Source organism: Streptomyces sp. NPDC007205 (assembly GCF_040634095.1).
GTDB lineage: Bacteria > Actinomycetota > Actinomycetes > Streptomycetales > Streptomycetaceae > Streptomyces.
This window is the reverse complement of record NZ_JBEYEW010000027.1, coordinates 1-105,084: the sequence shown is the minus strand read 5'-3', so window position 1 is coordinate 105,084 and position 105,084 is coordinate 1. Positions and strand designations below refer to the sequence as shown.

General features: G+C 69.7%; 88 protein-coding genes and 14 pseudogenes. 66 read left to right on the top strand and 36 right to left on the bottom strand.

The annotated features are described in order from the left end of the window. Nucleotides 1–152 precede the first annotated feature (152 nt). Nucleotides 153–716 (bottom strand): annotated as a pseudogene (locus ABZ624_RS32155) (FAD-dependent monooxygenase); the annotation flags it as partial. Between the two features lie 260 nt (nt 717–976). Between ABZ624_RS32155 and ABZ624_RS32150 the strand changes: the two are divergent. Beyond that, a complete protein-coding gene (locus ABZ624_RS32150) occupies nt 977–1,570 on the top strand; it encodes a TetR/AcrR family transcriptional regulator (RefSeq protein WP_360096854.1) in 594 nt (197 codons plus the stop codon). A 246-nt stretch (nt 1,571–1,816) separates the two neighbouring features. Here the strand turns inward: ABZ624_RS32150 and ABZ624_RS32145 are convergent. Next, a pseudogene (locus ABZ624_RS32145) lies at nt 1,817–2,173 on the bottom strand (non-reducing end alpha-L-arabinofuranosidase family hydrolase); the annotation flags it as partial. A gap of 877 nt (nt 2,174–3,050) precedes the next feature. Here ABZ624_RS32145 and ABZ624_RS32140 point away from each other — a divergent pair. The 8 genes from ABZ624_RS32140 (at nt 3,051) to ABZ624_RS32105 (ending at nt 21,267) form a co-directional block, all read left to right on the top strand. Beyond that, the gene (locus tag ABZ624_RS32140; RefSeq protein ID WP_360096851.1) at nt 3,051–4,253 is read left to right on the top strand and encodes a hypothetical protein; all 1,203 of its coding nucleotides are present in this window, start codon (nt 3,051–3,053) and stop codon (nt 4,251–4,253) included. A 37-nt stretch (nt 4,254–4,290) separates the two neighbouring features. After that, the gene (locus ABZ624_RS32135) at nt 4,291–9,768 is read left to right on the top strand and encodes a YncE family protein (protein WP_360096848.1); all 5,478 of its coding nucleotides are present in this window, start codon (nt 4,291–4,293) and stop codon (nt 9,766–9,768) included. After that, the gene (locus ABZ624_RS32130; RefSeq protein ID WP_360096845.1) at nt 9,765–12,311 is read left to right on the top strand and encodes a hypothetical protein; all 2,547 of its coding nucleotides are present in this window, start codon (nt 9,765–9,767) and stop codon (nt 12,309–12,311) included. The genes ABZ624_RS32135 and ABZ624_RS32130 overlap by 4 nt, the downstream gene beginning before the upstream one ends. Beyond that, a complete protein-coding gene (locus ABZ624_RS32125) occupies nt 12,304–16,026 on the top strand; it encodes a hypothetical protein (RefSeq protein ID WP_360096842.1) in 3,723 nt (1,240 codons plus the stop codon). The genes ABZ624_RS32130 and ABZ624_RS32125 overlap by 8 nt, the downstream gene beginning before the upstream one ends. Nucleotides 16,027–16,048: 22 nt before the next feature. Further along, a complete protein-coding gene (locus ABZ624_RS32120; RefSeq protein WP_360096839.1) occupies nt 16,049–17,407 on the top strand; it encodes a hypothetical protein in 1,359 nt (452 codons plus the stop codon). A 255-nt stretch (nt 17,408–17,662) separates the two neighbouring features. Then, nucleotides 17,663–18,205 (top strand): helix-turn-helix domain-containing protein, encoded by a 543-nt coding sequence (locus tag ABZ624_RS32115; RefSeq protein ID WP_360096836.1) that lies wholly within the window; start codon nt 17,663–17,665, stop codon nt 18,203–18,205. 160 nt (nt 18,206–18,365) lie between these two features. After that, the gene (locus ABZ624_RS32110) at nt 18,366–19,805 is read left to right on the top strand and encodes a DHA2 family efflux MFS transporter permease subunit (protein WP_360096881.1); all 1,440 of its coding nucleotides are present in this window, start codon (nt 18,366–18,368) and stop codon (nt 19,803–19,805) included. An 814-nt stretch (nt 19,806–20,619) separates the two neighbouring features. Next, the gene (locus ABZ624_RS32105; protein WP_360096878.1) at nt 20,620–21,267 is read left to right on the top strand and encodes a hypothetical protein; all 648 of its coding nucleotides are present in this window, start codon (nt 20,620–20,622) and stop codon (nt 21,265–21,267) included. A gap of 216 nt (nt 21,268–21,483) precedes the next feature. Here the strand turns inward: ABZ624_RS32105 and ABZ624_RS32100 are convergent, their stop codons facing one another. The 4 genes from ABZ624_RS32100 to ABZ624_RS32085 all read right to left on the bottom strand — a co-directional run bounded on the left by ABZ624_RS32100 (nt 21,484) and on the right by ABZ624_RS32085 (nt 25,069). Beyond that, complete coding sequence (locus ABZ624_RS32100) at nt 21,484–22,230, bottom strand: sulfite exporter TauE/SafE family protein (protein WP_360096833.1); 747 nt, start codon at nt 22,228–22,230, stop codon at nt 21,484–21,486. Further along, on the bottom strand, nt 22,227–22,613 hold the full coding sequence (locus tag ABZ624_RS32095; RefSeq protein ID WP_360096830.1) for a rhodanese-like domain-containing protein: 387 nt from the start codon (nt 22,611–22,613) through the stop codon (nt 22,227–22,229). The genes ABZ624_RS32100 and ABZ624_RS32095 overlap by 4 nt, the downstream gene beginning before the upstream one ends. Nucleotides 22,614–22,771: 158 nt before the next feature. Then, nucleotides 22,772–24,133 (bottom strand): MBL fold metallo-hydrolase, encoded by a 1,362-nt coding sequence (locus tag ABZ624_RS32090; protein ID WP_360096827.1) that lies wholly within the window; start codon nt 24,131–24,133, stop codon nt 22,772–22,774. Nucleotides 24,134–24,229: 96 nt separating this feature from the next. Continuing rightward, complete coding sequence (locus tag ABZ624_RS32085; RefSeq protein ID WP_360096824.1) at nt 24,230–25,069, bottom strand: GntR family transcriptional regulator; 840 nt, start codon at nt 25,067–25,069, stop codon at nt 24,230–24,232. A gap of 181 nt (nt 25,070–25,250) precedes the next feature. Between ABZ624_RS32085 and ABZ624_RS32080 the strand changes: the two genes are divergently transcribed. From ABZ624_RS32080 to ABZ624_RS32050, 7 genes are all read left to right on the top strand, one after another. Beyond that, complete coding sequence (locus ABZ624_RS32080; RefSeq protein ID WP_360096821.1) at nt 25,251–26,456, top strand: FAD/NAD(P)-binding oxidoreductase; 1,206 nt, start codon at nt 25,251–25,253, stop codon at nt 26,454–26,456. A gap of 495 nt (nt 26,457–26,951) precedes the next feature. Then, complete coding sequence (locus tag ABZ624_RS32075; protein ID WP_360096818.1) at nt 26,952–28,625, top strand: alkaline phosphatase family protein; 1,674 nt, start codon at nt 26,952–26,954, stop codon at nt 28,623–28,625. Between the two features lie 716 nt (nt 28,626–29,341). Further along, nucleotides 29,342–30,280: an ATP-binding cassette domain-containing protein gene (locus ABZ624_RS32070; protein WP_360096815.1), complete on the top strand. Its 939-nt coding sequence runs from the start codon at nt 29,342–29,344 to the stop codon at nt 30,278–30,280. Continuing rightward, entirely contained in the window at nt 30,277–31,137 is an 861-nt protein-coding gene (locus ABZ624_RS32065) for an ABC transporter permease (RefSeq protein WP_360096812.1), read from the top strand. Before ABZ624_RS32070 ends, ABZ624_RS32065 begins: the two co-directional genes overlap by 4 nt. A gap of 35 nt (nt 31,138–31,172) precedes the next feature. Continuing rightward, a complete protein-coding gene (locus ABZ624_RS32060; RefSeq protein WP_360096875.1) occupies nt 31,173–32,471 on the top strand; it encodes a histidine kinase in 1,299 nt (432 codons plus the stop codon). Beyond that, on the top strand, nt 32,468–33,136 hold the full coding sequence (locus ABZ624_RS32055; RefSeq protein WP_360096809.1) for a response regulator transcription factor: 669 nt from the start codon (nt 32,468–32,470) through the stop codon (nt 33,134–33,136). Before ABZ624_RS32060 ends, ABZ624_RS32055 begins: the two co-directional genes overlap by 4 nt. A 303-nt stretch (nt 33,137–33,439) precedes the next feature. Beyond that, the gene (locus ABZ624_RS32050; protein ID WP_360096806.1) at nt 33,440–33,826 is read left to right on the top strand and encodes a DUF4440 domain-containing protein; all 387 of its coding nucleotides are present in this window, start codon (nt 33,440–33,442) and stop codon (nt 33,824–33,826) included. A gap of 207 nt (nt 33,827–34,033) precedes the next feature. On the opposite strand, the gene ABZ624_RS32045 is transcribed toward ABZ624_RS32050, so the two are convergent. The 6 genes and pseudogenes from ABZ624_RS32045 to ABZ624_RS32020 all read right to left on the bottom strand — a co-directional run bounded on the left by ABZ624_RS32045 (nt 34,034) and on the right by ABZ624_RS32020 (nt 37,344). Beyond that, on the bottom strand, nt 34,034–34,279 hold the full coding sequence (locus ABZ624_RS32045; protein WP_360096804.1) for an ATP-binding protein: 246 nt from the start codon (nt 34,277–34,279) through the stop codon (nt 34,034–34,036). Further along, nucleotides 34,213–34,431, bottom strand: coding sequence for a hypothetical protein (locus tag ABZ624_RS32040; protein ID WP_360096801.1), 219 nt, complete (start codon nt 34,429–34,431; stop codon nt 34,213–34,215). Before ABZ624_RS32040 ends, ABZ624_RS32045 begins: the two co-directional genes overlap by 67 nt. Before the next feature lie 98 nt (nt 34,432–34,529). Continuing rightward, nucleotides 34,530–34,679 (bottom strand): hypothetical protein, encoded by a 150-nt coding sequence (locus ABZ624_RS32035; protein WP_360096798.1) that lies wholly within the window; start codon nt 34,677–34,679, stop codon nt 34,530–34,532. Between the two features lie 545 nt (nt 34,680–35,224). Next, a pseudogene (locus tag ABZ624_RS32030) lies at nt 35,225–35,737 on the bottom strand (leucine zipper domain-containing protein); the annotation flags it as partial. Next, nucleotides 35,734–36,912 carry a Cmx/CmrA family chloramphenicol efflux MFS transporter gene (locus tag ABZ624_RS32025; RefSeq protein ID WP_360096795.1) on the bottom strand — a complete coding sequence of 393 codons (1,179 nt, stop codon included), beginning with the start codon at nt 36,910–36,912 and terminating at the stop codon, nt 35,734–35,736. The gene ABZ624_RS32025 and the pseudogene ABZ624_RS32030, both read right to left, overlap by 4 nt. A gap of 264 nt (nt 36,913–37,176) precedes the next feature. After that, on the bottom strand, nt 37,177–37,344 hold the full coding sequence (locus ABZ624_RS32020; protein ID WP_360096792.1) for a hypothetical protein: 168 nt from the start codon (nt 37,342–37,344) through the stop codon (nt 37,177–37,179). Nucleotides 37,345–37,693: 349 nt separating this feature from the next. On the opposite strand from ABZ624_RS32020, the pseudogene ABZ624_RS32015 reads away from it, so the two are divergent. Beyond that, a pseudogene (locus tag ABZ624_RS32015) lies at nt 37,694–38,110 on the top strand (transposase); the annotation flags it as partial. Between the two features lie 531 nt (nt 38,111–38,641). On the opposite strand, the pseudogene ABZ624_RS32010 reads toward ABZ624_RS32015, so the two are convergent. After that, nucleotides 38,642–38,965, bottom strand: a pseudogene (locus ABZ624_RS32010) (transposase family protein); the annotation flags it as partial. Nucleotides 38,966–39,521: 556 nt separating this feature from the next. Here ABZ624_RS32010 and ABZ624_RS32005 point away from each other — a divergent pair. The 16 genes and pseudogenes from ABZ624_RS32005 to ABZ624_RS31930 all read left to right on the top strand — a co-directional run bounded on the left by ABZ624_RS32005 (nt 39,522) and on the right by ABZ624_RS31930 (nt 58,294). Continuing rightward, a complete protein-coding gene (locus ABZ624_RS32005) occupies nt 39,522–42,104 on the top strand; it encodes a glycosyl hydrolase (RefSeq protein ID WP_360096789.1) in 2,583 nt (860 codons plus the stop codon). A gap of 184 nt (nt 42,105–42,288) precedes the next feature. Beyond that, nucleotides 42,289–42,537, top strand: a pseudogene (locus ABZ624_RS32000) (dihydrofolate reductase); the annotation flags it as partial. Between the two features lie 271 nt (nt 42,538–42,808). Next, nucleotides 42,809–43,951, top strand: a complete 1,143-nt coding sequence (locus tag ABZ624_RS31995; RefSeq protein ID WP_360096786.1) for a branched-chain amino acid ABC transporter substrate-binding protein — start codon at nt 42,809–42,811, stop codon at nt 43,949–43,951. Nucleotides 43,952–43,961: 10 nt separating this feature from the next. Then, on the top strand, nt 43,962–44,855 hold the full coding sequence (locus tag ABZ624_RS31990; RefSeq protein WP_360096783.1) for a branched-chain amino acid ABC transporter permease: 894 nt from the start codon (nt 43,962–43,964) through the stop codon (nt 44,853–44,855). Next, a complete protein-coding gene (locus ABZ624_RS31985; RefSeq protein WP_360096780.1) occupies nt 44,855–45,892 on the top strand; it encodes a branched-chain amino acid ABC transporter permease in 1,038 nt (345 codons plus the stop codon). Before ABZ624_RS31990 ends, ABZ624_RS31985 begins: the two co-directional genes overlap by 1 nt. Further along, nucleotides 45,889–46,704 (top strand): ABC transporter ATP-binding protein, encoded by an 816-nt coding sequence (locus tag ABZ624_RS31980; RefSeq protein ID WP_360096777.1) that lies wholly within the window; start codon nt 45,889–45,891, stop codon nt 46,702–46,704. Before ABZ624_RS31985 ends, ABZ624_RS31980 begins: the two co-directional genes overlap by 4 nt. Continuing rightward, nucleotides 46,697–47,404, top strand: coding sequence for an ABC transporter ATP-binding protein (locus ABZ624_RS31975; RefSeq protein ID WP_360096774.1), 708 nt, complete (start codon nt 46,697–46,699; stop codon nt 47,402–47,404). The genes ABZ624_RS31980 and ABZ624_RS31975 overlap by 8 nt, the downstream gene beginning before the upstream one ends. Nucleotides 47,405–47,819: 415 nt before the next feature. Beyond that, nucleotides 47,820–49,079, top strand: coding sequence for a M6 family metalloprotease domain-containing protein (locus tag ABZ624_RS31970; RefSeq protein WP_360096771.1), 1,260 nt, complete (start codon nt 47,820–47,822; stop codon nt 49,077–49,079). A 29-nt stretch (nt 49,080–49,108) separates the two neighbouring features. Next, nucleotides 49,109–49,813: an NAD-binding protein gene (locus ABZ624_RS31965; RefSeq protein WP_360096768.1), complete on the top strand. Its 705-nt coding sequence runs from the start codon at nt 49,109–49,111 to the stop codon at nt 49,811–49,813. Between the two features lie 502 nt (nt 49,814–50,315). Next, on the top strand, nt 50,316–52,004 hold the full coding sequence (locus ABZ624_RS31960; RefSeq protein ID WP_360096765.1) for an ABC transporter substrate-binding protein: 1,689 nt from the start codon (nt 50,316–50,318) through the stop codon (nt 52,002–52,004). Between the two features lie 68 nt (nt 52,005–52,072). Continuing rightward, nucleotides 52,073–52,945 carry an ABC transporter permease gene (locus ABZ624_RS31955; protein ID WP_360096762.1) on the top strand — a complete coding sequence of 291 codons (873 nt, stop codon included), beginning with the start codon at nt 52,073–52,075 and terminating at the stop codon, nt 52,943–52,945. Continuing rightward, nucleotides 52,942–53,934, top strand: coding sequence for an ABC transporter permease (locus tag ABZ624_RS31950; protein WP_360096759.1), 993 nt, complete (start codon nt 52,942–52,944; stop codon nt 53,932–53,934). The genes ABZ624_RS31955 and ABZ624_RS31950 overlap by 4 nt, the downstream gene beginning before the upstream one ends. Continuing rightward, nucleotides 53,931–54,782 carry an ABC transporter ATP-binding protein gene (locus tag ABZ624_RS31945; RefSeq protein ID WP_360096756.1) on the top strand — a complete coding sequence of 284 codons (852 nt, stop codon included), beginning with the start codon at nt 53,931–53,933 and terminating at the stop codon, nt 54,780–54,782. Before ABZ624_RS31950 ends, ABZ624_RS31945 begins: the two co-directional genes overlap by 4 nt. Beyond that, the gene (locus ABZ624_RS31940; protein WP_360096872.1) at nt 54,752–55,765 is read left to right on the top strand and encodes an oligopeptide/dipeptide ABC transporter ATP-binding protein; all 1,014 of its coding nucleotides are present in this window, start codon (nt 54,752–54,754) and stop codon (nt 55,763–55,765) included. The genes ABZ624_RS31945 and ABZ624_RS31940 overlap by 31 nt, the downstream gene beginning before the upstream one ends. Further along, complete coding sequence (locus ABZ624_RS31935; RefSeq protein ID WP_360096753.1) at nt 55,762–57,042, top strand: alpha/beta fold hydrolase; 1,281 nt, start codon at nt 55,762–55,764, stop codon at nt 57,040–57,042. The genes ABZ624_RS31940 and ABZ624_RS31935 overlap by 4 nt, the downstream gene beginning before the upstream one ends. Before the next feature lie 37 nt (nt 57,043–57,079). Further along, on the top strand, nt 57,080–58,294 hold the full coding sequence (locus ABZ624_RS31930) for a M6 family metalloprotease domain-containing protein (protein WP_360096750.1): 1,215 nt from the start codon (nt 57,080–57,082) through the stop codon (nt 58,292–58,294). A gap of 108 nt (nt 58,295–58,402) precedes the next feature. On the opposite strand, the gene ABZ624_RS31925 is transcribed toward ABZ624_RS31930, so the two are convergent. The 5 genes from ABZ624_RS31925 to ABZ624_RS31905 all read right to left on the bottom strand — a co-directional run bounded on the left by ABZ624_RS31925 (nt 58,403) and on the right by ABZ624_RS31905 (nt 61,234). Next, nucleotides 58,403–58,543, bottom strand: a complete 141-nt coding sequence (locus tag ABZ624_RS31925) for a hypothetical protein (protein WP_360096747.1) — start codon at nt 58,541–58,543, stop codon at nt 58,403–58,405. 240 nt (nt 58,544–58,783) lie between these two features. Next, on the bottom strand, nt 58,784–58,891 hold the full coding sequence (locus ABZ624_RS31920) for a PLDc N-terminal domain-containing protein (RefSeq protein WP_360096869.1): 108 nt from the start codon (nt 58,889–58,891) through the stop codon (nt 58,784–58,786). Between the two features lie 263 nt (nt 58,892–59,154). Continuing rightward, nucleotides 59,155–59,736, bottom strand: a complete 582-nt coding sequence (locus tag ABZ624_RS31915; protein ID WP_360096744.1) for a hypothetical protein — start codon at nt 59,734–59,736, stop codon at nt 59,155–59,157. 12 nt (nt 59,737–59,748) lie between these two features. Beyond that, nucleotides 59,749–60,102 carry a PadR family transcriptional regulator gene (locus ABZ624_RS31910; protein ID WP_360096741.1) on the bottom strand — a complete coding sequence of 118 codons (354 nt, stop codon included), beginning with the start codon at nt 60,100–60,102 and terminating at the stop codon, nt 59,749–59,751. A gap of 166 nt (nt 60,103–60,268) precedes the next feature. Continuing rightward, on the bottom strand, nt 60,269–61,234 hold the full coding sequence (locus ABZ624_RS31905) for a LysR family transcriptional regulator (RefSeq protein WP_360096738.1): 966 nt from the start codon (nt 61,232–61,234) through the stop codon (nt 60,269–60,271). A gap of 156 nt (nt 61,235–61,390) precedes the next feature. Between ABZ624_RS31905 and ABZ624_RS31900 the strand changes: the two genes are divergently transcribed. From ABZ624_RS31900 to ABZ624_RS31870, 7 genes are all read left to right on the top strand, one after another. Next, nucleotides 61,391–62,539 (top strand): FAD-binding oxidoreductase, encoded by a 1,149-nt coding sequence (locus ABZ624_RS31900; protein ID WP_360096735.1) that lies wholly within the window; start codon nt 61,391–61,393, stop codon nt 62,537–62,539. A gap of 26 nt (nt 62,540–62,565) precedes the next feature. Further along, entirely contained in the window at nt 62,566–62,880 is a 315-nt protein-coding gene (locus ABZ624_RS31895; RefSeq protein ID WP_360096732.1) for a (2Fe-2S)-binding protein, read from the top strand. Continuing rightward, nucleotides 62,861–64,315, top strand: a complete 1,455-nt coding sequence (locus ABZ624_RS31890; RefSeq protein WP_360096729.1) for an FAD-dependent oxidoreductase — start codon at nt 62,861–62,863, stop codon at nt 64,313–64,315. The genes ABZ624_RS31895 and ABZ624_RS31890 overlap by 20 nt, the downstream gene beginning before the upstream one ends. Before the next feature lie 77 nt (nt 64,316–64,392). After that, the gene (locus ABZ624_RS31885) at nt 64,393–65,301 is read left to right on the top strand and encodes a dihydrodipicolinate synthase family protein (protein ID WP_360096726.1); all 909 of its coding nucleotides are present in this window, start codon (nt 64,393–64,395) and stop codon (nt 65,299–65,301) included. Between the two features lie 31 nt (nt 65,302–65,332). Then, a complete protein-coding gene (locus tag ABZ624_RS31880) occupies nt 65,333–66,337 on the top strand; it encodes a proline racemase family protein (RefSeq protein WP_360096723.1) in 1,005 nt (334 codons plus the stop codon). Beyond that, a complete protein-coding gene (locus ABZ624_RS31875; protein ID WP_360096720.1) occupies nt 66,334–67,716 on the top strand; it encodes an aldehyde dehydrogenase family protein in 1,383 nt (460 codons plus the stop codon). The genes ABZ624_RS31880 and ABZ624_RS31875 overlap by 4 nt, the downstream gene beginning before the upstream one ends. Before the next feature lie 92 nt (nt 67,717–67,808). Continuing rightward, complete coding sequence (locus ABZ624_RS31870; protein ID WP_360096866.1) at nt 67,809–68,495, top strand: GntR family transcriptional regulator; 687 nt, start codon at nt 67,809–67,811, stop codon at nt 68,493–68,495. A gap of 277 nt (nt 68,496–68,772) precedes the next feature. On the opposite strand, the pseudogene ABZ624_RS31865 reads toward ABZ624_RS31870, so the two are convergent. Then, a pseudogene (locus ABZ624_RS31865) lies at nt 68,773–68,870 on the bottom strand (ATP-binding protein); the annotation flags it as partial. A 694-nt stretch (nt 68,871–69,564) separates the two neighbouring features. Beyond that, on the bottom strand, nt 69,565–70,575 hold the full coding sequence (locus ABZ624_RS31860; protein WP_360096717.1) for a hypothetical protein: 1,011 nt from the start codon (nt 70,573–70,575) through the stop codon (nt 69,565–69,567). A gap of 580 nt (nt 70,576–71,155) precedes the next feature. Between ABZ624_RS31860 and ABZ624_RS31855 the strand changes: the two are divergent. Next, nucleotides 71,156–71,350: pseudogene (locus ABZ624_RS31855) on the top strand (hypothetical protein); the annotation flags it as partial. Here the strand turns inward: ABZ624_RS31855 and ABZ624_RS31850 are convergent. Further along, nucleotides 71,307–71,774 carry a hypothetical protein gene (locus tag ABZ624_RS31850; protein WP_360096863.1) on the bottom strand — a complete coding sequence of 156 codons (468 nt, stop codon included), beginning with the start codon at nt 71,772–71,774 and terminating at the stop codon, nt 71,307–71,309. The pseudogene ABZ624_RS31855 and the gene ABZ624_RS31850 overlap by 44 nt on opposite strands. 385 nt (nt 71,775–72,159) lie before the next feature. Then, entirely contained in the window at nt 72,160–72,633 is a 474-nt protein-coding gene (locus ABZ624_RS31845) for a hypothetical protein (protein ID WP_360096714.1), read from the bottom strand. Nucleotides 72,634–73,056: 423 nt separating this feature from the next. On the opposite strand from ABZ624_RS31845, the pseudogene ABZ624_RS31840 reads away from it, so the two are divergent. Then, a pseudogene (locus tag ABZ624_RS31840) lies at nt 73,057–73,611 on the top strand (transposase); the annotation flags it as partial. Nucleotides 73,612–73,652: 41 nt separating this feature from the next. Here the strand turns inward: ABZ624_RS31840 and ABZ624_RS31835 are convergent. Next, entirely contained in the window at nt 73,653–74,504 is an 852-nt protein-coding gene (locus ABZ624_RS31835) for a patatin-like phospholipase family protein (protein ID WP_360096711.1), read from the bottom strand. A gap of 211 nt (nt 74,505–74,715) precedes the next feature. Between ABZ624_RS31835 and ABZ624_RS31830 the strand changes: the two genes are divergently transcribed. Then, nucleotides 74,716–75,180, top strand: a complete 465-nt coding sequence (locus ABZ624_RS31830; RefSeq protein WP_360096708.1) for a hypothetical protein — start codon at nt 74,716–74,718, stop codon at nt 75,178–75,180. A 45-nt stretch (nt 75,181–75,225) separates the two neighbouring features. Here the strand turns inward: ABZ624_RS31830 and ABZ624_RS31825 are convergent, their stop codons facing one another. The 4 genes from ABZ624_RS31825 to ABZ624_RS31810 all read right to left on the bottom strand — a co-directional run bounded on the left by ABZ624_RS31825 (nt 75,226) and on the right by ABZ624_RS31810 (nt 78,512). Then, a complete protein-coding gene (locus tag ABZ624_RS31825) occupies nt 75,226–75,762 on the bottom strand; it encodes a GNAT family protein (protein ID WP_360096705.1) in 537 nt (178 codons plus the stop codon). A gap of 157 nt (nt 75,763–75,919) precedes the next feature. Further along, on the bottom strand, nt 75,920–76,594 hold the full coding sequence (locus ABZ624_RS31820; protein WP_360096701.1) for a hypothetical protein: 675 nt from the start codon (nt 76,592–76,594) through the stop codon (nt 75,920–75,922). Between the two features lie 74 nt (nt 76,595–76,668). Further along, entirely contained in the window at nt 76,669–77,175 is a 507-nt protein-coding gene (locus tag ABZ624_RS31815) for a transposase (RefSeq protein ID WP_360096698.1), read from the bottom strand. A 116-nt stretch (nt 77,176–77,291) separates the two neighbouring features. After that, complete coding sequence (locus tag ABZ624_RS31810; RefSeq protein ID WP_360096695.1) at nt 77,292–78,512, bottom strand: cytochrome P450; 1,221 nt, start codon at nt 78,510–78,512, stop codon at nt 77,292–77,294. Nucleotides 78,513–78,600: 88 nt separating this feature from the next. On the opposite strand from ABZ624_RS31810, the gene ABZ624_RS31805 reads away from it, so the two are divergent. The 4 genes from ABZ624_RS31805 (at nt 78,601) to ABZ624_RS31790 (ending at nt 82,963) form a co-directional block, all read left to right on the top strand. After that, the gene (locus ABZ624_RS31805) at nt 78,601–80,190 is read left to right on the top strand and encodes an MFS transporter (RefSeq protein ID WP_360096692.1); all 1,590 of its coding nucleotides are present in this window, start codon (nt 78,601–78,603) and stop codon (nt 80,188–80,190) included. Between the two features lie 122 nt (nt 80,191–80,312). Next, nucleotides 80,313–80,621: an acyl carrier protein gene (locus ABZ624_RS31800; protein WP_360096689.1), complete on the top strand. Its 309-nt coding sequence runs from the start codon at nt 80,313–80,315 to the stop codon at nt 80,619–80,621. Continuing rightward, entirely contained in the window at nt 80,618–81,841 is a 1,224-nt protein-coding gene (locus tag ABZ624_RS31795) for a beta-ketoacyl-[acyl-carrier-protein] synthase family protein (protein WP_360096686.1), read from the top strand. The genes ABZ624_RS31800 and ABZ624_RS31795 overlap by 4 nt, the downstream gene beginning before the upstream one ends. 636 nt (nt 81,842–82,477) lie before the next feature. After that, entirely contained in the window at nt 82,478–82,963 is a 486-nt protein-coding gene (locus ABZ624_RS31790; protein WP_360096683.1) for a hypothetical protein, read from the top strand. A gap of 204 nt (nt 82,964–83,167) precedes the next feature. On the opposite strand, the gene ABZ624_RS31785 is transcribed toward ABZ624_RS31790, so the two are convergent. After that, nucleotides 83,168–84,439, bottom strand: coding sequence for a serine hydrolase domain-containing protein (locus ABZ624_RS31785; RefSeq protein ID WP_360096680.1), 1,272 nt, complete (start codon nt 84,437–84,439; stop codon nt 83,168–83,170). A 946-nt stretch (nt 84,440–85,385) separates the two neighbouring features. Between ABZ624_RS31785 and ABZ624_RS31780 the strand changes: the two genes are divergently transcribed. Continuing rightward, entirely contained in the window at nt 85,386–86,255 is an 870-nt protein-coding gene (locus ABZ624_RS31780; RefSeq protein WP_360096677.1) for an alpha/beta hydrolase, read from the top strand. 56 nt (nt 86,256–86,311) lie between these two features. Here the strand turns inward: ABZ624_RS31780 and ABZ624_RS31775 are convergent. Further along, nucleotides 86,312–86,436 (bottom strand): annotated as a pseudogene (locus ABZ624_RS31775) (IS5/IS1182 family transposase); the annotation flags it as partial. 613 nt (nt 86,437–87,049) lie between these two features. Then, entirely contained in the window at nt 87,050–87,955 is a 906-nt protein-coding gene (gene cynR / locus ABZ624_RS31770) for a transcriptional regulator CynR (RefSeq protein WP_360096674.1), read from the bottom strand. Nucleotides 87,956–88,081: 126 nt separating this feature from the next. Here cynR and ABZ624_RS31765 point away from each other — a divergent pair, with 126 nt between their 5' ends. From ABZ624_RS31765 to ABZ624_RS31750, 4 genes and pseudogenes are all read left to right on the top strand, one after another. Continuing rightward, a complete protein-coding gene (locus ABZ624_RS31765; RefSeq protein ID WP_360096671.1) occupies nt 88,082–88,687 on the top strand; it encodes a carbonic anhydrase in 606 nt (201 codons plus the stop codon). A 153-nt stretch (nt 88,688–88,840) separates the two neighbouring features. Beyond that, the gene (cynS, locus tag ABZ624_RS31760; RefSeq protein WP_360096668.1) at nt 88,841–89,311 is read left to right on the top strand and encodes a cyanase; all 471 of its coding nucleotides are present in this window, start codon (nt 88,841–88,843) and stop codon (nt 89,309–89,311) included. Between the two features lie 49 nt (nt 89,312–89,360). After that, nucleotides 89,361–90,168, top strand: a pseudogene (locus ABZ624_RS31755) (transcriptional regulator); the annotation flags it as partial. A 3-nt stretch (nt 90,169–90,171) separates the two neighbouring features. Next, nucleotides 90,172–90,473: pseudogene (locus tag ABZ624_RS31750) on the top strand (XRE family transcriptional regulator); the annotation flags it as partial. Nucleotides 90,474–90,526: 53 nt separating this feature from the next. On the opposite strand, the gene ABZ624_RS31745 reads toward ABZ624_RS31750, so the two are convergent. Beyond that, nucleotides 90,527–91,075 (bottom strand): GNAT family N-acetyltransferase, encoded by a 549-nt coding sequence (locus ABZ624_RS31745; protein ID WP_360096665.1) that lies wholly within the window; start codon nt 91,073–91,075, stop codon nt 90,527–90,529. Between the two features lie 155 nt (nt 91,076–91,230). Further along, nucleotides 91,231–91,992, bottom strand: a complete 762-nt coding sequence (locus ABZ624_RS31740; RefSeq protein WP_360096662.1) for a HEAT repeat domain-containing protein — start codon at nt 91,990–91,992, stop codon at nt 91,231–91,233. A gap of 108 nt (nt 91,993–92,100) precedes the next feature. Between ABZ624_RS31740 and ABZ624_RS31735 the strand changes: the two genes are divergently transcribed. The 7 genes and pseudogenes from ABZ624_RS31735 (at nt 92,101) to ABZ624_RS31705 (ending at nt 96,683) form a co-directional block, all read left to right on the top strand. Next, entirely contained in the window at nt 92,101–93,300 is a 1,200-nt protein-coding gene (locus tag ABZ624_RS31735) for an SMI1/KNR4 family protein (RefSeq protein WP_360096659.1), read from the top strand. Between the two features lie 57 nt (nt 93,301–93,357). After that, nucleotides 93,358–93,978: a GNAT family N-acetyltransferase gene (locus ABZ624_RS31730; RefSeq protein WP_360096860.1), complete on the top strand. Its 621-nt coding sequence runs from the start codon at nt 93,358–93,360 to the stop codon at nt 93,976–93,978. Nucleotides 93,979–94,017: 39 nt separating this feature from the next. Next, nucleotides 94,018–94,311: a hypothetical protein gene (locus tag ABZ624_RS31725; RefSeq protein ID WP_360096656.1), complete on the top strand. Its 294-nt coding sequence runs from the start codon at nt 94,018–94,020 to the stop codon at nt 94,309–94,311. After that, nucleotides 94,227–94,571 (top strand): annotated as a pseudogene (locus tag ABZ624_RS31720) (LysE family translocator); the annotation flags it as partial. The gene ABZ624_RS31725 and the pseudogene ABZ624_RS31720, both read left to right, overlap by 85 nt. A 128-nt stretch (nt 94,572–94,699) precedes the next feature. Continuing rightward, complete coding sequence (locus tag ABZ624_RS31715) at nt 94,700–94,945, top strand: LysE family transporter (protein ID WP_360096653.1); 246 nt, start codon at nt 94,700–94,702, stop codon at nt 94,943–94,945. A gap of 241 nt (nt 94,946–95,186) precedes the next feature. Next, the gene (locus ABZ624_RS31710) at nt 95,187–95,429 is read left to right on the top strand and encodes a DUF5302 domain-containing protein (RefSeq protein ID WP_360096650.1); all 243 of its coding nucleotides are present in this window, start codon (nt 95,187–95,189) and stop codon (nt 95,427–95,429) included. Nucleotides 95,430–95,900: 471 nt separating this feature from the next. Further along, entirely contained in the window at nt 95,901–96,683 is a 783-nt protein-coding gene (locus ABZ624_RS31705) for a polysaccharide deacetylase family protein (RefSeq protein ID WP_360096647.1), read from the top strand. A gap of 162 nt (nt 96,684–96,845) precedes the next feature. Here ABZ624_RS31705 and ABZ624_RS31700 read toward each other — a convergent pair whose 3' ends face one another. Continuing rightward, on the bottom strand, nt 96,846–97,346 hold the full coding sequence (locus ABZ624_RS31700) for a DUF4232 domain-containing protein (RefSeq protein ID WP_360096857.1): 501 nt from the start codon (nt 97,344–97,346) through the stop codon (nt 96,846–96,848). Nucleotides 97,347–97,442: 96 nt separating this feature from the next. Continuing rightward, nucleotides 97,443–97,818, bottom strand: a pseudogene (locus ABZ624_RS31695) (transposase); the annotation flags it as partial. Nucleotides 97,819–98,113: 295 nt separating this feature from the next. Between ABZ624_RS31695 and ABZ624_RS31690 the strand changes: the two are divergent. Genes ABZ624_RS31690 through ABZ624_RS31675 form a run of 4 tightly spaced genes read left to right on the top strand, consistent with a single transcriptional unit; the run spans nt 98,114 to nt 100,921 of the window. Further along, complete coding sequence (locus ABZ624_RS31690) at nt 98,114–98,635, top strand: hypothetical protein (RefSeq protein ID WP_360096644.1); 522 nt, start codon at nt 98,114–98,116, stop codon at nt 98,633–98,635. Beyond that, complete coding sequence (locus ABZ624_RS31685) at nt 98,632–98,982, top strand: transcriptional regulator (RefSeq protein ID WP_360096641.1); 351 nt, start codon at nt 98,632–98,634, stop codon at nt 98,980–98,982. Before ABZ624_RS31690 ends, ABZ624_RS31685 begins: the two co-directional genes overlap by 4 nt. Beyond that, entirely contained in the window at nt 98,979–99,953 is a 975-nt protein-coding gene (locus ABZ624_RS31680; protein ID WP_360096638.1) for an ABC transporter ATP-binding protein, read from the top strand. The genes ABZ624_RS31685 and ABZ624_RS31680 overlap by 4 nt, the downstream gene beginning before the upstream one ends. Beyond that, entirely contained in the window at nt 99,950–100,921 is a 972-nt protein-coding gene (locus ABZ624_RS31675) for an ABC transporter permease (RefSeq protein WP_360096635.1), read from the top strand. The genes ABZ624_RS31680 and ABZ624_RS31675 overlap by 4 nt, the downstream gene beginning before the upstream one ends. Before the next feature lie 946 nt (nt 100,922–101,867). Here the strand turns inward: ABZ624_RS31675 and ABZ624_RS31670 are convergent. Beyond that, a complete protein-coding gene (locus tag ABZ624_RS31670) occupies nt 101,868–102,794 on the bottom strand; it encodes an aminoglycoside phosphotransferase family protein (protein WP_360096632.1) in 927 nt (308 codons plus the stop codon). Between the two features lie 345 nt (nt 102,795–103,139). Further along, entirely contained in the window at nt 103,140–103,280 is a 141-nt protein-coding gene (locus ABZ624_RS31665; protein ID WP_360096629.1) for a hypothetical protein, read from the bottom strand. A 107-nt stretch (nt 103,281–103,387) separates the two neighbouring features. Here ABZ624_RS31665 and ABZ624_RS31660 point away from each other — a divergent pair, with 107 nt between their 5' ends. The 3 genes from ABZ624_RS31660 to ABZ624_RS31650 all read left to right on the top strand — a co-directional run bounded on the left by ABZ624_RS31660 (nt 103,388) and on the right by ABZ624_RS31650 (nt 104,985). After that, complete coding sequence (locus ABZ624_RS31660) at nt 103,388–103,873, top strand: hypothetical protein (RefSeq protein ID WP_360096626.1); 486 nt, start codon at nt 103,388–103,390, stop codon at nt 103,871–103,873. Nucleotides 103,874–103,970: 97 nt separating this feature from the next. Then, nucleotides 103,971–104,570 carry a hypothetical protein gene (locus tag ABZ624_RS31655; protein WP_360096623.1) on the top strand — a complete coding sequence of 200 codons (600 nt, stop codon included), beginning with the start codon at nt 103,971–103,973 and terminating at the stop codon, nt 104,568–104,570. 256 nt (nt 104,571–104,826) lie between these two features. Continuing rightward, on the top strand, nt 104,827–104,985 hold the full coding sequence (locus ABZ624_RS31650) for a transposase domain-containing protein (protein WP_360096620.1): 159 nt from the start codon (nt 104,827–104,829) through the stop codon (nt 104,983–104,985). The last annotated feature ends 99 nt before the right edge of the window (nt 104,986–105,084 follow it).

Here is a 105,084-nt window from a genome sequence, read left to right as displayed (position 1 = left end):
GCATGCGGGACGTCGAGTACGGCACGATAAGGAACCAACGAGGCCCCCGGACTGTGATGTTGAGACTTCAGACATCTCGCTCAACAGTCCGAGGGCCTCGCCCGTTACTCGACCGGCCTCGTCACCCGATCGGTGGCCAAATTGAAAAGCCTCCATGCTTCCAGGAAGCTGACCCCGGTGTACTCGGGGACGGCGGGGGACACGGCCGGGCGTACCCGGGAGAAGGCGCCGTCGGCGCCGATGACCAGATCGGTCTCGATTCTCGTGCCGTCGGCGAAGTGCAATTGCCGCGGCCCGTCGGCGGGTCCGCTGATCATGTCGAGGGCGTGGCCCCAGCGCACGGTTCCCGGCTGCACGGAGTCGAGCAGCATGTTACGCAGTTGGCCGCGGTCGATTTCCGGCTTGAAGAGCTCGTCGGGCGCCGGGACTTGATGGGACGTGATCGTGCCGCACGGGTCCATCTGGCGCATTTCCTGCCCTTCGGGACGGGCGAGGGCGAAGAACTCGTCGAGCAGGCCGGCTTCGCGCAGTGCGACCTGACCGTTGTCGGCGTGCAGGTCGAGGGTGCCGCCCTGGTTGCGGGCGTCGGGGCCCGGGTCGCGGTCGTAGACGGTGACCGCGATGCCGCGCTGCTGGAGGATGCGAGCGCAGGTCAGTCCGCCGGGTCCGGCGCCGATGATGCTGATGCTGGCGTTGGCGGGCTCTGGGGAGTTCATGGTTGTTCCTTCCCGTCGGCGAAGAGGAGTCATCGGGCGAACAGGGCAGGGCGGGGCACTCCGGCGTCGGCCTCGGTCATGGACGTGCCTCGAGCGCCCCCTTGACGGACAGGACGGCGACGGGCGGTGCGGCGCAGACGATGACCATGCCGGCAAGGACGTGCCGCTCAGGTGCTCACAGCCTCATAAAAACAGAACAAGGAAAAAAGTGCAACAGCTCTACTTTGCGATCGGTTTCGACTATCGGCTACGCTCTAGCCATGACCGTGCCCCCCGTCAGCCGCCGCGACCGCAAGAAGGCGGCCACCCGGCAGGCAATCGCCGACGCCGCACTGCAGCTCTTTCTGGAACGTGGCTACGACCAGGTAGGCATCCGTGACATCGCCGACGCCGCCGACGTATCGACCGCTACGGTGTTCAAGCACTTCAGCGGTAAGGAGGCGCTGGTATTCGACCAGGACCAGGACCGGGAGTCAGAACTGATCGCCGCGGTGCGGGAGCGACCCTCCGGTCAGAGCATCCTCAACGCCCTCCGACAGCACGTCCTTGACACCTGGCCCTCGATCGAGGCGCATCCTCAGGCGGCCGAGTTCACCCACCTGGTGGAGTCCACGCCGGTGCTGCGCGCGTACGCCGAACGCATGTGGACCAGGTACACCGACAGCCTCAGCGCAGCCATCGCCGACGAGGTCGGCGTGGACCACGACGACCTCGCATGTGTGGCTCTTGCTCGATTCGTACTCGACATCCCGGCCCTCGCTCGCGGTCGGCAGGACCGCCGAGCCGCCGTCGAGACCATCTTCGACATCCTCACACACGGCTGGGAACCGCCCGGCAAGCCGTCTGTGCCGTAGCCCCCGGCAAAGACCAACACCTACACCGCCGTCGACGAGCTGAGCGGCAACACCGCCCTCGGCGACAGCCAGGACCACCAGCTGGTCGCCGTCCACAGCGACAAGTGCGTCGACGTCATCAACGACTCCGCCTCGACGCGCGTCATCCTCCAGTGGACCTGCGACAGTCAGGGCAAGCCCTGAGAGCCGGTAGGGTCTCGTCGGTGCAGAACCGTCTCCTCGCGGAGATCACCGTACCGGTCAGTGGTTGCGCGGAGCGCTCCACCCGTTGGGGTTGCTGATGTCGGGGTTCGTGGAGTATGAGGCGTTGCCGGTCTGGTAGACGAAGTACCAGAGCTTTTGCGGCGCGTAGTAGAAGACCTGCGGTGCTGCCCGGTAGCCCGTGCCGATGGCCGTGCGGTCGAGGTAGTGGTGCGTGGCCGCCCCCGCCTGTGACCAGTCGCTGAAGCTGAGGTACGCGAGGCTGTAGCCGGAGGAACTGGCGACGCTGGCGAACACGTGCCACTTGCCGTTGTGACAGACGACCGACGGGTCCTTGATCCCGGCGATCTGGTGCGTGGCGTCCGGTTTCGGGGCGATCAGCGGGCCGCTGGAGGTCCGGGAGACGTCAGCGGGTTCATGGTTCTCCTCGTAGCGTGGGCGCGGGTCGGATCGTGTGGCCGCGCTGCTGAGTGCTTGTGCGGCACGGCGGCCCGCTTCTGATGCGGGCATGACATGCTCGGGATGGTTCTCGTCTTTCGGCCCCTACCAATGAGATGCCTGAGCTTCGTTCGTTATCTCGAACGGCGATCGATTTTCCGAGCATCTTGGATGCTAAGGAACATGGGCGCATCGTCAACAGTCTGCGTTCGCAAAGGCGAGCGCATCTTTCGCCGCGGACGGATTCCGCAGGCGTGGGCATCAGCGCCGGGCGAACTGGACCCGGGTCGGTTGGACGACGTTCGGCTGCAGTTCGATGCCGGTGATGGTCAGCCGTTGCCCATAGATGTCCGGGACATGAGCCAGGACTCCGCGGACCTCTGTTGGCGCGCCACCCCGGCACGCACAGCAGCGAACGGATCGGCTGCGGCTTGACTTCAGGGACTCCCCACCGCCAAGGGAGCGGCCGCGCTCCGCCGCAGAGCGGACGGCGTCGCTGCGCATCGGCACGGCGATGCGGCCCTACGTGAACTCCCCAGCCAGGGCTGGCTGGTGAGCATCGCTCCGTGTCTGTTTCCGTACGTTGCGTGACATGAATCGGGACGACTTTCGGTGTCCCCGGGCCCGTGTTCGCGGCCCCGCACGGCCTTGCCCGCACGGCGCTGTTCGGCTCCCGGCGGTGGTGGAGCGCGTGGCCAGGGTGTGGCCGGAACGAATCCGCCGGGGCCAGGGCGGTCTGGCTGGGCCAGGCGACTGCTGGTGACATATGCGCTGTCGCGTCGTCATGGCCGACCACATCAGCGAAGTGGTCTTGTTCATCTCGGAACGGGAAGGCGGCGGGATGCCGGCTGAGGTCATCTTCTTCAACGTCGGCCAGGGGGACTGCACGTTCCTGTGGTTCTACGAAGTCCGGGGTGGCGGCTCCGGGGTGTCGAACCCCGCGGACCGGGTAGGCGTGGCAGCCGCGCTGATCGACTGCGGGGCCAAGCCCTCCACTCCGCACCGCAGCACGCACGGTCGGCCAGGCACGAACGACGTGCGGACGGTCGCGCACATCCGGGAGGTCATCGCCGACCGGCTCGCGCGGAACACCGGGGCGAGCCAGGGCAAGCTGGACTACCTGTTCCTCAGTCACTCGGACGCCGACCACTACAACCTGCTCGAGCTGCTGCTGTGCAACGCCGCCAGGACGCTCGACTTCGGGATCCAGGATGTGTGGTACACGGGCGATCCCCGGGAGTTCCACAAGGGGGACACCAACGCGTTCACCTACAAGCTGCTGCAACCGGGGGAGCAGCACCGGTTGACCAACGGCGCCCACACGGTGGTGAACGCCCCGAAGTCCGTCGGTCTGTACTCGGCGAACCATCGCGTCGAGATCGCTCCGACGGTCGCCGACCTGCCGGAGCTCTACCTCGTCTGTTCCTCGCTCTACGCCGTCGTCGACGGCAGGAAGGTGACCTCCAAGACACGCGGGAAGCGGCCTTCCACCTGGACGAACGCAGCCAGCCTGGTGTTCATGCTGCGCGGCCGGCCCGCCGCGGGCGACGAGAAGCGGCAGAAGGCGTTGCTGATGGCCGATGCCGAACGCGGTGTGGAGGACTTCCTGCGGGAGTCCGACCTCGTGGAGAACCGCTACCGGCGCGAGAAGAACCTGTGGCTGAAGGCCGGTCACCACGGCAGCGCCGAGGCCACCAGCAAGGACTGGCTCGACCACACCACCCCCGACGCGCTGTTCTTCAGCTCCGGGCTCGGACGCTTCGGCGGCACCGGCATGCCGGCCGACACCAAACTGAACGAGATCCGCACCACCCTCGCCGCGCACGGCCTCCCTCAGCCGGACATCGCGCCGACTCAGCAGCATCCTTACGGGTCCTTCCAGAGGGGACGAACACCGCCGTTCGTCATACAGGACGCGACCGAGGGCATCTGCACGGCCCTGGCCGAGGCTCCGCCTCCCTCCGGGCGCGACTGGCTGGGGATGGACTGGCATCTGATCCTGGATGACCCGAGGCCCGGCGACTATCACCTCGAATTCGTCTGACGACTCCTCAGACCCAGGGAACAGGGAGCAGCCTGTCATGGCACTCACGGTCGCCGCGCTGGAAGCGCTGCTGGACCAGACGCGGGAGACGTTCCGGCTCGGCACCGGGGAGTTGGGACTCGCGGGCTTCACCGAGCAGTGCACCGCCTACCTGGCCGATGCCGAGCTCAACATCACGGATGTCACTGTGGTCGACAAGCCAGGCCTGCGCGTCGAGGGCTCGGTGACGTTGAAGGGCAGGGCCGCGACGCGCGGCAGCGTCACCTTCGTCCCGGACGCCGCGGGCGCCACCGTCGCCGGAGTCCGGGTGGACGCCGAAGTGGAGCAGGACAGCGAGCTGCTCACCGACGCGGCCAAGGCGGCCGCCGCGAGCCTCGCGGTGCTGAAGCCGAGCCGCCCGCGTCTGGTGTTCGGCGAGGAGCCCGGCCGCGACGCGCGGGTGACGGCCCGGACCGGCGTCGGCGTGGCGCTGGACTTCCCCGCCGCCGCCGCCGACGACGCCGTCAAGCCGTACCTGTGGGCGTACGAACCCGCGGACAGCTCCGAGGCGTGGCAGCTGGGCGGGACCTTCCCGGCGGTGCCGCTCGCGGACCTCTCCAGCCTCGCCGACCTGGCCGGCACCCCGGGCGGCGGCGGCTTCGCGCTGCCGTCGGACGTGCCGCAGGCACAGGGACTTTCCCTCCGGGCTCTGTCCGTGTCCTTCGGTCTGGGCGAGGGCGGGGGCGCGGCACAGCTGCTGTCGATGTGGCTGCGCGTGGAGATGAACACCCAGTGGGCGCTCGCGGGCGGGCAGTTGGTGGTCAATGGCCTTGACGCCCAGTTCGGGGTTGTCCTTCCACGGTCCAGGCCGCGTGTGCAGACCGTGCTGGGCGGCGAGGTCGTCCTCGCCGGGGACATCGCCGTCGATGTGGAGATCACCCTCCCCGACCGGGAGATATCCGCCTCGCTCGGGCGGCCCGTGCCGCTCAAGCCCCTGATGGACCGGCACTTCCCCGGCCTGCCCGTACCCGCGCTCACCGTCCAGGACCTGACCCTGTGGGGCTCGGCCGCGCCCGGCGCGTCCGGTTACGGCGTCGATGCGGAACTGAGCGACGTCTGGCAGCTCGCCGACGGCGTCAAGCTCTCCCGGGTCGTCCTGTCCGCCGCCAAGCAGGGCACGGACACCACGGCGTCCCTCGACGCGCTGTGGAACCTCGACGAGACAGTGCTGGACGTCCACGGAGAGTGGGCGAGCGGCACCGGCTGGAAGCTCACCGCCTCCGCCTCGAACGTCTCGCCCGCCGACATCTTCGGCCGGTTCGGCATCGCGCCGCCACCGATCCTCAAGGACGTCACCATCGGCCACATCGGGGTGTCGTACGACGACAAGGACCGGAAGTTCCAGCTCGGCGTGACCGGGACCTTCCCCCTGGGCGAGCTGAAGGCCGCGCTGACCCTGACCGTAGACCTCGCCAGGCGGTCCGGCGGACAGCCGGGCTACGACCAGCGGTACACCGGCTCGCTGTCGCTGGAGATCCCCCAGCACGGCGGTGAGCCGCGCACGATGTCCTTCACGCTGGCCGACGCCCAGCACGCCGAGTTCACCGCCTCATGGGAGGATGCGCAGGGCGTCTCGCCCGCCGACCTCGCGACGCTGCTGGGAGTGGACGCGCCCGCCGAGATCCTGGCGAAGCTGGGGACGGTCACCTCGGTGCGGCTGCGGTACGCGTCCACGGACAAGTCCGTCGTCTTCGCCGCCCGCACCGTCGACGGCGGCTCCCTGGTCCTCGTGTCCCAGCGGGACAAGAGCGGCGGCCACGCCTGGGTGGCGCGCGTCGGCGTCGCGCTGAACGCGGCCCTGTCCCAAGTCCCGCTCCTGGAGGGACAGATCCCCGCCGACCAGGACGTGGCCGTCCGCGCCCTCGGCGTGCTCCTCGCCTCCGACACCCTCACGGCCGCCCGGACGGCCGAGCTGAACCGCGCTCTGGCCGCGTGCGACGACAAGCAGCCCGCGCTGCCCGCCGACGGGCTGGGCAAGGGCGCCGCGTTCTCGATCAGCCTCCGGCTGCCGGGGCGCGACGAGCTGATGTCGCTGGTGGTACGGGGCGACCGCCCGGGTGGCGCGTCCGCCGGGCGGCGGCAGCTGACCGCGAAGGGTACCGACGTCGCAGGTGCTGCGGATGCCGCCGGTGGCGCCAGTGGCGTCAACGCCGCCTTCCGAGCGGCGGATCCGGGGGCCTCCATGCCCCTTGTGGCGTGGGCGGACGTGCAGCGCGCGGTCGGCCCGCTGCGGCTGCGCCGCGTCGGCGTGGGCTACGCCGACGGCACCGTGTGGGTGCTGTTCGACGCGTCGCTGGGCATGGCCGGGCTCGTCCTCGGCGTCGAGGGCCTGGGCCTCGGTATCCCGCTGGCCCACCCCGACCGGCCCGAGATCCGCCTCGCCGGGCTGAGCGTCGCGTACTCCAAGCCCCCGCTCGCGGTCAAGGGCGCGCTGGTCAACCGGCCCCCGGACGACCAGTACGCGCTGCTGGTCCAAGGCGTCCTCGTCCTGTCGGCCGCGAGGTTCGGCCTGTCGGTGCTCGGCGCGTACGCGCGGCCGAAGGACCGCCCCGACACGACGTCGATGTTCCTGTACGGCAGGGCGTCCGGGAAGTTCGGCGGGCCGCCGCCCGTGCAGATCACCGGCATCATGGCCGGCCTCGGCTTCAACACCTCGGTCACACTGCCCGACGGCGACCGCGTCCTGGACTTCCCCTTCCTGAAAGACCTGACGTCGACCGACCCCGGCACCGACCCGATGGAGGTCCTGCGGACACTGATGGCCGGCGGCCAGGACGCGTGGGTGCGCCCGGCCGTGGGGCAGATGTGGTTCGCGGCGGGCCTGGCGTTCAGCGTCGCCGAGTTCCTCCAGGGCCAGGGGCTGCTCGTGCTGGAGGTCGGCGACGACTTCGCGGTCGCGCTGCTGGGCACGGCCGATGCGCGCTTCCCCCGCGGCACGGGCCAGGCGTACGCGAGGGCGCAGCTCGGTCTCTCCGCCAAGTACCGGGCCAGCGAGGGCGTGCTGAAGCTGACCGCCCAGCTCGCCCCCGGCTCGTTCGTCATCGACGAGGCGTGCGTGCTCACCGGCGGGTTCGCGCTGTACGTGTGGATGGACGACGCGCGCGCCGGGGACTTCGTACTCACGCTCGGCGGCTACCACCCCAGGTTCCCGGTGCCGAAGCACTATCCGGCCGTGCCACGGCTCGGCTTCAGCTGGCCGGTGACGCAAGCGCTGACCATCAGCGGCGGCTCGTACTTCGCGCTCACCCCGGGCGCGCTCATGGCCGGCGGCGCGCTGGAGGTGAACTACCGGTCCGGCAAGCTGCACGCCTGGCTGACCGCGTACGCCGACATGCTGATCGAGTGGGCGCCCTTCCGCTTCGACGTCGGGATCGGGATCAGCATCGGGGTCAGCTACGTGCTGGACCTGTGGCTGGTGCGCGAGACGATCCGGGTCGAGGTCGGCGCGTCACTGCGGCTGTGGGGTCCGCCGACGGCCGGCGAGGTCACCGTCCACCTGTGGTTCATCTCGTTCACGATCGCCTTCGGCGACGGCCGGGCGCAGGACGACCGGCCCGCCCCCTGGCCGGAGGTGGTCAAGCAGCTCCCGGCGCGGGAGGACGCCGTCCGGCTGACCCCCATGGACGGGTTGTCGGCGGCGCGGGCCGAGGACGAGCGGGGCCGCGACCTGTGGATCGCCACGCCCGGGGTGTTCTCGTTCGCCGTACGCGCGGCCGTGCCGGTGACGACGCTGCGGCTGGGTGACGGCGATGCGGCCACCGAGATCGCGGGCCGCGCGGTCAATCTCCGCCCCCGGCGTGCCGAGGGCAGGGACCTGGATTCCGTGCTCACCGTCACCCTGTCCAGGGGCGCGGCCCCGCAGCCGCTGGGCGACTGGTTCGCCGACTCGGGCGCGGAGGCCAGGAACAGCCTGCCGGCCGCGCTGTGGGGCCCGTACGACGGCAAGCTGACCGTCGACAGCGCGCGGTGGGCGGACGACCAGCTCATGGGCGTCGACCTGCGGTTGCCGCTGCCTCAACAGGGCGCCTCGCCCGGCGAGATCACAGCCGGGACGCTCGCGCACGACGACCGTTTCCCGGACGGGGCACTGCCGCTGCGGCCCGCCGCCGTTTCCGCCCAGGCCGTCGCGGCTGCCGCTGCCCCGGCTCCGGAAGCTGCGCCGCTGACCGTCGCCGAGGCCGTACGAGCCGCCCATCCCGTACGCGCCGCGGCAGCCGACGGCGACAGGGCCGGCGGGTCCACGCGCGGCGCGGCAGGGGGTCAGGCCGCAACGCCGGTCGACTGGGCCCGGGACCGGCTGTTCGCGGCGATGGAACACCTGGGTGTGAGCCCCGGCACCAACGACCGCCTCGCGGCCGACGACGGGCTGGTGGCCGGGGACACCACGGCACCGGTGGACCACACGATCCCCGGCCCGCCCGTCCCGACCGGCGACCGCCTGTACGCGGCGGGCGCGGGACGGACGGCGACCCCGGCCGACGCACACAGCCTCACCCCGTACGAGCCGTCGCGCCTGGGCTCGGCGAGCCCGACCCACCTCGCGGTCAGCCCCGACGGCCGCCGCCTGGTCGTCGTCGACGCCCGGGAGGGCGTCGACATCCTGGACATCTCGGCCAACCCGCCGGCGGCGGCGCCCTCCCTGCTCCCCGACCGGCTGTGGGTGCCGCAGAGGCCGCAGGCCCTGTCGGCCTCGCCGGACAGCGCGTACGCCTACGCCACCTTCGCGCAGCCGAACCAGTTCGTGGTCCTCGACCTGACGAAGACGCCCCCGGCGATCCACTGGCAGTACGGCACGGAGACGACGCCCGGCGACGCCGTCGCCTCCACCCAGTGGGACGCGCAGCGCCAGATCGTCTATCTCGCCCAGCCGGATCGGGGAACCGTCGCCCTGCTGGACGTCACGAACGGCAAGTGGCCCTCGCCGATGGGCGAGTTGTCCGCCGGTCCGAACCCCACACGACTGGCCGTGGACCCGCGCGGCCGGTGGCTGTACGCGCTCAACGCCGGGCACTCCACGGTATCCGTCGTCGACGTCAGGACCGGCGGCCAGGGCGTGGTGGCGACCCTGCGGACGGGCACCGACCCCAGCGCCCTGGCCGTCGGGCCCGACGGGGCACGGCTGTACGTGGCGAACACGACCAGCGGCACGGTGTCGGTGTTCGACGTCTCCGGCACGTCGCCGCAGGAGGCGGCCGACCCGGTGTGGGTCGGCGCGGACCCGATCGCGCTCGCCGTATCGCCCGCCGGGGACAGCCTGTTCGTCGCCCGGTCCGGAGAGAAGGCCCTCCAGGTGGTGGACCTCTCAGCCGACGCGCCGATCCCGCTCGACGTCACCATCCCGCTCACCGACACCCCGGTGGCACTCGCCGTCACCGCACCGCCGCCCGCACCGCCCAGCGGCGCCTCGCGGACCGGCGGATCCCGGACGCAGGAAGCCCAAGAAGACCAGGAAGCCCAGGAAGGCGGTGCGGCGTGATCCGCCCCGAATACGCCCCCGAGCCCGACCCGCAGCTGAACGTGCAGTTCCTCGACGCGCTCGTACCGAGGCTCAGCGCCGGGCGCTACACCCTCACCGCGCACCAGACCCTCGCCCGGGGCGGACAGCCGGTGGACGAGGGCTACCTGCCGACCGCCGCGTCCCCCGTCGTGCAGCCGCTGGAGGTGCGCGCGCCGCGCTTCGGCGTGGAACCGGAGTGGATTCACGGCGCGTACCCGCCCCCGGACGCCACCGGCCTCTACAGCGACGTCCTGCCGCACGTGACGCTGACCCGGCCGACCCTGCCCTGGGAGCGGGACGGGGAAGCCGCCAGGAACGGCACCCGTCTGCCCTGGCTGGCCCTGCTCGTCTTCGGCGAGGGGGAGGTGGCCGGCGATCCGCACTGTCTCGGCCGGACCGACGCGCGCACCGTGGCCCAGCTGTCCGACCCGGCGCACCGCAGCCCCGACGACGGACCCGACGTCGTCCTCCCGTCCTTCGACGCCGGGGACCCCGTCCCGGTGGAGGATCTGGAGCGCCTGTGCCGCACGGTCCTGGTGGACCGCGCCGCCTTCCACGCCGCCGCGCCCGCCAAGGACGAGCTGCCCTACCTGACACACGTACGACGGGTCAACGAGCGGCACCAGGGCGTCACCTACAGCCTCGACCTGATACAGGTCGGGGACTACGCGGTCGTCACCGGCAACCGGCTGCCGCGCGCGGCCGGCGGGCGCTACGTCGCCCACCTGGTCTCCCTGGAGGGCTGGCTGCCCTGCCTCCCGGAGGAGGGTCAGGAGGCGTACGACGGTCCGGCGCAGAAGCTGCGCCTGGTGTCGCTGTGGTCGTGGTCGTTCGAGACGCTCGCCGACCACTCGCCCGGCTTCGCCGCCCTCACCGAGCACTTCGTCGAGACCCAGGGCGACCAGGGCAAGGACCTGCTGCTGCGGGTGCCGGTGGACGGGCGGCACCTGTCCGGCCCCGAACAGCAGGAGGTCGCCGACCGGCTGCGCGCGGGCTACCTGCCGCTGTCGTGCCGCACCGAGTCGGGGCGGGCCACCTTCGGCTGGTACCGGGGGCCGTTGGCGCCCGTGCCCGTCGAACCGCGGCCGGCGCGCGACCGCCGCCGCTGCGCGGCCGAGGCCATGATCTACCTGGAGCAGTACGGGGTCTTCGACGTGAGCCTCGCGGTCGCGTTCACCGCGGGCCGCGGCGTCGCCCTGGCCGACCACCAGTTCAGCGCGGCGCTGCTGCGGCTGCGCGGCAAGGTCCGCAAAGCCGTGCAGAGCGTGGGAAGCACCGGCGACGGGCCGGCGCCGGTCGCGTACGCGCTGCCGGGCGAAGCGCCGGCGGATGCCGGACCGGACCCGCTGCCCAGCGTGCTGCCGAGCGCGCGTGAGCGGCTCGAACACCTGGTGGTGAACGGTCTTGCCGACCACCTCGGCGCGCTGCTCGCCGCTCCTTCCCCCGTCGCGGCACCGGCAGCGGCAGCGGCCGAGCCCCCGGCCGACGGGCCTCGCACCGTCGGCGCCGCCGCTCCCGCGCCGCGCGCGGTCATCACCCCGCTCCCGGCCGCGACCGAGCTGCCCACCACGGCGGACCTGACGGTACGCCGGCTGCGCACGGACGCCGGGCTCCGGGCCCGGCTGGGCTCGGCCCTCGCGTCCCTCACCGGCACGCCCGCACCCCGCACCATCGCGGCGTCCGCGCCCGCCGGCAAGAACACCGAGCCGACCGAGGCCGGCACGCCCGACGAGGACCTCACCGCCGTCCGCGACTGGCTGGTAAGGCTGCGGGACCTGACGGGCGTGCCGTTCGCCCACCTGGTCCCCGACGCCCGCATGCTGCCGCCGGAAAGCCTGGGCTTCTTCCACGTCGACCCCGACTGGACCAGCACCCTCGTCGAAGGCGCGCTCAGCGTCGGGCTCGCCCACTCCTTCGACCTCACCACCGACGACCTGCTCTTCGGCCCCGACGGCGAGGCCCCCCTGCCCGCGCCCGCCGCCCCGCTCACCGGCCTGCTGATCCGCTCCCAACTGGTGTCCGGCTGGCCCGCGTTGGAGATCCGGCCCTACACGGCCGCCCGTGCGTCCGACGGCGAGAGGGCACTGGCCGTGCTGCGCCGCGAGCGGCTCGCCGACGATGTGCTGCTCGTCCTGATCGAGGGCACACCCGGCCGGGTCGAGATCGCCGAGCCGCAGCAGGGCGTCCACTTCGGCATCGACGAGCCGGACGACAGCCACGCGGACGACCCCCTGCAGGACGGCATCATCCGCCTGCGGTCCCTCACGCCCCCGACCATCGGACAGGAACTCGGCCGGCACTTCCCGGCGCAGCCGGGCCTCACCCCGTACCTGCGTGACGGCGGCGCGTCCCGCGTCGACAACGTACTGCGCGTGGTGCGGCTCGCGGCCGGCCTCCAGAACGCCCTGGGACTGCAACGCCCCATCACCTCCAGCGAGTTCGCCATCCAGATGATCAACGCGGCGCAGCGCCGCACCTTCAGCACCGACCCCAGGACGACAGGAGACCACCCCCATGGCTGACGGCGACGACACGCTCATCGTCCCGGTGAACGTGGACGCCCTGGTGGTCAACCAGAGCGTGCGCCAGCGAGACGGCCAGGGCTTCAGGCGCTGGCGGCCCAACTTCAACCTGCTGCGCCACAACAAGACCCCCGAGCCCAGCCCGTTCACCAACGAGCAGCAGTGGAACAGCACGGGCATCGACGACACGCCGTACAAGAAGCACGACGGCGTGTACGTGCGCTGGGAGCTGCCGGAGGCGCTGCGTCACGGCGAGTCCCGTTTTGAGGGCGGGCCCACCGAGTTCCCGCTGGTGCCGAACCGCTGGCTGGTCGTCCGGCAGGTGCGCGGCCACACCGGCCTGACGACGGCCTGGGTGGTGGAGAGCGACTTCCTGGACGACCGCGAGGGCACCTCGGCGTTCGTGCACCCCTTCCGGCCCGGCGTCCAGGACCCGAAGGCCACCCCGTACCGCTCGACCGTCATCACGACGAAGATCGGCCGGGCCCAGGGCATCGGCCCCGACGGCGGCGTGGCGTGGAGCGAGCCCGCGGCCGGCGACCCCGCGCGCCGGGAGCTGTTCCTCACCGCGGTCGGACCTGGGCTGATGACCTTCCACATCTACCAGCCGTACCACCAGAACGTCTTCTCCCTGCACGACCCGATGACCGGCGTCCCGGACCGGGCGACCGTGGACTACCAGGTCGTGGGCTGGCACTCCGACCCGGCCCAGGAGGAGCTGCGCCGCCGCCTGGGACAGCCGGGCACGACCGTGGCGGGCGTCCTCGCCGAGCTGGGCTGGAAAGTCGCCGACCTCCCTCAGGGGTGGACACCGGCCTCGACCACCTCCTGCGGCAGGGCCATCGGCGTCGCCTGGAACCGTACGGGCCCTGCCCCGGACTCGGCCCGCCCGGCCGACAAGAACACGATCAAGATCGGGGTGGGCAGCAGCGTGGACGAGGCGACGGCCGCGCTCCTCGCCGCCGCCCGCGCCGCCCTGCCGCCCGCCGCCCGCAACACCCTCGGCCACGCGGACCCGGGCCTGCTGCACGCCCTCGGGCAGGGCCTGGTGGACACCCTGGACGGCGCGGACGGGACCGTGCGCACCGCGCAGGCGATGCACAAGGGCTGGTTCGAGCAGCTCCCCGGGGGCTATGTGTGGCGGCTCGCCGACACCTCGGGACAGGGCAACGTCTCCGGTGACCCGTCCTCGGTCACCTGGTCGGGCGTCTTCGCCGAGCACGAGGAGTGGCTGGCCCGGCTCAACCGCGACCAAGCCGCGTACGACACCAGGGCGCGCGAACTGGCCGCACTACAAGGGCGGTTGTACGCGCTGTGGTGGATGCACGGCCTGCCGCTGCTGCCGCCCCGGTACACGCGCGAGCAGTTCCGCGCCGAGATCGACCCCGCCAACCCGGACGGGCTGGCCGCCGAAGTCGCGCGCCGCATCGAGGAGCTCAAGGAGCTGCAGGGCCGCGTTCCGCACGGCGCGGACGCGGTCGAGCTCGCCCGCTCCATCGCCGCCTACATCGACTCCCACCCGCCGAAGCTGCCCGACGGCTACGAGCTGCGCCGGGAGGCGCTGCCGCCGTTCTGGCAGGCGAGCGACCCGACGGTCGTGCTGTCCGGCGCCAAGTCGCAGGAAGGGCACGACCCGCTGACGGGCGGCGAGCCGCTGCTCTGCCGCACACCTGCGCGGATCCTCGGCGGCGTCGCACCGGGAGACCCGGTCCCGGACGCCTTCGCCGCCCTGAAGACCGGCGGGCTGCCCCCGATCGTGGCCGCCCTGCTCGGCGAGTTCGTCCACGTCCTCGACCCGGACCACGCGGGCACCCTCCCGCCGGACGTCGCGCCCGAGCCCTGGCGGCAGCCGTGGAAGCCGCTTCTGTACCAGTGGCGGGTGCGGCACTGGCCAGTCCCGTACGGCGATCCGAACCGGCCCAACTGGAGCTTCGACGGCGGACGCTACGCATGGGAGCGCGGCGACGCGACGAAACCTCCGCTCGAGATCACCAGTCGGCGCTTCCTGGTGCCGCTGCCGCAGTACACGCTGAGCAGCGGCCTCGACCAGTACGCTGCCGACCACCCGGCGGCGGCCGTGGCCGCGTTCGCCGCCGCGGCCGAGCAGGCCAAGGACCTCGATCTGCTGTCGCAGCGCCTGGACGGCCTCACCGACGCCCTGGCCTGCGTCGACGCCGCACCCAACCTCAGTCCGCCCGGCGCGGTCGGCCGCCTGGTCGGCGACGTCTTCGGCCGGCTGCCCGACCCGGGTCCGCTGCCCGTGCCGTTCGACGGCTGGCAGAAGTCCGGGTTCACCCAGATCCGCGCCGGACAGTTCGCGATGAACGCACTCAGCATCGTGGACGAGTTCGGCCAGACCCTCGACGTGCTGCTTCCCGGCGACGCGGCCTATCTGCAGCCCGTGATCGGCGACAGCCTCCGGCCCGGTGACCGCTACGCCGAGGACACGCTGAGGGACCGCTTCGTCCAGCTCCCACCGCGCCTGCTCCAACCCGCCCGGCTGCGCTTCGACTTCTTCGCCGAGCACGACGACGGCCGGCTCGTCGACCTGACCGCGAACACCACCCCGGTGTGCGCGTGGATCATCCCCAGCTACGTCGACCGCTCACTGCTCTGCTACGCCCCGACCGGCGCGCCACTGGGTGAACTGCGTCTGAAACTCCAGGCCGACCCGGGAGCGGAGGGCGGCATCAGCACGGTCGTGGGCTGGGGCCCGCTGCCCGACTCGCAGGTCCACTCCATCGACGGCCTGTTCCCCGACCGGCCGCAGCTCCACGCGTTCGTCTCACACCTGGCCACCGCTGACCCCGCCGTCTTCCTGGACCTGCTGTCCACCGTCGACCGGGCGCTCTCCGGCATCGACCCGGGCAACCCGTACGGCGACGAGGTGCTCGGCGCGCTGCTCGGCCGGCCCCTGGCCCTGGTCCGCACGGGCCTCGGCTTCGAGCTGGACGGGCCACCGGTCACCGATCCGGGCTGGCGGTACGCGCTGGACTGGCGGGCCCTCACCGACTGGCGCGAGCGCAAGACCGGCGGCGGCCGGGCACCCGCAGAGATGGACCACCTCAACTACCGGTGGCCCATCCGGCTCGGCAACGCCGGACAGAGCGGCGACGGGCTGATCGGCTACTTCTCGGAGGCGGACTACACCACGTTCTACGCGGTGACCGGACCCGCTACCGAACAGCCCACCGGCTACGTCCAGGAGATCTCCAGCGGCAACTGGCCGGCCCTCGCGGCGGATTCCATGGACCGCACACACCTGACGATGCTTCTGGATCCGCTGGCGGCGGTCCACGCCACCACGGACCTGCTCCCCGTCACCGACCTTCGACTGCCGAGCCGGTTCACGCGGACCGCGATGGCCGCGATGCAGGTGGCGCTGCGGCTCAGCCCTGTGCTGACCACCACCCGCCAGGTCCCGGCCAAGCAGACGGAGACCGACGTCGAGAATGGCACGAAGGGTGAGAGCGACCAGCCGAGCGGTTTCGTCAACGCCCTCGCCCTGCCGCACCCGACCGGCCCGCAGGGCGTCTGGGACTGGTCCGAGCTGGTGGTCCCCGACACCGCCGCCCGTACCGGCGGCGCGACGGCCGCCCCTCAGTGGGCCCACCACGAGGTCGTGCAGATCGACCAGAACGCCCGCCTGGACGAGGACGGCCCCGTCGTCCGCACCGGGTTCCTGCGCCTGACCAACGGCTTCGACCACGCCTGACCCCCGAAGGAGCTGCATTTCCTTGAACGAACCGCCCGTCGGCCGCTGCCTGCTGGACTACGACGTCATCAGCGACCCGTTCCCGCTGTACACGCCGACCAGTGACGACACGCCGCCCACCACCCTGCACATCGTGGTCTCCAACGGCGGCGCCGACACCGTCCACTGCCGGGAGATCCTCTTCTCCCTGCCCCAGGGCGACCTCGCCCAGAACCTGGTCGACGCCGACACGGGCGACGGCAGCGCCGACGACTGGACCGTGGAGCGGATCCAGGCCGGCGCCGACATCGCGCTCCCGCCCGGGGACTACGCCAACTTCGTCGCCAAGCCCAAAGCCGCCTCGGGTGAAGCCCCCGTGGACCGCTCCGGCCTCGTCATCACCCTCACGAACCTGCGCATCACCAAGCAGCCGGGCACGGCCCGGATCGAGATCCGCGAGACCGCTACGACGGACCAGGGCCACTGGCCGGACAGCCCGGGGTTCACCACCTGCACGATCACCAAGTTCCCGGCCCCGGCCATCCCCCTGCAGGTCGTGTCCGACTTCCACGCCGAGCAGTGCGAAGTGTCCTCGGGCGGCAACGTGCGCCTGGTGTGGCGCGGCCCGGACACCGTCGAGTACAAGGTGCTGTACGGCGCTGGGGCCAAACCGGTCGACGGACAGACCGACACGCTCACCGCGTCGAAGGACGGGGACGGGGTCCCGGTTAAGGACTTCGAGTGGAAGGGAACGGTCGCCCGTGACACGACCTTCCACCTCGTCTACGTCATCGGCGGCGCCACCCGCACCCTGTCCACGACCGTCACCGTCGCCAACCCGGAGCTCACCGGGCTCCACGTGACCGGCGACACGACAACCGACGGCGCGGTCACGGTCTTCGGCGAGCTCACGGCCAACGGGAACCTGACGACGAGTACCGCGGGCGAGACGAGCTTCCACCACCCGGTATCCGTGCTGGACGGCAAGAAGCTGCTCGCGAGCGGCGACCTGGAGGTCAACGGGAGCATCACCGCGAGCGGGAACTCGGTCGCGATCGCCAAGAACATCTCCGCGAGCGGGAGGACACTGACCATCGGGGCCATCTCCGGCACCTCGGTCGACGTCGGTAATGGCATGCTCAAGGGCGGCGCCGTCAGCGCCGGCAGCGGTCCGCTCACCGGCGGCGCCATCAGCGGCAGCTCCGTCAGCGCCAGCGGCGACATCACAGCCAGTAACGGCAAGCGAGTGATCCGCGTCGGCGACCGCATCGAACTTGAGGTCAACAGCCACGACAAGCAGCTCTACCTCTACTGCGAAACCGGAAACAAGGACAACGTCTACGGCGGGAAGACGGGCTTCCGTAACAGCATTTGGAGGGTCCACTACAAGGACTCGAACTAGAAGGTTCTTGTCACTGCCCATGGGCTCCGCATCGCCGCTCTCGTGCGATATGGCTGCGCCGGCGACGTCGATCTGTTGAGGCGGGATCGACGCCGTCGGCGTTGGCGGCCGTCGTGCCGAGGGGTCGACCCCCAAACCGTCGCCCGCCGCCAGTCACGCGTCTCCGGGTTCCCGTGTGAGCTGGGTGTCCATGGTGGAGCGCACCTGTGTCGAGGCGTCTTGACTTAGTTAGTGAGTCAGCACTAACTTACCCGCATGGTCAGGATGAGCGCAGAAGACAGGCGTGAGAGCGTGATTCGCGCGGCGATCGCCGAGTTCGCGCAGAGGGGGTACCACGGCACCTCCACCGAGGCGATCGCCAAGCGTGTGGGGGTCTCGCAGCCGTACCTTTTCCGGCTCTTCCCGGGCAAGAAGGCGATCTTCACCGCCGCCTCGCTCCGGTGCGTCGAGGACACCTGTCAGGTGTTCGAGGAGGCGGCGAAGGGGCTGGAGGGGGAGGACGCCGTACGTGCCATGGCGAACGCGTATACGCGACTGATCACGGAGCACCCCGAAAAGCTCCAGATGCAGATGCAGACGTACATCGCCGTGGCGGCCGTCGAGGCGGAGGGGGACAGCCGGTTCGGTGAGGCCGTACGGGCCGGCTGGATGAAGCTCTGGGACACGGTGCATCTCCCGCTGGGGGCCGACGTGGACGAGACCACGAGGTTCCTGGCGTACGGGATGCTCATCAACACCCTCATGGCCATGGGGTTCCCGGCCGGACACCGGGTCTGGGACGGGGTACGGCTCGGCTAGGCCGCGGTCGGCCGGGGATGTAGGCAGCGAGTGCCGAGAAGGCTCAAGGGCGGCGGCTTACCGTGCCGCGGCGTCCGGGCCTTTCCGCGACCGAAAAGTTAGTAAGCAATAACTAAATGGCAAGCGCATGCAGAGCACGAATCACCCGCTGGGGGAAGCAATGTCACAGCAGCAGGCAGCACGCCATGGGGGAGTGGCCTGGGCCCTCGTGATCACCGGTGTCGCCGGATTCATGTCGGCCCTCGACAGCCTGGTCGTCACCACCGCCCTGCCCTCCATCCGCAAGGACCTCGGAGGAGGGCTGGACGGCCTGGAGTGGATCGTGAGCGCATACACGCTCACCTTCGCGGTCCTGCTCATGTTCGGCGCGGCCCTCGGCGACCGGTTCGGCCGCCGGCGGCTGTTCCTCGCCGGCATGGCCGTCTTCACGGCCGCCTCCGCCGCGGCGGCCCTCGCGCCCGGCATCAACTCCCTGATCGCCGCCCGCGCCGTCCAGGGTGTCGGCGCGGCCGTCATGATGCCGCTCACCCTGACCCTGCTCACCACCGCGGTACCGGCTGAGAAGCGCGGGATGGCCTTCGGTGTCTGGGGTGCCATCAACGGACTGGGGGTCGCCTCGGGTCCCCTCATCGGCGGCAGTCTCACCGAACATGTGTCGTGGCACTGGATCTTCTGGCTGAACGTCCCCCTGGGCCTCGCCGTCATGCCGCTCGCCCGCCTCCGCCTCGCCGAGTCCCACGGCGACGGCGCCGCGCTCGACATCCCCGGCACCCTCCTCGTCAGCGGCGGCCTCTTCGGGATCGTGTACGGGCTGGTGCGCGCCCCCTCCGACGGCTGGACCGACTCCCTCGTGCTGACCGGCCTGATCGCGGGCACCGTGCTGGTCGCCGCCTTCGTCGTGCACGGCATTCGGGGCAAGAATCCCATGCTCCCCATGCGGCTCTTCCGCTCCCGCGCCTTCTCCGGGATCAACGCCGCAAGCCTGCTGATGTTCCTGGGCATGTTCGGCTCGATCTTCCTGCTCGGCCAGTACATGCAGGGCGTTCTCGGCTACTCGCCGACCCAGGCGGGTCTGCGGTTGCTGCCCTGGACCGGTATGCCGATGCTCGTCGCCCCCGTCGCCGGCATCCTCTCCGACCGTCTCGGCGGCCGTCCGGTCGTGGCCGCAGGCCTGTTTCTCCAGGCCGTGGGCCTCGGCTACATGGCGGTCGTGGCCACCCCGCACGCCTCGTACACCGCCCAGCTGCCCGCGCTGATCATCAGCGGCATCGGCATGGCCCTGTACTTCGCTCCGGCCGCCAACCTGGTCATGTCCAGCGTCAGCCCGCAGGAACAGGGCATCGCCTCCGGAGCCAACAACGCGCTGCGCCAGGTGGGCGGAGCCCTCGGCATCGCCATCATGTCGTCGGTCTTCTCCGCCCAGGGCGGCTACGAGACCGCGCAGAGGTTCGTCGACGGCCTGCACCCCGCTCTCGTGCTCGGCTCCGCAATGGTGGCACTCGCCGGTGTGGCGGCCCTGCTGATCCCGGCCCGGCGCCGCATCCCCGAGAGCGCGGGCGCCGCGGACCAGACGCCGGTCCTGGAGACTGCCGGGTCCTGAGCACCGCGCCCCGCTGACACAAACCGCTGACGCGCCCCTTGCGCGGCCCCGTCCTTCGCGGCGGGGCCCTGCAGGGGGCCGACCGGCATACAGGCGAAACGCGCGCCGCTGAGCCAAGAGCCCGCAGCCCAGCACGCTATGACGGCTCGTCGGGCAGCCGCAGTAGACTCCGGATTCACCACGGCAGAGCGGACATCCCCCCGATCGGCACCCCCGGCGATGGCCGCGCATGATCGCTCCCAGCCCGAGATCACGCTGGGAGCGAGGTGTACGCATTCACTGCGGCAGTCACGAGAGAGGCGAGACCGCACTTCCCCGGCCGACACGCCGGCCAGCCTCTGCGTCCGCGCCCTCTCGCCGACTTGACCAAGACCCTCGGCTTCCCACCACTGCTGACCGGTCTGCGGCGACCGTCAGCACGTCCTGGAGATGCCGGCCCCGCGTCACCGACACCCTCGGCTGCCACCACGGCTACCGCTGTCCGCCACCGAGGAGGGCATCGAGCCGCGGCGCCGCCCGGCCTGCCGCCTCTGCACGACCCGCCGCCACGTCCGCGGTCTCGTCCTCCGCAGTACCCCTCACCGTGAAGGCGTCTGCCACCGGCACCACCACTGGCTCCGCGGAGACGAGCAGCACAGCCTCACGCCGAGGCCGGCTGAAGGGCTTTGGGACGGCGCGTCCCTCTCGCAGTGAGCGGAAAACCGTTAGACGAGCCGGGCCGGAGACGTCATGATCCGCACTTGTGACAACTCTGAATCAGAAGCAGTTCCTGGTCCGGGCAGCCGCCCGCAACAACGCCGAGTGGTGCGCAGCGATGAGCCGATCGCACGGCCTCACAGGCGAGTTCGGGGCCCAGACTTGGACTGCTCCGTCTCGCACGCCGCTTTACTACCCCGATGCGGTGACGCTGGTGCCGGGCGCCGACCGGACCGCGCTGGCGGCCCGGATCGACACCACCGCACCGGGCGCCTCCGTCAAGGACAGTTTCGCCGACCTCGACCTGACGGAGGCCGGCTTCCAGGTGCTGTTCGAGGCGCAGTGGATCCACCGCCCGGCGGGTGCACCCGTCACCGCGTCGGATCTCGTCTGGGCCGTGGTGGACGACCCGGACACGCTGCGTGCTTGGGCGCTCGCCTGGGACGACGGGGACGGCAACGCGGACCTCTTCGGGCCCGAACTACTCGACGACCCCGCCACCTTCGTGCTCGCCGGACAGTCCGCCGACGGCCGCGTGGTCGCCGGCGCGGTGGCCAGCCGCAGCGACCAAGTGGTCGGAATCTCCAATGCCTTCGCGCTGGACGGCGGCCCTGGCGCGGCCTGGCCGGGCGTGCTGGACGCAGTAGACCGGCTGTTCCCCGCCCTGCCGGTGGTCGGCTACGAGCACGGCGACGACCTGGCGGCAGCCGTCCGCCATGGCTTCGAGCCGGTCGGTCCGCTGCGGATCTGGCTGCACGGCCGCTAACCACACCTCCAGGGCCGCCCGAGCCCCCTCGCGACCACCATCCCCACGGGAAAGCCGGACGGCCGACATCACTTGGCCCAGGCCCGGAAACTGCCACCTGGCATGCAGTCGGACGAGCCGGTGATCGCGGCGTGGGGTGTCGGTGCCGATCTTCTTCCGCGCCGTCGGCTGTGCCGTCGTCGCCGGCACGGGTGACGAGGAGATGTTGTTCGTATCTCAGACCACGGCGTCGATGAGCATGAAGGCGGCCACTGCCAGCAGCGCTACGGCGAAGATCTGTTGCAGGGTTTGCCCTCTCACCTTCGACGAGAGGCGCCTGCCGTCCCACGCTCCCAGGACTGCGGCGCCGGCGAAGGGGGCAACGACCGCCCAGTCGAGTTGGGTGATCGCGCCGCCGCGCAGTGCGAGCGCGGCGAGCGAGTTGACAGTGATGACGAGCAGGCTTGTGCCCACCGCGCCGCGCATGCGCAGGCCGAGTATTCCCACGAGAGCGGGGACTGCGAGGAAACCGCCGCCGACTCCGAGGACACCGGTGACTGCGCCGAGTCCCGCGCCGGCTGCTGCCGCACGCCCGGGCCTGGTCGTACGGGTGGCCTCTTTTTCCTCCCTGGGCCGCAGCATGCGTAGGGCCGCGCCCGCCGCGACCAGCGCGAAGGCCGCCTGCAGGGCAGCCGCGGGAATGTTCGCGGCAAGGGCGGAGCCCAGCATCGCCGGACCGATTCCGGCCGCGGCGAAGAGTAGTCCCGCACCCCAGCGGACATGCCCGTCGCGAGCGTGCCCGCTCAGCGCGGTTACCGAGGTGAGGGCCACGATCACCAGACCGGCGGTGGTGGCCGCCACGGGGGTGAAGCCGAGCAGGTAGATCAGGGCGGGGACGGCCAGCACGCTGCCGCCGCCGCCGAGCGCACCGAGCGCCAGCCCGATCACCGCGCCGGCCGTCAGAGCGAGGATCAGCGCGGTCACGCGACGGTACCGGGCAGGCCCTGCGCGTCCACCACGGGCAGCTTCGCCAGGGCCCATTCGCGCATGCCGCCGATCACGTCCACCGCCTGGGCGCCGCTGCCCGTGAGCAGGTCGACCGCCTGCTGGGACCGCTTGCCGGAGCGGCAGATGACCACCAGGGGGCGTCCTTCCGCCTCCGGAGGCAGCGGCACGCCTTCGGAGAGTTGGGACAGGGGAAGGAGGAGGGCTCCGGGTATGTGGCCCGCACGCCATTCGCCGTGTTCCCGGACGTCCAGCAGGAGCCACACGCTGTCGTGGGGGGCGGTGCCGTCGGCTGTGTGCCCGGTGCGCTGGGCTGCGTCGTCTACGGTGATCCGGCCTGTGCCGGACGGGGGCGTGTTCATGGGCTGTCCTCGCCTGGTGGGCAGTGGTGGGGTAATCCGAGCTGGAGGGGTAATCCGAGCTGGTGGGGCGATCCGAGCTGGTGGGGCGATCCGAGCTGGTCGGGCGATCCGACCTGGTGCGGTAATCCGAGCTGGCCGGCGATCCGACCCGGTGGGGATCAGGCGGCACGGAGCGGGAGTCCGGCCGCTTCGGCGGCGGTGAAGGAGTCATCCACCGCGACGACGTCTCGGCCCGCCGCGTCCAGCAGCGAGGCGGCGATGGCGGCCCGCATGCCGCCCGCGCAGTGCACCCACACGACACCCGGCGGCACGTCTTCGAGGCGCCGGTGCAGGGCGTGCAGCGGGATGTGCACCGAGCCCTGGATGAACCCGGCGGCCCGCTCGGAGGCGCGCCGGACGTCCAGCACGACCGGGTCCTCCACGCGCCGGCACTCGGCCAGGTCGGCGAACGTGGCGCGGGGAAAAGCGGCCAGGTCCGTGCCCTCGGGTGTCCAGGCGGCCGGCTCGCCGGTGGCCGCGGCGGCTGGGCGGTCGATGCCGACGCGCACCAACTCGCGCTGAGCGCAGGCCAGTTGCTCGGCCGACGCCGCGAGCAGGGTCACCGGCTTGCCCCAGGGAATCAACCAGGCCAGGTAGGTGGCGAGTTGCCCGTCGGCCTCGAAGTTGTAGGTGCCTGCGACGTGCCCTTCTGCGAACGCGATCCGGTTGCGCAGGTCGACCACCCACTCCCCGGCGGCCAGGCGCGCCGCGATCTCCTCGGCGTCGGCGACTGCCGGGGCGGTCAGGTCGACAGGGGCGGGCCCGGCGGTGTTCACGGGGCCCATGTGGGTGTAGTAGGCGGGGAAGTCGTCCAGGCCGGCCAGGAGGCGGGTGACGAAGGTGTCGACGTCCTGGGTGAGGGCTTCATTGGACGCCCTCTCCTTGCCGATGGTGGTCTCGCTGCCCGCACTCTGGCCGGCGGAGCAGAAGCTGCCGAAGCCGTGCGTGGGCAACACAGTGGCGGTGTCGGGCAGTTCTGCGGCGAGTCGGTGTGCGGAGGCGTGCTGGGCCCGGGCCAGATCCTCGGTCAGGCGAGGCTCGACCAGGTCGGGCCGGCCCACCGTGCCGATCAGTAGCGATCCTCCGGTGAACACCGCGAGCACCGTGCCGTGCTGCTCCAGCGCGTAGGCGGTGTGGTGCGGCGTGTGCCCCGGCGTCGCCAGCGCCCTCAGGGCCAGATCCGTGTCAATGAGCGTGCGGTCGCCGTCGTGCACGGGGACACGCTCGAAGGACACCGCGGCTCCGGCCGGCACGAGGTAGGCCGCGCCGGTGAGGCGGGCGAGATCCAGGCCGCCGGTGACGTAGTCGTTGTGGATGTGGGTCTCGACGACGTGCGAGATCCGGACACCCCGGCGTGCCGCCGCTTCCAGCATCTGGTCGATGTCACGCGGCGGGTCGACGACCACGGCCGTGCGCTCGCCGCCCGCGAGGTAGCTGCGGTTGCCGAGTCCGGCTATCTCGATCGTGTCGACGAAGAACATTGCATGCGCTCCTTTCGGCGCCCCGCGGGCGCGCGGGCCTGCGGGGCGTGAGCGTTGACGGCTGTCTCGTGCAAGTGCGGTCGGCGCAGGGGGCGTTCAGTGTGCCGGTGTGAGTCCGCGTACGCTGCGGCGCGGACGGGTGAAGGGGGCCCCGGCGGGATCGAGGCGGTATCCGGCGCGGGCATCGAAACGGGCGACGACGCTGAACCGGTCGCCGCGGATGAGGGTCGTGCGCCATTCGACGCTGCGGCCGTGCGTACGGCCGAGTCGTTCGATGGAGAACGCCGCCACTCCCTCGGGCAGGCCGAGCAGCTTTTGTTCGGCGGCCGTGGGGGTGACGGCCTTGATGTGTTCCTCGCCGCCGGCCAAACGGATGCCACAGCGTTCGGCGAGTTCGTCGTAGAGCGCGGTGTGGCTGAAGTCGGTGTCCAGCAGGGCGCGGGCGTCCGACGCCAGCATCCACACCTTGTCGTGGGCCAGCGGCTCGCCGTCGGCCAGGCGGATGCGCTCCAGGTACAGCAGGGGCGTCGACTCCTCCATGCCCAGGCGCACCGCCACATGCGCGTCGGCGCGGATGTCGAGATTGCGCACGATGCTGCGCTGTTCGAGTCCGGCCGCCTCGACGGAGGCGAACAGGCTGTAGAGGGCGCCGACGGGCTGTTCTATGACCGCCGCGCCCGCCGGTCGCGGTCGGCGTCCCTTGGCCGCGGTGACCAGCCCTTGCTCGCGCAGCTCCCGCAGCGCCGCGCGGATGGTGTGCCGACTGACCTCGTACCGCTTGGCCAGCTCCATCTCGCCGGGGAAGGAGTCGACGAACTCGCCCTGCTCCAGCCGGAGCCGAAGGTCGTCACGCACATGACGCCACAGCGGGGTCCCGCCCCGGCCGGCCTGGGAACGCGCGCCCCGGCCACCCGCGGGAGTGGGTTCCTCACTCACGATGCCCATCCTTGTGTACGTACATTTGAAAAGCTAATGTACGTACATTAGCGGGACCGGGCAAGGCAGGGGAATCACCCGCCCGCACGTGATCCTCACACCGCACCGTCATGGATCGCGCTGGCTCGCACGGCCCGCCTGCCACCGGCATGGCTCCCTCGAACCGGACGGAGAAACGGGTATGACCACTGACGCGCACCACAAGGTCCTCATCGTTGGCGGAGGAAGCGCCGGTGTCAGCGTCGCGGCCCGTCTGATGCGCCAGGGCATCCGCGACATCGGGCTCGTCGAGCCCTCCACCACGCACTACTACCAACCGCTGTGGACCCTGGTCGGCGGCGGGCGTGCCCGAGCGGCGGAAAGCGCCCGTACCCAGCAGTCCGTGATGCCGAAGGGCGTCGCCTGGATCCGCAGCCGCGTGGAGACGGTGACTCCCAAGGAACGGACGGTCGGCCTGGCCGACGGACGGACCATCGGCTACGACAGGCTCGTCGTCTGCCCGGGCATCCAGCTCGACTGGGACGCGGTGCCCGGTATGGCGCAGGCGGTCGCCGCGCCGCACACCTCCAGCAACTACTCCTACGAACTGGCCCCCAAGACCTGGGACCTGATCCGCTCGATGCGCTCGGGCACGGCCGTGTTCACCATGCCATCGGGGCCGATCAAGTGCGGCGGGGCGCCCCAGAAGATCGCCTATCTCGCGGCGGACTACTGGCGCGAGCAGGGCGTACTGAAGGACATACGGGTGGTCCTCGTGCTGCCGACACCCGGCATGTTCGGGGTTCCCGTGTTCGCCACCGAACTCGAACGGATCGCGGCCCGCTACGGCATCGAGGTGCACACCAACAGCGAGCTGGTCGAAGTGGATCCGGACGGCCGCGACGCCATGGTGATCAACCACGAGTCCAAGACCAAGGACTCTATCCGGTTCGACATGATGCACCTGGTCCCGCCCCAGTCGGCGCCCGGCTGGCTCAAGGTGACCGAACTGGCCGACCCGGCGAACCCGGCAGGCTACGTAGAGATCGACAAGCACAGCATGCGCCATGCGCGCCATCCCGAGATCTTCGCGCTCGGCGACGCCGGATCATCGCCCAACTCCAAGACCGGGGCCGCAGTCCGCAAGCAGGCCCCCGTCGTCGCCCGCAATGTCGCCGCCAGCCTGGCAGGCGCCGAGTCGCTGCCCGCGTCGTACGACGGATACTCCTCCTGCCCCATCACCACCTCACGGCACCACATGCTGCTGGCCGAGTTCGACTACAGCCTGCGGCACCGCCCCACCTTTCCCGTCCTCGACACCACCCGTGAACGCCGGGACATGTGGTACCTCAAGCGCTACGGGCTGCCGTTCCTCTACTGGAACCTCATGCTCCGCGGACGCGCCTGACCTCAGGCCGCGGGCGTCCGCTCCGGTCATGGACGATGACGGTTCCGGTACGCGGACGAGCCAGGGCCGGGTGGCCTCGTCCTGCACCACGCGGCAGGTGATCTTCAGGGCTATGCCGTCCACGGACACGAACTGCCGGAATCATCCACGACGAAGGCGAACGGGAACACGCGGCACATCATGGGGACACGCTCGGGCCGCTGTTGGCCGTGACGGTCACGGTGGCGTCGCCGACCGGCGGGGACGCAGCCCGCGATCCGCCGGCTCGGCGCGGCCGGTGACGCCGTCGGCTCACGCGGGGTGAGGGCTGCAGACGGATACAGCGGGCCGTGGTTCGCGGAAGGCTGCGATTACCTGGAACGCGGCTTTGCGTATCCCGTTGGGTTTCTTGGTCAGGACACGGCGCGCACGTCCGCTTCCGTACATGTTCTGCCCTTCGGATGTCCTCACACAGACCGGATGCCGCCCCCCGCCCGTACTGCCTGAGGAGAACCCTTGTTCCGACGTTCGGACCGTCCGGCCCGTCCGGCCCGTATGGTCACCGCGGCAGCCGCTGCGCTCGCCGCTGCCGGCGCGTTCACCGCCACGACCATCGAGCCCGCCTCGGCGCACCTGCCCGGACACCCGGCCGCCCGGCATGTCCTGCTGCTGTCGGTCGACGGCCTGCACCAGTCCGACCTGGCCTGGTACATCGCCCGCCATCCGCATTCGGCGCTCGCCCGGCTCGCCGACAGCGGCGAGGAGTACACGCACGCGAGAACCACCGTCCCCTCCGACTCGTTCCCCGGCATCGTCGGCCAGCTCACCGGCGGCAACCCGGGCACCACGGGCGTCTACTACGACGATGGCTACGACGCCGCCCTGCTCCCCGCCGGTACCACCAAGTGCGCGGGTGACAGGCTGGGCGCCGAAGTCGACCTCACCGAGGACCTCGACAAGAACAAGGACTCCATCGACGCGGGCCAGGGCCTGACCGGACTGCCCGGCAGCATCCTGAAGATGACCCCCCACGCCGCAAGCCTCATCGACCCGACGAAGCTGCCGATCGACCCGAAGTCCTGCGCGCCGGTCTCCCCGCACGCGTACCTGCGGGTGAACACGGTCTTCAACGTGGCTCGCAGGGCCGGGCTGCGGACCGCGTGGTCCGACAAGCACGTCGCGTACGACATCCTCAACGGCCCCTCGGGCAACGGCATCCAGGACCTGTTCGCCCCCGAGATCAACAGCACCGCCATCGGCTACCCCTCGGGCGAGGACTGGACCAAGGACAACGCGGCGACGGAGCAGTACGACGGCTACAAGGTGCAGGCCGTGCTCAACGAGATCGACGGCTACGACCACAGCGGCACCCACAAGGTCGGCACCCCGGCGGTGTTCGGCATGAACTTCCAGTCCGTGTCGACCGCGCAGAAGCTGCCCGCCTCCGACGGACTGGCCGGCGGCTACCAGGCACGGGGCGTGCCCGGCGCGCTGCTGGAGAAGAACCTCGCCTTCGTCGACAAGGAGGTCGGCGCGTTCGTCACCGAGCTCCGCAAGCGACACCTGGACGGCAGCACCACGGTCGTCCTGTCCGCCAAGCACGGCCAGTCGCCGACCGATCCCAAGGCGCTCACCCGCATCGACGACAGCCCCCTCCTGGACGGCCTCAACACCGCGTGGAGGAAGGCCCACCCGGGCTCCGGCGACCTGGTCGCGCACGCCGTGGACGACGACGCCATGCTGATCTGGCTCACCGACCGATCGAAGGCCGCCACCGACTTCGCCAAGGCGTACCTGCTCGCCCGGTCCGGCACCGGCACCGGCATCGACGGCAGCACCAAGCCCTTCACGGCAAGCGGTCTGAAGACCCTGTACGCGGGCGCGGACGCCGCCCGCTACTTCCATGTGAAGCCGGGTGACTCCCGCGTGCCCGACCTGTTCGGCATCACTCGCTACGGCGTCGTCTACACCGGCGGCAAGGGCAAGATCGCCGAGCACGGAGGCGCCCACGCCGACGACCTCGACGTCCCGCTCGTCGTCTCCGGCGCCCTGACCCCGCACGACGTCCGGGTCGCCGCCCCGGTCGAGACCACCCAGATCGCCCCGACCATCCTGCGGCTCCTCGGCCTCGACCCGCGGGCCCTGGACGCCGTACGCGCCGAGCACACCCCCGCACTGCCCGCGCGCTGACCTCACGGTCCGCGGGCTGGGGAGCCGTTCCCTGCGCTCCCGTGTCAACGGCCGTGCCGCACCAACCGTCTGCGCCGCCGGGGCCGGCACGTCCACGCCGGCCCCGGCATGTGCGGCCTTGTCTGCACTGGCTTCCTGCCCGGCGAGGCCGGCCCTCCCACTCGGCGCGACTCCGTGTCACTCATCAACCATCCCCTGTCCTCGACACAGTCACGCACAGGGAGGGACTCGCGGATCGGCCGCAGGCTGTCAGCGGCAAGGGGATGGGCGTGGGCAACGATGGCCGTCGTGGTGCTGACGGCTGCCGGACGCCAGGGCAGTGAAACTGCTGCTGACAGCGTGGTGCAGGCGTGACCAGCCATGCTGAGTTGCGATATGACAACGCGGACAGCACAGGGGCAGAGCCTCGCTCGCGGGGCAGAACATCTGGGCAGAGGCCGACCTGAGCCCCAGCGCACCGGAGTACTCCCAAGGGATCGACCGCCCGCTGAGGTGCGGAGCTTATGGCTGCGGGCTCGTGCCGGCGCTTCGCATTGCACCCGCGCACTCCGCCGTCTCCTCGGTCATGCCCTCGCCACCGGCGCTGTAGTACTCCAGTACTACCCGCACGCCATGGTTCAGCCCCCGGTACCACCGGATCCGGCAGATCGCGGACCTAGCGTCAGACATGAGGCGTCGGGCGTTTCGGGCGCCGAAGTCCGAGAGAGAGAACGCGAATGATCGAGGCACAGCAGCTCACCAAGAGGTACGGGGAGAAGACAGCCGTCGACGGCCTGGACTTCACCGTGAAGCCGGGCACGGTGACCGGCTTCCTGGGGCCCAATGGTGCGGGCAAGTCCACGACGATGCGCATGATCGTCGGGCTGGACGCGCCGACCAGTGGATCGGTCACGGTGAACGGACAGCGCTATGCCCGCCACCAGGCGCCCCTGCAGGAAGTGGGGGCTCTGCTGGAGGCGAAGTCCATCCACCCGGGCCGCTCGGCCTACAACCACCTCCGGGCGCTTGCACTTACCCACGGCATTCCGCGCCGCCGGGTCGACGAGGTCATCGAACTCGCCGGTCTCGGCAGCGTCGCGAAGAAGCGGGCCGGTGCCTTCTCCCTCGGCATGGGGCAGCGGCTCGGCATCGCGGCGGCCCTGCTCGGCGATCCGCAGACGGTGATGCTGGACGAGCCCGTCAACGGGCTGGACCCCGAGGGTGTCCTCTGGATCCGGAACCTGCTCACCCGTCTCGCTGACGACGGGCGCACCGTGTTCGTCTCTTCGCATCTGATGAGTGAAGTGGCGCTGGTCGCGGATCACCTGATCATCGTGGGGCGGGGGCGTCTGCTGGCCGACACGACCGTGCAGGACCTGGTCCGCGAGGCGGGCGGCGACACGGTGACGGTGGCGACGGACAACCCCGCGCGGCTGCGGGACGTGCTGGCCGGGCCGGGTGTGGAGGTCACCGGCCGTATCGGTTCGGAGAAGCTGCAGGTGACCGGGGCGTCTGCTCGCGAGATCGGGCTGAAGGCGGCCGAGCACGGGATCCCCTTGTTCGAGCTGACCACGAAGGCGGTGTCGCTGGAGGAGGCATTCATGGAACTGACCAGGGACGCCGTGGAGTACCACGGCTCCACGACCGGCACCGAGACCTCCGGGAGCGCGGCATGAGCACCCTCACGGCAAACCCCGAGACCCCCGAGACCCCCGAGACCACTCCGGCCGCTCCCGCCCGGCCCTCCTACCGGGTGACCGGACGGCGCGTGCTGTCCTCGGAGTGGGCCAAGCTCTGGTCCCTGCGCTCCACCTGGATCACCCTCGGCCTGGGCCTGCTGTTCCTCGTGGCCTTCGGTGTCATCGCCGCGAGCCACTACAAGTCGAATCTCGACTCCGGCCGGCACATGGACCGCGACTTCGCCACCGCGACGGCCGCGAGCCTGTCCCTCTTCGGCACGAACTTCGCGCAGCTCGCCCTCGGTGTGCTCGGCGTACTGGTCACGGCGGGCGAGTACTCCACCGGCATGATCCGCTCGACGCTGGCCGCGGTGCCGCGCCGGCTGCCCGTGCTGTGGTCCAAGGCGGCGGTGTACGGGCTGGTCGCGCTGGTGATCGCCACCGTCGGCGCGTTCGTCGCCTTCCTCGTCGGCAGCCAGATCGTCTCCGGCACGCCCGCCGCCATGGGCCTCGGCCACGCCGGCGTCGTCCGCAGCCTCCTGGGCGCCGGGCTCTACCTGGGCCTGGTCGGCGTGATAGGCACCGCGCTGGGCGCGCTGCTGCGGTCCGTGGCCGGCGGTATCTCGGTGCTCGTCGCCGCGCTCATGCTCGTACCCGGACTGGTCTCCCTGTTGCCCAGCTCCTGGCAGGGTGACATCGACCCCTACCTCCCCAGCCACGCGGGCGAGTCGATCTTCGCCCTGACCCATGACTCGACCACTCTGTCGCCGGGTGCCGGGCTCCTGGTCTTCCTCGGCTGGACGGCCCTGGCGCTGGCCGGAGCGGCGTACCGGCTGCTGCGCAGCGACGTCTGAGTGGCGGCCTCCCGCATCATGGGTGGGTGACTTCCCTGACCACCGAAGATCTCAGCGGGATGGGGCCGCTGGTCGCCCGGCTCGGCCGGGCCGGCCAGCGGCTCCGGCACGCCGACCGGGCCCGTCCGTGGGTGCTGGACACCGCGGTGGTGATCCTGGTCTTCCTGCTGTTCTGTCTGCCGGACCTGCTGCACGCGGTCGGCGTGATCGGCGGGGACGGCGACGGTGACGGCCGGCGCCGCTTCCGTCTGGCGTTCACCCGGTTGCCCGTGGCGGGCATGCTGGCCCTGCAGGCCGGGCTGGTGCTGCCGCTGCTGTGGCGACGCCGGGCGCCCGCCGCCGCCTTCGGCGCCGTCACGGCCGTGTTCGTCCTCCAGTGGTCGCTCGGCGCCGCGCTCCGCGCGGACGTCGCCCTCTTCGTCGCTCTCTACAGCCTGACCCTGCACGGGCGGCTACGGCAGCTGCCGTGGGCCGGTGCGGTCACGGCGGGCGCGCTGGGCCTGGTCGCGGCGCGGGTGTCGGCGGCGGTGCCGGTCTGGGACGCACTGTTCTTCCTGCTCAGCACGGCGACCGCGGCTCTCGCGCTCGGCATGGTGATCCGCATCCGACGGGCGCAGCTGGCTGCGCTGCGCGACCGTGCGGCACGGCTGGAGATCGAACGCGACCAGCGCGGCAGACTCGCCGTCGCCGCCGAACGGGCACGGGTGGCCCGGGAGATGCACGACATCGTCGGACACAACCTGTCCGTCATCGTCACCCTCGCCGACGCGGGAGCGTATGCCGCAGGCGCCGCTCCGGAACGGGGCAAGGAGGCCCTGCACCTCATCGCAGACACCAGCCGTCAGGCCCTGGGCGAACTGCGCCGGGTGCTCGGCGTACTGCGCGAGGCGGACGCTGGGCCGGCCGAGCCCGAGCTGAGCCCGCAGCCCGGTCTCACGGACATCGACACGCTGTGCGAGGGAGTACGTGCCGCCGGCCTTCAGGTCGTCTACCGTACGGCCGGAGACATCGACTCCCTCGACAGCGGGGTGCAGCTCACGGTCTACCGCATCGTGCAGGAGGCCCTGACGAACACCCTCAAACACGCCGGCGCCGGCGCGCGTGCGGACCTGGCGGTCGTCGTGGAGGACACGCGGCTGACCATCACCGTCCACGACTCCGGCCCGCCCGCCCCGGCCGGCCCTCCCCGCACAGCGAACGAGGAAGGACACGGCCTGGTGGGTATGCGGGAACGAGCGGCACTCTACGGAGGGCACGTCAGCGCGAGCCCCGCGGGCGCCGGCTGGACGGTACGCGCCGACCTCGACCTCACCCCCCAGGACGGTGCCCGGTGACCACCGTGCTCATCGTGGACGACCAGCCGCTCCAGCGGTACGGCTTCCGCATGCTCCTGGACTCCGTGCCCGAGACGGAGGTGCTCGGAGAGGCCGGGCACGGAGCCGAAGCGGTACGCAAGGCCGCCGAGCTCCGCCCCGACGTCGTCCTCATGGACGTACGCATGCCCGGCATGGACGGCATCGAGGCCACCCGCCGGATCGTCGCCGCCGGCGACCGCTCCCGCGTCCTCGTCCTGACGACCTTCGACATCGACGAGTACGTGTACGCGGCCCTGCGCGCCGGAGCCAGCGGCTTCCTCCTCAAGGACGCCCGCCCCGAGGAACTCCTGGCCGGCATCCGTGCGGTGGCCGTCGGAGATGCCGTGATCGCCCCCGCGCTCACCCGCCGCCTCCTGCACGAGTTCGCCCGTCTTGTGCCGCCCGACGCCGGCGGCGCCGACGAGGATCCTCGACTGGCCTCCCTGACCGACCGCGAGCGCGAGATTCTCGTCGCCATCGGCAAGGGCTGGACCAACGGCGAGATCGCCGGCCGTTTCGTCCTGTCGGAGTCCACGGTGAAGACCCATGTCGGCCGCGTTCTGTCCAAGATCGGCGCCCGCGACCGCATCCAGGCAGTGATCTTCGCCTACGACCACGGCCTGGCCCGGCCTCAAGGAGGCTGACTGGACCGGCGGGAGGGGAGCCTGCGCCTTTCGGGGAGCGGGCGTTTTCCGTGGTGGACGGTCGCGCCTCATGGCCTCGGCCGTCGGCTGACGGGCGAGGCCATCTGCTGACGGGCAGTGGCCGCCGGTGGGGTCTTCGCCGTGCAGCGGTTGCGCCGCCGGGGGCGGCGGGCACCGAAGAAGCTCACGTACGTGTGGATGGTGTTGACACAGGCGTGGATGGTCTGCACGCAGGCACCGCCGCACCCGGCTTCGTGGCAAGGTCAGTTGCGGTGGAGCCGGTGGGCTTGGTGAGGTTTATCCATGGACGATGCAACAGACGATGTGAACCAGGCGATCGCGGGCGAGTTGCAGCTCATGGATCCGCGTGTCCGCGCCTCGCGGGAACGCGCCGCGCGGCTCCTCGATCCGCAGTTCGTGGAGGTCGGCGGGTCGGGGCGGCGATGGACGTATGAGGCCATGCTCGCCGAACTGCCCGATCATCCGGGCAGTTCGGTGGATGGTGCCCGCTATGAGCCTTGGGAGATCTCGGGGGTGCTGCTCGCGCCGGGTCTGGTGCACCTGACGTTCGAGACCATGCTTGGCGAGCGCAGGACCAGGCACAGTTCGATCTGGCGCAAGGGAGACGGAGCCGTGGGCTGGCGGATGTACTACCACCAGGCCACGCGCGTGCCCCCCGGCGTGGACTAGCCGCAGTCGCGAGCGGGTCCGATGAGGGGGTCTGCGGAGCGGAGTCACGTCGGGTCCGCCAGGCATCGCGGGCCGGACGGACCCTTTTTTGCAGACTGGGCAGGTGTGGGGCTGGGGCTCGATCGACGGCCTGCGGTGGAAGGCGGATGTGCAACGGGGCGAGCAGTAGGTCTGCCTCGGGTGTGGAATGAACTGGCCCTTGCACCGTCAGGAGACACGGGCGTTCACTCCATTCCGGAGGGTCTGGCCTGGTTCTGGTGGTTGCGCAGCCGGGTGGGAGTGGCCGTGGATGCCGACGACCGCGGCCCGGTGCAGGAGCCGGTCGAGCACCGCCGCGGCGACGTTCGCGGTGAGGATCGTGGAGGACTTCAGATACCGCTGGTTGATCACCTGGAACAGTGCGGAGGCCCCGTCCTCGGGCAGCGGCAGATACCCCAGCTCGTCGGTGACCAAAAAAGCTTGGGACCATCGAAGAACCACATGCAGGTCTTCCAGCGGCCTTCGAGGGCGGCCTTGTGGCACTGGGCGGCGAGTTCGGCGGCGGTGGTGAAGTAGACGCGGCGGCCGCCGTCGACCGCGGCCCGGCCGAGCACGACCGCGAGCATGGTCCTGCCGACGCCGGGCGGGGCGACGAACGACGAACGAGCAACAGGACGTTGGAGGCGTCGTCGAGGAAGCGCAGGGTGGCCAGGTCGCGGATGAGTTATTCGTCGACGCCGGGCTGGGCAGCGAAATCGAAGTCGTTGAGGGCCCACGGCTCGGGCAGGCAGGCGAACCGCTCGCCGGACGCGAGCCGGCAGTGCTCGGTGGCCTCCAGCTCGATCTCCAGCAGACGCTCCAGAGCGGCGGTCAAAGACAGCCGTTCGGAACCGGCCTGGTCAAGGACCCGACGGAGGGCTTCGGCGGCGTCGTACTCACTCCTCGTTCTCCTCCTCCTGCGGCGGAGGAACGGACCGCAGCCCCTCGGCCACGGCGGCATCGTGGGACAGGTCGACCACGACCCGCTCGGCATCAGACCCGGCGGTGCGGTGCCGCGCAGCCGCTCAGCTTCGGCCAGCGCGGCCTCTGACGGCGGGCGGTGGACCTTCGACATGCAAGGCGGCCGGTCGGAGAAGGACTCCAGCTTGCGTACCACGCATCCAGGGCCTGGACCAAGTGCGGGAAGTCCTCGCTCTCTGCCAGCACCCCCGCTACTTCCCCGCGTGCGCCAGGGCCCTGACCAGCAGATGCGCATGCTCACCCACACGCACTTACTCAGTCGGCATGTCACGGTGAACTTTCTCGAAGCGCCTGATGAGCCTGAAGTTTGGCTGTTCGCGTGGCGTGTGAGGTATGCGGCCGGGGGCGGGCTGAACTGCTGCGAGACGTCCGCGTCGGGACCGCCCAGTGCAAGCCGTTCAACGCTTGATCGGAGCCGCGTCCGTGGGCCCGCCACCCGCCGCCGTCGGGGATACGCCCGACCTTCTTGACGTCCAGGTGGACCATGTGGCCCGGGTAGCGGGCCACGATCCGTTTCGACGGGCGCCTGTTGGTCGAGCCGTCGGGGTCGAGGAAGCGGCGCTGGTTGATGCCCAGGCGCGCCAGCCACCGGCCTACGGTGCGCTCGCTGATCCGCACGCCTTGGCTCGCGAGCTCAGGGGTTATCCGGCGGGCGGACCACTTGTTGTCCCGCCGCAGCTGCTCGATCCGCTCGACGACATCGGGCGGGGTCTGGGTCGGTGAAGACCGCGGGACGCTCGGACGGTCCTGCAGCCCGACTTCGCCGTGCGTGTCGTACCGGTTCTTCCACTTGGACAGGCAGGCGCGGGATACACCGGCCTCGGCGGCGACGTGCGCGATCGGACGGGTACGGCAGCGCTCCACAAGCCGCCGGCGTCCCTCGATGTTCAAGGGCGCGTTCGCATGTGTCACCGCAGCACCTCGGTGCTCCGGCCGGCTGTGATGACGGTGAGGAGGGGGAATGCGATGAGCAGCGCGACCGCGACGAGAAGCCCACTTGTCCAGAGCGGTCCGAGGGCCCCGGCTTCGGTGCCGAGCGTGGCTGCAGCGACGACGGGGCCGACGGCGGCGCCCACGTTCAGCGCCGCCGTCGCATACGAGCCAGCCATCGTGGGGGCTCCCGCGGCCTCGTAGAGGACCCGTGTGATCAGCGTGCTGCCCAGCGCGAACGACAGCGCGCCCTGCACGAACACGAGGATGAACAGGGCGGCCGGCTCGTTGGCCAGCACCGCCAGAGTCGGCCAGCCGATGAGCAGCAACGGACCGGCGACCGCGATGACCGGGCCGGGACTTCGGTCGGACAGCCGTCCGGCGACGGTGACGCCAACGAAGGAACCGGCACCGAAGAGCACCAGAGCGACAGAGATCCACAACTCGCCCAGCCCGGCGCTGTCGGTTACCACAGGGGCGAGGAAGGTGAGGCTGCCGAAGGTTGCCGCGTTCACCAGTGCGCCGAGCAGCATCACCAGGATCAACCGCGGCCGGGCGAGCTGGGCAAGCTCCGCTCGCAACGCCGGCCTGCCGGTCGCCTCGTCCTCGTCGCGTCCTGCGGGGACGCCTTTCAGGATGCCGAGAGCGGCAGGCAGGCAGAGAGCGGCGACTGCCCAGAAGGTGGCCCGCCAGCCGAGTGTCGTGCCGAGCACTGACCCACCAGGGACACCTGCGATCGTGGCCACCGTCGTGCCCGACAGCAGGACGGCCAGCGCGCGTCCCTTCCTGTCGGGTGAGACCAGCGCGGCCGCAGCCGTCAGAGCGATGGCGAGGAACCCGGCGTTCGCGAGCGCGGCGACGACTCGGGTAGCGAACAGGATGGGGAAGCTCGTGGTGACGGCGCCCAAGGCATGAGCTGCCGCGAAAACGAAGACGAACCCGAGAAGGGCGGGGCGCCTGGGCCAGTTGCGGGCAAGCGCGGCCACCAGGGGGGCGCCGACGATCATGCCGATCGCGAAGGCCGAGGTGAGCGCGCCTGCTGTCCCGACGGTGACGTCGAAATCCGAGGCGATGTCCGGCAGGAGGCCGGCGAGCATGAACTCCGAGGTGCCCATGGCGAAGACCGCCAGGGCAAGCAGGTACAGCGGGAGAGGCATCGGTGCTCCGAGGTGAGGAGAGGCACGAGAAGGTCATCTCGTCACCGCGGCCAGCCCCGAGCGCACACTCGTCCCACCGCAGAAGGCGGCGCGACGACAGGGCTACGAGCTCAGTGGTGCAGGGGGCTGACGGCGTGACCGAAAGCCCCCACCCTGTCTGACTCAGGACTCGACATGGCTCGCACGCTACCCGACCGATGCCCGTCGAAGCATCCTGCTTTCCCAGGCATCGGCCTGCGTCACCAACGTCCTGTCCCGCAACATCTAGTTCGGTGGCGTGGGCGACCGTTCCACCCGCCAGTCGAAGGCGTCGTTGCCTGCGGCCCGGCGCAGGACCATCTCGTTGCCGTCGGCCGGCACCTCGACGACGGCCGTCGGGGCACCGGGCTGCCACTGACTGATCACCGTGGCAAGCGCAGCAGGTCCGGCCACCAGGGCAATCCTGGCCGGCGAGAATGGCGACTTTGCGCCAGTCGGCCTCGTGCTCGCCCCCCGGGTGAGCGGTGTCCGCGGCGACCAGGCGTCCCGGGGCGGCAAGCTCCGCCGTGCCGGCCGTCCAGGAGCCCGTCCGGGACACATAGCTTTTGGTCACGCCCATCCCGTGCTCCGCACCGTCCCGAGCGGGATGGTGTCCCACCGAGTGGTGTAGTCGGTCGAGGGTCGGAATGCGGGGATGTCTGCTCGGGGGGTGCACCCACTGGCGGTGACTGCTCCCTGAACGAGGGCAGGCCGTCGCGCAAGTCTTCCTGGCGAACGGGTAGTTCGACCGGAGGAGCGCACGATGGCCTTGTCCCGGTCTGACCTGATGCGGCTGCTGGAGTCACTACGTACGGCCGACGGAGTTGAGACGATCAGGGTGCTGTGCGAGCGGATCCTGCAGGAGCTCATCGAGGCCGAGGCCCGCGAGGCCACCGAGGCCATCGGTGCTGCCCGGGGCGAGCACGCGGACCAGTGCACTACCTGGCGCAACGGTCACCGGGAGAGGCTGCTGACCGCCCAGGCCGGTGATCTGGACCTGGAGATCCCGAAGGTGCGGACCAGGTCATTGTTCCCGTCGCTTCTGGAGCGGCGCCGGCGGATCGACCGTGCCCTGTTCGCCCTGGTGATGGAGGCATACGTGCACGGGGTCTCCACCCGCTCGGTCGATGACCTGGTCAAAGCACTGGGTGCTGACTCCGGGATCGCCAAGTCCGAGGTGGTCAAGCGGCGGGCCGACCTTGTCCAGGTCTTCCCCAACCCGCGGCCCTGGACCGGCTGGCCGCCGGGGTCCTGGCCGAGCTCCATGACGAATGGCAGGTCTTCGACCGCCGCTACCTCTCCGAAGGCTCCATGGCCGAACTCCTCGACCCCAAACCGGCTGGGGATGACCGCCGGTTTCCCCCACCGGAACCGAATCAGCTCGACCAGTGACCACACCACTTGGTGGGACGTGATCGGCGGATGTAGTCGGCGGTGCCGGCCACGCCGTACCGGTGTTCTCGGATCCAGGCGATCGATCCGCTGTGATTCGACTTCGCCGACCTGCTGCCGCAGCGCGTATAGCGGCAGCCCGCGGTCCTCGTGGGCGGTCCACCGTAGGAACCATCGCCTCGGACTTGAAGGTGTTGCCGGTTGCCGCTCAGCTTGTGAGGGATGACGAGGCTGAGACCAGGTCGGCATTGCGGTCGAAGGCGGTCGAATAAGCGGCGCCCGCAGGAAGTGTCCCGTGTCAGTGAGCCTCTTTCATCTAGTAGGGGGTGCGGACTGTGGCGCCGGCGCCCTGGTAAGCCCGGTCGGCCAGGACCAGGATCTGCCGGGTGAGGCAGGCCTGGACGATGCCGTGGGCGCGGGAGGCGGTCAGGTCGTGCGTGCGGCCCGGCGTCGCCCGCGAGAACCACAGCGGTGTGCCGTCCGGACGCGCGATGACCTGAACGTTCATGCTGCGCTTGTTGTGTTTCTGCGAGTAGTACGGCTCGTCCGCCTTGACGCGATCGGTGGGGATGAGCGTGCCGTCGAGGATGACGAAGTCGCCTTCGCCCAGACCGACGAGGGCCTCGTGCGCTTCCGGCGCCCACGAGGCGACTGTGGCACGGCTGGACGTAGCCGACGATGGCATCCTCCAGCGTGCGGCGCAGCCGCCACCCCTGGGCGTCGAGGCGCAGGCAGTGACTTCATCGGCCGACTGCCCAGCGAAGGCGGGGAGTTCCGCCTCGCTGAACAGGAGATCTGGGGGTCACCCAGATAGGGCCGCCGTGTGGTCACCGAGCGTACGGAACCGCCAGGTATCGGCCTGGGACCGGTCTCACCCCTGGTGCTTGCCTACGGCTCGGCCGATGGTGCCGGTCGGGCGACATGGCGGGAGCTAGTCACCCGGACCGGAGATCCGTTCGGCCTGGTCGAGCCAAGCCTCTATGCCCTGCGTGCTGTCAGGGAGATCTCAAAAGTCCATAGCTCGGCGTTATGGACGCCGGTGTCGATGAGCGGCCAGTGAACCCGGCCGTCCGTGCGGTCGAGGCTTCACACATGGGGGCTATGCAAGCTCCGAGTTGAATGCATACGCTCGCCCGCGTCCTGTGGTGGCGGGAGCACCGCGGCGCATTGTGCGATCCCTCATGCCCAGGAGGCATTTGATGCTCCCACGCTCCCGCCTGCTCGTGGCCGCCGTAGCGGCCGCGTCGGTTCTCATAGGCGGCACGTCCGGCTTCGCGGCCCAACCCCGATCTCATCATCCGTCCCCCGGCCGTCAGTTGACCGCGCTCGCAAGAGAGGTCATCCTCAGAAACGCCGGAGGCACCAGCCAGGCCGCTGACGAGCAGGATGGCGGTGACCCGGACGACCCGATCGCGGGGACACTTCAGTTCGCTACGGCACGAACGGCTCCGGCCGACACGGTCTCCGGTGCCGCGCTCGCCTCGGGAGCGGCGGCCGGTGATCAGCTGCCGGTCCGCGGCGGCACCTGGTCGGAGCTGTCCAGCGGCTGGGCCAACAGCGAGACCCCGGGCTACGCGGCCCCCGGCTTCTCCGACTACGGCTCCGGCTGGGGTCTCGTGTCCGGGCGGGCGTCCGCGCTCGTCACCGACGGTTCCTGGGTCTATGCCGGGTTCGCCGACGGTGGCGTCTGGCGGTCCCATAGTGCCGGCAGGACCTGGACGCCGGAGTTCCAGCACCAGTCCACCGAGTCGATCGGCTCGCTGTGGGTGAATCCGGCCGACCATTCGCTGTGGGCCGGCACCGGTGAGGCCAACACCAGCGCCGACAACTACACCGGCCAGGGGGTCTACCGGTCCACCGACCACGGCACCACCTTCCAGCGGGTCGGCGGCTCCGAGTTGCTGAACGCCCAGGTCGCTACGCTGACGACGAGCGGCCCATATGTGTTCGCGGCGACCAGCCGGGGCTTGTGGCGGCGTCCGGTCACCAGTCGCCTGCGCGCCCCGTGGCAACAGGTGCTCCGGCCGGACCCGAACCCGGACAAGGACCCGACACGGACCTCGATCATCTCCAGCGTAACGGTCCGGCCGGGCAGTCACGGAAAGACGGTGCTCGCCGCGCTGGGCTTTCGCAGCGGCACCCCCTACGACGGGCTCTACCTGTCCACGCAGGGCGGCGCGCCCGGTACCTTCAAGCGGATTGAACCCGCCGGGCTGGACAGTTCCGACATCGGTCGCACCAGCCTCGGCTACGCCCCGGACGGCAGCGCCCTCTACGCGGTGATCCAGTCACCGGCCTACTACGCCGGCCACCGGCCCTCGCCGATGCAGTCGACCATCCTCAAGGGCGTGTACAAGTCGGCCAGTGGTGACCCGAACGGGCCGTGGATCCTGGTCGCGGACGCGAGCACGCTGGGCAGGTCCGGGTCAGCGCAGGTGTTCCCGTCCGGCTATGAGCCGGGGGTCGGTTCCTGGTACAACCAGTACGTCAAGGTCGATCCGCGCGACCCCGAGCACGTCTACGTCGGCGTCGAGGAGGTCTACGAGACCCGCGACGGCGGAGCGACGTGGAAGACGATCGCGCCGTTCTGGAACTACACCCTGCCCTGCTACAAGACGACCGCGGGCTGCCCGAACACAGTGCATACCGACCAGCATGCCATCGCGATCAGCAATGACGGCACACTGTACGTCGGCAGCGACGGGGGCATATGGTCGCGGCGGACCTCCGACAGCGCCACGGGCGGCTGGAAGGACCTCAACGCCAACCTCCACACCCTCCAGTACTTCTACGCAGGCGCGGGTCGCGACCCCAAGGGCGGCACGGCCGTGTGGGGAGGCCTGCAGGACAACGGCAACGCCGTGGTGCTCGGAAACTCCCACGACGTCATACAGACGTTCGCCGGTGACGGGGGCGACGTCATCGTGGATCCCCACAACGCCGATCGGGTTGCTCTCGAATACACCTACGGCGACATCTCGGTGACCACTGCGGGTGGCCGTTCCGACGGCACGCAGCAGGTGTTCCAGGAAATCAGCCCCAGCTGCCGGATCGCCGCCCCGATCGCGACCTGCGACCCAGGCATGCAGTTCATCGCGCCGCTCGCGGCCGACAGGGCGGACACCAACCGCTGGGTCATGGCAGGCCGATACGTGTGGCAGTCCCAGAAGGGATTCGACACGGTCTGCTCGCAGAGCGCCGCCACCTGCGACTGGCAGAGCGTCTATGACCTCGGTGCCACCGCCTCGACCACCGCGGTCGAGGCGAACAAGGGTGTGGCCTACGTCGGCTGGTGCGGCCCGTGCCTGCCGTCGGATGAGGACGGAGCCGGCTTCAAGAGTGGCATCGCGACCAACTACGGCGGCACCTGGCACCCCATCACCGCACCGAACCTGCCCAACCGGTACATCACCCGGCTGGTCAGCGACACGGCCAACCCGGCGCACGTCTATGCCGTGTACGGCGCGTACTCGCGCAAGTGGATCCCCGGCGCCGGCACCGGGCATGTCTTCGAGTCGCAGGACGGCGGCGCGACCTGGAACGACATCAGCGGCAACCTCCCCGATGTTCCGGTCAGTTCACTGGTCATCGCCAAGGGCCGGCTGATCCTGGCCACCGACCACCTCGTCTACACGGCCGACGTCAACAAGCCGGCGCGCTGGTCACGGCTCGGCCGCGGTCTGCCCAGCGCGGTCGTGACCGACCTCACCCTCTTCCCCTCGGGTGACACAGTCGTCGCCGCCACCCACGGCCGCGGCCTGTGGAGGCTCGACCTCAAGTGATCCCCGCCGCCTGCGATCCCTGCAGGCGCACACCGGCCCCGGTACGAGTCCGCAAGGACCCGTACCGGGGCCGATCCCATCCTTCGGTGGTGTCAGGACGCCAGTTCCTAGGGGGAAGGGTGCGGAGCCTGACACTCCGAAGTAGGCGGGGGACACGCAGAGGGACGCGCACGACCGAGGGCCGTGGGCCGCGATCTGGAAGCCCCTCCCCAAGGTGGTGTTCTCCACCACGCCGTCGGCGGTGCAGGGCAATGCCCGTCTGGCCTCCGGCGGCCTGGCGGAGGAGATCCAACGGTTGCGAGCCGAGCCAGGGAGGGCGACATCGCGATCGGCGGCGCGACTCTCGCCGCCGAGGCGGCCGCGTTGGATCTGATCGACGAGTACCGGGCACCGGGCCAGGGTCTACTCGGTGCTGGTCGGCGGTGGCGTTCCCGAAGGCGCCGGATTACGTTCGCGTCTCGACTATTGACCAATCACCGAAACCGGCAGTGCAATATCACACGTCACACAGTCAGCTTCGGGCAGCGGAGCCTGGCGGTGACGGGAGCCGCGCCGCGCGTCACACGCCCGTCGTGCCCACTTCCCGGTCGGCCTCACGGTCCACCTCGACCGTCGTACCTCCTCGAAATGCCTCGCACAGGAGCGTCCCCTTGAACAGACACATCACCCCCGCTCGGCCCTCCCCCTGTCGCAGATCCCATGTGTTGGCGCTGACATCAGTCCTCACGGCGGTCGCACTGTCCGCCACGGGCTGCGACGGATTGCTCGGCAGCAGCGCCGGAGGCGACAGCGGAGGGTCCATCGTCCTCGGTATGGACATCCCGCTGTCGGGGAGCAGCGCGGACGTCGGCCCGTACATGCGGAACGGGGCCCAACTCGCGGTGGACGAGATCAACGCCGCAGGCGGCGTTCTCGGCCGGAAGCTGCGGCTGCAGGCGGAGGACGATGCCTGCGACCCGAAGACCGCGGTCGCGGCGGCCAACAAGCTGGTTGCGGCAGGCGCGGCGATCTCGGTCGGCGGCTACTGCTCGGGCGCGACCCTGCCCACACTGCCGGTCTTCGACAAGCGGAAGATCCCCATGATCATCCCAGCAGCCAACTCCAACGAGTTGGTTGCCCAGCGCCTCAGGCACGTCTTCCTCATCAACGGCACCGGAAGGCAGCAGGCCGCCGCAGCCGCCGCCTGGCTGACCAAGGACGGGGCCAAGAGGGTCGCCGTCATGGACGACAACACCAGCTACTCCAAGGACATCGCCGACCTCACGGCTGCTCGGCTGGGCTCGGCCGGCGCACCGGCCAAGGCCACCGAGGAGGCGGTCAACCCCGGTGAGAGCGACTACAGCCCGAACGTCACCAGCGTGCTGAAGTCCAACCCCGACTACATCTACTGGACGGGCTACTACCAGGAAGGCGGCCTGCTCATCCGTCAGTTCCGTCAGGCCGGTTACCGAGGCAGGTTCCTCATCGCGGACGGCTCGGTCGACTCGAAGCTCGTCAAGATCGCAGGTTCGGCGGACGCCGAGGGCGTCTACGCGACCATGACGCAGACACCTCAGACCACTCCGGGCGCCGCAAGCTGGATCTCCTCCTACAAGAGGAAGTTCGGGACCGAACCGGGCCCGTATTCGACGCAGTCCTATGACGCCGTGCGGATCGCCGCCGAGGCCCTCAAGGAGGCCGGCAGCACCGACGGGGACAAGGTCACGGCTTCGCTGGAGGGACTGAACGGCTTCAAGACCTTCTCGGGTCCGTTGAAGTTCACGTCTGATCACACCCTCAGCAACGGCGGGTTCGTGATCCTCGCCGTCAAGAACGGCACTTTCGTCCTGCGGGACACCCTCAAGTAGGCGGGGGCCCATGGCACAGCTCATCTGGAACGGACTGTTCGTCGGTTCGTTCTACGCTCTGGTCGCCCTCGGCTACAGCATGGTCTACGGCGTCATCAAACTGCTCAACTTCGCCCACGGCGACCTCTACATGCTAGGGGCCTTCTCCGGCTACACGATGGTCGGCGCACTGGGCGGAGCCATTCCGGGCGGTTCGTTGATCGCGTTGTTCGTCGTTCTCGCGCTGGCGATGCTGACGACCGGCCTCAGTGGCGTCGTGCTGGAGCGCGTGGCCTACCGGCCGTTGCGCGGAGCGCCGCGGCTCTCCCTGCTGATCACTGCGGTGGGCGCGTCGTTCGCATTGGAATACGGTGTCCGTATCGTCGCGGGCCCCAGCCCGCAGGTCTACCCCATACGCCTCGACGGCACGGGTGTGTCGGTGCTGGGCGCCGAGATCACCTTGCAGCAGCTCGTCTTCATGGCGGTCGCGGTCGGCCTGATGGCGGCCCTCAACGCCTTGGTCATGCACAGCCGACAGGGGCGGGCAATGCGTGCCATCGCGCTCGATCCGACGGCGTGCCTGTTGATGGGCGTGGACGTGAACGCGGTCATCTCTCGCACCTTCTTCATGGGATCGGCCCTGGCAGGAGCGGCCGGTGTCATGTCCGGCGCTTACTACGGGAAGATCGATTTCCTGATGGGCTTCATCATCGGACTGAAGGCGTTCACTGCGGCCGTCATCGGCGGCATCGGCAATATGAAGGGCACCATGCTGGGCGGCCTGGTCCTCGGTCTCGTGGAGTCCTTCAGCACCAGTTGGTTCGGGGGCCAATGGCGGGACGTGTTCGCCTTCGGGTTCCTCATCGTCTTCCTGACCGTGCGGCCGACCGGCCTGCTCGGCGAGCGAGTGACGGAGAGAGTGTGATGGCTGCCGTCCAAGATCCACCCGTCAGGTCTCTCAGGGGCCGCGGCCCCTCGTTCCTCACACGACTCCTGGAAAGCCGAAGGGTCGGCTGGGCCGGGCTGGCGATCGCCCTGCTCTCGCCCTTCGTCATCGCCACGCCGTACGCGCTGAACGTCATGACCAGCGCTGGCATCTTCGTCATGCTCGCCGTCGGTCTGAACATCGTCGTCGGCTACTGCGGCCTGCTCGACCTCGGCTTCTCCGCCTTCCTCGCCGTCGGCGCGTACACCAGCGGGATCCTCGCGACGCAACTGAAGCTGCCGCTCGTGGCAACCGTGCCGGCGGTCGTCGTGGTGACGGTGCTCGCCGGAGTGGTGATCGGAGGCCCGACGCTGCGGCTGCGCAGTGACTATCTGGCCATCGTCACCCTCGGCTTCGGCGAGATCATCCGGATCGTCGCCAGCAACCTGCACGTCACCGGCGGACCGTCCGGCATCTACGGCATTCCGGGGCTGCTCGGCGACAGGTTCTCCGACCCGGTCGTCTTCTACTACACCACCGTGGTGATCGTCTCCGTCGCGGTGCTGTTCGCCGCCCGACTCGGCCGCTCCCGCATCGGCCGCGCCTGGCGGTTCATCCGTGAGGACGAGGACGCGGCCGAGGCCAGCGGGATCAACACCTACCGGGTCAAGCTGGCGGCCTATGTCGCGGGTGCGGTCTGGGGCGGACTGTCGGGCGTGTTGTTCGCCGCCCAGCTTTCGGCGGTTTCCCCGGCCAGCTTCACCTTCCTGCAGTCCGCCCTCGTTCTGATGGCGGTCGTGCTGGGCGGCATGGGTTCCACCCGCGGCGTCGTGCTCGGTGCCGTCGTCATCAGTCTGTTGCCGGAGCTGCTGCGGGGTCTGGCCGACTATCGGTTCTTCGCGTTCGGTGTGCTGCTCATCGTCGTGATGCTGCTCCGCCCGCAGGGACTGTGGCCGCACCGCTCGCGCGAGACCGGAAAGCCGATGGCGCGGAGTGCGGCCGGTGCCCTGGACGTGCCGGCGAAGGAGGAAGTGTGATTCTCGAAGTACAGGACCTGCGGCTAGCCTTCGGCGGGGTCCGCGCCGTCGACGGCCTCAGCTTCTCGGTTGGTGAGGGAGAGATCGTCTCCGTCATCGGCCCCAACGGTGCTGGAAAGACCTCCGCGTTCAACTGCGTGAGCGGGTTCTACAAACCGACCGGTGGTGCCGTCCGGCTGGCGGGGGAGGAAGTGACGGGCCGGCGCCCTTCGGCGATCGCCGCCCGCGGGTTGGCCCGGACCTTCCAGAACTTGCGGCTGTTCGGTGAGCTGTCGGTACTGGACAACGTGAGGGCGGGCACCCACCTGTGGTTGAAGCAGAGCGCACTCGACGCGCTGTTGCACACCCCCCGCTACCGGGCCAGCGAAGACCAGAGCACCGACGAGGCCCAGAAGTGGCTGGACTTCGTCGAGCTGCGGGGCGACCGCACCGGCCTCGTACGCCACCTGCCCTACGGCGAGCAGCGCCGGGTGGAGATCGCCCGGGCCTTGGCTCGGCGGCCGAAGCTTCTGCTGCTCGACGAGCCGGCCGCAGGGCTCAACCACGGCGAGAAGGCCGAACTGCTCGCGCTCGTCCGCCGGATCCAGAAACTGGGCGTAGCGATCGCACTCATCGAACACGACATGGGTCTGGTCATGGAGGTCTCCGAGCGCATCGTCGTGCTGAACTTCGGAAGGGAGATCGCGGACGGCCCTCCGGATGACGTACGGCGCAACCCTGCGGTCGTCGAGGCCTACCTCGGCCGAGACGCCGACGACGAGGTTCATGCCTCCGGCACCGGATGCGCAGGGGAAGGGGTGGACCATGCTTGAGATCCGCGACCTCAACGTCGCTTATGCGGGGGTGCAGGCGCTGCGCGGTCTCGACGTCACCGTAGGTGAGGGGGAGATCGTCACGCTGCTCGGCAACAATGGTGCGGGCAAGACCACCACGCTGTCGACTGTGTCTGGGCTGGTGAGACCCACCGCGGGCAGGATCGTGCACGCCGGTGAGGACATCACAAGGATGGCTCCCTCGAAGATCGTGGCCCGTGGGGTGGTGCACGTCCCCGAGGGACGGCGCATCTTCAGCACGCTGACTGTGCACGAGAACCTGCTCATCGGCGGGTATCCGAGGCGCAACCGCGTTGAGCTCGCCCACCGGGTGGACGAGGTCTACGAACTGCTGCCACGGCTGGCCGAGCGACGAGCCCAGCACGGCGGGACATTGTCCGGCGGCGAGCAGCAGATGCTCGCGATAGGCCGGGCCCTGGTCGCCCGGCCACGCCTGCTGATGCTGGACGAACCCTCGATGGGCTTGGCACCCCTCATGGTTGCCGCGGTGATGGAGGTCATCAAGGACATCAACCTCAGCGGAACTGCGGTGCTCCTTGTCGAACAGAACGCCACGGCCGCGCTGAAGATCGCACATCGAGGGTATGTGATCGAGAGCGGGAAGACCGTGCTGGAAGGGCGAGCGGCCGACCTGTCCCGAGATCCGCGGGTCGCCGAAGCCTATCTCGGCACGGCGTAGGAACCTGCCACACCCAGATATACCGCGCTCGGTGAGCCGCCGACCGGGACTGGGAGCCCAGGGGAGCTCCCGGGGCGTCTGACCTATCCGCATTATTGGCCGAACAGAACCAGCCAATCCTGCTCGCGACAGCGTGGACACTCCACAATCCGACGGTGGCTGCCAAGTACTCGGCAGCCGGCTACGTCGATCCCCTACGACAGTGGGTGGAGAACAGCCCTGCGATTGCAGGCCCTAGCAAAGACATAGCCGGTAAACCGCTGACCCGCCTCCCCGCACGAGTAGCCGCCCCAGGGCCCTACTCGCCCTGCATCTCCAGCTGTCGACCACGCCACTCCACCACGGCCGCGAGCTAGCACATCGCAGCCACCCGGGCCTGAGGCCCGGATCCATTCCTGCATTCTGGAGGCATGCCATGAGCTTCCCAGCCAGCGCGGGACGCCGGCTGTCCGCCGCGCCGCTACTGGTCCTCTCCGCACTGCTCGCCCTGTTCGCCCTGGTGCTCGTTCCCGCCGATCCCGCCCACGCGTACAACGGGAGCACGTCTGCGTGTTCATTCACGGGAACGACGGGTTACACCGATGAAGGTCAGCAGAACAACATCGCCGGCGATGCCAATCGTTTCCAGGTGCCCTTCGATCCCACCGGGACGGCGACCTCGAAGACGATTCGGGTGGGCTTGCTGTACGTGGACTTTCCGGACGCCACGGGCACCGGGACCCTCGCCGACTACTACAACCGACTTTCGCCTGCTGCCAACTGGATGTGGAACGGCTCGTACGGCCACACCTGGCTCAACATCCAGGCACCCCTGAACAAGTGGCTGCGCATGCCGTCGAAGTCCACTTCATACGGTTGGCCCGGAACCCCGCCGTACGGCAGCCAACAGCAGGACGTGCTGGACGCCACGACAGCCGCCGCAAACGCCGGTGTCAACCTCTCCCAGTACGACATGTTCTACATCGTGCCCACCAAGAACGCGGCTTCGATCAACAATTCGCCCACGTACATCTGGAACTCCAGTGCGCCTGGCGTGGTCGTCAACGGCACGACGGTCAAGTGGGCCGTCACGTTCGGTCAGGACATCTGGGGGTCCTGGGGTTACCACATCGCCGACCACGAGACCGGTCACACGTTCGGGCTGCCCGACCTCTACGCCTTTACTGGGGACCTGCACCGATTCGTCGGCGGCTGGGACATCATGGGCAATATCGGTGGGCCGGGTAACCAGTACTTCGGCTGGCAGTCCTGGAAGCTCGGCTGGACCAGCGACAGTGAGGTTTCCTGCATGACCACCCCAGGCACGTCGCTGCGCACCCCGTTGAATCCGGTGGAATACGCACCCGTCAGCGGCAGATGGCGGATCGTCGTGCTCAAGACCGGTTCAACGTCCGCCTACGTCGTCGAGTCGCGAAGGTCGGCGTTGAACGACCCCAGCCTCTGCTCCACGGGCGTACTCATCTACAAGGTCGACTGGTCCGTCGACACCGGCAAAGGGCCGATCCATGTGGTGGCCAACCCCAACGCAGCGCCGCCCCCCTCGGGCTGCACTGCGCTGGACATGGACACCTGGCAGCCCGGTCAGACCTTCACCGATTCCAGCAGCAATGTCACTATCTCCGTGGTGAGCGGCCTCTCCAGCCCGAGCGGCGACACGGTGGATACGTCCATGTGATCGTGAAACGCGAGAGGTTCTGACTCCTGGTGCGGCGTGGCCGGTGCGTCATATGCCGACCACGCCGCGGCGGGCCGTCCTCGGGCCACGTCAGCACCCGCTGGGAGGATGAGACCGTGCGTCTGGAGGCGTACGGTGCTCCTGGCGGACTGTGTTTGGTCTGTGACCCTCAATCACCCACCGAGCGCCGGTGGACGCCCTCTTCGAGTCGGTGCGAACGGTGGCCACCGTCGGCCCGGCGCCCCGCACGGCTCGAACGCCTACCTCATGTTCGCCAGCCTCGCGATGCTGGTCACCGGCTCTGCAACCGAGTGCACAGCCGCAGGCCCACTTGCCCAGGCCCTACGACCACCACGTGGCCCGCCCGGGGAAGCGCCCGAGGACCCACCATAGGTGTCGGCGCTATCGCGGTGGAACGCGGCCCGGCAGCTCCCCACCTCCGGTTGGCCCGAGCACTCGGTGTGCCCGTGGTCATCGCCGACGCCAACGACAGTTTTGCGCTCCGCGGTCTCAACCTCCACAAAGCTGGGGCCATAGCCGCCGTCGCCTCCAATGATCTGGACAACATCGCGGTCTCCGTGGCTGCACGGGCGGTGGCTCCAGATCTACGCGTGGTCATTCGGGCCCGGGCCCTCTCAACGATGAAACTCTCCGATCAGGCACCGGCATCGGAATCCCGCGTCCCGGAGTGCGTAGTGGGCGATGGTTCATATGCCTCGCCAGGTTGGTGGTGATTCGTTGGTGAGGTGGCAGGTCGCCAGGGCGATTGTCGCGACGTAGATCATGGCCGTGGCTACCGGTCGGTCCTGGCTCGTGCTGATACCTGGCCGGTTACGAGCTCCTCACGGTCGCCCGGCGCGGGCTTCGCACCGTCTTCGGCGGACGGGGCGGTTGCAGCCCTCAGATCGCTGCCGGAAGCTTCCTCGATGCTCGGCAGCACGGCTCGCGCCGGGTGAGGGCCTCCTCTCGGAGCGCCGCAGGCCACCCGGTGGCAGCGGCGGATCGATCTCCGCGGAGTGCCATCTCGATCCTTCTGGGGTGAGAGCTGGGACCCGCTGGATCAGCCGCAGTGAGGCGGCGGGGCGGGGCGGGCACGCCGTCCCGACGAGGGGGTAGACGCCGTACCTCGGTCCATAACCTCATGTTATGCGGATATGAGGGCTCCCCGAAGAGGTCAGACACCGGCCAGCCTTCCTCTCACAACTGTGAAATGTCACATGGCAAAGGGAGTCCGTTGTGAGAACAAGACGAGCCGGGCTGGTCATGATGGCGGCCCTCGGGCTCGTCGCCGTTGCCGGTTGCGGGGGAGCCGGCAACGGCGACGACGGTGGGCAGGGCAAGGCAGCGAGCAAAGGCGGCACGCTGTACGTGCTGTCGCCCCTGGACCTGGAGCACCTCGACCCGGCCCGCAACTACGTCACTTCGTCCGAGGATGTGGGCCGCCTCATCTACCGGACGCTGACGACTTTCGCGGCGGCGCCCGGCCAGGCCGGGGGCAAGATCGTGCCAGACCTTGCGACAGACCTCGGGCGGCCCAGCAATGGGGCCAGAACCTGGACCTTCACGCTCAAGGCCGGCGTGAAGTACGAGGACGGTCGGCCCATCACCAGTAAGGACATCAAGTACGGGGTCGAGCGGACATTCGAGGCGGAGCTGCCCGAAGGGCCGCCGTATGCCCGCACATGGCTGGAGGGTGGTGACACGTACAAGGGCCCTTCCAAGGACAAGTCCGGGATCGCTTCGATCGAGACTCCCGACGACAAGACGATCGTCTTCAAACTGAACCGCCCAGTGGCCGACTTCGGCTCCGCGGTGTCGTTGCCGATGTTCGCCCCTGTGCCCGCGGACAAGGACACCGGCGTCGCTTACGACGCCAGGCCCTTCTCCTCCGGCCCATACAGGATTGCGAAGTACGAGCTCAAGAAGGAGCTCACGCTGGTCCGCAATACGCATTGGAGTTCGGCAACCGACTCCGTACGCAAGGCGCTCCCGGACAGGATCGTGATGGATCTCAATCTGGATCCGGCGGTGATCGACCAGCGGCTCATCGCCGGTGTGGGACAGGACGCCGACGCAGTCGAGTTCGAGCCGATCACGGCGGCCTCCGTCGGACCGGTGATGGGCAACCCGGCACTTCGCCAGCGACTGGTCACAGGTGACTCGATCAATACCCGGTATCTCAGCATCAACACCAAGCACAAGCCGCTGGACGACGTCCGGGTGCGGCAGGCGATCGCGTACGCCCTCGACAAGGACGCGCTTCGCACCGCTCGGGGCGGACCGGTCGCCGGGGATATCGCCAAGACTCTGCTGCCGCCGTCGACGCCGGGCTTCGCTCCCGACAATCCGTATCCGAGCCCGGACGACAAGGGGGATCCGGCCAAGGCGAAGGCGCTGCTCGCCGCAGCCGGCCGTGCTTCGGGTGTCACTCTCACCCTCGACGCTCCGGCGACCACCACGGGCAAGGCGCAGGCCGAGGCGGTGCAGGCATCCCTGGCCCGGGTCGGTATCACGGTGCACATCAACGCGATCGCGACGTCGGCGTTCTACAGCACGGTGGGTAACACGTCCCAGGAGCACGACCTGGTGATCGCCGGTTGGTCGTCCGACTGGCCCGGTGCCTCCACCTATCTGCCGACCGTCTTCGACGGAAGGCAGATCACCGCGCAGGGGAACAACAACTACGCGCAGTACAACTCCGCCAAGGTCAACGCACGGCTGGACCAGATCGCCAAGATGAAGGACCCGGCGGCTGCCGCAACGGCGTACGGGCAGTTGGCCAAGGACATCATGCGGGACGTACCCGTTGTGCCCTTCCTGTGGGACAAGGCGGCCATCCTCGTCGGGCCGAACGTCACCGGAGCTTACGGTCACATCGCCTGGGTCGGGCGTCTGGACCTGGTCTCGCTGGGGCTGCGCAAGTGACCACGACGCTCTCCACCTCGGTGTCGTCCGGCACGACACGTCGTGTCGGACGACAGGAAGCATCATCGTTGCGACGGCTGCTGGCGCAGCCGTCCGCGGCGGCCGCGCTCGCGGTGGTCGTCGTACTGGTGTTGCTCGCTCTTGCGGCCCCCTTGATCGCCTGGTTCCTTGGCACTTCTCCGACGGAGTTTCACAGTGACGCGGTGGATCCGGCGCTCGGAGGGCTGCCGCGCGGCGCGGCGGGGGGGATCAGCGCCAAGCACTGGTTGGGAGTCGAGCCGGTCAATGGCCGGGACATCCTGGCACGTGTCGTCTACGGCGCGCGGGTCTCGCTGCTGATCGCGGTACTCGCCACCGCCACGTCGCTGGTGCTGGGAACGGCGCTCGGCCTGGCTGCCGGCTTCTTCGGCGGCTGGACCGACGCTGTCATCGGCAGGCTGATGGACCTGCTGATGTCGTTCCCCAGCCTGATCTTCATGATCGCGCTGATCTCCGCTGCGCCCGGTGTGAACCGGCAACTGCTCTTGGTGGTCGTGCTCGGCTTCTTCGGCTGGCCGTACGTCGGGCGCATCGTGCGGGGACAGGCGATGGTGCTGGCCCGCGGGGAGTTCGTGGCAGCCGCCCGGGTGCTCGGCGCCTCCCGGCGCGCACTGCTGGTGCGGGAGGTGCTGCCCAACCTGACCGGGCCGGTCCTCGTCGTGGCGACCATGTCGATCCCGAGCTACATCGCCACGGAGGCGGGCCTGTCCTTCCTCGGCGTCGGGGTGGTGCCGCCGACCCCGTCGTGGGGCCAGATGATCGCCTCCGCAGTGCCCTGGTACGCCGCCGACCCCGTCTACTTCCTGATCCCCGGCGCCTTCCTGTTCGTCACCGTCCTCGCGTTCAACGTCCTGGGCGACGCCGTTCGGGACGCCCTCGACCCACGGAGCAAGCGCCGATGATCGTCTACGTGCTCCGCCGGCTGGCTGCGACGGCGGTGATCCTCCTGGTGATCTGCGCTGCCACCTTCGCGATCTTCTACCTGATGCCGGCCGATCCCGCGCAGGGGGCCTGCGGCAAGGCCTGCAGCCCGGAGCGGATTGCACAGATCCGCACAACCCTCGGCCTGAACCACTCGCTGCTTGTGCAGTTCCGCGACTATCTCGTCGGCATCTTCGCCGGCCGGACCTATGGCACCGGGGCACAGGCCGTGCAGTGCCCGTTCCCCTGCATGGGCTTCAGTTTCCAGACCAATCAACCCGTGTGGCAGTTGCTGACGGACCGGCTGCCGATCAGCGTCTCGATCGCGGCGGGCGCGGCGGTGCTCTGGCTGGCGGTCGGCGTCGGAGCGGGCGTGGTGTCCGCTCTGCGCCGCGGCAGCATCTGGGACCGCACGGCGATGGTGGCCGCGCTCGGCGGCGTCTCACTGCCGATCTACTTCACCGCTCTGGTGCTGCAGTACCTGCTCGTCGTCAAGCTCGGCGTGTTGCCCTACCCGCACTTTGTCCCGGTCAGCGCTGACCCGATCGGCTGGGCCCAGTCGTTGCTCATGCCCTGGATCACGCTGGCGATGCTCTACGCCGGGGTCTACGCCCGGATCACGCGCGGCGAGATGCTCGACAGCCTCGGTCAGAACTACGTGCGAACCGCCCGCGCCAAGGGCCTGCCCGAGCCGACCGTGCTGCGGCGCCATGCACTGCGCCCGGCGCTGATGCCTATCGTGACGATCTTCGGGATGGACATCGGTGCGTTGCTCGGCGGCGCGCTCATCACCGAGTCGGTGTTCGGCCTGCCCGGCGTGGGCAAGCTCGCGGCCGACTCGATCAACAGCGCGGATCAGCCGGTGATCCTCGGCGTGACTCTGTTCGCCGCGAGCTTCGTGGTGCTCGCCAACGTCATGGTGGACCTGGTCTACGCGGTCCTGGACCCGAGAGTGAGGGCCGTGGGATGACCTTGCTGACAGTACGTGATCTGACCGTTGACTTCGGTTCCGGGGTACGTGCCGTGGACGGGCTGGACCTGGACCTGCAGGCCGGGGCGGTGCTCGGCGTGGTCGGCGAGTCGGGCAGCGGTAAGTCCGTCACCAGCCTCGCGATCATGGGTCTGCTGCCGGATGCCCGCGTCACCGGGGAGATCCGGTTCGACGGGCAGAACCTGACCGGTATGGGCCGGCGGGCCCTGCGCAGACTGCGCGGGGACCGGATCGCGATGATCTTCCAGGATCCGCTGTCCTGTCTGAACCCCTACTACCCCGTGGCGTTCCAGATCGCCGAGGCATACCGGGCGCACCGCGGTGCCGGCCGCCGCGAGGCGCATCGGGTCGCGGTGCGGATGCTGGACCGGGTCGGCATTCCCGAGCCCGAGCGACGCGCCCGCGCCTACCCGCACGAGTTCTCCGGCGGCATGCGGCAGCGGGTCATGATCGCGATGGCGCTCTGCCTGGAACCCGACCTGCTCATCGCCGATGAACCGACCACCGCGCTCGACGTCACCGTGCAGGCCCAGATCCTGGAACTGCTGCGGGAGCTGCGGGAACAGTCCGGTACAGCGATCATGCTCATCACCCACGACATGGGTGTGGTCGCCGGACTGGCAGACCAGGTCGTCGTGATGTACGGCGGCCGTGCAGTCGAGCGCGGCGGGGTCCGCGATGTGTTCTACCGGCCGCAGGACATCTACACCAGGGGGCTGCTCGCCTGCGTGCCGCGCGTCGACGGGGCGCTGCCTCACCGTCTGCCCACCTTGCAGGCACCAGTCGTGGAACACGCATCGCTCAAGACACCGGAGGTGACGCCGTGAAGGCGCCACTGCTCGAAGTCCAGAACCTCGTCAAGCGCTTCCCGGTGCGGCACGGCCTGACCCGGCGGCTGGCCGGCTACGTCGCGGCCGTTGACGGCGTATCACTGCGGGTGGGGGCCGGGGAGACGCTCGGCGTGGTCGGCGAGTCGGGCTGCGGCAAGTCGACGGTCGCCCGGTTGATCACCCGTCTGACCGAGCCCACCTCCGGCACGATTCGCATGGCCGGCCGGGAACTGGACAAGCTGGACGAGGCCGAGATGCGACCCGTCCGCCGAGACCTCCAGATGATCTTCCAGGATCCGTTCTCATCGCTGAACCCGCGCAAGACGGTCAGGCAGATCCTGACCGCTCCGTTCCGCTACCAAGGGCTGGCTCCTGACCAGCCGGTGGAGCACCTGCTGGAGAGGGTCGGCCTGCGGCCAGAACACGCCGACCGCCATCCGCACGAGTTCTCCGGCGGCCAGGCCCAGCGCATCGGTATCGCCCGGGCGCTGGCACTGCGGCCCAAGCTGGTGATCTGCGACGAGCCGGTCTCCGCCCTCGACGTGTCCGTGCAGGCACAGATCCTCAACCTGCTCCAGGACCTGCAGGACGATTTCGGGCTCGCCTATGTCTTCATCGCACACGACCTGGGCGCCGTCCGCCAGATCAGCACCCGCATCGCCGTCATGTACCTGGGCACCGTGGTGGAGACGGCCGACCGCGACACGCTGTTCGCCCGTGCCGCGCACCCCTACACCCATGCCTTGCTGTCGGCGGTGCCACTGCCCGATCCGGACGCCGAACGTGCCCGCGAGCGCATCGTGCTCCACGGGGACCTGCCCAGTCCGCTCAATCCGCCCAGCGGCTGCCCGTTCCGGACCCGCTGTCCCAAGGCAGCCGAGATCTGCACCGCCGAGCGGCCGGCACTGCAGTTGATCGCTCCGGGCCAGGAAGTCGCCTGTCACTTTCCCGAGCCGTTGACCGACGAAGGAACGCCATGACCCGCACCTACCGCCTGCCTGGTGTCGCGGTGACCGATCATGTCTTCACCGTGCCGCTCGACCATGCCGATCCGGCCGGCCCCTCGATCCAGGTCTTCGCGCGCGAGCTGGTCGACCCGGCTCTGGCCGGGCGGAAGCCGCCCTGGCTGCTCTATCTTCAGGGCGGCCCGGGAGGCAAGTCGCCGCGGCCGTTGAACGCCACCTCCGGCTGGCTGGCCCGTGCCCTGAAAACCCACCGGGTGCTGCTGCTGGACCAGCGCGGCACCGGCCGCAGCACCCCGGTCACGGCCCGGTCGGCCGAGCGGTTCTCCTCCGCCCAGGAGCTGGCCGACCATCTCTCCTTCTTCCGCGCCGACTCGATCACTGCGGATGCGGAACTGATTCGGCATCAGCTGTGCGGAGACGAGCCGTGGGAGACGCTCGGCCAGAGCTACGGCGGCTTCATCACCTTGACTTATCTCTCCCAAGCTCCTCAAGGGCTGCGTGCCTGCTACGTCACCGGCGGTCTGCCAGGACTGGACGCCACCGCCGACGCCGTGTACACCGCGACCTATCCGCGGGTCAGCGACAAAGTGGCCGCCTACTACGACCGCTACCCCAGCGACCGCCGGCTGGTACGGCAGATCGCCGACCTGCTCGACCGGCAGAGCTTCCACCTCCCCGACGGCGACCAGCTCACCGTGCGCCGGTTCCGCACCGTGGGCCTGATGCTGGGGATGGGCGACGGCTCCGAACGCCTCCACTGGTTGCTGGACGAGGCCATCGCCCCTGACGGCGAGCTTTCGGCGACCTTCCTGTACCAGGTGATGAACCTGACGGCCTTCGCCGACAACCCGCTCCTCGCCGTCTTGCAGGAATCCATCTTCGGGCAGGGAAAGACACCCACCGACTGGGCAGCCGCCCGCATCATGGCCGCGTTTCCGGAGTTCGACGAGGACGCCGATCCGCTGCTGTTCACCGGTGAGATGTTCTACCCCTGGATGTTCGGGGAGATCGCGGGACTACGCCCTTTTGCGGGAGCGGTCGAGTTGCTCGCCGAGCGGTCCGACTGGCCCCGGCTCTACGACCTGCCGAATCTGGCTGCCAATCGTGTCCCGGTGGCCGCGGTGATCTACCACGACGACATGTACGTGGATGCAGACCTGTCCATGCAGACAGCGCGCTCCGTCAGTGGGTTGCGCGCCTGGGTCACCAACGAGTGGGAGCACGACGGCGTCACCGCCTCGGGTGACCGCGTCCTGGCCCGCCTGATGGACATGGCAGCCGGACGGTCCTGACGTTCGGCCGCCACCCAAGAGGAGAGCAAGGAGAGACATGTCCAAGATCAGACGCAAGGTCCGGCCGCTCGGCATTGCGCTCAGCGTGCTCATCCCCCTGGCGGGCGCCACGCCGGTGGCGGCTGCCGCCTCGCACCTCCCGACCACCGGCGGCACCCCGACCACCGGCGGCACCCCGGCCTCCGACTGCGCCCTGGCCGGCAGGACGGGCTGGACCGATGAGGGGCACAACACCGACTACACCCAGTTCCAGCAGCCCATCGGCACCAAGCATGTGCTCATGCTGTTCGTCGACTTCCCCGACGCCCAGGCCACGGATTCCACCGCCGCTTACCGCAAGGAACTCGCCGGAGCGCCTGACTGGATGCGCAAGGACTCCTACGGGCGACTGGGGCTCGACATCACCCCGATGAAGCGCTGGGTGCGGATGCCGCAGGACTCCACCACCTACGGCTTCCAGCGGGGCATCACCTTCCAACAACATGAGTTGTACGTGAGTCAGGCCGTCAAGGCCGCTGAACCGTATGTCGACTTCTCCAAGTACGACATGCTCTACATCGTCGCCAACAAGGCCGCCACGGCGATCAGCTTCTCCCCGACATACCTGTACGACCCCACCACCACCGGCATCGTCGCCAACGGCAAGCGCATCAAGTGGGCGGTGACATTCGGCCAGGACATGTGGCACTGGGGCTTCAAGGTCGCCGACCACGAGACCAGCCACACCTTCGGGCTGCCCGACCTGTACTCCTTCACCGGCGAGACCCACCAGTACGTCGGTGGCTGGGACCTCATGGGCAACATCGCTGGACCCTCGCCGCAGCATGTGGGCTGGGAGCGCTGGAAGTTCGGCTGGATCGACGACGACCAGGTCTCCTGCCTCAACAAGCCCGGCAGCCGCAAGGTGCGCCTGAAGGCCGTCGAAAGCCCGGGCGGGACCAAGATCGCTGTGATCCGGACCGGCGAGACCACCGCGTACGTCGCAGAATCCCGCAAGGCCGTCGGCGCCGATGCCAAGGCCTGTTCAAGTGGCGTACTCATCTACAAGGTCGACTCGTCCACCCAGACCGGCAACGGTCCGATCCAGGTGGTCAACGGCAACGCCGGTGCCACCGCACCCACGGGCTGCACATCACTCGACATGGCCGCGTTCCGACCCGGACAGTCCTTCAGCGACCCCAGCACCGGAGTCCGGATCGACGTCAAGAGGACCAGCGCTCTCCACGACGACATCTCCATCAACAAGCAGTAACCCCAGCGGTCGCCGTGACCAGCAGGCCCGCCGCCGACGCCGTGGCAGCTACGGCGGCAGACCCACCAACTGTGACCCGGCACGCCATGCCCGCCCGCCAGCCAGAACTTAGCCCTTCTGTTTGTACAGTTCGAGGTTCCTGTTGACGAAAAGGTGCACATAGCCGCAGTTCCAGCAGATCAGGCCGGTTGCCGACTCGTTCGCCCAACCCCAGTTCATGAACTCCATGCCGGAGCTGTTGAGCTTCACCTCACGGTCCCTGAAGAGGTCACCCTGACAGAAATTGCATTTGATCCACACGCCCCCGAGAGCCGCGCGAACAGGTTTGGCCATGTCTCCGTCTTTCCTGTGAGCCGTTGGAGTGGTGCGCCCGTCTCACCCACACGAACTGCGTGGCGGGCAGCGTAATCGGGCCCCCGAACCAGGTCACGCCACCGCATCAGTCCCGTGACCACCCGGTTCACGAAGACGGCGATGGCGTTCTTGGAATCAGGCGATGCCTGGCCGGTGCCGGGCATCGCGGCGACCGACGAGGAACCAGAGCAGACATCCGAGGAAGGGGGCCGCAAAGGCGAAGGCGACCCAGACCAGCTTCATCCCTCCGGTGAGGCCGGACCTGACGATGCTGAGCAAAGCGCCGAAGAACCACGCGAGAGCGCCCACGACTACAGCAGCTCCTGCGCAGGCGATCACGATGTCGCCCGTAGGGGCAAGGGCAATCCGGTGTGCGAGCTGTGCATGCATCGTTCATTCTTCCTGTTGCTGGTGGGGATTCTCAGTGGGCCTGGCCGGGACGGCCTCGGGTGAGGGCAGTGCGGCGGCTGTTCCCGGATACCGACCGCGTCATGGGCGAGCCCCTGTCAGGACCGGCGTACCGCTGCCCACAGCAGATAGACGCCGACGGCGATCGGGAATGCCAGCAGGGCCAGGCCGAGGGGAATGAACAACGCTCCGAGGCCGAGGCTGATCCCGCCTGCGGGAATCAACCACTGCGCCACCCCGAAGGCCAGCGGCGCGAGGGCGGCCACCGTTCCGAGCACCTTGTCCCGCTTGAGCCACTCTGAGCTGGCCCACAGCAACCAGATCGCGCCGATCACGGGGATGCAGCCCAGCACAGGGAAGGCGTTGAGGACCGTCATGGGGCCGGCCACTACCAGCAGTACCAGCAGGGCGACGGGACGCACCCAGCTCACCTGCGGAGCGGGAGGGGCGGGCGGCTCATCGCCGAGTGCCGTTGCCGCGATGGTGCGCGGGTCGCCGAGACGCGTGAGCACGGCGCGGATCCCGTCGTCGCCGGAAGTGGACTCCTCGGCGAGGGCGACGGCGATGTGCTCCTCCAGGTCGGCCAGCAGTTCGTTGCGGCGTTCCGGGCTCAGGCCGGCCGCCTCCCGCGCCACGGTGGCCAGGTAGTTCATCACCAGCGGGTGCTCGGTGGTCATCATCGCGGTCTCCTGTCAGTCGGTGACGAAGTGGTCGACCGCGTCACGGAAGTGCGGCCAGATGGCGGTGAACTCCTTCAGCGCCGCATGCCCCGCAGGCGTCAGCTCGTAGTAGCGCCGCGGGGGCCCGCTGGGGGACTCCTGCCAGCGGGTCTCCACCAGTCCGTCACGGCGCAGCCGCGACAGCAGGGGATAGATGGTCCCCTGGCTGGTGACCATGACGTTCACCGCGCCGAGGATTTCGAGCAGCTCCACGCCGTAGCGCGGGCCGTCCCGCAGGATCGCGAGCACGCAGTACTCCAGCACCCCCTTGCGGAGCTGGCTCTCCGCCTTGCCCGCCACCGGCTTACCTGCGATGTCAGGTTCCATGCGATGCAAAGTACCTGGTTATCTCTCACAAGTCCAAAGACGATGTCGGTGCATCACCTACGCGGGTAGCCCGTGATGCGGGCCATGGGGATCCGACAGCACAGTGACCCGTCGGACAGGCCCTGGTGCGGCGCTGGCCGGCGCTGAACGCCGTAACCCGCGGGGCTCACTCCGGCAGTCGCAGCGCGTTCGGGTGACGTTCGCACCACCGTGCGTACGCCGGGGAGGCGGCACACGTGGCCAGATAGCCCTTGCCGACCCTGCGGGCAATGTCGTCACCGTGTGGGGCCAGCGGTCCGTCGCGACGCCAGGCGAGCACGTGGCGGTACCAGAGCGGATTGCCGGACAGAGGGCGCACCGCGACGCCGGGCACCTCGATGAAGGTCGCCTGGCAGAGGCTGATGGCCAGGCCCGCCCGGACGATTTCGATCAGCTGCCGGCCTTCCGCCTCGAAGGGCGTGTACGGCTGACGGTCCATCAGGGAAAAGACGGATGCCCAGTACTCCCTGGTGCGGTCGCTGTCGGGGCGGGGCATGGCCCAGTCTTCCTCCATGAGCTCGCTCAGGCTCGTCTCTTCGCGGGCGGCCAGCGGGTGGGTGGACGGGAGCAGGGCGAAGACGGGTTCGGTGACGACCGGGCGCAGTGCGACTCCCTCGCGCGGCGGGAGCTCCTGGCCCGGGTTGTCGCCGAGGACCGCCGCCTCCAGGCGTCCAGCCGCGAGATCATCCAGCAGTGGCGATGGGGAGTACTGGCATCGGGTCGTCACCTCGGAGCCGGGAATCAACTCTCGTACGGCCACGATGAGATCAGCCAGCAGCGGGGCGCCGACCGATCCGAGGCGGACGCGTCCGGGGGCGGTTCCGCAGCGGGCGGCGCGGGCGGTGTCGGCCAGCAGGCCGTCGATGCCCGGCAGGATGGCCCGAGCCCGAGTGAGTACCAGTTCGCCCAACGCGGTGGGCACGGCGCCGGTCTGTCCGCGGTCGAAGATCGGCCCGCCCAGCACGGCCTCGATGCGTCGCAACTGGGCGCTGAGCCCAGGCTGGGTCATGCGCAGCGACGCGGCGGCTCGGGTGAGACTTCCAGCCTCCGCGACAGCGCAGATCACTCGCAAATGCCGTACCTCGAGATCCATGGCGCGGATGGTACGGAGCGGTGGGGTTCTTCTGGCAGGGGCGGGACGGTCACAGTCCCGTCAATGTCAGCCATGTCAGCCATGTCAGCCAGGACATGAGATCGGTTGGTGCAGCGACCCTTGGCAAGGCGCTGTGCAATGTGAAATATTACAGGTGTGTTCAAGAGAAGCTCCTCGGACGTGATCGTCGTCGGAGCGGGGGTCGTCGGCGCGGCCTGCGCCTACTACGCCACCCGCGCCGGTTTTTCGGTCACCGTGGTGGACCGCGGCCCTGTCGCGGGTGGGACCACCGGCGCCGGTGAGGGCAACCTCCTGGTCTCCGACAAGGAGCCCGGTCCCGAGCTCGAACTCGCGTTGCTCTCGAAGCGGTTGTGGCGGGAGTTGGCCGGCCTGCTCCCCCTGGAGATCGAATATGAGGCCAAGGGCGGCCTGGTCGTCGCCTCCGATGCGGCGGGAATGCAGGCGCTGCGGGACTTCGCGGCCCGGCAGGAGAAGGCGGGTGTCGAGGCGGAGGAGATCCCGGCCGACCGGCTCACGGACTTCGAGCCGCACCTCGCGCCCGGACTGGCGGGCGGTTTCCACTACCCGCAGGACGCCCAGGTCCAGCCCGCCCTCGCCGCCGCTCACCTGCTGCGCGCCTCCGGCGCACGGATCCACCTCGGTGAGGAAGTCACGGAGGTCCTTACGGACTCGAATGGTGAGGTGACCGGTGTGCGGGCGGGGACCGGAGTCCTGCACGCCCCGTTCGTGGTGAACGCGGCCGGTGCCTGGGGCGGCGACCTGGCCCGGCATGCGGGTGTGGAGCTGCCCGTCCTGCCTCGTCGCGGCTTCGTCCTCGTCACCGAACCGCTGCCGCGGGTGGTGCGGCACAAGGTGTACGCCGCGGACTACGTCGCCGACGTGGCGAGCGGATCGGCCGCGCTGCAGACCTCGGCCGTGGTGGAAGGAACCCCGGCGGGCCCGGTGCTGATCGGTGCGAGTCGCGAGCGGGTGGGCTTCGACCGGACGCTGTCGATCGAGGTCCTGCGCCGCCTCGCCGCCAACGCCACCGCATTGTTCCCGGTACTGGCCGGTGTGCGGGCCATGCGGACCTACGCGGGCTTCCGCCCCTACCTCCCCGATCACCTGCCGGCAATCGGCCCCGATCCACGCGTGCCCGGACTGCTGCACGCCTGCGGTCACGAAGGAGCGGGCATCGGACTGGCTCCGGCCACGGGCCTGCTCATCGCCCGGCTGCTCACCGACGGTGAACTGCCCCTGGATGTCCGCCCGTTCCGGCCCGACCGCTTCCTGTCCGCTGCTTGAACGTCGTTCTCAGAGAGGAGGCCGCAGTGGCCCGTACGCCTGCTGAACTGGTCGGGGCGCAGCCCGATCCGTCATTCGAGATCACCGTCGACGGTCGTACCATCACCGCGCTGCCCGGGCAGTCCGTCGCCGCGGCCCTGTGGGCAGCGGGCATCGTCGCCTGGCGCACTACGCGGGGCGGTGGCCGCCCACGCGGCGCGTTCTGCGGCATCGGGCAGTGTTACGACTGCCTGGCCACCGTCAACGGCGAGCCCAACAGGAGGGCCTGCCTGCTCCCCGCACGCCCCGGCGACGCAATCATCACCCAGGAGGGAGACGGCCATGCCGAGCTCGGTGTCTGAACCGTACGACCTGGCGGTGATCGGCGCAGGCTGCGCCGGGCTCGCCGGCGCCGTCACCGCATCGGAAAGGGGTTTGTCGGTCGCCGTTCTGGATGCCTCGGGGCAGCTCGGCGGTCAGTTCTACCGGCACCCCGCCCCGGCCCTGGGAGCCGAACGGCCGCAGGCGCTCCATCACGACTGGGCCGCCTTCGCGGACCTGCGCCGACGCCTGGAGGCAAGCGACGCCGAAACACTCGTCGGTCATCACGTCTGGTCCGTGGCCGCGGAGAGCGACGGAGTGTGGGCCGTGCACGCCCTCACCGGTGCCGACGGCGACGGGGAGCGGCCGGTCCGGGTGCGAGCCCGAGCGATCCTGCTGGCGACCGGTGCGTACGAGCGGCAGCTGCCCTTTCCCGGCTGGACGGTGCCTGGAGTGGTGGGCGCCGGGGGAGCCCAGGCGATGCTCAAGTCCGGGCTCGTGCTCCCCGGCAGGCGGATCGTCGTCGCGGGCAGCGGGCCGCTGCTGCTCGCCGTCGCCTCCTCTCTCGCCGCGGCCGGTGCGCGCGTCCCTGCCGTCGTCGAGGCGTCCGGCTACCTCGGGTACGCCCGCCATCCGCATGCCCTGGTCACCAACCCGGGCAAGCTCGCCGAGGCCGCAGTCCACGGCACGGCGCTGCTGCGCCACCGCGTACGGCTGCGCACCCGCAGTGCGGTCACGCAGGTGCACGGCACCGCCCGCGTGGAGGCCGTGACCATCTCCCGCATCGACCCGCAGTGGCGGCCGGTACCGGGAACGAGCCGACGGATCGTGTGCGACGCGCTCGCCGTGGGACACGGGCTGGTCCCGCAGATCGAACTGGCGACCTCCCTCGGCTGCGCAACCCGGCGAACACCCGACGCGAGCTGCGCCCTCGTTCTGGACGACCTGCAGGAGACCTCCGTCCCCGGCATCTGGGCGGCCGGCGAGACCGGCGGCATCGGCGGCGCTCAGCTCGCCCGTGCGGAGGGTGAGTTGGCGGGTCTCGCGGTGGTCGCCCGGCTGCGCGGGACGCCGTTCCTCGCCGTCGCCCGCCGGGCCCGGGAGCTACGCCGTCGCCGTGACCGGATGCGCGCCTTCGCCGACGCCATGGCCGCCGCGCACGCCCCCGCCCCCGGCTGGACCGACTGGCTCACGGGGGACACGGATGTCTGCCGCTGTGAGGAGGTGACCGCCGGCCGTATCCGGGACGCCGTCGTTGACTTCGGAGCCCGCGACGCCCGTACGGTCAAGCTCCTCACGCGCGCGGGTATGGGCTGGTGCCAGGGCCGGGTCTGCGGGGCAGCCGTGGCCTGTCTCGCGGCAGGCGGAGACGGGGGAGTACCGCGGTCCGCCGAGCGCCGACCCCTCGCGGTACCTGTACCACTGGGAGTGCTCGCCTCGCTCGACGAGCCGGGCGAGAGCAGGTCAGAGGACTGACTGAGCGGGCTCCTCTTCATAGACGCCATCGTGCGTCACTATAAAATGTCACACACTATGGAAGGGTCGACAAGACAATGACCTCCACCTCCTGGAACTCCGACCGCCCTTGGCGCGGCATCATGGTCGCCACCGCGCTCCCGCTGCGCGCGGACCTCTCGGTCGACTACGACGCCTACGCCGAGCACGTCCGCTGGCTGATCGACAACGGTTGCGACGGAGTGGTCCCCAACGGCTCGCTCGGCGAATACCAGACCCTCACCTCCGAAGAGCGCGCCCGCGTCGTGCGGACCGCCGTCGAAGCCGCGGGCGACGGTGCCCGGGTGATGCCCGGGGTCGCCGCCTACGGCAGTGCCGAGGCACGGCTGTGGACCGAGCAGGCCGCCGAGGCGGGCTGCGGTTCGGTGCTGCTGCTGCCGCCGAACGCCTACCGTGCCGACGAACAGGCCGTACGCGCCCACTACGCGGAGGTCGCCCGGGCGGGCGTGCCGGTCGTCGCGTACAACAATCCGATCGACACGAAGGTGGACCTGCACCCGGCGCTGCTCGCCCGCCTCCACGCCGACGGCAGCGTGGTCGCGGTCAAGGAGTTCACGGGTGATGTGCGCAGGGCGTACGAGATCGCCGAACTGGCCCCCGGGCTCGATCTGCTGATCGGTGCGGACGACGTCCTGCTGGAGCTCGCGATCGCCAGGGCCGTCGGCTGGATCGCGGGGTATCCGAACGCCTTCCCCGCCACCTGCGCCCAGCTCTACCATGCCGCCGTCGCGGGCGACCTGGAGACGGCGCTGCCTCTTTACCGGTCGCTGCACTCGCTGCTGCGCTGGGACTCCAAGATCGAGTTCGTCCAGTCGATCAAGCTCTCCATGGACATCGCCGGCCGCATCGGCGGCCCCACCCGCCCGCCGCGCTCCCCGCTCTCCGCCGAGATCGAGGCCGGGGTGCGCGCCGCCACCGAGAAGGCCATCGCCCAGGGACATCACTGAGCGGGCCCGCGCCCCTCCTGAAAGGACGTTCGTGCGTACTCGCAATGTCTTCCACGCCGTCGACTCGCACACCGAGGGCATGCCCACGCGCGTGATCACCGGAGGCGTCGGAGTGATTCCCGGTGCCACCATGGCCGAGCGCAGGCTCCACTTCATCGAGCACCTGGACCACCTGCGCACGCTCCTGATGTACGAGCCGCGCGGCCACGCCTCCATGAGCGGCGCGATCCTCCAGCCGCCGACGCGCCCCGACGCCGATGTCGGCGTGCTGTACATCGAGGTGTCCGGCCTGCTCCCGATGTGCGGGCACGGCACCATCGGCGTGGCCACCGTGCTCGTCGAGACCGGTATGGTCCCCGTCACCGAACCGGTCACCACCGTCCGCCTCGACACCCCCGCCGGGCTCGTCTCCGTCGACGTCCACGTCGAGGACGGGGCGGCGAAGGCGGTCACGTTCACCAATGTCCCCGCCTTCTGCGTCGGCCTCGACCGCAAGGTGGAGGTGCCCGGGTACGGGACGGTGACGTACGACATCGCCTTCGGCGGGAACTTCTACGCCTTCGTCGAACTCGACGCGTTGGGGCTGCCGTTCGACCGGTCCCGCAAGAGCGACCTGCTGGCGGCGGGGCTCGCCGTCATGGACGCGATCAACGCCTCCCCGGACCGCCCCGTCCACCCGGTGCAGCCGGAGATCGCCGGGCTCAAGCACGTCTACCTCGCCGCGCCCGGATCCGACGCACAGCGCTCACGTCACGCCATGGCCATCCACCCGGGCTGGTTCGACCGCTCCCCGTGCGGCACCGGCACCTCCGCACGGATGGCTCAGCTCCACGCCCGTGGTGCTCTGCCGCTGCACCAGGACTTCGTCAACGAGTCCTTCATCGGCACCGAGTTCACCGGCCGTCTCCTGGCGCAGACCGAGGTCGGCGGGATCCCCGCCGTCATTCCCAGCATCACCGGACGTGCCTGGATCACCGGCACCGCCCAGTACTTCCTCGACCCGGACGACCCCTTCCCCGGAGGTTTCCTCCTGTGACCACCGCTCCAGCCCCGGTCGTCTCACGCAACCCGGCCGACCCCTCCGACATCCTGGTGCAGGTCGCCGCGCCGGGGGCCTTCGCTGCCGTCGACGGCGTGGAGCGGGCACGAGCCGCCCAGCCCGGCTGGCTCCTGAGCGGCGCGAGCGCTCGCGCGGCCGCGCTCGGTGCCGTCGCCGCCGCCATCGATGCCGCCGCGGACGAACTGGCCGCCCTCGCCGTGCGCGAGGTCGGCAAGCCGGTCACCGAGGCACGCGCCGAAGTGGCCCGCACCGCCGCCATCTGGCGGTACTACGCCCAGGCCCCCTTCGAGTCCACGGGTGCCGTCCACGAGGCGGCCGACGGTGTGGGGCTTCTGCTGACCCGACGCCGCCCGCACGGAGTCGCGGCCCTGATCACTCCGTGGAACTTCCCCTACGCGATCCCCAGCTGGAAGGCGGCCCCGGCGCTTGCGACGGGCAACACCGTCGTGCTGAAGCCGGCACCGGAGGCCACCGCGTGCGCCCAGCGCCTGGCCGAGATCGTCCACCGGGCCGTTCCCGCCGGGGTTTTCACCGTGCTGCCCGGCGGACCCACCGAGGGCAACGCCCTGCTCTCCGCCGCCGACGTGGTTTCCTTCACCGGCTCCACCGCCGTCGGCCAGGCCGTCGTCCGCACCGCCACCGCGCGGGGCGTCCCCGTACAGGCCGAGATGGGCGGGCTGAACGCGGCGATCGTCCTGCCCGACGCGGACATCCCGCGGGCCGCCGCACACATCGCCGCCGCGATCGCCGGATACGCCGGGCAGAAGTGCACCGCCACCAGCCGGGTGATCGCGGTCGGCGCCGCCCACGACCCGCTGCGCGAGGCCCTCGCCGAGGCTCTGCGAGCACTCCCGGTGGGCGACCCGGCCGACCCGGCCACGGTGTGCGGACCGGTCATCGACGAGCAGGCCCGCGACCGGGTGATCCGGGCGAGGGAGGATCTGTCGGTCATCGCCACCGCCGCCGCCCCCGACGGGACGGACGGCTGGTACGCGTCACCCGCCCTGGTCGAGAAGGTGCCGCCCGGCTGCCGGCTGCTGCGCGAGGAGGTCTTCGGACCGCTGGCCGCGCTGCTGCCCGCCGACGACCTGGCGCACGCGGTCCGTATCACCAACTCCGTCCCGTACGGCCTGGTCACCTCGGTGCACACCGGCTCGCTCGACGCGGCAATGCGCGGGCTTGATCAGCTGGACACCGGCATGATCCGCGTCAACGCCCCCTCCAGCGGCGTGGACTTCCACCTGCCCTTCGGCGGAGCCAAAGCGTCCAGCCACGGCCCGCGTGAACAGGGACGCGCCGCCCTGGCGTTCTACACCTCGGGCCGCACCTACACACTGGCACCCGCAGGCACCTGAGACGCACAGGCACCTGCGCTGACAACGTGACATTGTACGCTGGTGATCCGCTCGGCCACGAGGACACAGGGCACGAAGGGAAACACCCGACCATGGGCCACCTCAAGCAGCGCAACCTCATCACCACCAGGGAGCGGCTGCGCGACCAGGTCGCCCACGCCCTGCGCGCCGCGCTGATCTCCGGCGAACTGCGCCCCGGCGAGGTCTACTCGGCACCCGGTCTCGCGGAGGATTTCGGCATCTCCGCGACACCGGTGCGCGAGGCGATGCTGGACCTGGCCCGTGAGGGCCTCGTCGAACCTGTTCGCAACAAGGGGTTCCGCGTCACCCAGGTCAACGAACGCGACCTCGACCAGTACACCGAGATCCGCACCTTGATCGAGGTGCCTATGGTCGGCCGGATCACCGGCAGCGCCACGCGCGAGGACCTGGAGGCGCTGCGCCCGGTCGCCGAGGAGATCGTGCGCGCTGCGCGTGAGCACGACCTCATCGGCTATCTGGAGGCCGACCGCCAGTTCCATCTCTCCCTGCTCGCGCTCGGCGGCAACGACCGGCTCGTCGAGACGGTCGGCGACCTGCGCAAGCGGTCGCGCCTGTACGGGCTGACCGCCCTGGACGAGCGCGGCCAGCTGATCCCGTCGGCCGAGGAGCACATCGAACTCCTCGACCTGATGGTGGCGGGCGACGCGAAGGGCGCCGAGAAGTGCATGGGCCGCCACCTCGGACATGTGCGGTCTCTGTGGGCCAAGGGGGCAGGAGACATGGAGCCGGTCGGGTAGTGCTGTAGCGGGCCGGGCGCCGCCCAGGGATCTCATAGGCCGCAGAGGACATCGCGCGGTGTGATACAGCGCTTCAACAAGATCGGCCCTGTCTGCTTGGACCCGCGGTCACGTGAGGCCACCCCGGCCAAGGGGGTCGCGGCATGTGAACCACCTCTCGGGGTCAGTCCCTGAGCGGGGCGGAAATGCCAGATGGTTCGCTGCGGACCGGCAACCTGCCGAGCGACCGGGACCGGCACAGCCCAGGGTCCCCATCGAGTCTCAAACCGCCGTCAGCGAGGAGCTGCTCGCACCAGATGGTCTTGCCGCTGCGGTATGCCGTGTGCCCCACCGATGTGTGAGCTGAGCAACGAGGAGCAGCCCGCGTCCTCCCTCGTGGATGTGGTCCGCCGGCGGCGGCAGGCCACTGGAGCGGGAGGTCGCAGGCGTCAGCCGGCCTTGGAAGGTTCCTCGGCCCGGGCTCATGCGCTGGCGAGACGGTAGGAGTCGGAGCCGTCTCGATGATGGCGCCGTTGAAGGTGAGGCTTATGTCTTGCGGCGGCCTGGGGCCGGGAGTGTCCAGCCGCGCCACGGCTGCGGCGGAGTCGGCCAGGCGGTGTGCGAGGCTAGCGTGGCGGTGGCCCCCAGACTCGGGCGTTCCCCCCGGTCGTCGGGGCCGGTGGCCAGAGTGTCAGCATCCGGCGGCCCAGGAGCCAGTGGCCGGGCATGCGCGAGGCGTCGAGTCCGTCGCGAGTACGGGTCCATTCCGGGGAGTGGCTGGTCTCTTCACAGCTCAGGAGAGGCCTCATCGGCGCCCCGACACGGAGTCGTCGTAGCGGTCTCCCCACGCTCTTCCTGAGGTGTGGTGGGGACCGTGGCCGGAACCATGCTCGGTGAGCAGCAGGGCAAGCCGTTGTCGTACCGGTCGCGGGGCTTGTCGATCGAACGGGAGTCTTGCTCGGGTGATCGCGGTCGGTGCCGGGCGTGCGAAAGCCCAGTCGGCCTGACGGGCGATCTTGCGCGCTGTGACCGGGAACCGCCGCGGCTGCTCATTGATCGCCAGCGGGAAGCTGACATTCCGGTACCCCGGCTACTTGGGCCTCTCCGTTGCCGTGGCGCTGGCACAGACGGGGTGGGTGCGGGCGGCATAGGAGCGGGCGGCCACAACGAGGCCGATGCCCAGACCGGCGAATGCCAGGCCGCCGAACTCGACCATCCAAGTGATCCCCGAGCTGGTGGTGAACGGCGGGGACGGCTTGATCTTGGGCAGCACGCCGACGGCCATGAGCGGGGCCATGACGATGAGGACGGCCCCGTACATCGTCAGGGGGATGCCGGTCAGCCAGGCCGGGATCAACGGCAGCAGGCGCGGGACCCGTCGTCCGGACAGGAACAGTGTCCAGCGGGGAAACACCTGCCCCCACGCGTACAGCAACCCCAGCAGCAGGAAGATCCCGACCATCGCGGCCAGCACGGTCACGTCGATCCCCGCCGCCGCGGCTGCCTTCGCCGGGCCCGACGCGCCGACGCTCGTCGTCCTCTGCCAGTCATCGCCCGCGACGCCGAGTGCGTTGCCGCCCAGCGTCCAGATGGTCTTGGCTCCCGCCCACGGCAGGAGTCCGCACATGAGCAGGTACACCGCGACGCGGGTCCGCCTCGGGGCCAGGGAGGCGGCTGGGTGGGCGAGCGGGCCGTCGGCTGCGCCGGCGTGCGGCCGCCCGCATCGCGGGCAGTCTCCGCGCAGCCGTCGGCGGTACGACAAACCGACGAGGAGCAGGAGGGCGGCACCGGCCGTGTTCAGCAGCACCTGGGCCAGCCCGGTGGCGCTCTCGACCCCCGAGAGCGTCGCAATTGTCACGAAGTAGATCGGCAGCCCGTTCATTCCCACGACGAACACCAGGAGCGCCACGATCAGCGCCGTGGCCACCGTAACCCGGCCGAGCTTGGCGAGAGTTCGGGTGCTGGCCAGGCAGGCGCCGCCGGCCAGGAGCGCGAGGGCCGCCAGGAAGAGCTGGGCCCCCGGCGCGTACGCGGAGTGCTCCTTCCATTGCACGGTGATGCCCGTCACCGCCCAGCTGACCTCGACAGCGGCGTACAACACCCCCCACACTGCAGCGACCATGGGCGCCCACACAGGCCACCGCCGCCACCACAACCCCCGCCCCGGGCTTGCGGTCGGCGCCTTGGGAACGCCACCTACCTCCGAGTTCGCAGGAACAACCACCGTGACCCCCGTATATCCGGATTGCCGACGCTCCAAGGTTCCGCGTCACCCGCGCTGCTCACATCCATCCCACGGATCATCCGGCTTCCCCCGCGCGGGGGAAGCCGGATCCTGAGTGTCAGCCCGGCCGGAGGATTACGGTGCGGTGCGCCGACCGTTGCCGTAACGATCAGGGCGCATGCAGATCGGACGGGAATCTCGATCGGGTGATCGTGGGCCAGCGGAGGCATAGAGGCAGGGCCTCCTGCACAGTTCGGGGGCCCCTCCAGCCACCCCGGTGTGGGCAGCGCGACGCGGACCTGGGCCCACTCGGCATCACTCATGTCCGACGGATACCGTCGCACACGCACGCCATGGTCGGCCGCATTCCCGTATGTGTGAGCGAGGCAATCACACGACGACACGAGGGAGTTGGACGCGGCAGGAGCGATGCGTGGTGGCGCTGGCGCGACCTGGGAAGGGGTTCGTGGTGCTGCCCAAGCGGTGGATCGTCGAGAGGTTCTTCGCCCACCTGATGCGCACCCGCCGCGTGGTGCGCGACTTCGAGCGCCGCACCGGCAGCGCCGAGGCGATGGTCTACTGGTCGATGACCCTGCTCGTGACCCTGCTCATGACCCGCCGCCTGGCCCGGTCACGCCCTTCGCGAGCGTGAACCGGCCCGGTGCGGGCTCGGCCAGCCACCCACGAGCCAGCAGGCGCTTGGCCTTCGACCGCAGTGCCTCCACCCGGGCCGGCACCATCTCCATGCCGAAGCAGGCGGCCAACTCCTGCCAGCTCCCCGGATCTTGGCCGAGCCGGACCCGGTCCGCGAGGGCCCGCAGGATGCGCTGGTAGTCCACCGACAGCACCGACCAGGCAAGCCCCACACGCCACACCGGCACCTGCGACTTCGGCCTCGCCGCCCTCGGCTCCGAAGACGTCTTCCCGGGCTGCCCCTCGGCGGCCAGCGCCGTCCGGGCGGCTTGGGCGTGACCTTGCCCGCTCTCGTCCACGGGCGCCAGCACCTCACAGACCCGCGAGCAGACAATCACCCATCCCTGCCAGTCCTGTTCGGCTGCGGCCAGCTCGGCCTGAATGCGCTCGGCCTCCTCTCACAGCTCGTCCACGCGACGGCGAGCAGCGAGCTCGCGCTGTTCCAGCAGCCCCACGACCGACGGCATCCACAACCTCCACCGGAGCGACGACACGACCGGTCACCACTTCCATCGATGTCGCCGACCCTATGCCCGAACAGCCAAAACGCAGACCTCAAGATCGGAAAGACAACAGCTTCTTATCGCAGCACACCTCGGCGTCGACGAGCGCCTGGCCGTACTCGGCACCCCCAAGCGCCGGGAGCACGCCCAGATCATCGCGGCCGGTGCCATGGGGCTGCTGTGCTGTTACGAGGAGGCCCGTGCCGCCGGATGACTCCTGCCTGACCCAGAGTCAGAAGCGCTAGCTGTAGCATCAGTCGGCGCGTCACTGCTCATCGAGGGATGGCTGTCGGGCGAGGAACTCCTCGAACGCCGCCTTCTGCTTCGGATCCATGAAGCCTTGGCGGACATCGCGGGCCTGCTCTTGGAGCCAGCGCGCCTCGTCGGGGCCCAGGAGCTCGGCGACCACCACGCCTCCGCGAGCGACCGCAGTGCGCCCTCCCACGCGACGACGAAAGAGCGTGAATGCGCCGAATTCCGCTGGGTGAGCCAGTTCCGGCTCTTCCGCTTCAGCCCGGTTCTCCGCCCCAGCGTCACTCGTCGGGTAGGCGGTGGGGGCCCAATGCTCCCAGAGCGCCAGCGTGGCCGCGGGCACTAGCACGGCGCGCTCCGCCTCTTGACGCCCCTCCCACATGAACGTGACAGTGACGGGCTCGCCAACCGCCTCGGCCAGCCCGAGCACCCTCTCCATCTCGTCGTTGATCGGGTAACCCGCCACTACGTCTATCTGAATTCCCATGGTGTCTGAGGCTACTAGCCGCTTCCGACATGCCAGGCCCACTGCTCCTGCGCCTCGTCGACCATGGCGCGAAACCGGGGATGTCACCGACTGAGCGCCTGTCGGAGGCAAGACTGCGACGGGGAGCAAGCACTCCACACGATGTGGGCCAGAGCCTGAAAACCGACAGCACGTGTGCATCAGTTTCGACAGCACAAAGCGGTCTGGAATCTTCGAACGGCCGTGGGCTCGCGACTGTCCACCGATGAGGCTTCCGGCTGCCGGGTTTGGTGATTGGAGGAATGCTCAGAACCTGTGGATCGGCTTGGGAGGGCGTGCCTTTCCGGGTGATTGATCGATAGGCCACCGAGCTAGATCGACGTTGCAGCGTCGGTCGGGAAGGCACACCCTGTACTCACCGTAGCCAACGAGGACGGCACCACGCTGGATGGCTCCCTGCTGGACGAGATCGTCCGCGAGGGCGCGAGGCGGATGCTGGCCGCCGCTCTGGAAGCAGAAGTCAACGCCTGCATCGCCGAGTTGGCTCACGAGCGGGACGAGGCCCCGCGGGTGAACGGCAAGCGCGTTGACGAGGCCACCGGCGAGCGCAAGCGGTTCTCCTGCGATCCTGCCACCCGGTGCCGCAAGTCCCCGAAGATCACCGAGGTGCTACCCCTGCTCTACCTGCACGGCCTGTCCTCGGGCGACTTCGTCCCGGCGATGGAACAGTTCCTCGGCTCCTCGGCCGGGCTGTCGCCAGCCACGGTCACCCGGCTCACCACCCAGTGGCAGGCCGACCATCAGGCGTTCCAGGAGCGCAACCTGTCCGGCACCGACTACGTTTACGTCTGGGTCGCCGGCATCCACCTGCGCATATGCCTGGACGAAGCCAAAGCCGCCGTCCTCGTGGTCATCGAAGTGCGCACGGACGGCACCAAGGAACTGGTCGCGATGGCCGACGGCTACCGGGAGTCCTCGGAGTCCTGTGCCGCGCTGCTCAACTGATGGCGCTCGGCATCACTTTGGGGAGTGGGCTGCGGTCAGTCCGTGACGAAGCCAGCCTTCCATATGGAGCAGAGCCGTTCGGCGGCATCGGCGGCTTGGCGAAGACCCGCCTGGTAAGCCGGCTCCCAGGTCGTCCGGTCGTTCAGGTCCGAGCCGAACGCTCGTATTGATGCCGGATCGGGCTCGATCGTCACCACTGTGTGCGCCCCCGCGGCCATCAACTCCTTGTGGAGGTCACCCGGAAACAGGTGCGCCTGCGGGTCGACCACGAGGAGCGTGCCGGCTCCGGCCGCGAGGCCGGCGTTGGTCGCCGACCGCAGGGAACCGTCCATGTATCGGCGGCCGTTGATGGTGATCGGTGGGTAGATGCCCGGGAAGGCAGTACTTGCCGCCACGGCGTTGGGCAGCGGTGCACCGCTGGAACGGTCGAAAACCGCCGGCTCACCGGTCTCGGCGTCCATCGCGGTGATGAGCAGCTTCCGGTCCGGCCATTGGTCCACGCCGACCATGGCGCCCATCCGGGCGACATGCGCCTGCTCGGGACCGGTCTCGGCGACGAGCGCGATCTGACCCACTCGACGCCACGCCTCGGCCGGATTCGAGCCGGCGTCGCCGAGCACGGCGAACGCCTCGCCCAGCCGACGCCCGTCCACCCGAGGGGGGATGCTGTTGGAGTCGGCAGGACGCACGGGGGTGGCGAGCCGGTCGGGGTCCTGGCCGGTAGCCAGCAGTGCGGCGGTGATCGCGCCAGCGGAGGTGCCGACGGTCAGGTCGGCCCCGCCGAGATCCACCCCCTTGCGGCGCAGTCCGCAAGCCACCCCGGCCATCCAGGCCGTGCCGACGAGACCTCCGGCGCCCAGCACGAGTGCCCGGTCGATCGAGTACATGGCTGTCTCCTCCCGTTGTTGAAACAGTCGTACCATATACTGACGGAGGCTCAGAAGCGTGCTGTCGAGAGGACGATCCACAGTGGGGCGACCCCCTGACCTGGCCAGGCGAGAACGAACCCTGGCGCGGGCGACCGACTACGTGCTGGCACACGGCCTGGCCGGATTGAGCCTGCGACCACTGGCAGCGGCGCTCGATACCAGCCCGCGCATGCTGCTCTACGACTTCGGGAGCAAACACGAGTTGGTGGCCGCGGTCCTCGCCGAGGCCCGCCGTCGCGGTGCGGCACGGTTGGCCGAGCACCTCCCGCCCGAGGCAGCCTCTCCGGAGGAACGGCTGCGCGGCATCTGGGCCTGGATCAGCGCACCGGAGCGCGCCCCGTACGTCCGGCTGGTCTTCGAGGTGCACGCCGACGCCCTGGCTCACCCCGAGAACTACCCGGACCAGGCCGGGGCGATCATGGACTGGTTCGACACCCTCGATGCCACGTTCTACGACATCGCCACCGGCCCTGAAGACACCGTCACTCCCACGCTCGTCATGGCCGTCATCCGGGGTCTCATGCTCGATCTCACGGTCACCGGCGATCGCCGCCGCACCGACCGCGCCCTGGATCGGTTCTCCGAACTCCTCCGGCAGCGGCCTGAGCAGCGTCAACCGATACAAAGGTACTGACAACTACTCAACTGAAGACTTGTCAGGTCGAACACCGTCTTGTGCTCACCTCCGTTCGCAGCCGGACCGCTCCGCGCGGAGCATGGAGAAGATCACCTGATCGTGCCACCGGCCGCCGCGCCACTGCGCCGAGCGCAGCACGCCCTCCCTGACGAAGCCCGCCTTCTCCAACGCCCGCTGCTCGGCGAGGTTGGCGCAGTCCGTCCAGGCTTGGAGCCGTTCGGCCCTGGTGTGGTCGAAGAGGTACTCGGCCAGCAGCCGCTGGGCCTGGGTGCCTATGCCACGGCCCTGCGCGGCCGGCACCAGGCCGATCGCCAGGGTCCAGCAGGTGGAGGTGGCGGGCCGCCCCCAGGTGCTGGCGAACCACTCGACCCGGCCCACCGTCCGGCCCGCCTCCGTCACGGAAAGCACGCCGCCGTCGGGGCTGAGCAGGCCGGTCTCCGCGAACTGCCGACGCAGGCCGGCCTGTGAACCGAAGCCGAACCACTGGTACTGGCCGGCCCCTTCCGGCCCGTTGAACTCGCGCTCGAACAGGTCGAGATCCTCGGCGGACACCGGGCGCAGCGTGATTTCATCGGACATGGAACGACTCCTGATCCTCTCGACCACAGGGTTCGACCTCCTGTGGCCAGCGTGGGCAATAGCGTCTGACTTTTCCACACATCAAGCCGCGCCCCGCAGGGCGCCTGGCGGCGCGCGTTCGGACAGGTCCCGCCGGACGGGCCCCAGTAGTGCTTCGTTAGGTTCTGGTTCTGCTGGTCGGCAGGGGTCCGCCGCAGGTGGTGCAGGTGCCGGTCCAGCACCTCAGCAGGTCCTGGAGGACGGCGAGGACCTGGTAGAGGGCCAGGGCGGCGTCGGGGCTTTTGGGTCGAGCCGTCGGAGGTGAGGAAGGCCTGGGTGGCGGTGACGAGGGCGACGTGGTGGTGCCAGAGCGCCAGGTGCGGCCTTGGAAGTGGTCCAGGCCCAGGCCGTGCTTGAGCTCGCGATGGTCGTGCTCGATCCGCCAGCGCATCTTCGCCCGCCGCACCGGGTCCGCGATCGGGGTGGTGGCAGGCAGGTTGGTTATCCAGTAGCCGGTCGGCTCGTGTGCTTCTTCGGGCCGCTCGACCAGCAGTGTCTTCAAGGGCAGCACACCGTCGCACCGGCTGCGTACCCCGGCGTGTTCCTGGGCGGTGCGGCATGCTTCCTTGCCCGACGGCCGTACCTGAAGCACCGCGAAGTACGAGGGCAGTGCGCCCTTGCTGCCCCGCCGCCAGGTGACCACCTCGGACACGGTGGCGTCGCCGATCAGGTCGGACGGCGGGCGGGGCGCCTCACGGTATCGGGGCAGGGTCGGTGGTCCCGGGCCGCCGTAAGGGCGTTGATATGCCTCGGCCGTGGCCGGCCGTGCGATCTCTTTGGGGTCGACGGCCATGACGTAGGACCAGCCGCGTTATTCCAGCGCCAACCGGAAGGAGACGCTGCGGCCGTAGCCTGCGTCCGCCAGGATTACCGGCGCCGCCAGCCTGTGCCCGGCCGGACGGTCCAACAGCCCCAGAGCCAGGCGGCCTTGGACACATGCCCGACCTGGTCAGGGATCCCGGCCCGCCGACGCCTGGGGTGGTCGCTGGTCCACTCCTCGGGCAGGAGCAGCTTCCACTCCAGCGGCCTTGAGGCCGCGTCGGTGGCGGCGTGCACGCTGACCTCTACCTGGCAGTTCGCCTGATTGCCCAACGCGCCGGAGTACTGCCGTACCACCCCGGCTCGCCCGCACTTGGGGAACGACACCTCATCGACCACCCACACCTCAGAGCTGATCGCCTCGCACAACCGCTGGGCGCTCCGCCGCCGCACCGGCAGCGGATCCCGCGGCGACTGGTTCACGAACTGCTGCGTAGCCTGCATATGGCCGACCGTCAGCTGCTCGGCCATCGGCTGGACCGACTGCCGGACGGCCTCGGGCATCAGACCCCGCAGGTAACACTCGCCCCACCGCCGCTGATCACGCCGCGGCACCGACCCGAAGACATCCGCAACGAACTCCGCTAACTCACCGCGGAGCCGTCCCACCTCCCCCAGCTTCACACCACAAGAGCATCACGCCGAGGCGAGGCAGGGGGTGATGCGGTGGCCTACTTCCACTGTTTCCGGGAGGCGTTCAGGTGGACAGGCAGGCTCTGGACACTGCGGGCCACTCGAGAGGGACTGTAGGAAACGTGAGGGTCGGCCGGCCGAGGGCTGTGGGCCAGCAGATGCTTGAGCGCTGCGGTGGCTTCCAGCCGGGCTAGCGCAGCACCGAGGCAGTAGTGGGTGCCCAGTCCGAAAGCGAGATGCCGTGTCTGCCTGTCGAAGCGAAGCCGGTGCGGCTCGGGAAAGGCGCGTGGGTCACGATTGGCTGCGCCGAGGAGTACGGAGACGATGGTGCCGCGGGGAACGGGGGTGCCGGCGATGTCGGCATCGGCCAGGGCGCTGCGGGGCGCGAGTTGAATGGGTGGGTCGAAGCGGAGGAGTTCCTCCACGGCCGCCGCTGTCGCCTGCTCCGAAGGGCCGGTGGCGGCAAGCCGTGCCAGTTGGTCGCGGTCCTGGAGGAGGGCGTGCATGCCGTTGGCGATCAGACCGACGGTCGTCTCGTATCCGGCTGCGACGAGTTGGGCACAGGTGGCAACCGTCTCCGCTCGGGCCATGGGATCCTCGGCGCCGCGGGCCAACGCGTGCAGAAGTCCTGCGTCGGCCGGACGCCGTAGTGCAACGCTGATGTCCCGCGCCAGGCCGACCCGCGCCCGCGCGATGCGTTCACGGATTAGGGGGTCGATCAGCTGGGGTGGGTCCATTGCCCGGACAAGGAGCGCGGCTGCCTGGACGAAGCGGTCGCGTAGGTGATCCGGTACGCCGATCAGATCGGCGATCACCGTTGCGGACAGCGGCCGCGCCACATCGGCGACGATGTCCGCGTGGCCGGCCTGCGCCGCCGCCTGGACGAGGGCTGCCGCCAGAGCATTGATCTTCAGGCGCAGGCGGAGGATTTCCCGTGCGGTGAAGGCTCGTCGTACGCGGTTGCGTTGGCAGGTGTGGCCGGGCGGATCGGTCAGCAGGAAAGTGCGGGCGGGCACACCGTAGTTGGTCTGTTCCCGAGCCGTTTGCGCTCCATGCCCGAAGCGTGGATCACTCAGCACGGACATGGCCTCGAAATAGCCCAGAACCACCACATCGCCCGACCGGGTGCGGTAGACAGGGCCGCTGGTGCGGCGTACCTGCTCAAAAAATTGATAAGGGTCCTGCAGGAACTCCTCCGTGCTCACGTCGAAGGGCAACTGCCTCATCAGATCATCGGCAAGAGTTTCGGAGGCGTCCATTCAGGTCTCCTGTCGTTGCTCTGAATCTCGACAACACCGGGAATTCCATTGCCCGGCTGCCCGTACATGCTCTGGTAGATAAGTGCGCGTGAGCGGCGAACACAGAACGGATATCACCCTTTTCCACGCGGGCGCGGAAAACACGCGAAGGCGCTGGGCCAGCGCCGGGGCCGTCTGCTCCGGGCTGTTCCTGCTAGGCATGGACCTCACGGTGCTCAACGTCGCCATCCCCGACCTGCAGGCCGCCCTCGGCCCGTCGGCGCGGCAGACGCAGTGGATCGTCGACGCCTATGCCCTGGTACTGGGCGGCCTGGTGCTGACAGCAGGAGGCGTCACCGACAGGATCGGCCGCAGACGCGCGTTCCTCAGCGGCTTGACCGTGTGCGGGAGTGCCTCCTGGGCCGGTGCGGTGGCCTCCGCGCCGTGGCAACTGATCATGGCGCGCGGTGCCATGGGCGCGGGCGCGTCGCTGATCATGCCCGCCACGCTCTCGCTGATCACTGGGCTCTTTCCCGAACCGGGCCTTCGGCACCGGGCTATCTCGTTGTGGGCTGCGGTCGGCGGGGTGGGCGGTGCCCTGGGGCCGGTGATCGGTGGCTGGATGGTCAGCCATCAATCCTGGCGGGCGGTGTTCTGGCTGAACATCCCCTTCGCCGCAGCGGTGATCGCGCTGACGCTTCTGCTGGTCCCCGCGCCAAGGCCTTCCCGCACCGAGCGGGTCGATCTGCCGGGGACCCTGCTGTCCGCGACAGGACTGCTGGCGTTGGTCTGGGCGATCATCGAAGGCCCCAGCCAGGGGTGGACCAGCCCGTTGATCCTCGCGGTCTTCGCCGTCGCTGCCGCCCTGTTGACCGCGTTCGGCGTGTGGCTGCGACGGGCTGCGGCGCCCATGCTGCCCCGGCATGTGATGCGGTGTCCGGTCACCATCGCGGCAGCAGCGCTCTCCATGATGTCGTTCGGCATGTTCGGTGCGCTCTTCGTGATCTCCCTCTACCTCCAGGGGGTACTGGGCTGCACCCCCTGGCAGGCCGGCGTGCGCACACTGCCGATGCCTGCCGCTCTCATCGCCGGAGCGGCGCTGGCCGCCGCGCTCGCGAACCGGCTGACCCACAAGCTCCTGATGGTGAGCGGCCTGATCGTCGTCACCGGCTCATTCCTGCTACTGGCCGGCACCACGACGCAGTCCGGGTACCCGCACCTGGCCCTCGTGCAGGTCATCGCAGGCGTGGGGGCGGGAATGACAGCCGCATCCGGTACGGCCGCCGTCATGGACAGCGTGGGCGAGTCATACGCCGCCGTCGGATCCGCCATCAACGACGCCACCCGCCAGGTCGGTGCCACACTCGGCGTCGCTGTCCAGGGCTCCGTCCTGGCCACCGCCTACATGAACAAGATGCGTGACGCGCTCGCCCATGCGGGACTGACCGGGGTGCCGTCCGAGGCTGTGGACAGCGTCGCCGCCGCTGCCCTGGCGGGCCGGCACGCCGACCCCGCCGTGAGAGGCCACCTGCTGACCGCGGCGACGGACGCGTTCGTCGCTGGTCTCACCCGCAGTGCATGGGTGGCTGCGGCGGTTGCCGTCACAGCTGCGGCGGCCGCGTGGCGATGTCTGCCGCATCGCCCGGCCTTCGCTTCACTGCCGCGCCTGGAGGTCACCACCGAGACGGGCGCCTCCTGATAGACCACATCGGTCATTTTCTTCGGACACGCACATCTGTTTGCCGGTGGGTCTGCCGTGAGTGAGATTTGCTGGCTGTCGGCCGAACGGGCTTTCCATCCACCACTGTGCGGAGTGTTTCATTGGCTGAGCAGCTGTTCGTTGACGTCATCATTCGTCTCATCGTCCGCCATTTCGAGATGGACCCCGGTCAGCTGACCGCAGACAGCAAGTTGCGGCAGCTCGGCCTTGACTCGATCGCCCTGGCCGAACTGCTCGTCGTCGTAGAGGAAGAGACCGGAATCGATGTCCCTCTCACCGATGAAGCGATGCCGGCAGGCCCCGAAGTCACCGTCGCCGAAGTAGCCGACTACCTAGCCCGTTTCGCCGACGAGTCCGCTCTTGCCGTGCTGCAGATCCTGGCTACCGCGCCTGAGGAAGCAGACGTGTGAACAGATCTCAGACCGTCGTCACCGGCATCGGATTGGTGACCGCCGGCGGTGTCGGGGCTGACGCAACCTGGCAACGGCTCTGCGAGGGCACGCCCACGGCGTCTACGGACAACCGGCTTGCCGGCCTGCCAGTCGATTTCAGCTGCCGGGTCCCGGACGACGATCTCACGAGAGCTTTGGGCCGCGGTCTGCGCTGGCGCACGGACCGCTTCATTCACCTGGCCGTCGCCGCCGCGCGGGAAGCCGTCCGGGACTCCGGCCTGGAGCCCGCGGACTGGGATGGCGACCGAGTCGCTGTGGTCATCGGGGCGGGCAGCAGCAGCCGCGACACCGACCTGCACATCGCCGAGTGCATGACATCGCGTCAATATCAGAAGATCTCGCCGACCACGGTCCCGCGTGCCCTGCCCAATATGGCCGCCGGTGAGGTCGCAGCAGACCTGGGCGCGAAAGGGCCGGGGTTCGCTGTCAGCACCGCCTGTGCCTCCGGCGCGACCGCCATCGGTATCGGTCGGCAGCTCATCCAGAGCCAGATGTGCGACATCGCCGTGGTCGGCGGCGCGGAGAGTGCCTGCGGGCCACTGTCCAGCATGAGTTTTTGGCGGCTGGGTGCGTTGTCCACCCGCTGCCGTGATCCGCTGGGCGCCTCCCGACCCTTCGATGCGGAACGAGACGGGTTCGTCCTGGCAGAAGGCGCCGGTGTCCTCGTTCTTGAGCGCGCAGAACACGCCCGCGCCCGCAGGGCCAGGCCAAAAGCAGTCCTGTCCGGATTCGGCGCCACCAGCGATGCACACCACCCCACCACCCCGCACCCCGAGGGGGAGGGAGCCGTACGCGCGGTGCATCACGCACTGCGGCAGGCCGGTCTGGCACCCACCGACATCGACCACGTCAACGCCCATGCCACGTCGACGCCACTGAACGACCGCATGGAAGCAGCCGTACTGCACCGCGTCTTCCCCCAGCCACCGCCCGTCACTGCGACCAAGAGCATCCTGGGTCACTCCTTGGGCGCCGCAGGCGCCGTCGAAGCCGCCGTGTGCGTCCTGACCCTCCACCACCAGACCATTCACCCGGCCGCCAACCTCGACACCCCCGAAGCCGGCATCGACCTCGACATCGTCACGAAAGTCGCCCGCCTCTGCCGGATCGATACGACCCTCAGCACATCGTTCGGCTTCGGCGGGCACAATGCCGCCCTCGTCTTCCAGACTCCCTGACACAGACCGACACCGACTGCGAAGGCCCCTACTTCCTCATGGCCGCACCGATGCCACGCGCTACCTCAACCGCCCTCTGACCACAGCCGGAGCAGACCGCACTGCCCGCCGCTGCCCAGGGCGCCCTGGTCGTGCGGGTGGCTGCCTGCCGCGACCGTGACAGCGGCCGACATTGCTTACCACAGCACTGACCACGGGCTTTCGGCGTGTATCACAAGGTCGTGTGACACACGCAGGGCCTGCTGTGTCGGTGCGTGCGGGGAACGACGACGACCGCTCCCGACCATTGGGTTGGCGAAGCCGGTCCGCGTACTGGACCTCAACCCCTGACCGCGGACTCAGGTTGGCCGGGACCTTCCCCGCACGCGCGGGCACACGAGGGTGACGTCGCAACTCGCCAGTTCCGCAATGAGCACGAGGTCAACCAGCTACCGGCGACATCCGCGATCTACCGGTCGCGGCACGTGATACAGGTCCCGGAAGCCAGGTCTGCTGCACGCGGTTGTTGCTCCATATCTGACCGTTCTCGGCCGGTCCACCTCGGCGACCCGTCGCGGGCGTCAGGCAGGCCCGGAACCACGCCACGGATGTCTCAAGACCTCACTTCCGAAGGGACTACTCGCGCATACTGCGCCCATGAAGAGCGAGCTCGTGGGCCTGATCGGCACCATCGTGGGCGGGGTCATAGCCCTGGCTGGATCCGTGACGTCGACATGGCTGCAGGCAAGGCGCCAACGCGATCTGGCGCATGACGAACGTATGTGGACGCGAAGGGCGGACCTGTACGTCGAGCTTCTGGCTGCCGATGGTGCCGAAGCTTCCCCCACTCGGGGCCACCCGTCCGACCTTGATGTACCACCCGACCCGGCCGTTGAGCTTTCGCTGACCCAACTGCGGGCACGGGTAGACGCCTTTGCCTCGGTCCATGTCGCCCGACTCTGGCGCGAAGCCGTCGAGCGCGACCAGGAGCTCATCGATGCCGCCACCGCACCCGGATCGATGTCCGACATCGCCTACCAGCGGCATATGGCCACACTCACCACCGAGACCACTGCCGTGGAACAGGCGCGCGCCAACCTCCGCCAACAGATCCGCGCCGAGCTTGATCCGGGTCCCCACTAGCACCAGGCTTCCGGAGACCGTTCCTGCGCTCGCGGTGAGGTGCACGCCGAACAGCTCTCAGTCCCTTCGGCACCAGCCAGTGCGAGGAGATGGCCGACCGCACAACGGGTCGTCGACAGGTCCGCGGGCAGGTGGGGGAGGACAGGGCCTGGAGCGTGTCCGACGGGTCGGGCGGCAGGACCGCTCCAGGCCTTCAGCCGGGGCTCAGCCGTTGCGCGTCACCGCGTCAGCTATGCGCAGAGTCATCCGCATCTGGGTCTGGTCGCGGTGCGTGGGGTTGAAGGAATACACCACCCGGCGCTGTTGGTCGCGGGTGGAGAACATGCCGGAGTTGTAGCCGTAGCGCTCACCCGTCTTGCCCCACAGCGTCATACCGTTCATGGTGGCCGTCTGCAGGCCCATGCCGTAGCGGGCCGGGCTGCCGTCCACCATGCGGACGTCCCTGGGGGGCAGCGTGAACATTTTGTCCAGGGTGGCTCGCGGCAGCAAATCTCCTGAGAAGAGCGCAGTCATGAACCGCTCCAGATCCTGGCTGGTGGAGATCATCTCGCCTTCGCCCCACGCTTCCGACTGGTTATAGACGGTGGCGTCGCTCAGGGTGCCGTCGGCCAGTGCCAGGTAGCCGTGGACGTGCGGGCCGTGAATGCGGGGGTCGTTACCCGGGAGCGACGTGGAGTGGAGGCCCAGGGGGCGCAGGATGCGCTTGCTGATCTCCGTGCCGTAGGACTGGCCCGTGACCTTCTCGATGAGCAGGGCGGCCAGCACGTAGTTGATGCCGCGGTACTCCTGTCGGGTGCCCGGCGCGAACTTCATGGGGCCGTGGCTGACCGCAGCCACCAACCGCTGCGGCGTCCACTGGTCATAACGGTGCTGGAGTACCTTCTCGGGCGTGCTCACGTCCGGCAGGTCCGGGCCGCTCTCATCGGGCAGTCCACTGGTGTGGTTGAGCAGCTGTCCTACGGTGATCGGCGGGTACTCGGCGGGCAGGACACCGGGCAGGTAGTGCTGCACCGGCGCGTTCAGGTCCACTTTGCCCTGGGCCGACAGTTGCAGCACGACCGTGGCGACGAAGACCTTGGTGATGCTGCCGATGCGGAACTTGTCGATGGCGCTCACCTTGCGGCCCGTTCGCAGATCGGCCACGCCGGAGGTGCCGTACCAGCGGCCCGAGGCACCACTGACGCGGATCTGCGCTGCGGTGGCCTGCGGGTCGTCGAGCTTGGCGACGGCGGCTCGGAGAGCCTGGATGTCCAGCTTGGGGACCTTCTCCTGGCCGGCGTGGGCAGGCGCGGGCGCCGCCACGGCGGCATGGGCCGGTAGGGCACCCGTCACGAGGAGTGCCCCGGCCAGGACTCCGCCGAGCAGGGCACGGCGGGACGGGGCGAGCACATGGCGTGGCACAGCGGGCTCCGAGGACGCGAAGGACTCCGTCACGGAGGAAGCGGGGAGGGCTGAGTGGGTGGAGAAGAACGTCATGCGGACCATGCTTCCGGCCCGGCCGCCCCCGGCCATCAGGGAAAAGCCCCACCCGGCCCTGACCCGACCCTGATGCTCTGTCAGGGACAAGAGACCGGAACGGTCGCGGCTGGCGACGACTCCCGGGGAGCAGTGGATGGAGCGGCACGACCGGCATCACGCGCCGGGGCCACCCCTGCACGGGCGGGGCGTCAGATATCGCCCCTCGGCGGACTTTTCCAGTAATTATGTTCATACGTACGACGTGTGGGAGGTGCCCACGTGCCCAGGGGCTGGCGAGCATACCCGCGGGCGCGAGGGAATGCGCCGGGCGCCAATGAGGAAGCCGATTTTCGGGAAGTCCGGTGCCGTTGTTGCCCATGGCAAGTGGAGGCGAGCGCGGCTAACCACCGCGGCTACACCGGTTGTCTGCCGCCTCGTGGTGTGTTTGGGCGCAGTTGACCGAGACAGTGATGGATGGCTGCCGTTGCGTCGGCACATGGCGGACGCCCGTAGCTGTCCCTGGGCTGCTGTGGGGATGAGTGGCTGCCGGCGAGCGTGCGGCCTTCGATCTCCGCGGTGCGCCGGGTGGCGAGGCCGATGGCCGGAAGACAGGTGGTGTCTCTTCGATTTTGGCGGAGATGCCCCTCATGGGCTGGTGTAGGGCTTCCCGATCACACCGGCGAGGGTCGCACTCGCGCCTTGCGAGGGGCAGCGCAAGCGGAGGGCTTGTACGGTAGTGCGGATGATCTTTCGTTGAGTAGTGTGAACCATCGGATACCGGGCAACCGTCCGCGCGCTTCCCTTGAGACTCCGCGCTTGACCGCGTGGCGCCTGCCACGCCCGAAGACGTTCCTGCGGCGAAGGCGCGCAGCACGACGGCCCGTTCCTCGGTCGCCAGGTGACCTGCGGTGACGGGATGGCGCTGCGCGTGCCGTCGCTCGGAGGCAAGAAAGCGAGTAAACAGATGCAACCGACCTTCGTACTGGTTCACGGAGCCTTCGCGAACTCCTTCTCCTTCGCGCCGCTCCAGGCCGAACTCGGCCTCCTCGGACACCGTTCGGTCGCGGTCGACCTGCCCGGCCATGGATTCGGGGCAACCTACCCGCGCGCCTATCAGACGCCGCAGAACCTCGAAGGGCTCGCCACCGCGCCCGGCTCGATCAAGGGCGTCACGCTCGCCGACAACGCCGCGCATCTGATCGGGATCCTGGAGCGGGCCAAGGAGAACGGGCCGGTGATACTCGTCTCGCACAGCCGCGGCGGCATCACGGCCACCGCCGCAGCCAACGCACGGCCGGACCTGATCGACCGCATCGTCTATGTCTCGGCCTGGTGCCCGGTCGATCTCGACGTCAACGACTACTACGCCGAGCCGGAGATGGCCACGGTCGACGCCGCTTCCCTGGCGATAGCCATGGCCGGGAACCCGGCCGAACTCGGCCTGCTGCGCGTCAACTTCCGCACCGCGGATCCGGACGCTCTCGCCGCGTTCAAGGCGGCCTTCCTCGCCGACGGCACCGACGAGGAGTTCCTCACCTTCCTGAACACCTTCCAGCCCGACGAGAACCTGGACGTCGGCACCTCCGCCGACCGGGCGCAGGCCGCGACCTGGGGCCGCGTCCCGAAGACCTTCGTGCGTCTGGCCGACGATGCGAGCCTGCCGCTCGCCATGCAGGACCGGCTGATCCGCGAGGGCAACGCGCTGACGCCAGACAACCCGTACGACGTGCGCACCCTCGCGGGCAGCCACCTGAAGTGGCTGATCGACCCGGCACCGGCGGCCCGAGTCCTGGGTGAACTCGCCACGCTCGTGTCTCTGTCTGTCCGATCATGATCGGAGCCAGATGAGGAGTGTGGCGGCGGTGAGGTGCCGAGGTAGACGTACCCCCGCTCGTCATATCGGGTGGCGACGGCTCTGAACTGCTTGAGCTTGCCGATGGCCGTTCCACCGTGTTGCGATCTTTGTATCGCGCCTTGTCGAAGCCTGGAGGGCGCCCGCCGCGTGATCCCGTCGCAGGCGGGCGGCCTTGTGGTCTTTCTTCTTTGGGATCACGGGACGGGATGCTGCGCTTGCGGAGGTAGGCGCGGATCTTGTCCATGACCGGCTCGAACTGCGTGCAGTCTGCCCGCTGCCCTGGGGGGAAGAGCAGGGACAGCGGGCGGCAGCGGAGGCCGACTTCGGGCATTACACCGACATGCCCGCAGCGGCCTGCCGATCTTCTGCCCGTCGGTCCTGCTCGTTCAGCAGGGCGGTTGACCGGGGTGCGCAGGCCTGGCAGGAGAGTGGGCATGGCGAATGAGACGGCGGCGCACGACGAGCGGCTGCGGGACCTGGAGGCGGAGGCGTTCCGCACCGGCCGGACGTCGGCGGAGCACAGGAGCAGCTGACGACGATTCGCGAGCAGCAGCGCACGGCGTTCGGGAGCATCGGCTCCCTCGCCAACGCCGTCGGCGCGCCGGGAGGGTGGTCGATCACCGACCGTCTGGACACGGTCGAACGAGTTCTGTTCGCTCTCGCGCGTGCGCACGGCGTCGCCCCGGACGCTCTCTGAGCTTGCCTGTTTGAACAGCAGCCGCTGGCCCCGCCTGGCCCTGGTGCAGTGGGGCCGGCGCGTAATGCCGCGACGGTCAGGCGGGGGTGTAGGCCCGGGCTGTGACGTGGTCGTGGATGAGGTGGGTGAAGGCGCGGGCGGCGGCGGACTGGTAGGCGCCTTCGCGGGTGAGCAGGGTGACGGTGCGAGTGGGCAGGGGTGGGTCGAGGGGGAGGGGGGTGAGGTGGGGGTGGTCGTGGGTGACGGCGTCAGGCAGGACAGTGGCCAGGCCGGTGCGCTGGACGATTTCGGTGAGGGCCTGGATGGAGTTGGCTTCCACGGTGACGCGCGGGTGGACTCGGTGGCGGGTGAAGTAGGCGTCGATGTGGCCCCGGGTGGCGAAGTCGCCGCTGAGTAGGGCTAGTTCCTGCCGGTCGAGGTCCTGTGCCGACATGGACCGGTGGTCGGCGGTGGGGTGGTGTGCTGCGGTGACGAGGCCGAGGGTCTCGGTGAACAGCGGTGTGGCAGTGATGCCGGGCTGGTGGGGGGCGGTGAAGGCGATGCCGAGGTCGACCTCGTCGCCGGCCAGGCCGGCTTCGATACGGTCCTGGGTTGCTTCGGTGAGGGTCAGGGTGATGCCGGGGTGACGGGCATGGAGCTCGGCGATGACCGGGCCGATGAGGTACGCGGTGAACGTCGGCGTGACCGCGAGGCGGAGATGGCCGCGGGAGAGGTCCTGCACATCGTGGACGGCCCGTTCGGCGGCGGCCAGGTCGCGCAGAGCCCGGCGGGCGTGCTCCACGTAGACGGCGCCGGCGTCGGTGGGCCGTACGGTGCGGCCCGTGCGGTCGAGCAGCTGCACGCCCACGGTGCGCTCGAGCTGCTTGATCTGCTGGGAGAGGGTGGGCTGGGAGATGTGCAGCTCTTCGGCGGCGCGGGTGAAGCTGCCGTGTTCGGCGACGGCGAGCAGGTAGCGCAGGTGACGGAGTTCCAAGACGGCCATACCCCACACTATAGATGAGGGCAATAGCAGTAATGGCTAGCAACTCTTGGACACTATAGATGCAGGTCGTGCATGGTGGATCTCGCCGGGCCCCAAGGGCCGGACGGCTACCGAAGGGAGTGACCCATGCAGCACCTCACCGAGGGCGTCGCGCGGTTCCAGCGCGATGTCTTCCCGGCCAAGGCGGACCTCTTCACCCACCTTGCCGCACACCACACGCCGCATACGCTGTTCATCGGCTGCTCGGACGCCCGTGTCGTACCCGAGCTGATCACCCAGGGCGAGCCGGGTGAGCTCTTCGTCATCCGCACTGCAGCCAACCTCGTCCCCGCCTACGCCCCCGGCGCCAACGGGGTGACGGCCAGCATCGAGTACGCCGTCAGCGCGCTGGGCGTGAGCGACATCGTGGTGTGCGGTCACTCCGCCTGCGGCGCGATGACCGCCCTGGCCGAAGGCCACGACCTCGCTGGCGCGCCGACGGTCGCGGACTGGCTGCGGCACGCGGACGCCGCCGTGGCCCGCACCGCCGGAATGACGGCAGGCCCCGACAAGGTCGGCGCCCTGGTCCGCCAGAACGTCTACGCGCAGCTGACCAACCTGACCACCCAGCCCTCCGTCGCCCGGGCGCTGGCGGAGAAGAAGGTGACCCTGCACGGCTGGGTCTTCGACATCGCCACCGGGCGCGTCGAAGCACTCGACGTCACCGGCACCGTCACCGCCCTCGCGTCCTGACCTGGACCCGGCCCGAATCCGCCCCGGGCCCTGCCCCGAGGCGTTGAACGGTCCCGCCCGCAGCGCGACACGCCCCGGACCACCCCACCCAAGAACCTGCCGGTTCCACCCCTTCTCCTGCGGACCGGCACCACCGGAAAAGGAGCTCCTCTCATGGTGCACGCCCAGTTCGACCCCACCGCCCGCGAGGCCCTGGCCAACGCCGCGGTCGAGGCCAAGATCCGTAAGGACCTCACCTGGGAGCAGATCGCCGACGCCTCCGGCCTGTCGGTCGCCTTCACCACCGCCGCCGTCCTGGGCCAGCACGCCCTCCCGGAGGCGTCCGCGAAGGCCGTCGCCGAACTGCTGGGCCTGGACGAGGACGCGGTGATGCTCCTGCAGACCATCCCCACCCGCGGCTCGATCCCCGGCGGCATCCCCACCGACCCGACCCTCTACCGCTTCTACGAGATGCTCCAGGTCTACGGCACCACCCTCAAGGCCCTGGTGCATGAGCAGTTCGGTGACGGCATCATCTCCGCGATCAACTTCAAGCTGGACATGAAGAAGGTCGCCGACCCCGAGGGCGGCGAGCGCGCCGTCATCACCCTGGACGGCAAGTACCTGCCGACCAAGCCCTTCTGATCCGGGGCACCGCCCCCACCGGTGGGGCGGGCCGCAGCATCCGGCCCGCCACTTCCACGCCCCGGCGTTCCACCCGAGGATCTCTGCCTCCTGGCTGGTCGATCTGTCCCGCATCGAGCTCGACCCGCGCAGCCCTCACCGTTCACGCCGGACGGCAGTCGTCCGACGGGCCCGGCGTGATACCAGACGCACACCGTCGCCTACGCCCAGGAGCTCGGTCACGACGTCCACCCGATCGAGGCGTACCTGCGCCGCGAGACTCGTTCCAACCCGGACCCGTGGCACGACCGGCTCAAGACGGCGTACGTCGACACCCCCGCCGACTCGGTGTCACCCGGGGCCTGTCCGACGGGGAGTTCCTCGCCGCGATGGAGCGGCACAGGCAGGTCGCCCCGGCCCTAGCCGCCGTGCTGTCCGCTATCAAGGCGACCGTGAAGGGCGGCGTCGGCAAGATGCGTGAGCGCCCGCAGGGACGGCACTACAAGGAGGGCGAGCGGTGGCCGGCCCTGGAGCGGCGGACCTGGCGCCCCGACATTCGCGCCGCCGTCATCTTTAAGGCGCGGGTCAACACGCACCGCAAGCTCACCAACATGGCGAAGATGACGGGCCTGTACCCGCTCGCCGTGCTGTCCGACTGCGTCGTCCACCCCAGCCCCGGCGCCTCGCCGCTCGACTTCCTGCCGTACGTGGCCAGCGCGAAACCGCAGCCGGGCGGGGTTCCGCCTCGGGCCCACGCCGGGCCTGCGAAGCTCGAGGGCATCCAGCCGATGCTGTGGGCTGTCGAGCTGATGGAGAAGGGCTTCAACCCGGCCCGCCACATCAAGGGCGGCGACGACGTCCTGGACGAAGAAGAGTAAGCCGTGGAGGAGATCGACGACGCGATCGAGCGGGCCGACCGGGAAGCGTTCACCAAGGACCCGCCGAAGACGCTGAAGGGCCAGACTCCGCTAGCTGACCAGGCAGTTGGGCAGCGCGAAGGCCGTCGCTCAGGAGACAGGAGATCGGTGTCACCACCGACTACGTCAACCCCTACCGGCGCGGCGCCCGCAAGCACGCCCGTACCGATGTCGCGGCGTACACGGCGCCGGTCGGAACGACCGACGACGGACGGTTCCGGCGACTCACCGTGCACCTTCCCCCGGAGTACGCCCGCCGCCTGTTTATGTGCGCTTGATTCGGCGAGGCTGTGCGTTCTGGTTGGTGGGGGTGAGACCGTCAGTCGCCGGTCCCCGGCCGGTCGATGCGGTAGAGGTAGTGGGTCTGGTCATCGACCGGGTTGTCCGGCTCCAGGTTTCCGACCCCGACCCGGCTCAGCCCTGCTCGCTCAAGCGCCCGCCACGAAGGGCGATTGGCTGCCACCACCGGGACGAGAACGCACGGGACGGCCGGGTTTTCGGCCCAGGTTCGCACGATGACGGAGTGGATCATCGCCGTCCCGATGCCCTGGCCGGTCTGGCGGGGATCGCCGATCAGGTAGTCGATGGTCACCGCGCCGTCGGGCACAGGGACGATGGCCGCCAGCTCGGCGAGGTACTCGGGGTAGTCGTGCAGGTATGAACGTTGTACGAGACCGACCGGACGGCCTTCGAGGAAGGCGAGGAGGTCCTCCGACGGCTCCTCGCCTCGGGCAGCGGGGCCGAAGTCGCGTGCCACCGCTTCCGCTGTGGTCTCGTGATTCCACCAACGCTTCACATGGGGTTGCTGGAGCCACATCCGCAGCAGAGGGAAGTCCTGCTCTTCCATCCGACGCCACGTGATTTCCATGGAACCGCTCCGGTAATGCTCTCGATTCCTCGCAGACTACGTGCTGCGCGGACCATGCCCAAGGACTCCGCCAACCCAAGCGCTCCACAGGCCAAGCGGAATGCTCAGTCACAAGAGCTGTGGTCGGGTAGCCGGAGACCCTTGCTGGTCTCCGGCTACCCGACCACACGGGCCTCCTGGGGACTGTCGACGCGGAGATCCGTCACGTCGATCCAGGAGATCGTCACCACCCGGTCCGGCGCCACGTCCACCGCCTCCGCCGCCAGCAGCGCCCAGTCGCGGCAGCAGGCGACGGTCTCGGGCCAGGGGCGGTCGCGGTCGACGTCCCAGTCGATGCCCGGCCCGCCGACGCCGCGGCGTCTGCCGTCGGGAGTGAGCTCCCAGACCTGGAAGTAGAGCACCGCCTGCCCGTGGTCGGCGAGGTCCCGGATCACCTCTGGCAGGTGTTCCACCGGCCAGAGACCGTTCGGTGCGCCGCCCGAGCCGCGCAGCGCGGCAGACCGCGGCGGCAGGACGGTCTCGCGGGCACCCAGTTCGGTGAGCGCCCAGCGCAGCCCCTCGCCCTCGCTGTCGTCGGGTGCCTCGCCGCGCCGCAGGAACGCGTTGTACGCCTGCCGCAGGCGTGGCACGGCGCGCCGGACGCCCAGTTCGGCCAGGGCTTCGGCGGCCCACTGCCGGACGGTCCCGCTCTCGCTGCTCAGCATGCCGGTCAGGATGTCGGCGGGGCGCGGGTCGGCCAGCGCGGTGAACACCTCGATGGCGCACAGCTGCCCGAACGGGTTCAGCGTCGGGGCCGCCGCGATCAGCGGCTCCAGTACCTGCGGCCCCAGGGCGATCAGCGCGTGCTGAGCTTCCTCGGCCACCTCGGTCGACTCCGCGTCCAGTTCGGCCACCCTGCGGGTGATCTCGTCCTCCACACACGCCAGTCTGACCCGCGCGGCACACCCGCCGCCGCCCGATTTCCGCCCGGCCCGCGGAGACGGAAGAATCCGCCGAGCACATGGCACACGCTGGAAGGACATCAATTGACATCGGACATAAGCACGTTCACCACCCCCTCCGCGGAGCGCCCGCCCTCCCTCGTCGCCATCGACTGGGCGGCCGTCGAGGACTGGCTCGGACTGCGGCTGCCGGCCGACTACAAGCGGCTTGCAGACCGGCACGGGCCGCTGGACTTCGGTGAGTACTTGTGGATCCATGTGCCGTGCCTCCAGCGGGACCGCTTCGACTACGGCGAGTGGCTGCGCGTGACGCACCGGGAGGCGCGGATCGAGGCGCGGAAGCTGCCCGAGGCCGAGCGGCCCGTGCTCCACCCCGAGCCCGGCGGCCTGTTGGCCTGGGGCTGCACGCGGGGCAGCGACGTACTGTTCTGGGACACCTCGGCTTCCGACGACCCCGACGAGTGGACCGTGGTAGTGCGGCACTCGGGGGCGGTGCCGGGCAGTGGTCTGCTGCCCTGGCACCGGTACGACCTGACACTCACCGGCTATCTGCGGCACACCGTCCGCGACACCTGGGAGCTCCCTTCTCCTCCCGGCCCGCTGCTGGGTCCGCTGCCGGGCACCGTTGCGCGGACCGCCTTCCTTCCCGACGCCGAGGCGTGGACCCCGCCCGCGCCGGTCCCGCCCCGGCTCACCGAGGCCGAGCGCCGGGTTGCGCTGCAGACCGGCACCGGGCTGGACGCGCTGCGGCTGCTGTCACCGCCGCCCGAGCGGCCGTACCTCGGCGACGGCTCCTGGGAGGGGCTGTTCGCCGAGCTGGGCACCCGGCTGCCCGAGGAATACGTGCGGCTGATGGACGGGTACGGCGCCGGCATCTGGAGCGGGTGGCTGCGTTTCCACACCCCGCTCCGCACCGGCGAGCGGCGCTTCCTCACGCACGTCGAGGACACCGTGGACGCCTACCGGCAGCTCAAGGACGGCCACGAGGAGTGGTATCCGCTGGCCACCTGGCCCGAGCCCGGCGGCTTCCTCCCCTTCGCCAACTCCATCGACGGCGACTACCTCGGCTGGCTCACCGAGGGCGGGGATCCCGACACCTGGCCGCTGATCGTCTGGCCCCGCCACGCGGACCAGGGCCCACCGCTGGAGGGCGGCCTGATCGACACCCTCCTCGACTGGCAGCGCGGCACGCTGGTCACGCACGGGTTCGCCGCCCTGGACGAGGACGACGACCCTGTCGAGTTCGCGGACTTCCGGCCCTGGGACGACGGCGCGTACTGGTGAGCCCTCAGTCCCGACACCATTGCCGTACCGGCGTTGCACGAGCCGCTGGAGGAAGAAGTGCGTCAGTGGCTGGCGAGCTGGCACACCACGGGCCTCTGGCTCGACGGCCGGCTGCTGGGGATGGTGCGAGCCCGCCCCGTCGAGACCGACTGGCACCTGGGCCGGCTCGCCGTCGTTCCCGCCCTGCGCGGCCGAGGACTTGGGCCGGTGGCTGTTGCGTACCGCCGAGGACGCCGCAGGACCGGGCCTCCGCCGCATCGTGCTGTTCACGGGCGCCAAGAGGCTACGGAACATCGACCTCTACCAGAGCCAGGGCTACCAGCGGGTGTCACCGGCTGGCCGCAACGGAGCCGTCTGCCTTGCCAAGGACATACCGGCAAATGCGCTGACGGGCTCTCATCCCGGCTAAGCAGCAGGTCAAGAGACGGATGCGAGCACCCCTCCGCCCACCCGAAGAACGCGCATCCTGACCAAGCTCCGCCTCGACGCCCGTTCCACGCCCTGCGAAGGCTCGTCTGTGCCGGTGCGGCGAGGGGAGCTGTTGCGGTGTTTCTTCACGTGGCCGTCAGACCAGACGGTGAGCAGGTGGACGTGGCCGGCCAGGCGGGAGGGCGAGTTGGGGGACGTCTGGGCCTTCCGCGAGGAACCCGATCAGATCAATGCTGCTCGGTGAAATGAGTCGTACTGTTCTTCGGAACTATGAGTCAGGGGAGCTCTATGGGTACATCAACTACCGTTGAGTGCGGCCTCGCCGACGGGAAGACAACCAATCACTTTGCCCTGTCGGCAGGGGATCCGCTGCCGGTTCCGCTCACCGTGTTCGGCGGCGAGGACGACCGGATCACGGCGGACGAACTTGAGGCCTGGGGCGAGCACACCGCGGCCGGGACGACCGTCCGCCGCTTCCCCGGTGGGCACTTCCACCTGTGCGAGAGCCCGGCGCCTGTCCAGCGGGCGCTGGCCGCGGCCCTCGCCACGGTAGGCGCGGCGGAGCGGAGCACGAGGTGCTGACCTTCGCTGCGGCGTGTCTGGTCCTCATCGTGATCCCCGGCCCCGACCAGGCCCTGATGACCCGGAACGCGCTGGCCGGCGGGCGTAGGGCCGGGCTGCTGACCATGGTCGGCGGAGTCCTCGGCCTGAGCGTCCACGTCTCCGCGGCCGCGCTTGGCGTCTCGGCCCTGCTGCTGGCCTCCGCCACCGCCTTCACCGTGCTGAAGGTGGTAGGAGCGACCTACCTGGTGTGGATGGGCATCGCGACGCTGCGCGGTTCCCGCCGCACCGTGCGGGAGGGCACGCGGGACGACGACGCCGTGGACGGTGAGGCATCCGGTGTGGGTGCGGGTGTGGGTGCGGGTGGCCGGATGCTGCGCCAGGGGTTCCTGTCGCGCTCAACCCGAAGGTGGCTCTTTTCTTCGTCACCTTCCTGCCGCAGTTCCTGCCGTCCCGGGGCAGCGTGCTGCCCCGGGCCCTGCTGCTGTCGTTGGTGTTCGCGGTCCTCTATCTGCTCTGGTTCAGCCTGTACGTGTCCAGCGTGGACCGGCTCGGCAGGGTGCTGCGCCGGCCCCGGGTGCGGGCGCGCATCGAGCAGGTCACGGGAGTGCTGCTGTTCGGTTTCGCGGCCCGGCTGGCCTTCGAGTCGCCTTGATCCGACCGGGCGCCGGGGCCTGGATAAGACACCGTCGCCCGTGCGTTATCAGCTCGATGCGGTGCCGGTCGGCGTTCAGGTGCCGGCGCCGGCCTTGAGACCGAGGACGGCTGCGTCGACCGCGGCCGGCAATGCCGGCCGCGGACACTTCACGCGGTGCCCGGCATGACAACGCGGACGCCTCACGCGGTGCCCGGCATGACAAGCTGTGTTCTCCACTGCCCGAGCCCAGGAGGTCACCATGGCCGAAGAGTCTCCATCACAAGAAGGTTCGGAGTCGGCTGACGTCGAGACCCCTCCCGTCTCGCCCGACGGCGACGGCCAGTACGACCTGAAGCGCAAGTTCCGGGAGGCGCTGGCGCGCAAGCGCGGTATGCAGGCGGACGCCACCGACCTCGCTGCGAACACGGACGGGTCAAAGGTCCGCGGCGCGCACGGCCCGGCTGCGCACCAGCGGTCGTTCCGACGCAAGAGCGGCGGCTGAGCTCGAACCGGCCGCCAGATGGAACTCGGCAGGACACGGGCCCGGCAGCCATGCCGATGAGTTGGGCTGGGTCCTGCCGGGTGACGAGGGAAGGGTTGTTGGCAGCCGGTTGTGGACGCCCTTCCACGAGCGGAAGCGTTCGGGCAGGTCCATGCACGGCGTCCGGGTGCGGTATTTGAACGCGATCGCGGGATCACCTGCCGGTGATCCCGCCAGCGACCGCCCCGCTTCGGAGTGTGGCCCGGCAGCAACGGCTCGATCCTCGCCCGCTGAGCGTCAGTCAACGACACACCAGACCAGCGATCAGATGATCCGAAGGAAACGGCCTAAGCTTCCCACATGCCTCGCCTATCTCATCGGGGTGCTGCCCGGTCCCAGCGGGCCCGCGCGCGTCCGTTTGCCGACGGCGATCGCTGCCTGCGGAATGTGACCACGCCGACGTGGTGCCAGATGCGTACGACAGCCACGTGGATGACTACCCTGGTGACCGCAGCCGTGCTGGTGTCCGGCGTGTCCGGTTGCGAGGGCAACGGCGTCACGACGAAAGCCGGTACCGCACGGCAGCTGCCCTCGGCGCCTGGCTCGGCGGCCGGTTCCGCCCGTGAGCGGAGCGGGCCTGGCGACTGCCGGAAGGCGAAGAAGAAGTGCGTAGCGCTCACCTTCGACGACTCCCCATCCCCACGCACCCCGCAGATCTTGGACATCCTGCGCCGCTACGGCGTGCACGCCACCTTCTTCACGCTGGGCAAGAACCACGTCGCGAGGGACCCGGGGACAGTCAGGAGGATGGCCGCGGAAGGCAGCGAGGTGGAGACCCTCACATGGTCCCACCAGATCCTCACCGAGATCAGCCCGGCCGAGGTGCGCGAGGAGATCACCCGGGGCCGCGATGCGGTGGCGAGGGTCATCGGCCGCCGGCCGGTCCTGCTGCGCCCGCCGCAGGGCCGTACGAACCCGACCGTCACCGCGATCTGTCGGCAGCTCGGCATGGCACAGATCCTGTGGAGCGCAAGCGCGTCCGACTACCAGACCACCGACTCCAAGCTGATCACCAGCCGGATCCTGGCCCAGACCGGCCCCGGCGGGATCATCCTGCTGCACGATCGGGTGGATGCCACCAACCGCGGTTACAACGGCACCGTCGCCGCAATTCCCGGGATCATCTCCACCCTCAAGTCCCGCGGCTACACCTTCGTCACCGTCACCGAGCTCCTCGCCCCAGCCAAGCCCCGGCCGGGCGCGGTGTACCGATGACGGACCACCACCCGGCACAGCCTCGCCGCCACCCTCGTCTGCATCCATGACGGCACCTACGCCAGCCGTCACAACCTGGAGAACTGCGCCCATGGTGACAAGGCGATGCCCAGATCCGCCGCTCGGTGGACTACTGATGCGTGGGTGAGCGGGATGGGTGGGTCAGGTGATCGGGCTGACAAAGTTGCCAGGGTGACTGGCGGCCTCCTGCCGGGTGACAGCGCCCCACCGCCATGTGAGGGTCTTCACGGTGCCGCCAGGGAGGGTGACCACGGCCTGGTCGGGCCGGATGATCTCGTTCCCGTTCTTCCCACGATCGCTGAGGAAGGTGATGGTGAACTTCGCGGTGTGGCCGGGGGCGAGACTCACGCTGTTACCTCCCGGCTGTTGGAGCAGAGTCTCCGGCTGGCCGTTCGTGGTGAGCATGACCGACGGCGCGCCGAGCAAGGAGCATGTGCTGCCCCCGCTGTTCTTCACCTGGACACGGGCCGTTTCCTGCTGGTCGCTGCCGCCGCCGGGCTTGGCCGTACCACCTGCCCAAGACAGGGTGACGTTCTTGCAGGCAGGTGAGCCGGCTGCGGCCACGGCCGGGGCGGCGGCGGAGACGGATGAGACCAGGGCGCCGGCTGCGACGCACAGCGCGATATTCCGGGTGCGCTGCATGAGTACCTCCGATGAGCGTGGCAGGAGTGACTGGCAGGTATCTAGTACCGCGGATGCGACGACGGACCCCTCTTGAACCGTGAACCACTGACCCGTCGCGAGGTGGAATGCGGCCTGGTAGGAGATGGCGGTTTTGCCGGTGCGCATGGCCAAGCGGCGCCACTGCTTGAGGTGGTTGATACACCACTCGACCGCATTCCGCTGCCGGTAGGCATCAGCGTCGAAGCCCGGTGGCCGACCGCCGTGCGGACCACGGCGTAGCCGGTTGCGGATTTGGTCCGCCGGCTGCGGGATGACCGCTCGGATGTGGCGTTCGCGCAGATGGGAGCGGATCGAGCGGGAGAAGTACGCCCGGTCCGTGATCACCATGTCCGGCGGTGGCGCGAGGGCGTCCGCGCCCGGTGCGGGGCATGCGGAGTGCGGCCGTCACGGCGGTGAACACGGGTGCGTCACCTGTCTGCCCGGGAGTGACGGCCGGGAACGTCAGCATGCTTCCTACTCGACCCCGAACCTGTGCTCTCACGCCTTCGCGAGCAGTTCGCGAGCTCTGCGGGTGCCTGTGCACGGGAGTGCCTGCCCGATGCCCCGCTCCTCGGGCCTTCGCCGGATAGCGGTGGCCAACAGGGCGCGGTGGAGTCGTTTCGACTTGCCTACAAGGAAAGTCAGCGCTAACTTTCCCAGTAGGCAAGTAAACGCGGGGGCGGTTCCGGCCTGATCCGGTCCGACGTGCCCCGGCGGTCCAGCAGTGTCTTCGGGGAGGCGATGGCATGACCACACCGGTGGATGCCGAGCGGGCCTGGCAGGATCTCCAGCGGATCCGGGTGCCGCAGGAGCGGGTGTACGACGAGATCGAGCGATGCGCGCACGGTGATCCCAAGGCGACCTACATCACGGCCGCGATCATGTGGGTCTTCCTCGCCAGCATGGGTCTCAAGCTCCCGGCGTGGGGCCTGTGGCTGACGCTCGCAGCCTATGTCGGCATCCTGGGCACCCTGGCCGTCGTCTACAGCCGCCGCACCAGGATGCGGCTGCACCGCTCCCGGTACAGCTGGCGCAGCTTCGCCACCTTCATCGCGGGCGGGTGCCTCACCGGCGGCACGGTCCTACTCTCCGACCACCTGGCGGACTCATTCGCCCTGCCCTGCCCCAGCCTGATCACGGCCACCGCCGCAGTTGCCGTGTTCGTCCTCTTCACGGGACCGGCGAACCGCTGGGCGGTGAGCCCACTCCGCGAACGCGCGCTGCGCGGCCACGCCACACAAGCCATTCACGAGGAGGAGGGCCCATGAGCACCCCCACGGGCTTCGACGAACTGATCCATCCCTCCACCCGGTTGTCGATAATGGCCCTGCTTGCCGCTACGGAATGGGCCGACTTCCCGTTCATCCGCGACAGCCTCTCGCTCAGCGACTCCGCGCTCTCCAAGCAGCTGCACACCCTGGAGGAGGCCGAGTATCTGGAGATCCGCAAGGAGGGCGGCGGGCGTAAACGCCGCACCAGGGTACGGCTGACGGTCCGCGGGCGCACCGCCTTTGAAGGCCATGTCGCCGCTCTCCGCGCCATCGTCGAGGGCGCGGGGCCCGCGGCGGCGCAGCAGACGGCACCCGAACAGCAGCACGCGGAGACGAGCCGATGACCAGCACCCCCACCACAGCCGCGGGCTCCCGCCAACCGGTCGTCTCCGCACGGCAGCTGCGGATGTCGTACGGCAGCACCGAGGTGCTCCAAGGCGTCGACCTGGACATCCACCGCGGGGAGATCTTCGCCCTACTCGGCCCCAACGGCGCCGGGAAGACCACCACCGTCGAGATCCTGGAGGGCTTCCGGCAGCGCTCCGCCGGCGAGGTCCGGGTCCTCGGCAAGGACCCGGCGCACGCCGACGACGCCTGGCGCGGCCGGATCGGCCTGGTGCTCCAGTCGTGGGGCGACCACCGCCGCTGGCAGGTCGCCGAGCTGCTGCGGCACTTCGCGACGTACTACCCCGATCCGCGCGACCCGGAAGAGCTGCTGGAGCTGGTCGGTCTCACCCACCGAGCCCGGCACCGGGTCGACCAGCTGTCCGGCGGCCAGCGGAGGCGCGTCGACGTCGCGCTCGGCATCGTCGGCCGCCCCGAGCTCCTCTTCCTGGACGAGCCCACCACTGGCTTCGACCCCGAGGCGCGGCGTGAGTTCCATGACCTGGTCGAGCGGCTGGCCCGCGACGAGGGCGTCACCATCCTGCTGACCACCCATGACCTGGCCGAGGCCGAGCGTCTTGCCGACCGGATAGCGATGCTGGTCGACGGCCGTATCCGGGTCTGCGGCACACCCGCCGAGCTCGCCCGGCGGGCCGCCGCCCATGCGGAGGTCCGCTGGACGGCACCGGACGGCGCGCCGCGCCGCGAGCGCACCGCGGATCCCTCCCTGCTGGTCTGGGAGTTGCACCGCGAGGCCGACGGGCCGATCGCCGACCTGGAGGTCCGCCGCCCGACGCTGGAGGACACCTATCTGCACATGGTGCACGAGCACGCCGGCGGCACCACGGGCGACCGTAACGCCGCGAACGCCGGAGCCGCCGACAACACAGCCCTGGCGGGTGCCGGGACGGGGGAGGAACGATCCGCATGAGGAAGACGGACAGGACAGCGGTGCGGCACGGGACCGCGCGGGGCGGGACCGGCGCGACGGACGGGGCTGCCGGCGGGGCCACCGGCGCCCCGGGGCCGGACCGCGCCGGCGGCCGGTGGCTGCGTTCATGGCAGGCCGGGCTGCGGCGTGGCGGTATCGAGGTGCGTCATCTCCTGCGCAACCGGAAGGAGTTCGTCAGTTATCTCAGCAATGTGGTGGTCGCCCTGATGGTCGCCTCCTTCATCCACGACGACCTGCCCGGCACCTCTGTCCCCGCCGCGCACCTGACGATCGCCGGGTTCGCCGCGTATCTGCTGTTGCAGGTGGGGCTGATCAACCTCCCGCAGATCCTGGTGACCGAGCGCGACGAGGGCACCTTGCTGCGGCTGCGGGCCACGCCCGGCGGCATACCGGCCTATCTGGTCGCCAAGTCCGTACTGATCGTCATCATGGCGATGGGCATCATCACCGTCCTGTTGGGCGCCGCCGCGTTGTTCGTGGACGGGCCGCTGCCGCACAGCCCCGGCGGCTGGCTGACGCTGATATGGGTCATCGCCCTCGGTCTGCTCGCCGTCGTACCGCTGGGCGCGGCCATCGGCGCCGTGCTGCCCAACGCCCGCGAGGCGCTGGCGATGATCATGCTGCCGGTGATGGCGCTGCTGGTGACCTCGGGGGCGATGTTCCCGATCGGCCGGCTGCCGGTGGTGGTTCAGGACGTGGCGTCCGTCTTCCCGCTCCGGTGGATGGCGCAGGGCGTGCGCTCGGCCCTGCTGCCGGACGCCGCGCGGGCGGCGGAGCCGTCCGGCTCCTGGCAGCTGCCGACGGTCGCGCTGGTGCTGGCCGGCTGGGCCGTCGTCGGCTTCCTGCTCGCCGTCCCGCTGCTGCGCCGCGCCGCCCGCCGCGAGTCCGGCTCCCGGCTGACCGAACGCCAGGGCAAGGCGCGCACGAGCGGCGCGCTCACGCTGTAACGCGCCCTTTCGGCTCCGCGGGCCGGGGCGGCATCGAGCCCATCCCCGCAGTCCATGGCGCACCCCCCTGCGCAATGATGAAGTTGACCGGGGGAGAGGGGGAGGCGGTTTCGACGGCGCGTTCGGGCCGGTGCCCGGACTGCCGGGAGCGGGCGAGATGCGCGCAAGCACGTACCAACGCACGCTGGACGAGCGTCCGTCAGGTCCCCCGCCGGGCCATAGTCCGGCTGCGGGTCCGCCGGCACTTCTGCGAACGGAAAAGCTGTTCCCGCAAGACGTGCGTCGAGCAGGTGCCGGGCCTGTCCGATCCCACCTTGCCGTACTCCTGGGCCAGCCACACACGTCGGTGTTCCCTCACCGACCGTGACCTGCTGACGGACTGCCATGCCCGCGCCGTAGGAGCCCGTCCGCAATCCGCGAGAGCGATCGTCAGCCGCGTCGCCGTCATGAGCGAACAACCCTGGGTAGTGGCCACCCGTCAGCTCGATGCCGGTACTTTGCCACCCGCCAGCGACACCAGCGGCACTCATCAGCAACCCCGGATGTCACCTCATCTCGTTGCAGCTTTGTGGCGACCCGAACGACGCCCGCAATCTCTGGGTGGAGCCGGCCGACCCGGGACAAAAGCCGGGCGGCATCGCTGGCCCTGTGCTGAGTCGGCGGCGTGGGTGAGTTGGCGCAGTGCGCTGCACGGTGAGCGGTCCCGCTGGGGTGACCACGCCAGCCAGCGAGCGGTGGCGGGAGCCGGTTGCGCGGGCCATGTGCCGGGTGCCGTCGGCGAGACTGACGGACTCCTCGAAGACCCAGACGGTCTCTCTCCTGGTCGGCGTAGCCGGCCAAGATGTCGTACACAATGCCGTCGAAGACGGTGGCCGGATCCGCCGGGCCGCGCGCGCCGGCCCTGGAGCGCCCGGAGCTCCGTCTCCCTTCGAGCTGGGAGCGGGGCCTATGCGGGAGAGGGCCGGCCCAAGTTGCATGTCAGTACACGGTCGAGCGCCGCCCGGCCTGCGGGTCCCCATGTTGGCTTGCCGCCAGGAAGTCCCTGTTCCCCGTTCTGGCCCATGAGGATGAGGAAGAGGCTTTTCAGAGCGGCCAATCCGCGGGCGCGCCGGATCGTCGCCTCGTCCGTATGTGCGTACACCTTGAAGAACCGTGAGGCCGCGCCCGCTGGAAGGAGCAGCCACGCGGCCGCGAGGTCCCACGCCGGATCGCCGGCGAACATGTCACCGAAATCGATGACGCCCGAGAGCGTTCCGTCCGAGACGACGACGTTCGCGGGATGCAGATCACCGTGCAGCCATACCGGCGGGCCCTCCCACTTGGGGGCCGCAACGGCATCGTCCCAGACGTCCCAGAGGGCCGGGACGTCGGCGGCAATGCCGCCGGGAGCAACGGCTTGCAAGAACTTCTCGAAGCCGTCCGTGCACTTCTGGGGGTGAGCGCCGCGGTCCGAACTGGTCGGCGCCTCGGCGGGCGCCTCCACATGGAGCGCCCTGAGGAAACCCGCCAGAGTGTCGGCCGCGTGCTCGCCGCGGCTGATCGAGGCGTAGTCGAGTGGCTCGCCCGGAACCCACGTCATAATGCTCCAGAGTCTCGGGAAGCGCGCGGACGGTTCGCCGATCCGCACAGGGGTCGGAACTGGGAGCGGAAGGCGCGGGGCTAAGACGGGCAGCCACCGGCGCTCCTTGCGTTGGAGATCCGGGGCACGTTCGGTGCGCGGCATGCGCACGACCAACTCATCCCCAAGGCGCCACATTTGGTTGTCCCAGCCGCCTGCTACTTCGTGGATGGCCAGCCCTGCAAGGTCCGGGTGCTGGTCCTTAAGAAGTTCGCGTACCAGCTCTGCGGTGATCTCGGTCTCGGAGTCGGTCATGCGAAGCCACAGTACGTGAGACAGGTGGAGCGGACTCTCACTCTCCGGAACGCCCACTGCCACGCCCGTTCTGTCAGCTTGCCTCTCAAGAGCGGAACGACGCACGCTATCCGCGGGCCTGCTTCGCGGCTCGCGTCTGAGTTACGACACCAGGGCTGGCATGGAGCCGATACGGCGCACCGGCACGGTCGTACGGCGTGATGGCCGGGAGCCGCTCGGGCTCGGCACAGCGATCCGCATGATGATGACCGAGCGCGGCATGGTCGCCCCGGCCGCCGGCGGGAGCGTCCTCGCCCAGTTCGGTGACATCCTCGCCGTGGCCGCGCCCGAGGTCGCTGGGCAGGTTCAGGCCGTGAAGTTCGACGCGGACACCGGCCGCTGGAACGTCGTCCCCGATGCTCCTGTGTACGGCACGAAGCTGCGCTGGATCGTGCCGAAGCTGATCGGAGCGGCCAGCACGCAGGTGCCCGACGCGAACGTGCGCACCTTCCCACGTTATGCCGCCCGCCTCCGGGGAGGCCGGCCCCGCCACGGCGGCCGCCGTCCCGGGTGGACCGGCCAGCGCTGGGGCATTCGAGCGGCAGAACCGTGCGATGCGCGAGCTCAGTCGCCGTGCGTATCCCGAGCCGGACGAGCAGATGGCCCCGCGCCCCCGATCGAGGCCGCTCCCGCCCGACGCCATCGGGAAGCCGACACCACGCGAGCCCTGGCGCTGTGGCGGGCCCGAGCCGAGCGCGCCCCTGGCCCGCACCGACGAAGGCATCCACAAGCTCCGCGCCAACGGCGACAACTACGGTGACCCCTACGGCGGCAAGCCGCTGCACTGGATGATCAACAAGACGCAGGAGGACAAGAACCGGAAAGCGGTGTGCCCGCGTACCGCACCGCCGGACATGCAGTGTGCCGGCCGTACCTCGTGCGACGAGTGCCCGTGCGCCTGCACCTACGAAGGCGGCACCCGCCTGCCCGCCGACCAGCGGGAAATCACCTGGGTGATGGTCAACGAGAACAAAGCCGAAGGCGGGACACCGTGTGGCGAGGCAAGATGCACGTCAGGGACCGCGACCCCTTCTACGTGATCGCCTAACCCCGTCTACACTCGCCGCCAGACAGGGTGCCCCGCATCCCGCAGTGTTCGGGAAGCCAGGGCACCGTCTCCGATGAAGGAGGGTCTGCATGGTGCTCCGTGAAGTGACGTTCACCGTCGACGTCGGCGAACACGGCTACCTCATCGGCTTCGACGACGACTACGACTTCCCCCGTCAGATGCCGTTCGGCTGGCGGTGCGGCCCCGCCACCGAGACCCTTGCCGTCGTCCTTCCCACCACCGACACCGGCCCGCTGCAGATGACCGTCCAGGTCCACGACGCTCCGCCCAGCCCCGAAGCCGATGACGGCTGGGAGCCCCCGGAGGAGATGAGCCTGCTTGCCGACGTCCCTGCCCTCTGCCTCGCCACCGTCGGGCAGGGCGACTTCTGGGACGCCTGGCCCGTAGAAGAAGCGCCTTTGGAGGTGCCGGCCCTCGCCGAGGGCGGCGACTGGGTACGCATGCGCCTGTACTGCCACACCGACGACCCCAACCCCGGCATCGGCGATCACGGAGAACGCCACCTGATCCAGCTGTGGCGCGCTCCGGCCACAGACCCCGTGCATCCTCCATTCAGCGACGAGGACCGACAGGCGCGTGCCCAATACGCCGCAGACATGGCTTCGCCCATTGAGGACTACACCACCGAATACCCGACTCACTACAGTGGCGAGAGGCTCGACCCCTAGCCTCCGCCATGTGCAGAGGACACCGGCGCCCACCGAACGTCTGCCGCGGCGATGCCCTCGTCCGAACGAGCAGGCGCGCGTGTCACGGCAACTCGTTCCCTGTCTCAGCCATGCTTCGTCATTGAGGGCCCCGACGGACCCGCTGGCCGCCCATGGCGACTGGCCACCCCGTCGGGCACCGCCAGCCCGCCAGGACTGAGGAGCTGTCGGCCCTTCGCGCCAGTGCCCGAGAGCACCGCCTGGCGTTGATCTCTGAGTGGAGGAGAAGACCAGCGTTGGGCAACGGACGCGAATCGGGATCTCGACGAAGGTGTTCGCACCCGAACTGGTCGACGCGGCGATGACCAAGCACAGCCGGGCCGAGAAACGGCGCCGTCTACTGCCAGCCCGCCTGGTTGATGGGCTTCGTGAGTGAAAATGGTTCTGGCCGCAGTTCCGTGAAACTCATGGTCGAGTGAGTATCCGGATCCGGAGGAGCCGGAAGGACGCCCGGTTGTACATGCTCCTTTTGATC

Coding starts and splice junctions, on each gene's coding strand:
- ABZ624_RS31870 (WP_360096866.1), top strand. CDS start 67,809: ATGGGCCACCTCAAGCAGCGCAACCTCATCACCACCAGGGAGCGGCTG.
- ABZ624_RS31705 (WP_360096647.1), top strand. CDS start 95,901: ATGACTACCCTGGTGACCGCAGCCGTGCTGGTGTCCGGCGTGTCCGGT.
- ABZ624_RS31725 (WP_360096656.1), top strand. CDS start 94,018: ATGGGTACATCAACTACCGTTGAGTGCGGCCTCGCCGACGGGAAGACA.
- ABZ624_RS31780 (WP_360096677.1), top strand. CDS start 85,386: ATGCAACCGACCTTCGTACTGGTTCACGGAGCCTTCGCGAACTCCTTC.
- ABZ624_RS32050 (WP_360096806.1), top strand. CDS start 33,440: ATGGACGATGCAACAGACGATGTGAACCAGGCGATCGCGGGCGAGTTG.
- ABZ624_RS32140 (WP_360096851.1), top strand. CDS start 3,051: ATGCCGGCTGAGGTCATCTTCTTCAACGTCGGCCAGGGGGACTGCACG.
- ABZ624_RS31655 (WP_360096623.1), top strand. CDS start 103,971: ATGGTGCTCCGTGAAGTGACGTTCACCGTCGACGTCGGCGAACACGGC.
- ABZ624_RS32065 (WP_360096812.1), top strand. CDS start 30,277: ATGAGCACCCTCACGGCAAACCCCGAGACCCCCGAGACCCCCGAGACC.
- ABZ624_RS31670 (WP_360096632.1), bottom strand. CDS start 102,794: ATGACCGACTCCGAGACCGAGATCACCGCAGAGCTGGTACGCGAACTT.
- ABZ624_RS31690 (WP_360096644.1), top strand. CDS start 98,114: ATGACCACACCGGTGGATGCCGAGCGGGCCTGGCAGGATCTCCAGCGG.
- ABZ624_RS31675 (WP_360096635.1), top strand. CDS start 99,950: ATGAGGAAGACGGACAGGACAGCGGTGCGGCACGGGACCGCGCGGGGC.
- ABZ624_RS31790 (WP_360096683.1), top strand. CDS start 82,478: ATGAAGAGCGAGCTCGTGGGCCTGATCGGCACCATCGTGGGCGGGGTC.
- cynS (WP_360096668.1), top strand. CDS start 88,841: ATGGTGCACGCCCAGTTCGACCCCACCGCCCGCGAGGCCCTGGCCAAC.
- ABZ624_RS31985 (WP_360096780.1), top strand. CDS start 44,855: ATGGCTGCCGTCCAAGATCCACCCGTCAGGTCTCTCAGGGGCCGCGGC.
- ABZ624_RS31890 (WP_360096729.1), top strand. CDS start 62,861: ATGCCGAGCTCGGTGTCTGAACCGTACGACCTGGCGGTGATCGGCGCA.
- ABZ624_RS32135 (WP_360096848.1), top strand. CDS start 4,291: ATGGCACTCACGGTCGCCGCGCTGGAAGCGCTGCTGGACCAGACGCGG.
- ABZ624_RS32080 (WP_360096821.1), top strand. CDS start 25,251: ATGACCACTGACGCGCACCACAAGGTCCTCATCGTTGGCGGAGGAAGC.
- ABZ624_RS32115 (WP_360096836.1), top strand. CDS start 17,663: ATGGTCAGGATGAGCGCAGAAGACAGGCGTGAGAGCGTGATTCGCGCG.
- ABZ624_RS31710 (WP_360096650.1), top strand. CDS start 95,187: ATGGCCGAAGAGTCTCCATCACAAGAAGGTTCGGAGTCGGCTGACGTC.
- ABZ624_RS31990 (WP_360096783.1), top strand. CDS start 43,962: ATGGCACAGCTCATCTGGAACGGACTGTTCGTCGGTTCGTTCTACGCT.
- ABZ624_RS31745 (WP_360096665.1), bottom strand. CDS start 91,075: ATGGAAATCACGTGGCGTCGGATGGAAGAGCAGGACTTCCCTCTGCTG.
- ABZ624_RS31950 (WP_360096759.1), top strand. CDS start 52,942: ATGATCGTCTACGTGCTCCGCCGGCTGGCTGCGACGGCGGTGATCCTC.
- ABZ624_RS32005 (WP_360096789.1), top strand. CDS start 39,522: ATGCTCCCACGCTCCCGCCTGCTCGTGGCCGCCGTAGCGGCCGCGTCG.
- ABZ624_RS32110 (WP_360096881.1), top strand. CDS start 18,366: ATGTCACAGCAGCAGGCAGCACGCCATGGGGGAGTGGCCTGGGCCCTC.
- ABZ624_RS31885 (WP_360096726.1), top strand. CDS start 64,393: ATGACCTCCACCTCCTGGAACTCCGACCGCCCTTGGCGCGGCATCATG.
- cynR (WP_360096674.1), bottom strand. CDS start 87,955: ATGGCCGTCTTGGAACTCCGTCACCTGCGCTACCTGCTCGCCGTCGCC.
- ABZ624_RS32125 (WP_360096842.1), top strand. CDS start 12,304: ATGGCTGACGGCGACGACACGCTCATCGTCCCGGTGAACGTGGACGCC.
- ABZ624_RS32105 (WP_360096878.1), top strand. CDS start 20,620: ATGAGCCGATCGCACGGCCTCACAGGCGAGTTCGGGGCCCAGACTTGG.
- ABZ624_RS31765 (WP_360096671.1), top strand. CDS start 88,082: ATGCAGCACCTCACCGAGGGCGTCGCGCGGTTCCAGCGCGATGTCTTC.
- ABZ624_RS31930 (WP_360096750.1), top strand. CDS start 57,080: ATGTCCAAGATCAGACGCAAGGTCCGGCCGCTCGGCATTGCGCTCAGC.
- ABZ624_RS31660 (WP_360096626.1), top strand. CDS start 103,388: ATGCGCGAGCTCAGTCGCCGTGCGTATCCCGAGCCGGACGAGCAGATG.
- ABZ624_RS31910 (WP_360096741.1), bottom strand. CDS start 60,102: ATGGAACCTGACATCGCAGGTAAGCCGGTGGCGGGCAAGGCGGAGAGC.
- ABZ624_RS31935 (WP_360096753.1), top strand. CDS start 55,762: ATGACCCGCACCTACCGCCTGCCTGGTGTCGCGGTGACCGATCATGTC.
- ABZ624_RS32150 (WP_360096854.1), top strand. CDS start 977: ATGACCGTGCCCCCCGTCAGCCGCCGCGACCGCAAGAAGGCGGCCACC.
- ABZ624_RS31785 (WP_360096680.1), bottom strand. CDS start 84,439: ATGACGTTCTTCTCCACCCACTCAGCCCTCCCCGCTTCCTCCGTGACG.
- ABZ624_RS31845 (WP_360096714.1), bottom strand. CDS start 72,633: ATGGGAATTCAGATAGACGTAGTGGCGGGTTACCCGATCAACGACGAG.
- ABZ624_RS31975 (WP_360096774.1), top strand. CDS start 46,697: ATGCTTGAGATCCGCGACCTCAACGTCGCTTATGCGGGGGTGCAGGCG.
- ABZ624_RS31915 (WP_360096744.1), bottom strand. CDS start 59,736: ATGATGACCACCGAGCACCCGCTGGTGATGAACTACCTGGCCACCGTG.
- ABZ624_RS31680 (WP_360096638.1), top strand. CDS start 98,979: ATGACCAGCACCCCCACCACAGCCGCGGGCTCCCGCCAACCGGTCGTC.
- ABZ624_RS31830 (WP_360096708.1), top strand. CDS start 74,716: ATGCTGCTCTACGACTTCGGGAGCAAACACGAGTTGGTGGCCGCGGTC.
- ABZ624_RS32025 (WP_360096795.1), bottom strand. CDS start 36,912: ATGCCTCTCCCGCTGTACCTGCTTGCCCTGGCGGTCTTCGCCATGGGC.
- ABZ624_RS31810 (WP_360096695.1), bottom strand. CDS start 78,512: ATGGACGCCTCCGAAACTCTTGCCGATGATCTGATGAGGCAGTTGCCC.
- ABZ624_RS31835 (WP_360096711.1), bottom strand. CDS start 74,504: ATGTACTCGATCGACCGGGCACTCGTGCTGGGCGCCGGAGGTCTCGTC.
- ABZ624_RS31685 (WP_360096641.1), top strand. CDS start 98,632: ATGAGCACCCCCACGGGCTTCGACGAACTGATCCATCCCTCCACCCGG.
- ABZ624_RS31945 (WP_360096756.1), top strand. CDS start 53,931: ATGACCTTGCTGACAGTACGTGATCTGACCGTTGACTTCGGTTCCGGG.
- ABZ624_RS32095 (WP_360096830.1), bottom strand. CDS start 22,613: ATGAACACGCCCCCGTCCGGCACAGGCCGGATCACCGTAGACGACGCA.
- ABZ624_RS32040 (WP_360096801.1), bottom strand. CDS start 34,431: ATGCTCGCGGTCGTGCTCGGCCGGGCCGCGGTCGACGGCGGCCGCCGC.
- ABZ624_RS32090 (WP_360096827.1), bottom strand. CDS start 24,133: ATGTTCTTCGTCGACACGATCGAGATAGCCGGACTCGGCAACCGCAGC.
- ABZ624_RS32070 (WP_360096815.1), top strand. CDS start 29,342: ATGATCGAGGCACAGCAGCTCACCAAGAGGTACGGGGAGAAGACAGCC.
- ABZ624_RS31920 (WP_360096869.1), bottom strand. CDS start 58,891: ATGAAGCTGGTCTGGGTCGCCTTCGCCTTTGCGGCCCCCTTCCTCGGA.
- ABZ624_RS31820 (WP_360096701.1), bottom strand. CDS start 76,594: ATGGCCGTCGACCCCAAAGAGATCGCACGGCCGGCCACGGCCGAGGCA.
- ABZ624_RS31825 (WP_360096705.1), bottom strand. CDS start 75,762: ATGTCCGATGAAATCACGCTGCGCCCGGTGTCCGCCGAGGATCTCGAC.
- ABZ624_RS31700 (WP_360096857.1), bottom strand. CDS start 97,346: ATGCAGCGCACCCGGAATATCGCGCTGTGCGTCGCAGCCGGCGCCCTG.
- ABZ624_RS31970 (WP_360096771.1), top strand. CDS start 47,820: ATGAGCTTCCCAGCCAGCGCGGGACGCCGGCTGTCCGCCGCGCCGCTA.
- ABZ624_RS31905 (WP_360096738.1), bottom strand. CDS start 61,234: ATGGATCTCGAGGTACGGCATTTGCGAGTGATCTGCGCTGTCGCGGAG.